Origin of the sequence: Spiroplasma endosymbiont of Polydrusus formosus, from assembly GCF_964263245.1 — a bacterium.
Classification (GTDB): Bacteria; Bacillota_I; Bacilli_A; order Mycoplasmatales; family Mycoplasmataceae; genus Spiroplasma.
This window is the reverse complement of sequence record NZ_OZ181656.1, coordinates 576,715-692,057: the sequence shown is the minus strand read 5'-3', so window position 1 is coordinate 692,057 and position 115,343 is coordinate 576,715. Positions and strand designations below refer to the sequence as shown.

The following is a 115,343-nucleotide window of genomic DNA, read 5'->3' as shown; positions in this document are numbered from 1 at the left end:
TTCCTTGACAGTTACTTTTAATGCCGAAAATGAAGAATTATGGGGCCTTTTTAGCGGGAAAAATTAAGTTTTATCAAATTGTTTGGACTATATTGAATATTTTATGAATCAGATTAAACCACAAAAATTGGTTAATTATCTATAAATAAAAAAATTTAATGGTATCATTAAAGGAGGTATTATTAATTATTTTTAAAAAAAAATAATATTATTCCAATTAAAACAGCAAGGAGTTAAGAAATAAATGTCGGCAGGGATGATAGTTTTAGGTTTTGTAATTGGGATTATAATTTTGCTAACATTAGTTACAATTCATGAATTTGCACATTTTGTTGTTGCAAAATTAGCCGGGGCCTATGTCTATGAATTCGCAATTGGTTTTGGTTTCAAAATTTTTTCGTGAGGGAAAAAAGAAACCCGTTATTCAATTCGGATTTTTCCATTTGGTGGTTATGTTTATATTGCTAGTGAACTGGTGAACCCACCCAAAGGACGGGAGGAGGAAAAAATTTCTCCTGAACGAAAAATAGAAAATATTGCCAAATGAAAACGTTTAATTTTTATTGTGGCCGGTGCTTTAATGAATTTTTTTATTGCTGTTTTTATTTTTACAACAACTTTTACGGCGTTAAGTTATAAACCATCTGATTTAAATTATTGAGGCGCTAAATATGACACTAATGGAGCGGTTTATAAAGCATTAGCTACTGCAACAGATGATATTGGTCAAGATATTGTTATTTTACATTATTGATTAGGACTAGATGAAGCAAAACTTACAACGGCACGAGAATATTATTTTAAGCAAGGCAAAGATAAAGATGATAATGACCAAAATCAGATTTTAGCAAGTCATTTAGGAAAAGTAACGGATACCCCTAATTATGAAAAAACTGTTACTAATTTTATTAGTAATTTAAAAAAACAATATAATAAAAGTAATGTAAAAGATAAGGTTAATTATATTGCTCTTACTTTTGATCGGGTAAATAGTAAGAAAGAAATTACGATTGATGATAAAACCAAGTCGTTGTTTCAAACTAAATCGGTGGAATTAACCGTAAAAGGAAAAACCTATTTTGTTGGTATTAGAGCCCCTGACCATTTATTTAATTCAACGGCGCAAGCATATAGGTATGGATGACGGGAAACATTTACTCAGTCAGTAGCCATTTTAAAATCATTCGGGTTATTATTTACTGGCCAATGGGGACAATTATCAGGGCCAGTTGGAATTGCCAAAACAGTTTCTTTAATTTTAACAAGGGGGCCAGCTGATTTTTTAATATATATGGGAATGTTGTCAGCTAACTTATTTGTTTTAAACTTAATTCCAATTCCACCTTTGGATGGTTATAAGTTTTTTGAAACAGGAATTGAAGTAATTGTTGGTGGTACAAAACGGCTGTATGGACGGATTCGAATTTGAAGAAAATGCCATAATATAGTGGAGCAAAAATTATTGTTAGCAGAATATGAAGAAAAAGATCAAAATTGACAGTTGCCCTATAAAGCAAAAATTATTATTAATGTGACGGGAGCCGTCTTATTTATCTTATTATTTATTGGAATAACAATTAAAGATGTATTTTTTTAAGCAGAAAATATAGGTGATGATTAAATGATGGATCAACAATTGATAAAACTATTTACAACAAATAATTTAGTATTCACCGAAAATTATTTTGATGATGCTAAAATCATTAAAACTGAATATATTACTAATGAAGGGTTCTTTCGGATTGTGATTGAAATTAATGATTTTTTACCTTCTGAAATTTTATTAAAATTGGAAAAAACTTTATTAGAGAATGAGACCTTACCAACCAAAATTTCATTGCTAGTACGTCAAAAACAATATTACTTAGAAACTATTTTTCGTTATTTAGAATATATTCGGTTAAATAAATCTGAATTAAAAAATAGTTTTTTTAGTAAACTAGACCCAGAACGATTTTCCTTAACAGATAACATTTTAAAAATTACTGTACATTCTGAAAGTGAACAGAAATTAGTCGGCGAACACTGTAATTATTATCATCAAAAACTTCGTCGTTATGGTTTTAATGACTTGCAACTAGCATTAGTAATTGATTTACGAGAAAATAATATTTTAGAAATTAATGAACAAGAGTTAATTAAATATCAAGCAGCAATGCAAACTGCTATCTCGTTAGTTTCGAAACAACCAGTGATGGTGGTGAACGGTATGCGAAAAGGAACGAATAACTATAGCAAAGGGAAAATTAGGGAAGCAAATTATGAACGGTTAATTGATATTAATCAAGATGTTTCAAATATTATCATTTATGGGAAAATCTTGAATAAAGAACGCAAATTAATTTCAAAAAAAAAATTTATTTATACAATTACAATTACTGATTATAGCGATACGATTGGGGCAAAAATTTTTTCCCGAACAGAACAACCAGATGATTTTATTGAAGCATTAAAAATAAATCAATGAGTTAGTCTTTTTGGTGATATTCGTTATGATACTTATGTCAATGAACAAATGTTTTTTATTAAAAAAATTTCACAATTAAAACGTGAAGATTTATATCGCGAGGATATTGCGCCAGAGAAACGAGTGGAGTTACATTTACATACTAAAATGAGTGCAATGGATGGTGTAATTGATATTGCTACGCTTTTTAAAATGTTACAACATTGAAATCATAAAGCAATTGCCTTTACAGACCATTTGAATGTGCAAGCTTATCCGGAAATTTATAATTTTAATAAGAAATATCCGGATATTAAAGTTATTTATGGTGTCGAAGTTGATGTCTTAGATGATAAGGTGTGATATGTTAAAAATCCCCACCATCATAATTTAAGAACTGCTAAGTATGTTATTTTTGACTTAGAAACAACAGGGTTAAGTAGTAGTTATGATGAAATTATTGAATTTGGAGCCGTTATTATGGATGGAATTAATGGCGAACGCCAAAATATTAATCATTTGTTTAAACCATCAGTTAAGTTATCATCATTTACGACGGAATTAACAGGGATTACGGATGAATTATTAGCCGGTAAGCCAACTTTTATCGAATCAATTGACCAGATTTTAACATATTTTGAAAACGCCATTTTAATTGCCCATAATGCGGAATTTGATATAGGTTTTATTCAATCATGACTAGAAAAAGCGGGAAGGCCAAAAATTAATAATACGATAATTGATACTTTACAATTATCGCGTATTTTAGAGCCACATTTAAAAAATTACCGCTTGGGAACAATTGCCCGTTGTTATAGTATTATTTATAAAGAAGAAATAGCCCATCGCGGGGATTATGACGCGATTATATTAACTGATGTTTATGAACAACAATTGCGGAAATTAATTAACACTTATGAGATTGAGTTTGATGATCAAATTGACCAAATTCATGATTCGGTAGTTTATAAAAAACTACGAGCAAAACATATGACTGTTTTAGCAAAAAATCAAAGTGGTATCCTAGAATTATTTCAATTAATTACTGCAGCTCATACCAAATACTTTTATTTGACTCCCAAATTATTACGAAGTGTTATTGTTGAACATCGGAGTAATTTATTAATTGGTTCATCATGTGTTAATGGTGATGTTTTTGAAACAGCGCGAAATAAAGATTTAACAGAATTATGAGAAGTAATTAGTTTTTATGATTATATTGAAATTCAACCACCAAGCGTTTATAAACATTTAGTTCAAATGGGTGATCTTTCCGAAACAAGATTATTAACGGTTATTAAAGACATTATTTTAACAGCGAAAAAATTAAACAAATTAGTTGTTGCCAGTGGTGATGTGCATTATCTTAATCCTGAAGATAAAATTTTTCGCGAAGTTTATATTAATGTAAAAGGAATTGGGGGTAGACCCCATCCATTATACGATTATAAGCAACGGGTAAATGAGAACCCAGAGCAGTTTTTACGCACGACAACTGAAATGATAAATGAATTTAAGTTTTTAGGGGATGATGAATTAATTTATGAAATTGTCGTCACCAATCCAAACCGGATTGCTGATCAAATTGAAAAAGTTGAAATTATTAAAGATAAATTATACACGCCCAAAATTGAGTGTAGTGATCAGTTATTAAAAGAGTTATGTTATCAAAATGCTTATAAAATTTATGGTAATCTATTACCAGTAATTGTTGCTAGTCGTTTAGAGCGAGAATTAAATGCTATTATCAAACATGGATTTGCTGTTATTTATTGAATTGCTCATAAACTAGTTGATAAATCGTTACAAGATGGTTATTTAGTTGGTTCGCGAGGGAGTGTTGGAAGTAGTTTTGTTGCAACAATGAGTAATATTACTGAAGTTAACCCCTTACAACCCCATTATTTATGTATTTATTGTAGTTATAGTGAATTTGTTGTTGACGGTTCCGTTAAATGTGGTTATGATTTACCTGTTCGCACTTGTCCAAAGTGTCAAAAACCATTAAAAAGGGAAGGTCATGATATTCCGTTTGAAACCTTCTTAGGGTTTGAAGTGGATAAAGTTCCGGATATTGATTTAAACTTTTCTGGTGAATATCAACCAATTGCCCATGATTTTATGAAAGAAATGTTTGGTGAACGAAGTGTTTATCGTGCCGGAACAATTTCGACTGTTGCTGAAAAAACAGCATATGGTTATGTAAAAGGTTACTTTGAAAGTAAAAATATTTTACATTTAAAGCGGCACGTTGAATTGGAACGGATTGCAAAAGGATGTGAAGGGGTTAAAAGAACAACCAGTCAACACCCAGGGGGAATTGTTGTTATTCCTAATGAATATGAGGTGGAAGCTTTTACTCCGGTTAATTTTCCAGCGGATGATATTAAATCAAATTGATTAACAACCCATTTTGATTTCCACGCAATTCATGATAATGTTTTGAAATTAGATATTTTAGGACATGTTGATCCAACAGCGTTACGAATGTTACAAGATTTAACGGGCGTTGATCCAAAAACAATTCCGACTAATGATGAAAAAGTTTTAAGCTTGTTCCGTAGTTTAGATGTTTTAAACATTAAATCAGAAGATATTAATGGTGAAAAAACTGGCGCAATTGGGATTCCAGAATTTGGAACTTTTTTCGTGCGGAAAATGCTATTAGATACGAAACCAACGTCATTCGCTGATTTAGTACAAATTTCGGGGTTATCCCACGGGACAGATGTTTGAATTGGCAATGCTCAAAACTTAATTCGCAACCAAAATATTACTATTTCTGATGTAATCGGGTGTCGTGATGATATTATGGTTAATTTAATTTATAAAGGATTACCAGCTCAAAGTGCTTTTAAAATTATGGAAGATGTCCGAAAAGGAAAAGGTTTAACAGCGGAACAAGAACAATTAATGCGGGAAAATAATGTTAAACAATGATATATTGATTCATGTAACAAGATTAAGTATATGTTTCCAAAGGCCCATGCCACAGCCTATGTTTTAATGGCATGACGCGTAGCATGATATAAAATTAATTATCCGGTTGAATACTATGCAACATTCTTTTCAACTCGTACTGATGTTTTTGATATTAAGACAATTTTAAAAGGAGCCGAAACAATTAAGCAAGTTTTACGTGATATTCAAAAGCGCTTGGATAATAAAAATTTTAATGATCCAACAAAGCCATCACAAAAAGAAAAGGATTTAATTCCTGTTTATGAAGTTGCTTTGGAAATGTATGCAAGGGGAATTAAAATGATTAATATTGATTTAAAAACAAGTCGCAATAAAAACTTTATTGTTGTTACAAATGGAAATGATGAAAAAATTATTTTACCCCCATTTTCGGCAATTGATGGTTTAGGCGGGGCTGTTGGAGATAGCATTATTAATGCCCGCCACGAAAAACCATTTTTATCAATTGTTGATTTACAAAAACGAACAAATATTACTAAAGCGCATTTAGAATCATTTGAAGAACTTGGCATTTTAAATGGTTTGTCATTAGATGACCAAATTGCATTTGAGTTTTAAATAAGATATTTTTTGTGATTTTCTTTTATAATTAGAATGATTAAGAGGTAAATAAAATGGCAATTAAATCAGGATTCGTGGCAATTATGGGTCGCCCAAATGTTGGGAAATCAACATTATTAAATATAATTTTAAATAATAAAGTAGCGATTGTAACTGCTAAAGCACAAACAACCCGTAATCGAATTAAAGGTTTTTATAATGATAAAGAATCCCAAATTGTTTTTATGGACACACCAGGGATTCATAAATCCCATCATGAAATGGGGAAATTTATGAATAAAGTTGCTTTATCAACAACAAAAGCAACTGATGTTATCTTATTTTTAGCTCCTGTGAATGAACGAATTGGTGATAATGATCGTTATATTATTAAAGCATTACAAGAACGCGAAATTCCAATTATTTTAGTTGTCACAAAAATTGATTTAGTTTCAAAAGGTGATTTGATGGTAAAAATTGCTGAATGAGAAAAGATTCACCAGTTTACGGTAATTATTCCTATTTCAGCGTTAAAACATCAAAACATTGACGAGTTATTAACTTTATTAAAAGGACATTTAATAGAAGGACCACAATATTATCCCGATGATATGTTAACTGATCAACCAGAGAAGTTTTTAATTCGCGAAATTATTCGTGAAAAAATTTTGTTATTAACAGAAGAGGAAATCCCATATAGTGTAGCAATTTTAATTGATAAGTTTGAAGACAAACAACAGTTGTTAAAAATTATGGCTTCAATTTGTGTGGAACGTGATTCACAAAAAGGAATTATAATCGGGAAACAAGGACAATTAATTAAACAAATTGGCACACAAGCGCGCTTAGAATTAGAGCAAATTTTAGGAACTAAAATATTTCTAGAATTATTTGTGAAAGTTTTTTATAAATGACGCGATAAACCATCAATTATTGCTCGCTTAGGTTATAATAAAGAAAGTTATTAAAAGAATAATGGCGTAAAAATTTACGGGATAAATAATGCTTATTGATCAACCTTATTGTTATGACAGTGAGATTATTACTATTTTGTCTAAAGAGATTGGCAAGTTAGTTTTTTTGCGAAAGGATTACGAAAAAGTACATCAAAAAATCAGTATATAGTGTAGTTTTTAGTAACTAGTGAATTTGAAATATTTTTAACATGTCATCATAACGAATTAAGTAAATTAAAGACTGGCAATTTATTAACAACAACAATTAAATTAGTCCAAAATTATGACAATTATTTATTAGTAACGTTACTTTGTAAAATTACCGAACAAGCAGTTGTTGACCGGTAACCAGATGAATAATTATATTAATTGTTTAAGGGATTTTTAGATAATTTAGTTTCGTTAGAAGATAATTTAAGTATTGTGATTGATTTTATGTTTCGAGTTTTAAAATGATATGAATTATAATGAAACTTTGCCGCTGTCAGCGTTATGGAGGGAACCAAAATGTTAAAACAATTAGTTTTATTTAGGAACTATATCTTTGCAAAAATTGTTTATTATTAAGCGATTATCTTTTTCCAATTGAAATAGTTAAAATGTTTAATGTTAATTTTAATGATAATTTTTATTTTAATAATAAATAAGATTAATATAAAAGCTTTGATGATGTTATTTAAAATGTTATGTTAGTTATTATTTAACTAAAGTTGGGATTTTTTCGTGTGGTATTTATGAAATGCGGAAAAATCAATTTATTTTAAAGAATAACATAGTATAATTGAGATCAGAGAAATAAGAAGGAGTTGCAATTAATGCAATATACATTAGAGGAAGTTGTTAATCATTTAAAAACACAAGGTTTTGTTTTCCAAGGCAGTGAAATTTATGGTGGTTTAGCAAATAGCTGAGATTTTGGACCATTGGGAATTGAATTAGAACGAAATTTAAAAAATTTGTGATGACAACATTTTATTACTAAATCAAAATATAATGTTGGTCTCGATAGTTCGATTTTAATGAACAATAATGTGTGAAAAGCTTCTGGTCATCTGGATAATTTTTCTGATCCATTATTAGATTGTAAAAAATGTAAAACGCGAATGCGAGCTGATAAAATAATTGAAGATAATTATCCGAAACTTAATTGTGGGGGTTGAAGTAATGAACAATTATCAGCTTTTATTGCTGAAAAAAAGATTTATTGTCCAAATTGTGAAGCGCATGATTTTACGGATATTCGTCAATTTGAATTAATATTTAAAACAAACCATGGTGTGATTGAAGATGAAAAATCAGTTGTTTATTTACGACCAGAAACAGCTCAAGGAATTTTTATTAATTTTAAAAATGTTCAACGTTCATTACGAAAAAAATTGCCCTTTGGAATTGGCCAAATTGGGAAGTCATTTAGAAATGAAATTACGCCAGGAAATTTTATTTTTCGAACACGTGAATTTGAACAAATGGAATTAGAGTTTTTTTATGATAGTAAAGAAAAGATTGATTGATTTGAATACTGAGTTCAAGAAGTAACGAAATTTTTAACATTAATTAATTTAAAGGCTGAAAACTATCTTTTCCGCGAGCATGACGCTAGCGAATTAGCTCATTATGCCAAACGCACAATTGATGTTGAATATAAATTTCCATTTGGAACGGGTGAACTATGAGGGGTTGCCGACCGTGGCGATTATGATTTACGTCGTCATAGTGAAATGAGTAAACAGGATTTAACATATTTAAATCAAGAAACAAATGAAAAAATTTTACCGAATGTTATCGAACCATCAGTTGGCGTTGGCCGCTTGATGTTAGCGGTTTTATATGATGCTTATCATGTTGAAAAAGTTAGCGATAATGATACAAGAGTTGTGTTAAAATTAAGCCCCATATTAGCACCATATCAGATTGCGGTTATTCCATTAAGCAAACAATTAAACAAAGTAGCATATCAGTTGTATGAAGAATTATTAATGCTTTTTCAATGTACCTATGATAAAACAGGTAATATCGGTAAACGTTATCGTCGCCAAGATGCTATTGGAACACCATTTTGTGTAACGTTTGATTTTGAATCATCGACAGATCAGAAAGTTACCGTCCGAAATCGGGATACAATGCAACAAGAACGAGTTGCAATTGCTAATTTAGATAATTATTTCACAGCAGTATTAAAATAATTAAAAGGAGTGAAAGGTATGGCGTTAATTAGTAATGAGAAAATTGATTTAATTAGATCAAAAGTAAATATTGTTACAGTAATGTCCGAGTATTTATCGCTTGAAAAACGGGGTCGCAATTATTGAGTTGTTTGTCCTTTTCATCAAGATTCTCACCCTTCAATGAGTATTTCACCAGAAAAACAAATTTATCGTTGTTTTGCTTGTTCGGCAAGGGGAGATGTTTTTACTTTTTTACAAGAATATGAAAATATTAGTTTTATTGAGGCTTTGAAAAAGGTTGCGGTTATGGTAAATGGTTCGTTAGATGAATTAACCGTTTATCAAGAAAAACAAAAATACGACGCAACAGATCAGTTAATTTTTGAAATTAATGCCCTAGCAAGAGCTTACTTTAGTAATTATTTAGCAACAAAAAAAGGCCGTGTGGCAAAAGAATATTTAACACAACGTAATATTAATAATAATGAGGTTGAATTATTTCAAATTGGGTATGCGAAAAGCGGTTTTGATTATTTATATCATTTTTTAATTAAAAAAGGATACACAATTAATGACATTCAGCAAACAGGATTAATTGTAATTAGAAATTATAAAGCATATGATTATTTTAATGAGCGAATAATGTTTCCAATTAAGAATGAAGACAATCATATTATTGGGTTTTCTGGACGAATAATTGATAGCACCAGCCAGGTTGCAAAATATCTTAATACGCCTGAAACGAAAGTATTTAAAAAAGAACAAATAATGTATAATATCCATCGAGCAAAACCTTTTATTCGACAGCATAATAATCTAATTTTATTAGAAGGATATATGGATGTTATTAGCTTAGAAAAGTTAAATATTAAAAATACGGTTGCTTTAATGGGCACTAATTTAAGTGAGTACCACTTAAAGGAAATTAAAAAAATAACGCCAGAGTGTTTAGTTTTTTTAGATGGGGATAAAGCCGGGATTAATGCCAGCTTAAAAGCCGCGGCGAAATTATTAAGTAATAAGGTCAAAGTTAAGATTGTCTTAAATGAAACTCAGCAAGATCCTGATGAATTAGTTAATAGTGGGCATGGTGAATTAATTAAGACAATGTTAATCCGGGCGAAACATCCAATTAATTTTGCGCTCGATTATTTTCAAAATAAATTTAATTTACAAGTTTCCGATGAATTAGAGAAATTTATTAATATTGTTGCTCCCTTAATTAAAGCGAGCCCCGACCCGCTTGAACAAGAGTTAGCAATTAATAATTTAGTTACAATAACCGGAATTTCAAAAGCAACAATTACAACAAAAATTGAACAAATTAAAGTATATCAAAAAGGATCTTTAAATTCGTCAACACCATCATCATCCATCACAACAAGTGAAGATAATAAACAACAGCTGCACTTACTACCGGCGAAGGTAAATTCAGTGGTTCTCAATACCATTATTGTTCAAAATACCAAATATAAAATTAAAAATTTAAAACGATATATTTTAGCTGAAGAAAAAATGTTATTACAATTACTTTCTTCGCGAAAAGCAGCGGATTTTTATCAAAGAAAAATTGGAAATTTAAATTTTGATGGTTATCGTCTACTAGCAAATGATATAATTACTTATTATAATAGGCATTTAGGGGTAGAAAATGTTAAAATTAATATATTGTGTGAAGAAATAAATGACCCTACTTTAAAAAAGATGTTACTTGATATTATTAATAAATCAACGATTAAAATTAAATATAATAAGAAAGAATTAGAAGACTACGCGCTTTTAATTGGTGATTTTGCTAATGAAAAAGATATTGCAATGTTATGAAATAAATTAGAAAAAGCAAATAATCTGATTGAAAAACAAGCAATTTCAATGGAAATTGATAAGTTGAATCAACGATTAAAATTTAAAAAGGGGTAGAGAGAATGGAATTATCAAAAAAAGAAGTCAGGGATATAAAATCTTTTGATGAATTTAAAGAATATATTCGTAAATATTTAGAAGAAAATAACAATGAAATTGAACAAGAAAAATTAATAACTTTAATTAACAATCATTTTGAATTGGATGATAATGATGTTGAAGAATACTTTGATGAATTAATTTCCAATGGAGTGGAATTTCTTGATTTTAAGTTAAAGGAAATTGAAGAAGCAGAAACTGTTGAATTATATAAAGTAGCCAAAAAAGAAGTCAATGAAAAATTGCGTTATAAAATTGGTGGAATTTCGAATGAAACAAAAATTCAAGATATTATTAAAGCATACTTTAATGTTCTAGGAACAAGTAAGATTTTAACAAGAGAAGAAGAAATTAAATATGCCAAAATGTTAGAATCAATTGATCCGGATGAAAGACGTTTTGGTCGGGATAAATTAATTACTTCTAACTTAAAGTTAGTTGTTTCTGTTGCCCGAAAACATTTAAACCGGGGATTAGATTTTTCTGATTTAATTGAAGAAGGAAACATTGGGTTAATGAAAGCTGTTGATAAGTTTGATTATAAGCGTGGTTTTAAATTTTCGACTTATGCAACTTGATGAATTCGCCAAGCGATAACGAGAGCAATTGCTGATCAAGCACGAACAATTAGGATTCCTGTTCATATGGTTGAAACAATTAATAAACTAACAAGAATTGAACGACAATTAACGCAAGAATTAGGGCGTGAACCAAGTTACAATGAAATTGCCGAAAAAATGGGGCAAGGAATGGTTGGCGAAAAAGTTCGTGAAATTAAAAGATTATCAATTGAACCGGTGTCATTAGAAAAACCAATTGGTGATGAGGATGACACTCATTTTGGTGATTTTGTTGATGATAAAGATATTTTTTCCCCCGATGAATATACCGAAAAAGAATCATTACGGGAAGTAATTGATGAAGTTTTTCATGAAATTTTATCAGCACGTGAAGAAAAAGTAATTAGAATGCGTTTTGGGTTGTTACCAACAAAATTACGAATAGTTTTACGATTAGCAAAGGAATGTGAAGACGAAACCTTTCTGGAGTTAGTGAAAACAGTTAAAGCCCTTGATATTCACTATGACACGTCAATTGAAAAAGTTCAGATTCAAAAGAATAATTTAATTGACAAACATTTATCGAAGTATGATTCACCAAAGACACTAGAAGAAGTGGGGAAAGAATTTAAAGTTACCCGCGAAAGAATTCGTCAAATTGAAGCGAAAACAATTCGTAAGTTTAAACCAAATCAAGCTAATTCAAAAGCAAAAGTATTAAAAGATTTTTTCAAAGGATAGGAGGTTTTAAAAATGGATAGATTGTCAGAACGTTTATTATTAATTGCCAAACAAGTTAATGATAAAGATATTATTTGCGATATTGGAACAGACCATGCGATGATTCCAATTTATTTAGCGAAAAGAAATTTAATTACCAAAGCTTATGCTTGCGATATTGCTGAACAACCACTAGTTCAAGCGAAAAAGAATATTGCAAAATATCAAGTTGAAGAAATTATTACTCCAATTTTAGCTGACGGATTAACGGGCCTTGCCAACATTAAAATTGATTCATGTATTATTTCAGGATTGGGAAGTGCAACAATTTTAGGTATTATTCAACAAGATTCTTATTTAATTGATCGTTATATTTTATGTTCAAATGATGACCCGACGTTATTACGGACATTAATTAAAAAACAAAAGTATTTTATTGAAAAAGAGTTATTATTAAAAGAAAATAATATGATTTATGAAATTATTGTTGTCAATAAAGTTGCTGGGCGCAAAGTTAAAAATAAAAAAGATATTTTATTTGGTCCATGGTTACGAAAAAAAACGCATCAACTTTTTCAAGAAAAATGATTATTAAAAAATGATTATTATTTAACATTATTAAATCAAATCCCACTTAAAACTGAGCGCCACCAGGAAATTAAGGCAAAATTAAAAATGATTAATAAGGTGATATAATGTTAATTAAAAAAATATATCAAGAAATTGAAACTGATTTTTCATTGAAATCAGTTTGCAAATGAGATTATAGTGGCCATCAGTATGGTCGTACAAATCATTTTGCCATAAAAATTATCGTTAGTTTAGATTTAACAAGTGAAGTTATTAACACCGCTATTGCTAAAAATGTTAATGTTATTATTACGCATCATCCTTTTTATTTTGGCAATAAAAAAACCATCAGCCGAATTCCATATAAACAAAAAATTATTAACTTATTGATCAAACATCAAATTACAGTCTACGCTGTTCATACGAATTATGATGGTTTAATGAATGAATTAATTTTACAAGAATTAAATTCAACTAAAATCGTTCCTTTTAAAGGGGATGATTTAACAAAAGTTGGGTATGTAATATTAACCGCGGATGAAATTATTGCAAAGTTAAAAAAAATTTTTAACATCGCAACCGTCCAGCATAATTTAACAACACTAACACAACCAATCACAACTGTTGCGTTATCTGTTGGGGCGGCTGGGAATGTTATTGCGAAAATTACGAAAGATGTTGATATTTTTATTACAGGAGAAGTAAAATGAGATCAATGAGTATTAGCGAACGAGCAGAAATTAGCTGTTGTTTGTTTTAACCATTATATGGAAGATTTTTTTACCACGGCGTTTACGGGCTATCTAACTCGTAAATTTCCAACTTTAACAATTATTCCTTATCATATAAAAAATATTATTAACTATTGTTAATAATATTTTTTATATTTGTTTTAAATACCGAATTACTTTTAATTTAATAAGGTTTGGTATTGAGGCCCGGCGGTAACAGCGATACAAGTTTTATTTTATAATCAAGCAAGCTCAATGTCATTTTTATCATTAATTTGGGTATGATTAATGACGATTTGTTCACCCATTGTAACGAGTTTATAAAGTATTACTACTGTGCGTTCGTAACCAAAAACCAATAAAAAAAGAGAGGCCAATGGCTATTAGATCTAAATTTAAAACAGCATTTTATCTTTTTAACGGGCCATTATATAAATTATTTTTAAAAGTAATTTAATTATGAACAATTCTTTTAATTTTTTCAATAATTTCTTTAATGTTAATTTTGGAAATGGTTGTTTGATTACTAATCAAAATTATTTTGTTGAATTAATGTTTAGTAATATTAGATAAAATTAGGAGGCTTTGGTAACAAAGTTGGTATCCGGACTCAATACCAATACGGCGTTTGTTTATGGATGAAAGTGTTTTCTAATAAAAATAATTTGATAATCTGGCTTTGTTAAATATTCTTTAAGTAATCTTTTGATAAAGATTACTTATTCACATTAGGCGTCAACAAGTGTCATATTTTTTTGCGTCGCGATATCTTTAATTCGATCATCACTGCCGTGGGCACTTAAAATAACAACTTCATTATCCGGTAATATTTTAATGAGGTTCAGGGCGATTAAGTTTAAAATCATTAATTGAAATAACCCCTTATATAATAAATTAACGATTTCATCAATAACATGTTTATTATGGTGTTTAGATAACATAACATATAAATTTCCCGTCGAGCGCGTAAAATATTCTGCTGGTGGGAATTTTCCAAAAACTAAGAAAAAATATAATTTTATATCTATCTTTTTTAATTATGTTTTAATTATCATTAACCTTGTTTATTTTCAGAAAATAACAGCAAAAACTAACCGAATAAAAATATCATACCTGGAATGTCGTTTAACCAACAAGTAAGTGAGGATAAATAATATAGAGGGGCCCGTATAACTGCTATGACCAATAAAAGCAATTATTTTAGGCAATATAAAAGAGTTATCGTGGTTTTTTTGGGGATAAATATTTAATCCACAATGGTTAAAGGGTGAGTATTCAACAATAAAAAAATTTAGAAATCTTACTTCTTTATAAGAAGGTTTTGAAAGTGTATTTTAAAGAACTCTGTTGAAAATAGTTAAAAATTAAATTATAAAATAAAACAATATTGATTAATAAATGTCCGTTATTATATTAATTAATAATTTTTGATAGATTGCAAGAAGTTGGATCATATTTATGTTAACTTTCAAATAAAATATAATTATGAAGAAAGTAGGAATATAAAAATGATAATAAATTCATATACCGATGAATTTAAAAAACAAATTGTTTTACTTTATCAAAATGGCAAAACAATTCTTGAAATTTTTAAATAATATAAGGTGTCAAAATCAACTATATATCAGTTAATTGAAAAATTTCATAATTCTGGATTTTTTAAAGCAAAAGATAATCGCACTGTTGAAAAAATGAACTTTGATTGCCTTGCGAAAATAATTAATATAATTATAAATGAAAAACAACCTTTTAAAGCAAGCGGCGCTGATAATTAATAAAAAAATAGAAATTATTAACAATAATAAAGAAAAATATTCTGTGCGAAAAATTGGTCAAATAGGATCAAAATTAAAGATAGCAAAATCAACATATTACTATCAAATTAATAAATGTGGCTATGGTTGATGTTAATAATTATGAACAAAAAGTTATCAGCGCATTTAATGTTAATCGTAAAATTTATGGATCTTGTAAAATTAAAAAAGCTTTTTAATCATAAAGATACTATCTTATCGTGAAAAAATTTGCCAAATTATGATTAAAAATCAGTTAGTATCTAAATGCACCAAATTAAAATATCGTAATCATAAGTTGGTGGTTAATAACAACGAAATTAGCAACGTTTTAAACCGTGAATTTAATAATTAATAATAAAACACAACCCAATGAAGTTGTTGTTAGTGATTTAACATATGTTCAAGATGGCGCTAAATGACATTATTTTTGTTTGTTGATTGACTTGTTTAATCGTGAAATAATTGGCTATAATATCGAGACAAATAAAGTAGTACAACTAGTGCAAGAAACCTTTTATTCAATTATAAGATCATTAAAACAAATTACGTTATTTCATACTGACTGGGGCAATGAATTTAAAAATAAAATCATTGATAATATCTTAAGTACTTTTAACACCAAACAATCATTAAGCAATAAAGGAGGGCGCTATCCTTATGATAATGTTATGTCTGAAACAACTTACAAAAGTTTTAAAACATAATTTATCAAGAGGCAAAAATTTATAAATTTAACCCAATTAAAATACAAATTATTTAACTTTGTGCATTGATATAACAATATTCGAATTCATGGTAGTTTAAATTATTTAATACCTGTTGAATTTAGAAAAACAACAGTCCATATAAAAATGTCATAAAAAGGGTTGTTAATACAAAAGAAAATTTATATTTTCTATCATGAAAATATAAAAAAATAGGATTGATAATCGAGGGAAAATTAGTAATTTTCGAACTATTTAGTAAACAAAAAATGATAAATATGAATTTGGTTGATTTCAAACGGATATAGTGGTTGGTAAAAATCATCGATCTAATCGTCGATCTAGTTATTTAGTCTTAACAGAATAATTAAGCACAAAAAAACTTTTTGTAAAAAATTAAAAGAAAACTCGGGATCAGAAGTTACGAAAGCAATTAAAAAATTTTAAATAATAATATTTTCAAAAACATAAATATTAAAGGAATTATTACCGATCAAGGTAAATAATTTAGTAACTGAAAAGAAATAAAAAAATTGCTTGTACTATGTTTGTTTTTGTGATGATGGAACACATAATCAAAAACCGTTAGTTGAAATAATTAATAGAAATATTATACATTGATTTCCTAAAGGAACAGATTTTAACAATATTACATAACAAGAAATAGATTGAATTATTAATGTTATTAACAATAAATCAATGACTTGTTTATAGTGATTAAATTAACAATAATTATTTTTAAATTTATCATAACATATTTAATAATTTTTTATTGAATTAATCAAATAATTTATTAAATTATTTTTAGTGTACCAAAATTTGTAAATTTAAAACAAAACTAATATAATTTTAAAAATAAAATTATATTGGATACTTATTTTATTGTGTTATAATGAAAATAAATAAAATGTGTTATTTTAATTTAAAATTTACAACTTTTATTATGCCTAATTGTAAAGTTAAGTGCAACTAAATTATCTTTCACCAATCGAATATTTGGTTAGAAAAATAATTTAGTTGCACTTAACTTTACAATTAGGCAAATATAAAAACAAAAAAACAATCTTGCAAGATTGTTTTTTTGTCAGTTAATTTTACAAGACGCCTTTTTAAAAATAACTCATTGTAATGAGTTATTTTTTTTCTTTATGTAAATTATGTTGATTACATTTTGAACAATATTTGTTAATCTCTAATTTTTCTTGTTGTTTCTTTTTATCACGTTTTGCAATGTAGTTTTCTTCCTTACATTGTTCACAACGTAAAATTATTCCTTCACGCATTTGCTTATTCCTCTTTTCTGATTAAACATTCTTTTTTTTGAATTTTTGCAACAAATATATCATAACAAAATAATTTAATTTTGCCAATTATTTTTCGGTTCTTTTCTTAGTTTTTTAATTATCTTAGCGGAAAATCCGAATATCAAGGATAATTAACAGAGTGGGTTAATACTAAAAACCATATCGTAATACCTAAAATAATGCTTAATTCATGTCGATGATAAAATTATATCCTTATAATGAATACCAAATAAGGCAGGTATAAACCCAACAAAAAGAAATGACACCACACCAATAAATAAAATTGTAAAAATAGTTGTTATAATTGATTGCGTTGTGCGGGTATTAACTAAAATAACAATAATTAATATTAAAGCAATTGTGAAAACTGTAATTGGAATTGATGTTATAAATAACAAGAAAATAATAAAATTATAAACAACGCCAAAAGGAAAACGTAAGATGACAATAATAATAAAAATAAAACTATTAATTAAAATTAAAAGATCAGCAATTAACACTAAACTAAAATAGTAAAGCATAAACAATTAAGATAAAACCAAACGGTTTAATTCCTAATAAGCCAATCATTTTATAAACTACTGACATTTTTAAATGATTTAAAAACCTCGTAATCACATACATTGTTATACTTTTGTCTCGGTTGTGATAAAACTAACTTCAATTGATAACGGCATTAAATTGGGGCCATATTTATATTTAACAAAAATTGTTGTGTCTGACAAAGAATTAAAAACATAATAATAAAAACAGAAAAAATTAAAATAAGTTTTTGATTCGTAAAAAAAAAAAAAACGGTATAAAGCTGCTAAATTAATTTTTTAACTAACTAATAAAATATTTTTTGTTTTTATTAATGTATTTTGCTTAGTTTTTTGCTAATTTATCATGACCCACCGTCCTAGTTCTATAATCTTTTTATATGCTACAATATGATATTTTTTAAATTGATCTTTAACAAAGAATTCAAGACTACCATATTATGCAACAACATTTTTTACTTTTGTTACTTTTGTAATTTTTTCGGCTACCATAAAAATTAAAGTTTCACAAAATTTTTAAATTTCTTTCATATTATGTGAAATTAATAATAAAGTTTTATCTTATTTTGTTAAAAAAGTACTTAAAATTTCATATATTTTATCTTTAATTTTTAAATATAATCCAATTACTAATTCATCAAGAATAATTAAATTGGTGTCAACAATTAATGCTAATAAAATATTAATTTTTTGTTATTAACCACCAGATAATTTAGAAATATTCTTGTTCATTATTTTTTCAATTTGAAAATTTAACAGAAGTTGATAAATTTTTTCGAGGGCAATTAGTAAATTATGATATTTTAAATTTATATTTAAAATATCATATCCATTAATTCCTTATGTGGGGATATTTTTATTCTTGGATTTGCATTCCAATTTGAACCCTATATTGCTTTTCTCATTAATGCCACTTGAAGTATACCGTAATAATTGTGCTAAAATTTTACACAAAGTTGTTTTTCCCGTTCCATTAGGACCAACAATTCCAATGCTGTCCCCCCCTTTTTTTTAATCGTTAAACTAATATCTTTTAAAATGTGTTGTTTTCAATAAAATTTATTAACTTTGTTGCATTTGGTTTACAATTTACACAATTAAATAAGGTCGGACTAAATTTAATTTCAATTGAAATAATCGTATAACCAACCAACCCACTAGTACTGAATAATAATTATAGGAATAATAATCATTAATGTCGCTTGAGATCACCCTATAAACTGGCTAAAGTGCACACTTTCCTTATCAAAAATATTTAATAACACTTTTTCGGTGGATATTACCCAAATTAAATTCAAAAAAAATGCCTAATTGTAAAGTTAAGTGCAACTAAATTATTTTTCTAACCAAATATTCGATTGGTGAAAGATAATTTAGTATTTTTCTTGGTCTATGGTTTAAAGACAATATAAATTTATGAACTGCATTTTTCGTGGTATTTGAAAAATTAAATTTTTTAGGAAATTTTTCTCTAATTAACCCATTAGTATTTTCATTAGTACCTCTTTGTCAGGGTGAATATGCATTAGCAAAATAAATTTTCACATTTAAATTTTTTTCAAGTTGTTGTCAATTAGCAAATTCTTTACCTCTATCAAATGTTATAGTTTTAACAAGATTATTTGGAAGAATTGATAAATAATGGCTAATGTTTTCGTTAATAACTTTAGTAGTTCTATTTTCAACTAACATTGCTAAAGTAAATCTTGATGTTCTTTCAACTAAAGTTATTAAACATGATTTACTTTTACCTCGCGATGATACTATAGTATCACCCTCTCAATGGCCAACAGTTATGCGATTATTAACATTAACATTTCGTTCTTTAATTGATTTACCATTAAATTTACCGCGATTTTCTTGAGATTTTCGTTTCTTACCTTTTCTTCTTAAATTTTTATTAGTAACCTTTTCAAGTAATCCAGAATAAATTAAATTGTAAATTGTTTTAAAACTAATAATTCATTCTTTATGAAAATTTTTAATTCTTCCATAAATTTGTTCAGGCGATCAACCTAATAATAATTTTTGTTGTACATATTTTACTAATTCTCTATTTTTAAACTTATGAAAATAAACATGTGATTGTTTTCTATTTTCTGCTTTATTTTGTGCAATTAATGAAAAATAATGATTATTATCTTTATTTCTATTAACTTCTCGAATAATAGTACTAATACTTCGATTAAGATTTTTAGCTATTTCACTAATTTTTAATTTAAATTTCAATTGATTCTCAATATAAATTCTTTCATCTATGCCAAGATGTTTATATCCCATATAAAAAACTCCTTGCTTTAATTTTTCTAAAATAAACTTAGCATCATGAAATTTTTATATGAAATTTTTTGCAATTTTATTTACTTGCACTTACAAGTATAATTTAGCAATTAATAAGGGCACCCCAAAAATTAACATAGTCAAAATATAAATTAAGAAAAAATAAAAATCCCATTTTTATTAATATAACCGTGTAACTATCAAATTATCCCAAACCAATTGCAGCTCATAACGATGAAACAATAAATCCAAATTTTGTCATTTGCTTCTTACTACTAATTTTTTCCTCTTTTGTTTTTAAATAAAAAATGCAAGATTATTGCATTTTTTATTAATCTTTTTTGTTTTGTGGTGGCAGCTTGCTACGTGCCCCTCAAATAACGGCAATAATAATACTTGTACAAAAAACCCCAAAAGTAACAATTAAAATAATTTTAATAAGATTAACTTTTTGATTATAATTAGAAATATCATCGTAACCAAAAATATTCCCCGGATATTGACCTCTAACCCCAATATTATATAAAATGTTTTTAAAATAATTTTGTGCATTATTACGGGCTTCTTTAATCATTCCATAATAAGCATCAACAGCATGTCCCATCTCATGATTTAAAATATAAAATTGATTAGGTGTACTTCATCATCCATTATTATATTGTGAACTAACTCTTCTGCGCATAATATTATCAATTATTTCAGTAGAAATAACAACATTTGCTTTTCTTGTTGTAACAATTTGATCGCTTGCCCCTATCGCATTTTCAAAAGAATAGCTTGTATAAGCTGCTGTCTGTCTTGATTGATTTTCTAATTGGGCATCTGGCGAAAAAATAAAACCAGTTAAGAAATATTTAAAATTATTATCAGTTACAGTATAGGTTATATTAAATAAATCCAAAATTTGATTTTCAAAATCTCTAACCTCATCATCACTTCAACGATAATAATCTTGGGCTGCTTGAACACTATCTTTTAAGAAAATGGTACTACCTTTTTGGTGATAATAATTATTATCATACCTTGTTAAAGCTTTTAAAGTCTGATCTAATTTATCAAATGATGAATAATTTTTTTGTTTTGCCGTACTCATAAAATCTTCATATTTTCTACGGGATGAATTTTGGGCTTTCGTATAAGAATCATTCATCATTTTTGCTAATTCACCAGACAAATCCCATCATCAATTGGCAATAATATTTCGGTATATTACACCACTTAAAATAGGAAAATGACTATTTTTAATGTCCCTATTTTTATTTGATTGTCACATAATTAATGCCGTTTTAATAGCATTAAAAGTATAACTATCTTCTCCTCCTGTTGGAATTGTTTGTTGTAACCCAAAACGAGAACCAAAAAGATTAGAACTATATTTTAAATTAACAGCATCAGATGGTTTTTTTGCTAAATTAGTATCGTAAATAATTTTTGATGACGAAATATGCTGGTCGATGAAATCAAGACTCTTTTGAAGTGTACTTATTTGTGAACCAAAATTAGTTTTTTGTAAGGGTGCATAAATCTCAATAAAAAACTCATTCAAAATTTCTCAACTCTTATTTTTCATCGCATCTGGTGTTGTTGTTCACTTCGCATATGCTTCCGCAAAAAATTCTTTTAAACTTTTCATTCCATAATTACTAATGTTGACAATTGAACCGATTAACGACATTTCAAACAGTTCTTTTCGATTTATTGTAACATTCTGTGTATTACCTCAACCATTATAAATTGTATCTTTATTTTGAATAATATTTTGTTCTATTTCTTTTATTGTACTGTTACTACTAATATTTGATGATTTATAAATAAATTCAAGCAATATTTGTCCAGAATAAATAAAATCATCTTGACTGGTTGATGTAATATTTGTTAATCCAATGTATCCATTTGAATTAACAAAATTAGTAGTTGGTATAAATGCCAAATTAACAGTTCCAAACACTCATAAACTACTCGCTATTGCATGAAACTTTCCCATAATTTTTTCTCCTTTTATATTTTAAAAATTTATTACTGCCATACACTATTTTAATTTAAAATAGGACTTATTTTAAATTAAAAAGGACTTTTTAAAAAATACCATTAAACTAATTAATGTTACTAATAAAATATAATTATCAAATATTTTCTAATTGTAATAACGATGCTTTCATTTTTAACTAACCACAATAACCACGTAAAGCATTATTTTTATCTAAAACACGATGATATGGGATAATAATTTTGTCATATTATTATTACAAGTGCTGCCCTCACTTGCCTGCATTGTTTGCGGATGTCCAATTTTCTGTGCAATATCAACATAGCAGGTTGTTGTTCCATAAGGAATTTTAGCAACCTCTGCTCAAACTTTTTTAAAGAAGTCCCTGTAAAATCAAACGATAAAGTAAAGTTTTTTCGTTAGCATGTTAAATATTCTTTAATTGTGTCACAAATAGCTGCTGTTTTCCTTGTTTTATTAACAATTAACAAAAAATTAAGGCTTTTTTTCTTTTGCCAATATTTTAATTCACAAAAAGCCTTGTTATTAGAACCAATAAAAGTCACACCTTGATCAGAAACAAAAACATGTAAATTTAAATTATTAACCGTTAAATTAGTATAATATAATTTAATTAACTATGCTTCAGCCATTTTTCAACCTCCTGTTGCTGCTTTTTATTAAAATAAATTTTTCTGCTTTAAGGTATTTAAATTATATTATTAATTTATAAAAAACTATTTACAATTGGCATTTTTTTATTTTTCATCGTGTAGATACGAGTTCCAAATTTGTATCTCTTGTTAAATTGATGATAACACTATTTTAAAGAAATGCAACTATTTTTAAAAAAAATAAAATATTTGTAAATTTGCACTATTTTTGGCATATTTAAGCACAATGAAAAATAATTTATTAAATTTTTTTCAAATAAACTTATCTAAAATTATTTAAAAATACCTCTTTTGAAGTTCTTCAATTCAAACACGGTCGAAGTTTATCGTTTATAACATTAACTACTAAATCTATTATTTTTTGACTAACATTATTAAAATCAGTTCCCTTAGGAAGTCAATATCTAAATTCGCCGTTCATATGTTCAATTAAAGGTTTTTGTTGTGGTTTACTGGGGTCACAAAAATAAACTTGTGTTTCAGTAAATATTTCCATTTCTCTTCATTTACTAAATTCTTTACCTTGATCTGTAATAATTCCTTTCATTTTACCTATTAAATTATTATTTATAACAATATCTTTAAATTTTGTTACAATTTCGCTATAACTATGATTTTTTAATTTCACTGCAAAGTAATTATTACTTGACTGTTCAAATAATATCAAACAACTATATTGATGGTTTTTTCCCACAACAGTATAAATTTCAAATCAACCAACACTATAAGCTTTATTTTTAAAATCTCAAATTGATTTAAAATTAATTAATTTTCCACAATTATCAGGTTTTTGTTTTATTTTATATTTTTTACCATGATGGAACGAATTTTCTTTTCTTAACCCTAATTTTCCTAAGCGGATTCATTTATATAATGTTTTAACATAAGCAGAAAATTTGACACCAAATTCTATAAAATAACGATAAATCAATTGTTCGAGTGTATCGTGGTATTTATTAAATCTTGTTTTAATAAAATCTAACTGCTTTTTTGTAAATTCAGGTATTTTTTTAATACATTTTTTACGCTTTTGTTTATAATATTTGTGAACATCTGATGGTTTATAATCTTGTATATTTTTAAATCGCTTAATTTCTTTTTTATCAGTATTAATATTTCTTCTCGTTTGTCTTGCTATTTCTGATAAATTAATCTCACCATTTTTCTTTTTACAAGCATCAGATAACAATAAATTATTAAAAAAATCTCGTTCATTAAATATTAAATTTTTAAATTTTTTCATTTTTATACAAATTCCCTTCATTTTTTCTTATAATTAATATATATATATATATATATATATGCGCTGTGTAGATACAAACGGCAAATTTATATATTGTTTAGTTAATAATAAAATATTTTTAATAAATTGCAACCATTTTTTCAAAAAAAAAAAAAATAAATTTTTGTAATTTCATCTTATTTTAAGTATATTTAATCAAACTAAAAATAATTTATTAAATTTTAACTAATAAACTTATTTAATATTTTCCTGAATTGTAAATATATTTGGGAAACTTTATTAAATATTTTGTATTAAAGCCAATGAATTTTTATAATTCAGGAAAATAGAAGTAAAGCTAATCGCTTTCACACTTTCTTTAAAGCTTTGCACCATAGATGAGTTGCTCATCTTTCAACATCAAAATATTAAATTTTGAGATTTGCATTATTCACCAAATAACACCTTTATTGAAAGGATTTATGAAAATATCGTTTATTTTGTGTAGGGAAAACATAGTTTAATCTTTTTTATAATAAAAGTTGTAAATTTTAAATTAAAATAACACATTTTATTTATTTTCATTATAACACAATAAAATAAGTATCCAATATAATTTTATTTTTAAAATTATATTAGTTTTGTTTTAAATTTACAAATTTTGGTACACTAAAAATAATTTATTAAATTATTTGATTAATTCAATAAAAAATTATTAAATATGTTATGATAAATTTAAAAATAATTATTGTTAATTTAATCACTATAAACAAGTCATTGATTTATTGTTAATAACATTAATAATTCAATCTATTTCTTGTTATGTAATATTGTTAAAATCTGTTCCTTTAGGAAATCAATGTATAATATTTCTATTAATTATTTCAACTAACGGTTTTTGATTAGGTGTTCCATCATCACAAAAACAAACATAGTACAAGCAATTTTTTTATTTCTTTTCAGTTACTAAATTATTTACCTTGATCGGTAATAATTCCTTTAATATTTATGTTTTTGAAAATATTATTATTTAAAATTTTTTAATTGCTTTCGTAACTTCTGATCCCGAGTTTTCTTTTAATTTTTTACAAAAAGTTTTTTTGTGCTTAATTATTCTGTTAAGACTAAATAACTAGATCGACGATTAGATCGATGATTTTTACCAACCACTATATCCGTTTGAAATCAACCAAATTCATATTTATCATTTTTTGTTTACTAAATAGTTCGAAAATTACTAATTTTCCCTCGATTATCAATCCTATTTTTTTATATTTTCATGATAGAAAATATAAATTTTCTTTTGTATTAACAACCCTTTTTATGACATTTTTATATGGATTGTTGTTTTCTAAATTCAACAGGTGTTAAATAATTTAAACTACCGTGAATTATAATATTGTTACATCAATGCACAAAGTTAAATAATTTGTATTTTAATTGGGTTAAATTTATAAATTTTTGCCTCTTGACAAATTATTTTTTAAAACTTTTGTAAATTGTTTCAGCCCCAGCATTATCATAAGGATAACCTTTATTGCTTAATGATCGTTTGGTGTTAAAAATATTTAAGGTATTATCAATGATTTTATTTTTAAATTCATTACTCCAGTCAGTATGAAATAACGTAATTTGTTTTAATGGTCTTGTAATTGAATAGAAGGTTTCTTTGCACTAGTTGTACTGTTTTGTTTGTCTCGCGCGACACTATAGCCAATTATTTCACGATTAAACAAATCAATTAACAAACAAAAATAATGTCATTTAGCAACCACCTTGAACATATGTTAAATCACTAACAACAACTTCATTTTGGGTTGTGTGTTTATTAATTTTTTAAATTAACGGTTTAAAACGTTGTTAATTTCGTTGTTATTAAACACCAAATTATGATTACGATATTTTAATTTGGTATATTTTAGATACTAACTAATTTTTAATCATAATTTGGTGAATTTTTCTTCGCGATAAGATAATATCTTTCTGATTAAAAATCTTTAACTTTACAATCTCTATAAATTTTGGCGATTAGCTTAAATGCGCTGATAACTTTTTGTTCATAATTATTAACATCAACCATAGCCACATTTATTAATTTGATAGTAATATGTTGATTTTGCTATCTTTAATTTTGATCTATTTGACCAATTTTTCGCATGGAACATTTTTCTTTATTATTGTTAATAATTTCTATTTTTTTATTAATTATCAGCACTGCTTGCCTTAAAAGGTTGTTTTTCATTTATAATTGGATTAATTCTTTTCGCAAGGCAATCAGTTAATTTTTTCAACAGTGCGATTATTTTTCGCTTTAAAAGATCCAGAATTATGAAATTTTTCAATTAACTAATATATAGTTGATTTTGACACCTTATATTATTTAAAAATTTCAAGAATAGTTTTGCCATTTTGATAAAGTAAAACAATTTGTTTTTTAAATTAATATACCGATGAATTTATTCCCCATTTTTATATTCCTACTTTCTTCATAATTATATTTTATTTGAAAATCCACATAAATATGGTCCAACTTATTGTAACCTATCCAATGGTTTAAAATATAAAAAATTGAAGAACAAAAAATCGATTATAATGTATTTTAATTATAAGTATAAATAGCAAATGATATTTACCATTATTATGATTTTAATTTTGAAATTTATAAATGACAATAAATAAATAATGGTGGACTATTTCCTGATGGAAAATGATGACAAGTTAAATATGAAAGTTGTAATTGACATAATTTAGTGTGTTATATAAAAAAATGCTGCAATTTGAATTGTAAATAATATTCCAGGTGTTAAACAAGTGAATGAAATAGCAAGTGGAGTTGGTAAAATTTTTCAAACAATTTATAGTTTTTTTATTAAAACATTTGAATTATTAAAATTTAATCCTGAATTATATAATACAATAACTAATTTATTCTTATTAATTATATTTATTAAATTTGTGTGATTAATATAAAAATGAATTTAATAATAGTTCCTTTTTAATCTTTCCAATCAATAATTTTTCCAGTATCTTTGTTTATTGTTGGTATTTCTGGTTTATTATCGCCATTTCAACGATAAAATTTTTTTATATATTTTAAACCATCGAAATATATTGGCATATTATTAGGTTTTCCAATTTCCAATTTATAAATTTTTCAAAGTATTTAATTACCTTTTAATCTAAAAATAACAAAATAATGTTTACCATTCTGTACAATTACATCTTCAAATAAATTTTTATTTATTATTACACCTTTTTCTTTTGACATATCAGTAATTACTTTTCAACTACTATTTTATGGTGGTTGTTGTGGATTATATGGTGGCTCGGGTTTATTATCGTTTTCATTGTTATTTGGTTTTTTTCACAACTAATTAATGTTTGTTGTACTTATTGCTGTTAATCCGATTGTTCCCAATATACTAAGTATTTTTTTCATATTTTTATCTCCTTATTTAATATGTTATAATTACTATATGTAAATTATAACATACAGTAATATTTTAGTAGGTAAAGTGTGAAAAAATATGAAAGATTAGATATTAATGAAAGAGTAAATTTAGCAAAATTTAAAGATAATTAATTATTTAAAAATAAAAATAGAATAATTAATATTCAAAAAATTGCTAAGCAAATTAATAGATATTATAGAACTATTTGGAAATAATTAAGTCATTTTTCTAATGAATATAATAATTTTGATCGTTCGCCACAAAATATTATTAATTCGTATGAATTACAATATAATTTATGTAAAATTTGTTGTATATTTAAAACAATGTATAAATATATTAAATTAGGTTATTTTAATTTAAAAAAATAAATATTATATTTTAAAAATAAAAAAATAAAAACAAAAAAATGGGGAAAAAATGATAATCGTGGAAAATTATTTAATATTAGAGATTATAAGTAATTTTTAAATTATTATGGAGATAATTTAAGTTTTAATATAATTTGAGAAATGGATATTTTTGATTGTGGTGATTTTCATTTGTTAGTTTTGTTAAATTGTAAATCAAAAATATTTTTTTATCATATTTTATTTAGTAAAAAGGCAATTATTGTATTAACAATTTTAATTAAAATGATTAACCAAATTGGTATTAGCAAATTTAGTTTTATTTTAACCTATAGAGGAAAATAATTTTATAGATTAAAAACAATAGAAAAACATTTTAAAATAAGAGTTTATTTTTACGATGCTGATATGCTTTGTTAGAAATAATAAATAAAGATATAATAATATGTTGATTAGTTCAAAATGATCCCATCAATTAATATTAATAGTAGATTAAAATCTATTTTAGATATATTAAATACTACAATTAGACCTTGCTTGGGAAATTTTACATTAAAATAATATTTTAAAAAATTTTTTTAAATTAAATTAGTTTTTGTATAAGACTAATAAAATTTGTTTTTTGTTGTGTTTAATTTTATAATTTTTAAAATAATATTAAAAACAATATTTTTAATTTAATACTTTTTGTTATTATTGTTTTTTATTTTTAATTTGTAATAATTTTATTAACTTTTTATGATTTAATTTTATAGCATATATATATTTAAAGTTCAAATGCAACAAATGGCGCCCCTCAGTAACGCAAACTTTTACTACTTTTGGTTTTAATAAAACTAAGGTTGAGCATGATACTTCAATAAATAATTGAATAAAAAAGCATAAGCACAAACCACAAAAGTAAGTAATAAATATGTCTCCACAATTAATAATCGTGGTGAAATTGTAATATAAGTTATGAATTATAAAAAACCTTGATAAATAATATTTAAAACAAAAGAAAGATCAAACTTGTTACTAGCGGTAAGGTAAGCGTCGCAATTACAAACATTAAAAGTAAAAAACAAGACACAATAGAAGGAAAGCAATTATCCCAGTTCGATAACCTTGGGCCTTTAAATTACCAATAATTTCCTGATTTAATAACAACAATTTATTAACAATAATACTAATTATAATAAAATATGAAATTATTAATAATAAAAGAAATAGTAATTAAGGTTGATCCAATAATATCTTCCTTATTATTAATAAGTTCAATTATATGATTTATGAGTATATAAGGATGATTAAAACAGGTAAAAATAATAAGAAACACCATCATAAACATTATAGCCATGTCTCACTTCAACTACTACGGGCTTGTAAAAAGCCAAGATTTAATTCTGTTAATAAAAACACAGTATTAGTTGCAAGCATTAATGGTAATTTTACTGTTAATTAGGCGCGATACATCACCTGCCGTCATCCCATTTAATAATTTCGTATAGTAATCACCGCCAAATTATAAATAAGGATTATAAAAAAATGATGATTAATTTGTGGTACTATTAACATAATCATTCGTTCCAAAACCAACATCATAAAACCCATGGTGACTATCTCCGTCTTTCAGTAATAAAACTATAGCCCGGTCAATTAAAAAGATCACCAATTTTAATCTTATTTTGTGAACCGTAATAATTATTAATAATAATTGATGGCTGATTATCATCAGCCTTATAATTTAAAAACTCTGTATAACCCCTTCACCATAATTGGTGTTGTTAAATAATATGGATGGTCACTTTTAATATAAAAATGCTCCGTTTTAAAAACATCATAAATGCGTATTGTATCGCTCATTAAAATACAGTCAGAAACTGAAACAATAACAACTGAATTTAATAATTGAATTTTTAATTCATAAATCTACGCCTGATTAGTCTTAAATTCTTTATAAGCATTAGTAAAATAATCGTATATTTTCCTAATTTAGCATTATCTAAGGAATTAACAAGAATAATTAAATTTGTGTCGGGTCCTTAAAATACCCATTAATTATTTATACCCGTTTTTATATAAAAAACAAGAACTACTTGATAAAATATTACTTTTAAAATTAAATGCAACATTACCGGATGCCTTTAATTGTTCAACAAAATATTAATTTGAACTATTTGAATCAATTAATTTTCCAGCTCGATCTGTTTTTTAATCTAATGTAATTTTATAACTATATTGCTCTTTGTTAACTAAACGAAAATAAGAACTATCTATTTTATTAAGATCTAAATTTCCACCATTATTAATATAATTAATATTATTTAACCTATATGATAAACTTTGATTGCTTGAGACAATTTTTAAATTTTTATTAACTTGGAACGTAATATTAGTACTGTATAAATCTTTTCCAATTAATTTTAATTGACTAGTGCTTAAATTGTTAGACAGAATTACCCCCTCGAATAAGGTAATAATAATTATTAACATTAAAAACAAATCCTAAAACCTGTAAACTATTTTTGGTAAAACTTAATCAAAAATTTTTAACAAATGTCTTATCATCATTATTTTCCATTTCCATATACCAATAATATAATATAATTATATTATTAATTATTTATAAAAATGATATTCTGGTTTATTTGCTAACTTTTGTAAGGCGTTGCGAGCGGCCAATTGTTCGGCTTCCTTGTGCGTATAACCGCACCCTTCGCCATACCGAATACCGCAAATTTCAGCAATAACAGTATATAAAACGCGGTTGTTTTCCGATGTTGGTGATTCTTTAACTAACTTATATTCTAATGTGTGGGTATCACCAGTTTGTAAAAATTCTTGTAATTCAGTTTTATAATCGCGAATTTGGTCAAAAAAACCAGGATTAGAAACCATGTTAATAAGAGTTCTTTTAATAAAGGTTCGGACAGTTTCTTCCCCCAAATCAAGATATAAGGCGGCTAGAATTGATTCATAAATATCGGCTAAAATCCGGTTTTTTTGATACCCTTTTGTTTTAATTTCTCCTTTTCCTAATAATAAAAAGGGTGCTCAATTCATCCGGCGCACTAATTCTGCTAAAGTTCCTTCTCGCACAATTTTACTACGTAAATTAGTAATTTCTCCTTCATTTTTATCTGGGAAACTTAAAAATAAATATAAGGAAATTTCTTTAGCTAAAATAGCATCCCCAAAAAATTCCATTCGTTGATAAGTATAAATCAAATTATGCTCATTAGCATAAGAGTTATGTGTTAATGCTTCTAAATAATATTGTTGTTTTTTAATAAAAATATGATAACGTTCAAAAAAATTTTTTAATTCATGAAAAAGTTGTTGCGGTTGTTTGTTTGCAAACTGCATCCTATCATTAATCCCTTTTTAATAATTTTGCTGTCATTTTTTGGACAAAATCATTAACAACTGCATTATGAGTTAATTCTAAAGTACTAATTCATGATTTTTCATCACTACTACCATGGGTTTTAACAGCAATTGCCCTTAAACCAATGACTAATGCTGCCGCATTATTTCGATAATCAAAGGTTTCGCGAACGCAGCTAAAAACTTTTCGCAACGATAGTGCTTTTAATTTTCGATAAAAGTTCTTTGCTAACTCGTATTTAATTAAATCCATTAAATTTTTAGACACCCCCTCTAATGTTTTTAAAGCAATATTACCAGTAAAACCATCTGTTACAATAATATCAACAACATCACTAGTAATATCACGTGGTTCAATATTCCCTTTAAAAAAAACTTTGTTATTATTTGTTAATAATTTATAAGCTTCTTTATGATAATTTTTCCCTTTTGTTGTTTCTTCGCCAATGTTTAACATTGCAACAGTTGGTTTTTGTTTATGCATAATTTCTTTAGCATAAATACTAGCCATAATTGCAAAATTAACAAGATCTTGGGCATTGTTTTCTAAATTAGCCCCAACATCTAACATTAAAACCGACTTCCCCTTTTTAACGGTCGGAATAAAAGGCATAAAAGCTGACCTAGAAACACTAGGAATTTCGCCCACAAGAAAATGACACGCGGATAAAAAAGCAGCCGTTGAACCACCCGAAACCAAAGCATCCACTTTTTGATCACGTAATAATTCCGCTCCCCGAACCACCGAACTATCTGGTTTACGCCGAATTTCAACCATTCCTTCTGTCATAGCGATTATTTCTGTTGTAGCAAAAATTTCATATTTAGTATTATCTAATTTTGCTCCTTCAGCAGCAATTTTAAGTTCTTTTTCACTTCCGATTAATATAAAAGTAACATCTTGATATTTTTTCATAAAAACTTTTAAAGCTCCGATAATAGGTATAATACCTAAATCAGTTCCCATCATATCAATTGCAATTTTACTCATAATTAACTCTCCTAATTCTTTTTTAATTATAACAAATATTTTAACTAGTTATTTAAGAGTTTTTATTAAAAAATTAAGTTACTTTTTAGGTATAATTTCTATTAATTGTAAATTAATTTTCCCTTTTTCATTAATCTCTAAAATCTTAACTTTAACATTATCATTTAATTGAACAATATTTTCCGCTTTTTTAACATGTTTGTCTGATAACTTCGAAATATGAATTAAACCATCAACATTTTCTTTTAAATTAACAAAAATCCCAAATTTTTCAACTTTAACAACTGTCCCAATTATTTCCTCACCAATTGTAACAGGTATTGCGATCGCTTTAATTAATTGATATGCTTTTTCAATTGCTGTTGTTGCTTTATGATAAATGGTAACTTGTCCACCATCTTCAATATCAATTTTTACATCATCAGATTTCTCAATAATAGCTGTAATCATCTTACCATTAGGACCAATAACTTTCCGAATTTTATCAACTGGAATCATAAATGTTTTCATTTTTGGCGCTGTTGGGGCTAATTCAGACCGTGGAGTTGCAATCGTAGCTAAGACATTTTCTAAAATCGTCAAACGTGCTTTTTTAGCAGCCATTAATGTTTCTTTTAATATTGCTTTATCAATCCCTGTAATTTTAATATCCATTTGTAAGGCACAAATCCCCGTTGCCGTCCCCGCTACTTTAAAGTCCATATCGCCAAGGTGATCTTCCATTCCCTGAATATCAGTTAAAATAGTATAATTTTCCCCCTCTTTAACTAATCCCATTGCAACTCCCACTACGGGGGCTGTAATCGGAACACCAGCAGCCATTAAAGCTAATGTCGCAGCACAAATCGATGCTTGTGAAGTACTACCATTTGATTCTAAAACTTCTGAAACAATTCGAATTGTATATGGAAACACTTTTTCATTCGGAATAATTTGACTTAAGGCCTTCTCTCCTAATGCACCATGGCCAATTTCTCGTCGTGAAGGAGGACCCATTCAGCCAGTTTCTCCAACAGAAAATGGAGGAAAATTATAATGGTGCATAAAGCGTTTCCCTTCTTCATTAGTAATACCATCAATAATTTGGTTTTCTCCCAATGCCCCTAACGTTACAACTGATAAAACTTGTGTTTCACCACGTGTAAATAAAGCACTCCCATGAACAACTGGTAAGATATCAATCTCACTACTTAATGGACGAATTTGATCTATGTTTCGGCCATCTAACCGAGTTTTATCAATTATAATTTGACGACGCACTTCTTGACGAACAATATCATGTAACGTTGTTTTTAATTCGGTAATTAACCTTTTTTGTTCTTTCTCTGTAATAGATGATGGGATAAGGTAATGACTAATTGCTTGCTCAGTTAAAAAATTAATTGTATCATAACGTTTAATCTTTGTTTTAATTTGTGCTGCAGTAACTAATTCCTTTGCATAATTTTCATTAACATAAGTCATAATTTCTTGTCTAACTTGAAACAATTCAACCGCCATTTTGGAAACTCCAACTTTAGCGATAATTTCGTTTTGAAAAGTAATTAACTCCCGAATAACCCCATGGCCAGTTAAAATTGCTTTCAATATTAAATTCTCGGAAACTTCTTTAGCCCTCGCTTCAACCATATTAATTGCATTCGCCATTCCTGCCACAATTAGTTCCATTTGTCCATCGTTTAGTTGCTTTAATGAGGGGTTAATAATAATATTATTCTTTTGATCAATCATTACTAATGTTCCCGCTACTGGTTCAGCAAAAGGAATTTTTGAAATACTAAGGGCTAATGATGCGGCAAATAAACTAACAATTCTAACATCATTATCATTATCAACTGCTAAAACATTAATAACAATTTGCACTTCATTCCGGAAGTTTTCAGAAAATAACGGTCGTAAAGCCCGGTCAATTAATCGTGCTGATAATGTCCCATACTCTGATGGTTTTCCTTCTCGTTTTAAAAATCCCCCCGGGATTTTCCCTACTGAATATAATTTTTCTTGAAAAACAACCGTCAATGGAAAAAAATCAGCTTCACTAACTTTATTATTAACTGTTGCTGTTACTAAAACAACCGTTTCTCCGTAGCGAATCAAAACTGAGCCGCTTGCTTGTTTTGCTAATTGACCATGTTCTACAATCAATTTTCGATTATTTATTATTTTTTTAAATACTTGTTTTGTCATCAAAACTCTTTATTCCTCTCTTATTATAATTTATCTTCTTAATTTTATCACACATTATTTTATATTTACGATATGATATAAATAAGTGTCCTGTAAAATGAACTGATAAAAACAATCTTGCAAGATTGTTTTTTTTATTTTTATATTAAAAAACATAAATTTATTTGCATTATTGATCGGATGGTATCTTTAAATTTAGAACTTTTATCATAAAAATAGATTAAGTTTTGTTTTTTCTACATAAAATAAAGTTTATTTTTATAAATCCCTTTAAATAAAGGTATTATCCGATCAATAATGCAACTCTTAAACTTAATATTTTAATGCTTAAAGATTGATAACTCATCTATGGCACGAAGCTTTAAATAAAATGTGAAAGCGAATGGACTTACTTCTATTTATTTCTTTAATTATAAGCAAGATTAATCACTTGCGAAATGTTATATTGCGGGGTTTTTATTTGTTTTTACAAGAGTGCTGCTAAACCGAAAAAAACAATATCAGACACTAAAAAAACAAGATGGTTGTAACTCCAAAAAATTATTTTATTTATATAAAGTTGTGTAGGGATGAATGAAGCGTAATTAATAACTCCTCAGTAAAAACTTTTTTTGCTTCCTTGGGGGATAAACTATGTCTAAATAACCTTATAGCCGCCGCCCCGCTTCACTCTGGTGGTTAGCAGGGGCGGCGAAATGAATAAATACTAAAATAAAATACATTATTTACTAAATATCAAAATATTAACCAATAAAATAATATTATGTTTTTTACAGAAAGGAAAATATTTGATGAAAAAATGAAATAAAAAATTGAAAGTAAATTACAAGAATTAATAATACGATATTATCCAGTTTCAGTAATTGATATTATCAATGAACATTGAGCATTATACAATAGTGATTAATGAAGGAATTATTATAGTGGCAGAATATAAAAGTTTGTATATTAATAAAACTTGAAATGAAATAACAATATCATTTGATTGAGTTAATTGTCAACATTTTAATTGTCGTATTTTCCACCATAAAAATCATTATGATTTACAGTGTTTATATTTTGCAAAAATGTACTTAAATTTATTTAAAAATAAATGAGATGTTATTAATTCATATATGCGACATTACAAAATTAATGATATTTTAGATTTATCATTAGATGGTTGAAAAATATTACAAATTGATAAAAAAATAAAATAAATAAATTAAAATATATTATTACAATTGACCATGCTGGAATTGGACAAACGGGTATTGTTATTTATAATGTTTTGCAAAATAAAATAATTAATAACATTATTTTTAATTATAAAGATGAAGAATAAGCAATAAATAATATCTATTTAATATTAAATGAATTTAAAAAGTAAACCTGTTCTTATTTTAATAAAGTTCTTGTAATAATTGAAGGTTGTCAACCTCATAGGGGATTAAAAATAAAAAATCCATTATTTACCCATAAATTCATTGGTGGTTTAAAAGTTTTATACAAATATCGATTTAATTTAAATTATGTTTTACATTCACCAGTTGTTAAGAAAAATTATAGCTATAAAGGAAGTGTTAAAATGACAGAATACAAACACGACGCTTGAAAACATTTACAATATTTTTTAGCAAAAGGCGTTGATAAAAATGGCACAAACAAAAAGTAATTTGTCAAAAAAATCAATAACTAATAAACCTAAAATAAAAAATAAAAAAGTTAGTAAATTTGTAAATTGTACTATGAAGTGTAGCACTTTATTTGATATCATTATAACATCAATAAAATAAATGTTAAATACAATTTATTTTAAAAAAATTCAGTAGTTTTGTCTTAAATTTATGAATTTTGACACACTGAAAAATAAAATGATTAAAATTTTATAAGTAATTATATTAAAAATTAAATATTTATATAAAAAGTTCTTTTAAAAATATTTGGTGTAAAGATTTTTTAAATTTAGCGTTTAATATATTAGCAACTTCTTGAAAATAATTTCTTTAATAAATACTTAAATCAGTTCCTTTTAAAAATCAATGTTTAAAATCACGAATTTCTCTCTCAACTTTTGGTTTTTGTGTTGGAGTTTTAACATTACAAAAATAAATTTTAGCATTTGTTATTTTTTCAATTCTTTCTAAATCAGCAAATTATTTACCTTGATCTGCTATTGTTTATTTATATTTATCTTTGAAAAATCTGTTATAAAAAATTTCTTTCTACTGCGTTTGCAACTGATTTTGTTATTTTTTTCTTTTAATGGTTCAATGATTTTAAATTGGGTTAATTTCTCGATTGAAACCAAACAAACACTATTGTTTTTATCAGCCATATTATCTATTTCAAATCAACCAAATTTATATTTATCATGTTTTGCTTATTCAATAGTTCTAAAATTTCTTATTTTATCGCGATTATCAATCCTATTTTTTGTTTTATATTTTCATGGTAGAAAATATAAATTATATTTCTTGAAATTTAAAAATACCAAATTAATATATTTATATAAAATGTTAAAAAATAAAGTAAATTTAATATTAAAATTTTTTCGTATTTTTTATAAATTTGTTCTGGTGAATCATGAAATTTGTTATATTTTTCATCTATTCATTATAAAATATTTAACAATAATGATGATTTTTTAAAATATTTTTGCTGTTTTTGTAAATAATCTTCGTTTGTTAATTTAACGTCATATTAATTATATTTTAATTTTTTTTATTTCTAGTATAATTGTATTGCTATTTTTATGCAATATTTTTGTTATTTCAGATATATTGGATTAACCATTTTTTTAATGAATCAAATTATAATAAATCTTTTTAATATAAGACTACACCAATTTTAGTAATTACTAATAAAAAGTATTTACTATTTTTTTAAATATATCTTTTTCTTTACGGTTTGAATATAAATTATTCATTTAATAACATTTTGTATATATTCTTAATGTGAATTATATATTTTCTTATTTATTGTAGCTTTTTTAAGTAATGAATTAAAAATTTCTATAACAATATTATCTGAATAGTGATAATTTTTTCTTATTGAAATTATAATACCGTTAGATAAACATTTATCGTGATAAATAGCGAATTTATATTGATATCCGTGATCTGAGGTGAATTATTATGCCATTTAGATCTTTTTTTATCAATTTTATTTTATTAATTGCATCATTTAAATTATCCATTACTAATTTAGTGTTGTTATATTTAGATAACTTTACATCAACTATTTCTTTATTATATCCATCAATAAATGTCAATTAATAATGTCCTTTGTTTAAAATTTAAATTTTTCATAGAATTTTGTATCATTCGTTTAATATTTTTTGCATTATAAATAATTAATAAACTATGAATAGTTTACAAGAAGTTTAATCATATTTATGTGGACTTTCAAATAAAATATAATTATGAAGAAAGTAAAAATATAAAAATAGGAAGAAATTTATATACCGATGAATTTAAAAAACAAATTGTTTTACTTTATCAAAGTAGCAAAACATTCTTGAAATTTTTAAATAATATAAGGTGTCAAAATCAACTATATATCAGTTAATTGAAAAATTTCATAATTCTGGATTTTTTAAAGCGAAAAATAATCGCACTGTTGAAGAAAATGAACTTGATTGCCTTGCGAAAATAATTAATCTAATTACAAATGAAAAACAACCTTTTAAAGCAAGCGTCGCTGATAATTGGCAAAAAATAGAAATTATTAACAATAATAAATAAAAATATTCCATGCGAAAAATTGGTCAAATAGGATCAAAATTAAAGATAACAAAATCAACATATTACTATCAAATTAATAAATGTGGCTATGGTTGATGTTAATAATTATGAACAAAAAGTTATCAATGCATTTATAATGATAATCGCCAAAATTTATGGATCTTGTAAAATTAAAGCTTTTTAAATCAGAAAGATATTGTCTTATCGCGAAGAAAAATTCGCCAAATTATGATTAAAAATCAGTTAGTATCTAAATGCACCAAATTTAAAATATTGTAATCATAAGTTGGTGGTTAATAACAACGAAATTAGCAACGTTTTAAACTGTGAATTTAATAATAAACAACCCAATGAAGTTGTTGTTAATGATTTAACATATGTTCAAGGTGGTTGCTAAATGACATTATTTTTGTTTGTTAATTGACTTGTTTAATCGTGAAATAATTGGCTATAGTGTCGAGACAAATAAAATAGTACAACTAGTGCAAGAAACCTTTTATTCAATTATAAGACCATTAAAACAAATTACGTTATTTCATAATAACTGGGGTAATGAATTTAAAAATAAAATCATTGATAATACCTTAAATATTTTTAACATCAAACAATCATTAAGCAATAAAAAGGCTATCTTTATGATAATGTTATGGATGAAACAACTTACAAAAATTTTAAAACATAATTTGTCAAGGAACAAAAATTTATAAATTTAACCCAATTAAAATACAAATTATTTGACTTTGTGCATTGATATAACAATATTTGAATTCATGGTAGTTTAAATTATTTAATACCTGTTGAATTTAGAAAACAACAGTCCATATAAAAAGTGTCCTAAAAAGGGCTGATAATTCATTTATTTTATTATGCCTAATTGTAAAGTTAAGTACAACTAAATTATCTTTCACCAATCGAATATTTGGTTAGAAAAATAATTTAGTTGTACTTAACTTTACAATTAGGCATAATAAAATAAATGAATTATTAATTAGGAAAGAAGAAAAAGTATGCCAGAATTGCCAGAAGTTGAGACAGTCCGTCGTATTTTAACAAAACATGTTGTTGGTAGAACAATTACGGGTTGTCAAATTTTTTGAAATAAAATAATAAAATATCCCCTTGATCCGAAAGAGTTCACTAATGAAATTATTCAACAAAAAATTAATCGAATTGATCGAGCGGGGAAACATTTGCTTTTTATTTTAAATGATTATGTTTTAATTAGTCATTTACGAATGGAAGGGAAATACCATTTCACCGTAAAAGATGAATTAGGAGAATGACAACATATTATGATTTTATTTGAGCTTGATAAGGACTTTCAATTGCGTTATCATGATACAAGAAAATTTGGAACAATGCATTTATATAGCAAAAAGGATTATTTACAACAAGCACCTTTAAATAAATTGGGGTATGAACCATTTGATGAAAAAGTGACAGTTTCATACTTAAAGAATGCTTGACAAAATAAAGACCAACCAATTAAAACGACATTATTGGAACAAAATGTTATTGTTGGAATCGGCAACATTTATGCAAATGAAATTTTATTTGCTTCCAAAATTCACCCGGGAGGAAAGACTAAAAATTTAGAAGATCAAGATTATCAAAATATTATTGATAATACAAAACTCGTCTTGCAAAGAGCAATTAATGAGGGTGGAACAACAATCGCAACTTATCATCCTGAACCAGGGTTTAATGGTAAATTTTCACAACAGTTAAAAGTTCATGGTCGAAATAAAATGGAATGTATTAATTGCCATCAACAAATTGACAAAATTTTTGTTAATGGAAGAGGAACTTATTTTTGTAATTATTGTCAAAAATTAAAATAAAAGGGCATTCATTTATCGGGAGTGCCCTTTAGAAAAAACTATGAAAAATTATTTACTAAAGGATACCTATCTTTGGGTATTACCTTTTAGGGACACATCTATCAGGTAATGATAAGCTTTGTTTGTTTACTATATGTTGTCATAATAGTACGTTATTTATAACGCGAGATTTATAAAAAATGATAAGAAGATTAAAAATTATTATTTTTTATCTTTTTTTTGGTAAATTTTGGTAAATTATCCAAATATTAATAATTTTTTTTGTTTTACCGTATTTTTTAAAATAAAAAGTTTATAATGTTTGTATAATATTTTATATTAGGAGGGAAAAGAAATTATGGGACAAAAATATCATGCTAAATTAGTTAATGCTAGTGAAATAATTAAAAAAGCACACCAGAATAAATACGCTGTTGGTCATTTTAATATTAATAATTTAGAATGAACAAAAGCTTTATTAGAAGCGGCACAAGAAAAAAAAACCCCAATTATTTTGGGAGCTTCAAAAGGAGCAATTAAATATATGGGAGGCTATAATTTAGTTGTTGTGATTGTTAATTCTTTATTAGATTCATTAAACATTACAGTTCCAGTAGCGTTACATTTAGATCATGGACAATCAGTAGAGAGTTGTAAAATAGCTATTGATGCTGGTTTTTCATCAGTAATGTATGATGGTAGTCACCATCCATTTGCTGAAAATCTAAAAAACACCAAAGAAGTAGTAGAGTATGCAAAACCAAATGATGTTTCAGTTGAAGCAGAAATCGGAACTATTGGCGGGGAAGAAGACGGTTGTTCTGTTGGTACTGGGGAAATTGGTGATCCAAAAGAAGCGGCAGAAATGGTAGAAACAGGAATTGATTTTATTGCTGTTGGAATTGGTAATATTCATGGACCATATCCAACAGGATGACCAGGGTTAAACTTTCAAGCATTAGAAGATATTCAAGATGCAGCAAAAATTGGGATTGTTTTACATGGCGGTAGTGGAATTCCACAAGAGCAAGTTAAAAAAGCAATTTCATTAGGAGTTAGTAAAATAAATGTTAATACTGAATTACAAATTGCTTTTGTTGCTGCAATTAGAAAATATATTGAAGAAGGAAAAGACAAACCAGAAAATGGTAAAGGATTTGATCCACGAAAATTATTAAAACCAGGATATGAAGCAATTAAAGCTACATTCGATGAATTAATATCATGATTTGGATGCAAAGGTAAAGGATAAAAAACATTTTAAAAATTAAATGTTTTTTATCTATAATTTTATGTTTAAATAGTCTTAACAAGAAATAGTCTTAATAAGTGATTCAAAGACAAAGTTTATTATAAAAAGAAGTTTATTATTTATGGTTCAAAAATTTAGAAATGTTTATCATTTTTTAACAATAACAAGTTTATCGGCAGGTAATTTTGATGGCGTGATTGGTTTTGTAAAACTATTTTAAAAAGTTAATTTTGGGTTAGGAACTTTTGATCATTTAGATGGTGAATTAATTGTGTTATAGATGGCGTTGGAATATCAACTAAAGTTTTAGATGGGGCTTGTTAATAATGTTACGACTGAGAGATATCACAAATCCGTTTGCTTGACTCGTGATATGGATAAGGATCTTTACCAATAATGACAACCTTAATATTTTTTGGTTCAATTAAGGTAAATAAACGAAAAATATCTGTTTTTGTTTGATAACAAATTTTACTTTCGTACTTTCGATCAATATTTTTTAGCAATTATTTAAAATACGGTTTTTTAATTTAATTATCAAAAAAATATTCTCGATTAACTGCATACTTTATTCAAATTATCATTTTATCTTATTACCTTTATATAATAATATATTAATTTTAGTTTTTTGTAGAATAATTATATCAAAAAAAAGATAAAATAATATAATCAAGATAAAATAATTTAGCAAAATAATATAAAAATAAAAATATAAATTGTTCTTCTTTAGAAGAATAATTAGGTTTAAAAAAATATCAAAGAATGGAACAAAATTTAATAAGTAAAATTACGGTCGCATAAATAAAATAAGGGTTTTTATTTTTAAATGTTATTTAATTCAATAAATTAAAGGTATTTTTTATTTGTCTAAAAACCTTTAATTTATTTATGCGACCAAAGTTACTTCATTTTTTGGTGATTTAAAAATATATAAAGATATTTTACATACTGTAGAAAATGCTAAAACTAGCGAAAGAACGTTATCAAATATATTTAAAAATGTTGATTTAGAAAAAGTTGATTATAAAAGTTGATTATATTAGTAATAAAAATAATAATAAAATTAAAATCCCAAATAATGTTTTATATATCCAAATTGATGGTGATTTTGAACCGATATGATAAAATAAAAAAGAGTTTAAGAAAATATTTTGTTTTCAATTATTCATGTTGATATTGATGAAAAAAATCAATTAAAAAAATAAAAGTAATTAAAAATAAAAAGGGTGTTTTTGAAATTAATAATACTGCAAATATTAATCAAAAAAAATGACAAAGCAAGTATTACTAATTTTATAGATAAAATTTTTAAATTAATGGATACTTATTAAATTAACGAATATACTAAAATTTTAATATTAATTTATGGTGACTGTTGAATTAAAAAAATTATAAAGCAATAAAATAAAAATACAAAAACAATATTTTTTTATATAGTTTGGATAAATTTCATTTAATAAATAGATTTAAACAATTATTTCTTTATCTTAGAAAAAATAAAATTCACATATTAAAATATAATTAAGAAAAAAATTTTTCTTTGATGGATATCATGAATAATTGTTAAATTTATTAAATTCTCATTTACATTATGTTTTTGGAAATAAAAAGGAATTTTTATTACAAACTATTAAATTAATTGAAAATAATGAAGCGGGTGTTAAAAACAAGCATTATAATACAATATTGGTTGTCACATGGAAGGTGTGATGCCTCACACTATATTAAAGCTGTTAAATGGCGTGGAGCAAAAATATATTGTAAAGAAACATTTAATAATATGTTAATTGTTTCAATGTTAATACTTAATAATAAAGCTAATAAAACTAATGAGGAATAAATTGAATTTAATATTTTTAATTTAAATCAATTTCAAAATTTAAATCATTTTCAAAACCAGTATTTATTTATTTAATCAAAAACTTTAAAAAATTAATTAATGTAATTTTTAAAAGTGTTTTTTAGTTTGTCAAAATTCATAATTTTAGAAAATATTTTTTAACTAAAAATTATATTTATAAAAAATTCAACTTTTTTATAAATTTTGTTATCATTTAATATATAAGCGAAATTTAATTTGTTTCTAATTATTTATTTTTTTATTAAAACCTCAAAATAATATATACTACCACATTTACTAAATAATAGTTTGTAAAAAAATTGTATAATCAGGTTAATAATAATACAAATTATTTAAATTAGTATTAATTGCCCAAAGTTTTTAACAGTAACTTCAATTTTAATATTTTTAATTCAATTAATTTTGTTGCAAATTTTTTAAAATTAAATTTTTAACTAGCAATAAAACTAGCTGGATAAGTAATAAATAATTTTTGTTTAAGATAATTGTCTAACTTATAAAAATTTTTAATATTTAGTTCCGTATTAAAATGCTCTAACATTTTTTCATGAACAATTCCGCCAAAAGCACTGTACTATTATTATTCGCAAAAATTAAGTCACTATCCACACCATCAACTAAATTACTACTATAATAATATGTTAATTTAATGTTAGCATTAACATTAACAATTGGTTAATACAAATTAACGATTTTTTATAAATTAATATTTTCATTTAATGCTAAAATACTATGTTTTTGATTTGATAACACTTTAATATTTTCGGGATCAATAAAAATAATTTGGTTTGAATATTAAGTGTCTAACCGATTATCTGCCGTAGCAATATTATATTTTTTTTAATTTATTCAAACTATTTAATTGTAGATCATACAAGGAATCATATCATTGTAATTGAACAATTATTTTACAATTCAGGTAATATATACCTGGGCTTAAATTTATTTTTTTAACTACAACACAGAAATATAAATTTGATGCATCACCAATGTTATTATGATAAATGACCACAGTATTTTTAGTGATTATGGTTATTCCATTGTTAATTTTATTAGGATATGATGATTTTTGTAAATTAATTAGACGATAATAAGGTTAAAAATTTTAAATTATTTAGGTGATTTAAAATTTTTAACCTTATTATAAAATCTATTATTTTTCTTATATAATTAAATTGATAGACTTTGGGATGGGTGACTAATATGTGAAATCTTGCAAAAGAAGCAACGTGAGGGTTTACAAAAAAAATAACTCAATTTATTGGGCTAATTTTGTTTATTATTGGTGCTGTTTTAACATTTACGGCGCTTTTTTCGACGGTATTTCAAGTTAAAAACGGTTTACATGATATTAATAAAAATAGTTTACCCTACCAATATGAAATTAGACTAGATCGTTTAAATATTGATAATAATGTGTGAAAAAGAAGTGATGATTGGAAAATAAACAAAAATAATCGTGTTTTTTTAGCTCAGTTTTATGACGAAACGAAAATTGATGATGAGCATTTAACATTTAATAATGTTTTTGCTGATGTAATGGGATTAAATTGTGATTTAACGAATAATGAAATTTGTACTTGATCAAAAGAACCGACATATTTAAACAAACTAACTGGAACGGCTTCTTTTACGGCCTTAGTTAAAAATTTTAATAATAATTTTGCTGCAACTTTTTTAAGTTATATTATTCGGAACTATAATAAAAGTCAGTTAAATGATTTGATTATGGAAGACAATGCTAGTTTAGGTCTTGGGTTTAATACGGGTTATCAGTTTACGGTGAATAATTTAGCAAAAGATACCCAATATTTTAATGCCACTTCTGTTAGCAAAAATAAAAAATTATTATTTAATGGCGATAGTTGACGTGGCGATGATATTTTTCGTAAGCCGTTTAATCGTCTTTTTGAAGTTACAAAGAGAGAACAAATCGTTGAATTAGCAGAGAATGATATTATTTTAAGCAAACAATATGCTGATTATAATCATTTAAAACTTGGGGGGCATTTTAATTTAGGTTATAGTCAAAATTTACATTTTAATATTACTGGATATGGGGCAAAGTACAGTAACATTTATCCCGATTTAGTTAGTTTGTCAACCCTTGCGACAGGGCATAAAATTATTGATTTAAAAAATGGGTCAATGTTATTTATGAACGATCTTAATTTTAATGTTATTAAACAAAATTTTTCAAGCGGAACGGAAAAAGTTACTGGTTTTATTAATATTAATGGCGATTTAACAGACACCCAAAAAATAACATTATTACGAAAAGTTTTAAGTAATTATTTTGTTGCTCCGGATAATGCTATTGTTGCTTTTGAAGATTCATTGCCAGGTCAAGTCGTAATGTTAACAAATACTGGTTTTATTGTTAATACTTCAATTGCAGTTGCTTGTTCAATTATTATTTTATTTATTATTGGCTTTTTCATTAAGAAAGATATTACCCATCAAAAAAGACAAATTGGGGTTTTAAAATCATTGGGATATCATCGTTTTGAATTATCTATTATTTTTACTTTTAATATTATTTTTACAACTTTAATCGGGTGTTTATTAGGATGAGCTCTGGGTATTCCACTGCAAATTTATTTTACTGGTTTTAATTTATATTCAGTTGGTTTACCATTATCTTCCTTTTACTTTAATTTGTTAATTTTTGTTTCGGCAACAATTATTATTCCGTTTATTTTTATTAGCATGGCGTTCTTAATTTCATTTATTTTGTTAAGTCGAACCGCCTTGGATTTAATTTATGATTTAAAATGTTCTAATTTAAATTTCCGAGCCAAAAAGGTCAAAAAAAGTCGTAAATATGCCCATTTTGGATTAACATTTAATGTTAATTTGTCATTTGCTTTTGTCTTAAAATCATTAGGGAGGTGAATGGCGGTCTTAGTTGTTTTAGCTTTTTCATTCTTTTTATTAATTTTTCAATTAGATGCGGGTGTTATATCTCAAGGGATTATAGAAGATTCTTTCCGTTATTTTAAAAATGATATTAAGTCATATTTAATTACTAGTTATGATCAACAAGATATTGCGCAAGAAGCACTTAATAAAAAACCTTATCATTGAATTTCTGATGATAAACGGGATGAATATTACCATGAGGCAAAGATTTTTGATGATAATAAAACATTTAATTTTCCAAATCCCTTAATGTGTTTTACAGATTTATTTATTTCAAACGTGAATAATGCAAAGCAAGATTGTGGTGATTTATTAAATATTATTGGTGATCCAAGTGGTTCAAGTATTATTGAAAGTAAGATTAATTATGATTATAACACAAAAACATATCCATATTTAAGTGCCGAGACAGTTAAAGCAATTGCTAATTATAAAGTTAAGAATTATGATTATGGAGAATGAATTAATGGCTGAGATAATTTAATAAAAATTATTAATATAATTAAACCAATTTTAATTAAAAATGGGGTAAACGAAGCCAATATTCAAGCAATTATTAGTGAGATTAATTTGATTAATGGTTTAAATTCAACGGCGCATGGCCAATATCCGGATGTTTATTTAGGTCCATATATGATTTATAATAAAAATTATGATTTTCCGTATGTCTGCTTATCAGCAGGTTGAAGTCCTGGTGATCACAAAAATTCAAAAAATCCTGTTTCGCAATTAAATGTTGTTGGGTTAACAAGCGATGAAACAAAGCGTAATCAGTTGTTAAACTATCGTTCCAAAACAGTATCAAGTGATGTTGTTCAAACAGAAGTCTTTGATTATCAAATTAGTGAAGAACCAACGAGGGGTGATCCAAGTGGATCAATTAATAAACCAATTCCGGTTGTCATAACCAAACGAGTGTATCAATCAATAAATTTAATGCCGGGCGAACTTTTTAAATTAAATGTTTGTATTACAAATGCTATTGGTTATGTTCCTGTTATTTTTAAATTTGTTGGATCAAATGATGCTGATATTAGTTCGGGTAACATTTATATGAATCAAGATTCATTAATTACAGTTATGAATCAATGAGTTAATTTAACAAAAAAAGGGCAGAAATTTTTACCAGATTCTTATTATAATGCTGTTGCATCACGAGCTAGCCCATTAGGAGTAACCTTACAGCCGTATCGCCTTATTTCTTTATTTTCATTGACTAATAATTATAATTTTACGATGTTTGATGAAAACAAAAAACAGGATTATAAAAATATTTTTGATTTAAGAACAAATTTAAAATTATTAAATGGGCTTAATAAGATTTGACCATTCGATACTTTGCGTGAAAATTATTCGCAAGGAATGCGGACTGTTAGGGATGTTCTTAGTGTTTTAGAGGGTCTAACAATTATTGTTGTTGCTTTAATTTTAGCTGTGTTAATTTCAATGGTTATGGATGAGAATCGGCGAACGATTTTGACTTTAAAAGTGTTGGGGTACTCGACGTGGAAAATTATTGGAATTGTCTTAAGCTTCTATTTATTAGCAATTATCATTGGTTATATTTTAAGTTATGTCATTGCACAATTGTTATGGAATGTTATTGCTAATATTATCTTTAAAAACACCGGAATGTTATTAATTCCTTCCTTCTCGTTTTATGTTGTTTCCGTTGCAACATTAGCAATTGGCTTTATTTTAATTTTAGTAATTGGTGTTGGAATTTGAAAAATTAAGAAAAATAAATTAACAAATATTACAATGGAATAAAAAATGTTATTAAATAAATAACATTTTTTATTCAAGATTTATTAATCTAATCACTAATTAATTTTTTTGTTAAACTAAATATGTAGTTATTATTTTAGTCTAATTTATGAAAATTAAAAATTAATGCTAAGGAAGTGGAAAGATTTATAAATGAAAAAAATGTTTGTCGCATGCATTATTACCAGTTCTATTTTTACCCAAAATGTCACCTCAATATAATTGATGTATAATAAATGGTGTTTGAAATATTCCGTTTATTTTTAATGATAAATAATATATACAAAAAAGAATTGAAGGAATTAATAATATTGCCCCTCGTAATGCTATTAAAATTAATAATAATATGACCTATTTTGGAACACCACGAGGGATTTTTATCTTGTCTAATAATACAACAAAAGTAAAGAAAATTACTGGGATTGATGACAATGTAGTTGTATTAACAGTTAATCAAGAATGATATTTACTATGTTACTGATGAACGTCAATCATATATTTACTACAATAAGAATGGCTAAATTGTTCAAATTAAAAGCTTAAATGATAAATTAGACGACAACCCAATTACTATGTTTGCTTTATATAGTAATAATAATTTATATTTAGAAACTTTTGCGGGGCTTTATTGTTTATCAACAAAATTATTAATATCAAGAGCAGAAGGACCAGTAGCGAAAAAAATAATGATAATGAAAAATTTGATCAGAAAAATTTTATTAATTGAATAGGTTACAATAAGTTGGATCATATTTATGTGGACTTTCAAATAAAATATAATTATGAAGAAAGTAAAAATATAAAAATAGGAAGAAATTTATATACCGATGAATTTAAAAAACAAATTGTTTTACTTTATCAAAATAGCAAAAAATTCTTGAAATTTTTAAATAATATAAGGTGTCAAAATCAACTATATATCAGTTAATTGAAAAATTTCATAATTCTGGACTTTTTAAAGCAAAAGATAATCACACTGTTGAAGAAAATTAACTTTGATTGCCTTGCGAAAAGAATTAATCCAATTATAATGAAAAACAACCCCTTAAAGCAAGCAGTGCTAATGGTTGATAAAAAATAGAAATTATTAACAATAATAAAGAAAAATATTCCATGCGAAAAATTGGTCAAATAGGATCAAAATTAAAGATAGCAAAATCAACATATTACTATCAAATTAATAAATGTGGCTATTGTTGATGTTAATAATTATGAACAAAAAGTTATCAGCGCATTTAATGCCAATCGTAAAATTTATGGGTCTTATAAAATTAAAGCTTTTTAAATTAGAAAGATATTATCTTATCGCGAAGAAAAATTCACCAAATTATGATTAAAAATTAGTTAGTATCTAAATGCACCAAATTAAAATATCGTAATCATAAGTTGGTGGTTAATAACGACGAAATTAGCAACGTTTTAAACTGTTAATTTAATAATTAATAATAACACACAACCCAATGAAGTTGTTGTTAGTGATTGAACATATGTTCAAGGTGGTGCTAAATGACATTTGACATTATTTTTTGTTTGTTGATTGACTTGTTTAATTGTGAAATAATTGGCTATAGTTCTCGAACAAATAAAACAATACAACTAGTGCAAGAAACCTTTTATTTAATTATAAGACCATTAAAACAAATTACGTTATTTCATACTGACTGGGGCAATGAATTTAAAAATAAAATCATTGATAATACCTTAAATATTTTTAACATCAAACGATCATTAAGCAATAAAGGCTATCTTTATGATAATGTTGGGGCTGAAACAATTTACAAAAGTTTTAAAAAATAATTTGTCAAGAGGCAAAAATTTATAAATTTAACCCAATTAAAATACAAATTATTTAACTTTGTGCATTGATATAACAATATTCGAATTCACGGTAGTTTAAATTATTTAATACCTCTGTTTAATTTATAAAAACCAACAGTTCATATAAAAAATGTCATAAAAAGGATTGCCAATCTACTTATTATCGATTATCACGATGATTTATATTTTGCTAATAATGCATCTAAATTTTTTTCAATACAGTTATCATTAGATAGTTCCAAAGATACTTATGAAATTGGATAGTATAAACTTAATCAATTAATTTATAGTTTTGCTATTGACCAAAATAAGTAATGTTTATTTTGGAAATTATGTGTATTCTTCTATCAATAAAACATTGCAAGAGGTTGTTTTTTTAGATAAAATAACTTTGTCAATTGCAGTTGATCAAGATAATAATGTTTATTATGATACTTTACTGCCAGGAATTTACTTTTTAAAATATGGAACCAATCAAGTGAAAAAACTAATGTTTTTGGAACATCAACCAATACAATTGCTATTGACCAAAAAAATATTATTATTAATAATAATGGTCTGTTTATTTTTCAAGTTTATGAGAAGTCTGTTATCCGACCGATAATGAACAAAAAATATACTTTGTATATTGAAATTTAGGATATGTTTTTTTTAAGTTCTTTAGGAGCCCTTGGGATATTTTTTTTAGGAACATGGATATGGAAAAATAAATATCGTTATAAAAAACGGAGGTGGGACTTAAAATAATTTTAGTTAAAACTGCTTTAAAATAGTCGTTTTTAGACTGCACCCTAAAAAGTAAGTAAAATAAAAAAAGATTTTACTAAATTTTTATAAGGTGCATTTTATATAGCAAGAAAATAACAAAATTATAACAAATATACATCATAATTTATAACAAAAATAATTAATTAAATTAAACAAAAAAGTTGTTGAATATCAGCAAAACAATATAATCTAAATGCAAATACATTAAAATCTTGATGAGCAAATAATAAAAAAAGGAAAATTTAACAACCCTATAATATTAAAAAAGCTCCATGACTTTTACAATTAAGCAAACCAATAATCATCTCTTTTATTAAACAAAATTGTCGTGAATATTCAATGAAATTATTACCAAAAGTAACAAAGTTAAAACGTAGTTATTGAGATAAATATAAAAATTATGACAGTAGCAAAAAATAAAAAAGCAATAAATGATATTGTAAAAGTCTATGAAGAAAATTTAAAACAATTTTGATACCGAAGAATTACTAAATATTTAAATGAAGATTATGATATAAAATATAATTCAAAAAAAAATTTTTAAGGATTATGTGTAATAATTAAATACAACCTGAATATGTAAGAAAAATGAGAAGAAAAATGAAGTATAAACAGAATAAAGAAAAAAGTTTATTGCAATATCTTGATTTAATTAATCGTAAATTAAATGATATAAAAACAAGGTTTTTAGTACTATATACTGATGTAACATATTTAATTTGAAAAGGAGAAAGATATTATCAATCAACAATTATTGATGAATATACTAAAGAAATAGTTGATGTAAAGTGATCTAAATATAATGACAATAAATTAGTAACGGATAATTTAAATGATGCAATTAAAAAATAAAATTAATAAAAAAAGATCTGAATGGCATAATAATCCACCTCAGATCACGGATATCAATATAAATTCGCTATTTATCACGATAAATGTTTATCTAACGGTATTATTATTTCAATAGGGAAAATTACCACTATGAAGATAATATTGTTATAAAAAGTTTTCATTAATTACTTAAAAAAGCTACAATAAATAAGAAAATATATAATTCACATTAAGAATATATACAAGATGTTATTAAATGAAATAATTTATATTCAAACCGTAAAGAAAAAGATATTTTTTAAAAAATAGTAAATACTAATAAAAAGTATTTACTAAAATGGGTGTAGTCTTTTTTATTCTTTTTTAATCTTATTTATTTGACTTTTAGGAAAAATTATAATATTATAATTTTTGGTATTGTACCATAGTCATCAAAATACCATAGACAGCAACTGATTTTATTAAATCTTAATTGTGTTGCCGAGGCATTATTGTTATACAGAACAACAACATGTTTTTATATTGTTTAAATAATGTTTCAGGTAATTAACCAATCTGGTTAATTACCTTTGTTTTTTAAAATATTAGGGAGGCGAATAATGAAGCCAGCAATGAAAATTAAAACGGCAGTTGTTAATGAAATTGTTAGTAACTTTAAAACTGCTAATTCAACAGTTATTGTTGAATATCAAAAATTAACTGTTACTGAATTTACAGAACTAAGAAGAATGCTTACAAAACAAGGAGTAAACATTAAAGTATATAAAAATAACTTAGTAAACTTGGCTGCTAAAGAGATTGGATTTGTTGAATTAGATCAATTTTTAACAGGTCCTAATGCTTTTGCGTTTGGTATGGGTGAACAGATGGATGCCGCAAAAACTTTAGTAAAATTTGCAAAAACATATCCAGCAATAAAATTAAAAGCTGGGATTTATGAGGGTAAAGTCTTGGATACCAAAGCAATTATTGAAATTGCGGAGTTACCAACAAAAGACGAGTTACTTTCAATGTTTGCATCAAGTTTATTATACCCATTATGTGTGTTTACAATAGCAGTTAAAGAAATTGCTAAAACAAGAAGTGAATAATTAATTTATTCAAATATTTTATAAGAAAATAATTCTTATTGAGGAGGAAAATATTATGGCATTATCAAAAAATGATATTATTAAAACGCTAGAAGGAATGAAATTAGCAGAACTAAATGAATTAGTAAAAGCAATTGAAGATCATTTTGGAATTATTTCTACTGCAACAGTTGCAGTAGCCCCAGCAGATAGTGAAACAGATGCAGGGTCCTCAGAAGTTAATATTGTATTAACAGATCAAGGCCCAAGTAAAGTTGCAATTATTAAATTAGTTAAAGAAATTACTGGAAAAGAATTGATGGCAGCAAAAGCTATTGTTGATAAATTACCAGCAGTAATTAAAGAAAAAGTAAAAGTTGAAGAAGCAGAAGAAATTAAAGGACAATTAGTAGCAGCGGGTGCTACAGTTGAGTTTAAATAATTTAATTTTTTTTAAAAAAAAGCAAGGATACCCCTTTGCTTTTTTTTGATTTTTTTGTAAAATTAAAATGATATTATGTAAAAAAATAGGAGTGAGGGAAAATGTTAATAAATTTTTTGTCTGGTAGTAAATTTAATGAATTTATTAACTTTATAGAAAATATTTTTTCATCGATTTTTTTTTTAATTTTTATTTTCTTTATTATTAGTATTCCTATCTGTGTTAGTTTTTTAAAAACAAAATTTATTAAAAATATCAAGAACATTTTTAATAAATTTGAGATTATCAGTTTTATTACTTTTATTAGTAATTTATTAATTTTAATTGTTTTTAATACTTTGTTGAAAGTTTATTTTGTTTTTGTGGCAGAGTCAATAATTAATTTATTAAATTTTATTTTTTTAGGTTTAGTGGTCTTTTTTAGTATAATAAAAGCAAAATATTTTAATTTTGTTATTATTCTTAATAAATTAATTGCTATTTTATTTCTAATTACTTTTGCACCAGCTATTTTTGACTTTGTTTTTCGTTTATTTTTAATAGCAAAGCATAATTTACTTCATTTAATTTTATGAGTGGTTGTTTATGGAGGAATAATTAGTGCTATTGTAATTAATAATAATACAACAGAATTAAAACAAATTTTTTATCACTTATTTTTTGATTTTATTTTGCTATTATTATTTTTAATTTTAAATTTATCTTTTATTGAAAATAAAAAAGATATTAAATTATCAATCATTTTTAATAATATTTTCATTATTATTCTGCTTTGAGTTTATGCTTGAAATATTATTTCAATAAATAAAAAGGAAACTAAAATTAAAAATAAAAAAGAAAACAAAAAAGATTTAAAAATTTTTGTATTGGCGATTAAAAATGATTATTTAAGAATTAATAAATCAATTAAATATAAAACAATTTTTATTAATGGTTATAAGCGGGTAATGATAATTTAATTTTACTTGTTAGTTTTTAAAGTAATGATTTTAAGAAATTTAATAAATAAATATAAAAAGGAGTGAATAAAATGAAAAAATTACTTTCAATTTTATGGACAACAACTTTAACATTAACATCTGCGTTATGAGTAGTTGCTTGTTCAAAAGAAAAAAATGACAAGGGTGATTATTTTGATAGCGAAATTAATAATATTGATCCGATAATTCGTAATTTAGTAAAATATACCAGTTCAATTGCTAAAATATTAATTTCTGGACGCCATGAAAATATGAATAATTATGCGTTTCCAACATTGCAATATTTTTTAAATAACATTGGAAATAACTTAAAAGGTACTTTTACGACTAAAGATGGTAAAGAGGTTGAAATTAAGAAATATGTTGAGAAATATAAAGCGTTAAATAATATTTTTTATAATCCATGAAAAGCAACAAGTACTACATATCAACCAGAACGAAATATTTATAATTTGATGTCTACAATGGTAGCAATGACCGATTTTTCAAAATGAAACACAACAAATAACCAAGGGCATCCTACTACTAAAACTGATGCAACAGGGCGTTATGAAGATTTTCAAGCAAACCAAAATTTAGCATGAGCGCAATATGATACAGGGGCTCTGGCAAATACATTATCACAAAAATCTGATTCAGTTCTTACTTATATTCAGAGAATTGCTAATTGAGGGGGATCTTATTATGATTCATCATCACAAGCTTATGTGTCAAATATTTTATATCATAATTCTCTTTCAAACCCACCAACACAAGAAATAATGTCTTATAAGGATGGTAAAGAAGAAATTCAGTTTGGGAAAGCGGTTGCGAACCAATCTAGTGCACTATACGATTTATTTGGTTTAAAATATTTTGATGAAGCAATTACCATGTTAACGCAATTTGGACCAGGGCTGGAATTACCAGTTTTATATTATTTAGCACAATTGTTACCATTTGTTCAAAATAACCGTTTTGGTGAAAAAACAGCGGGAATTTTCTTAGCAGCACCATTTTTTATTTTAGGTCAAATTAGAGAAGAATTTTTTGATTACTCAGGTAATTCAAAGGATGATAGCCCGCTATTAGAAATATTTGACCATGATACAATTGATAAAACTGTTCTTAAAGTTGAAAAACAAAGTGATGGTGAAGTGATTGAGCCTAATAAAAAAGTTGAAGAAATGAATCTTTACGAAATTTTAAATAGTCCGGTGATAGAAAAATCTATTGGGGGTCTCGGTGGAGAGGAACAGTTTTTAGATTTAACAAATATTACAAACAAACACACAAATGCCTTTTTAAAATGATATGTTGTTTTAGGAAATTGATTTACAGCTGCTTTAGCAAAAGAAGGTTCAAAGTTTGATGTTAAAAAATTTAATCGCATAATGGCAAAAACAGTTTATAATGGACTTTTAAGATTCCAAGGAGCAATTGGGTTGTTAGCAGAAGATTCTGTTGTTGCGTTAATTAGAACATTATTGCAAATGTTAAATGCACCAAACTTTGATTTATTTAGTTTATTAAAAGGAATTGCTGGATTAGCAAATTGATTTTATACTAGTGATGATGATGGACATTATAATTTAAATATTAATAACATCAAAACAGTTAATAATGTTTATATTGAAGGAAAAAACAAAGCTGGATTTAATAATGACTTATTAGCAGTTGATATTAATAGTGAATATGCTAAATCTATTTTAGATAATTATGGTTTTGATAAAAATACTGGTAAATATAAACCAGGGTCATTATTTGATATGATTGACATTTGATCAAGCGGGGGAAATAATACTTATCCCAATCATGAAGCAATGCATAATTTTATTACCCAAATATTAGATTCTCAAAACGGTTATATTGGTGATTTAACAAGTAAAATTAATAAGGCAATGGCCCAAGATTGATTTGATAATATCTTTTTAGATCGTAAATGATACATTACCGCAACAGAAACGGGTGTTGACGGTACTAAGTTGGGGGCGGTTGTAACGGATGGTCATATAACGGGTGTTCGTTACCAAATAGATTATTATGGACCAAAAGACGCTTCAACTAAATTAGGACTTCATAAAAAGCTATTAGGATATACTGATCCTGCTTCTGGTAATTCCCCTTCGTATGTTGAACAAATAAAAGATGCGAACCAGCGTCATAATATTGCCCCAAGAGGCCAAACATGGAGTGAACAAGATTGATTTGACTATGATGGAATGGGTAATGAATATTTAGCAAATAGTGAAAAAATTAAATACAGTTATGTTGTTGAATTTCAAAATCAAGCTAGCTTCTTATATAACCCAGGTATTAAAGATAATTTAACAAAAAATTCATATTTATTAAATGATTTTGCTTGATACTATAATAATGTTAGTTATTATTAGCAGTAAAATTTAAAAAAGGAGATCTAAAAATGTTGCTGTTTTGACAAATATTAAAAGATATTTTTAAGCAAAAATCACAACTAACTATTTTCATAATATTGGCTGCGCTTTTAACTTTGTTAACAACTTCTTCGTGAATTGTTAATGCACGTTTAATTGATGCATATTCATTCATGGGGCAAGGAACTTTTGCTTATGATTATTTATTGAGGTTTGATAGTAAAAAGAAAACAGGACATAATGTTGAAACAATTACACCATGATATGCTTTTAGTAATACTTATCATTTAATTACTGATATTGATGGTGGACAATGAACATTACCTTATGTTCATTTGGGTCAAGATGGAGCTTTAAAAGCCTTGGACAATAATATTGAAATGTCGTTTACTTTTGATTCAACAGCAAAAGAAGTTACTAATATTGTTTTTACTGACCTCAATAAGGAGACCATAAATTTTTTTAATAATGGATTGTATCGTTTTAACTTTCAAAGTAAAGCGTTTCAAACATCTGTAATTGGGCAATTGTATGATCAAAATGGATTACTTTTTACACAAAACAATCTAAGTTTAATTGAAAAATTTATGAACAATTTTACTCGTAGTGATATTTCGCAAAATACTGTTAATTTAATTATTGCATATTTGAATAAGAAATACTCCAGGGAAACAGATAATGCAAAATTAAAAGAGGCTGTGATTGATTTCGTTAACAATGGGGTAACAAAATGAAAAAAGGATGTTGATTTGCGGGGAGATATTAATGAAATTCCGACAAAAAACGATATTAAGGATCGTTTATTTAATGAAAAATTAAATGGGGATTTAAGTTTTTTAATCAAAAACACATCACAGTCTTTAACAAAAATTAATCTTTATTATTCACCAACTGTTAATAATAATTTTGAAGTTGGTTATAATAATAATCTTGAAAACGCTGTTTTTAGTGTTAATGATTTTTATAATCAAAATAATAAAAATAGTAATTTTAATAACCAACCATATGGGCCTTATCAATTTACAGAAACTTACTATGGTTTAGTTGCAAAAGCTACAAATTTTTCATATGAATTACGTGAGAAATTTACGTATTGAGACTTAACATCAAATTTAAAATATAAAATTATTAATTCTAAACAGTTGTTACAAAATAATAAGTTAAAGTTTATTAAAAAATATGCTTCATTTGATCCAAATGATTCAATTAATTCGGCTTATGTTACTATTACGCCTCAATTTGCGCGTAGCCAAAAAATAAAATTAGGAGATCAACTAACAATTGGTGAAAATTCTAATTTATTTGTGGGTGCGATTGGTGGAGATCCATCTAATATTTATCCGACAATTTATGATACTGATGTTTTCTTAGACCCAAAAACAGATGGTATTATTTATGTTTCAGAAAGTATTTATCGTGTTGAATCAATTATTGAAAATGCAGAAATTGAAGAAAATTCAACATTATATATTACTCATTTTGGAACACCCAAAAATAAGAATGCCGATACGGAACAGTTTAAAAAATACTTAGCTGGTGATTTTTGAAGTTTAAATAACCCAAGTTATAAAAATGCTCCTTTGAAAAATCGTGATGAAACAAAATTAGTTTATTTGCGTTATTCTTTATTAGGAACAACAATTAAGTTTTATCGTATTATTGCAATTATCTTATGCGTTCTGTTCTTAATTATTTTAGTCTTTACATTAATAATTTTAATTAAAAAAATTATTAATCAACAAAAAATTGAGAACGGTATTTTAAAAGCAAATGGTTATAGCGATTTAATAATTGCTAGTTCTTATTTAGCCCACGCTCTTGTGGCAAATGGTATTGGTGTCCCGATCGGATGGATTATTGGGATTTTTTTACAATTACCAATTATGGGTGTATTTAATAGTTACTTTGTTATTCCGATTAACTTTTCATTTTCAATTATTCCATTTGCAATTTGTTTAGGGATTATTGGTTTTGTAAGTAGTTTGTCAATTTTAATAACCGCAACTCGCCAGTTAATAATCAGTCCTTTAGACTTATTGAATCCAAATAAAAATATTAAAACTTCAAAATTATTTTCTTCAATTATTAATTTTTTACATTTTAAAAAATTTACAACAAAATTCAAGTTTATTATGATGTCTGTTTCAATAAAAAAAATTGGCTGATTTTTCTTAACATTTTTTATTGCTAGTTTATCCTTAACATTAGCAACGTTAATTCCCGCTGCCGTTAATAAGTTTAGTAAAGATTATTATGCTAACTTAAATTATAATAATGAATACGAATATGTTAATGTTATTGGTAATATGCCATTTACACGTTATGAAATGTATGATTGAAATGGACCAGGGAATTCAAATAATGCCGCGTACCCATTAACTAAAAATTCATTAGTTAGTGATTATTTATATAATAATAACAAGTGATTATCAACAACGACTGATATTAATGATAAAAATGCTAATTTATATGCGCAACAATTAAATAATATGATTATTTTTAATTTTATGGTTGGCAAAGGGGCGAGTTTATCAATTGGAACACTCTATGTTATGTATCTTCGTTATGGTGAAAATATTGATATTCGAAATCAAATTGATACTTTATTATGTTCAACAATGCCCCGCGCTTTTGGAAAAAAACCAGTTCATCCAACTGATCCGAATATTATTGACCGTTGAACTTATTGTGCTCAATATTCAAAAAGTGATATTATTCCAAATAAGATTCGTTCAATTTGAACGAAAGATGAGGCAGCTAAATTGCAGTTTAATTTTACTTTTGGGACTTCAACCTATAATGCAAAAGATGAAGATGTTTATACTGGATATATAACAAATATTGTTGGGACAAATTTTATTCTTTCAACATATGGGATTAATACAAATAATAAAACTATTATTTTCCCAAATAAAAATGTTAAAAAAATATTAGACGATAGTAAGAACTTAGATATTGCAACAGATACCATTCCTATTGTTGTTAATAAAGCGGCAGAAAGTAAATATAATTTATCATTTAATAAAATAATTACTGGTACAACTTATGTTAAACAATTACAATATTGTGGTGATGTGGCTCATTGTGTTGTGCCGCAAACAAATTTATCATATGAGTTACCAAATGGTTTTGTTGATGATAATATTAATCCATTTACCATTGATTTAACAAAATTAACGGTTAGTAATAATCTTCGGTTTGGTTTTGAAAGCAAAATAGGAAAAATTCAAGACTATTACAATATTAAGAATTTTGTTTTAAAATTACCATTTAATGCTTTTAAACCAGGTGATTTTCAAAATGAAACAATTTCAATGACAACAGGGAATCGTTTGCCGGGATTATTAGATGTTAATAGTCCGCTTGTTAATCAAAAAGTAATTAAAAAAGAAGGGGACTATTATATTATTCATCCATTTGATAATAAATTTGATAAGGAAATTAATGGGATTAGTGATTTAACAACAGGGTTCCCTACTAACTGATATCGCGAAGCTTTACGACAAGGATTATTAAAAATTGGGAAAATTAATAAAAATATTAATTACCAGGTTACTGGAATTCAAAATTCTTATGATGTGCCAAGAGCATATGTAAACCAAGTTTTAGCGAATAAAATTCTCGGTTTTAATACAGACAATGGTCAATTATACAATAATGAAAATGATAATCCGTTGTTGTGATTTAATGGTAAATTTAGTAAATATCCCGATCAAGTTGATCAAACAACACGTTTTAATCTTTCTTCACCAGATGGGTCATATTCAATGAATGATTTTATTAATGGTCAGTTAAGTGGTGGAATTGGAAAAACAGATTATTTAATTATTAAATCTCAAGTTGTTGCCAAATTTGTTTGAATTTCAAGTGTCTTATCAATCATCTTTGTTGTTATTACTATTATAACTACTATTATTATTATATATATTATGACAGAATCGTTTGTTAATTCATTTTTGAAATTTATGATGGTAATGAAAGCGTTAGGATATTCAAATCGTGAAATTAATAATTTAACATTAGGAATATTTACACCATTTGCTGCGCTAGCATGAATGTTGGGTGTTGAAATTATGTGGTTAATATTGTTATTATGAGTTTATGGCTTTATTGCAATTGCTAAAGTAATTATTCCGTTTGGATTCCCATGAATTATAATTCCGATTACTTTATTTTTAATGACAGCAATTTATTTAATAACTTATTGAATTTCAACGTATAAAATTAATCATGTGAGTATTCAAGAACAAATTAATAAAAATGAAATATAATTTTAAGATAACCTTAAATTTATATTTTTTTTAATATTTTGTCTTTTTATAATTACTTATTAATTATTTGTTTTTTATGCTTTTTTTAATATAATTTACAGTGCGATTATAAATAAAAAAATGTATTGACAATAAAATTAAAAATATTATTATTTAAAATAATTAAGTGGTATTTTATTTCACAATTTCTAGGATATTAATTAAAACCATTAAATAATTTATGCGACTGTAAATTATAATAATCCTGAGTTGTAAAATTAAATAGGACAGTTAAACAAATAAAAATATTTTTTTTAAATCCAAATTTAAAAAAGGATAAATAACACAGTGTATCAAAAAACACAATAGAAAAATTAATTTCAATTCAACAATATCAAAATTTTAATTATTAAATTAAAAAAACATCTTATGAAATAAATCAAAGTAAAAAACTGTCCATATAATTTATAAAATGTTGATTATTGGTTTAAATCCAATTGAAATTTATTAAAATAGTAATAAAAACAAAAAAGATGGTCGCAAAAAACATTAAATAAAATTTACCTTTAAATTATTAATTATTTAGTTAATTATTAACACTATTTACAGATATTATTACAAATGTCGTACTGTAAGATAAATAGACAAAAAATTATTGTGAGATTATTTTTTTATTTTTATATTAAAAAACATAAATTTATTTTCATTATTAATCGGATAGTATCTTTATTGAAAGGATTATCTGGTGAATAATTCAACAAGATATAAATTGACTTCTGTATCTACACAGCTCCTCTCATTAATTTTATAACCACTAAATAAAAATACAATATGATCACAACACCACCATTAGCATAATCAACACAAATTGCATAACTATCAAATTGATAATTTTTTTGTATTGGTATTATAAAAATCTTGCAAGTTATATTCTTGGATATATTTACAATAATTTTGTAAAACATAAATACTTGAGTCATTATCGTTATATTCAAAACCATAATATTCAAATTCAAATAAATCAGGAAGTTCTTCTTTATTTGCTAAAATAAGTTTTTGGAGAATATCAGGAATTTTATTTCAAACAAAACCCCATTGTTAAGTGTAAATTAAAGATTCCTAAACCATTAAATGCTTGGTTGTTTTCGCAATATACTTGATTGTGTTCTTTTTAAAGCGTTTTTATTCGTTTATTTAATGGTAAATAGGGCGTGACAAATTTTTCATAAAAGACATGGTATTTATCAAAAGGATTAAAAGTAAATTGGTTAGCATATGTTTTATGAAAATATGTTGTTACGGTTTTATATTGTTTTACTGTGTTATTTCATTCTTGAAATGTCCAAGATAATTCTTTGATAGGAATAGGATTATCTAAATTATATTGTTCGTTGCCATTTTCATCAGTATATTTTTCATAAGACACTTTTAAACTTTTACTCCGAAACATTGAAACTCTTAAATTATTATATCTTTTATCTAACTCTTTATCCGTTAAGATTTCTTTTTCTTCGGCATGGATCATTTCATCAGTTCAAGCTGAGATAATACCACTGCCTTTCCCGACTTTCCCCATAATTTTATTGCCATTTGCATATCCCGCAAAAGTAATGCGAATACCACTAGGAAAAATAATTTCACCACCCTCTTTAACATTTTTCGGTCAAAAACAATGCCATTTTTCATTGTCCGGTCCGATATCAATCCCATATTTATCATATAAGTAATTACAAACATTAATGGTATCACCAAAGGTGGTGTCTTCGTGAGTATTGGCATATCTTCGTAAAATAACCGACGAAGTATCGGTAAAATTACAAGCAAAAAATAATTTTTCCGCTAGATGATTCCACGTTTTATTAGTCCCGCGTCCAACTGAAACAAATTTAAAAAAACAGGGTGAAGTAAAATATCGAGCATAACTATCACTCACAAAATCTTTAAATACCTCTCAATCAAAACCAAAATTATAGTAACTAAAATTGCAATTATATTTTTTATTTAAATGTTTATAACTAGTAATTTGTTTTTTATTGTTAACTTTACTAAATTATTGCATATTTATTAACCTCTTTATTTTACATACAATACATTATAAGAAAAAATGAAGATAATTTGTATAAAAATGAAAAAATTATATACATGTAAAATTTGATGAATGAAGATTTTTTAAGGATTTATTGTTATCTGATGCTTGTAAAAAGAAAAATGGTACGATTAATTTGTCTGAAATAGCAAGACAAATGGACCCGCGAGATTAATACTGTTAAAAGAGAGAAAAATTAAGCAATTTAAAAAAATAGAAGATTATAAGCCATTAGATGTTCACAAAGATTATAAACAAAAGCGGAAAAAATCTATTAAAAAATACCTAAATTTACAAAAGAGCAGCTAGATTTTATTAAAACAAGATTTAATAAATAACCACGATACACCATAACAATTTATTTATTGTTATTTTATATAATTTGATGTTAAATTTTCTGCTTGTGTTAAAATTTTATATAAATTAATTCTCTTAGGAAAATTATAATTAATAAAGAAAATTTGCCTCATCGTGGTAAAAAATATAAAACAAAACAAAAACCTGATAATAGTGGAAAATTAATTAATTTTAAATCAATTTGAGATATTGAAAATAAAGTTTCTAGTTTTGGTTTATTTGAAAATTACCACTCTTGATTGTGGTAATTTTCATTTGTTAGTTTTAATAAATTGTAAATCAAAAATACTGGATAGATTACAATAAAAATAAAAAAATAACCTCACAATAATTGTTTTTTGTCGGTTCATCGCACATGATACCACATTTGGTAGACCATATTCAACTTGTAAATTACCTAGATTACTTATTTCGATTTTTTTTATAAGAACTAATAAATTAACTGGGTCTTACAATGTATGTATACATTGTACTAGTTTTGTAATTTTAGTTTTTAATGGTTGTATTACACTCAGAGTCATGAATAATATCTTGTGTATAAGGTTTATAGCTATATAAGCGGCGCTGGTGGTAATACATATTGTGGTAATTAAAGGTTGATATTTCATAGTCATGTGGTAATAAAGAAACTAGTTTTATAATTAGTTGTCATATTGCGTAAATAACTATTTAATGTACTTTTTGTTTTTTCACGAAAATTTCATACCAATAATCTTAAATAACCTTCTTCATTATTAGTATACGGGTTATAAGCACAAAAGATAATTTTGAAATTATCTTTATATAATGCTTGTATTTAAAACATATCAATAATATAACTACAATTTGTTCCATCGGGTGTTTGTAATAATTCACAATCATTATCTTTTTCACTACGACCAACTGGTATTTGAGCATTTACCACTTTTGGTTAGTTCATTAATTTAATAAACTCGGTTAGTTTTTTTGTTTAATTGTTTTAAATTATATGTTGAATAAACTATATTGTTTGTTGGTTTACCATCATTAGTTAAAACAGTACCTACTAATTTATCAGTTAATAAAGTAGTAAACCCTAGTCTAGTGACATTTGCTCCAAAAATAGCATTAACTTTATTATTACTTTGTTCTATAAATATTTTCAAATGGTAAATAACCTTTATCTTTCACCTTATCATCTCAAAATGCATAATTATAAAAACTATAAATATTAGCACTCATAAAAAACCCATTTAATCATTGAAAATTAGGACAAGTTTTTTAATCTTGATTAATAAATTAATAACTCAGCCTCACGGAATACCAAACGAAATAAAGTTTAAGAATTTACCAACTCCACAACTCCACCGGTTATTGTAAAAGGATTAAATACTAATTTTTGAGTATAGTTAAAGATAATACAGTTAACTTAAGCGATTAATAAAATTATTCATATTTAAAAAATATTCCAAACATTACATGCACCCATTTTATTATATTCAATTTGAACTTGATCAATTGTATTATCAAATTCATCTTTTCTTCTAAAATACAATGATGCTTAAGTACTAATAATATTGTCAACTATACCACCGTTTGTTTTTATTTTGTTTAGTGGTGTTATTTTTCAATCTTTTGATCAATAAAATTTAGAATCCTTATCTTCTGTATGAATAGTTGTGCCAACAGTGGGATTCGTTGCTGTTGAATTTGTTTTATCAGTTATAACAATAATTTAACTATTTTTTTGATTTAAAAAGTCATATTTACTTCCCATATCTGTTTTTCAATCTTTATAACCAGTTATCATAATTGGTTTGATCCCTTGAATGTTATATAAACTTACTTTGGGTGAATCATAAGTATTTACTTTGTTGGGTGGACAAGGATACATGTTATACATTAATAAATCACGATAATTCATTACTTTTGGATTAAATTGACCTTTAATAATTGGTCGATCAATAACTGGCATATTAAAAAAGATCGGATTACCCATAAAATTTAACCGTCATTGATCTAACACCAGGGTCTTTTAATAAAACCTCATCTAATTCAACAATGCCTTTATTTATTTTTTCATTATAAGTTATTTTAGGAAAACAATAACCTTCCCCGGGGCGCCTGATGTTTTAATAAATTGTTACACCGATAAACCACTATTACTAATTTTGTTATTAATACTTTGAAAAAGTAATTTCTTGTCATAAAAAACCACCATCATATGGTTAATAATAAATTAATAACGTTTGATGGATATAATCATTTGTCTATTTTGGGGTGCATGATTAATATCACCACCAATATTTAAACCACGGTCATTAAATACAATTATAAAAATTATAATAATCATTATAGGCACTGTGTAGATACAAACGGCAAATTTATATCTTGTTGAATTATTCACCAGATAATCCTTTCAATAAAGATACTATCCGATTAATAATGAAAATAAATTTATGTTTTTTAATATAAATATCAAAATCAATTGGTCATTCTGTTATCCGAAAATCATCATTCAAACCTTTTTCTTCACTAGTAATTAAAGGTACATCAATTTCTAATAAATTAAATTTAATAATAAAACAAAGAACTAATTTGCGTTTAATTAAACTAATATCTTCGAATGTTTTTCTCTTACAACATTAGAATTTAACATAACCAATTTCAATACTAAATGCCACACAATTACCTATTTTCCTCTTGATCGCATATGAGGAAATAATAATACATCTTTAATAGAATCTTGTCCTGTTAATAACATAACTAACCGATCAATTCCAATTCCCAAACCCCCAGCTGGCGGCATCCCATATTCTAATGCTTCAACAAAATCAATATCTAATTCTTGTGCTTCATCATTACCATTATCACGTTCTGCTAATTGAGTAACAAAACGATCATATTGCCCGACAGGATTATTTAATTCGGAATAAGCATTTGCATATTCTCGTCCTTTAATAAATAATTCAAATCGATCAGTAAATCTTATATCTTTAGCATTTGTTTTTGCTAAGGGTGAAACTTCAACGGGATGACCATAAATAAAGGTTGGTTGAATTAATTTATCTTCCACAAATTCTTCAAAAAATAAATTAATAATATGACCAACAGTATTATGAAATTTTTCAATTGGAACTCTCTTATTTTTGGCATTTTTTTTTGCTTTTGCAAAAGTCATTGGTTTTCAAAAATCAACTCCTGTATATTCTTTAATTGCATCAACCATGTGTCAACGCTTTCATGGTTTCTTAAATGAAATCTTTACGCCACCGTATTCTGTTTCATCTTTATTTAAGATATTTTTTGCAATATGACAAATAGTATCTTCTGTTAATTGCATCATAAAATTCATATCTTGATACGCAACATAAATTTCAACAGTTGTAAATTCTGGATTATGACGACTATCCATTCCTTCATTTCTAAATAGACGTCCTATTTCATAAACCCCTTCAAATCCACCAACAATTAATCGTTTTAGTGGCAACTCTGTTGCTACACGCAAATAAAAATTCATTTCTAAAGTATTATGATGAGTCACAAATGGTTTCGCTGCTGCTCCTCCATGAATTGGTTGTAAAACTGGTGTTTCAACTTCTAAATATCCTTTTTGATTTAAAAAAATTCGCATTAAAGCAATTATCTTACTACGTTTAATAAAAATATCCTTTGTTTCTGTTGATGTAATTAAATCAACATAACGACGTCGATATTTTTCTTCAATATCAGTTACCCCATGATATTTATCTGGTAATGGTCGTAATGCTTTTGCTAATAAAACAAATTCTTTAACTCGAACTGTTAATTCCCCTGTGTTTGTTTTCATCATTATCCCAGTAACTCCGATAATATCTCCTAAATCAAAATTAATAAATTCTTGATATTTTTCATTACCAACCTCATCATTTCGCAAATAAATTTGAAAAATTCCATTTTGATCTTGTAATGTTGCAAAACTAGCTTTTCCTGCTTCACGGAATGTTTTAATGCGCCCAGCAATTTTAATTGTTTTCTTCCTGTTATTTGTATATAATTTCTCTTTTGATAAATGACTAAATTGTTCATTAAGATCGTTACTTGTATGTGTTCGTTCAAATTTTGCAATTATAAAGGGATTACGCCCATCCTTAACTAGCTTTTCTAATTTATCACGTCTAATTTGTTCTTGTTCTGTAAAATTACGTTTTTCCATTTTAATTCTCCTTTTTATTATTTAGCAAACCCAATATTACTATTATAATAGGCAATATATTCATTAACAAGCTTTTTCAACTCAAATATTTTATTTATTTGTGTTTACCTAATTTTATAATTGGTCTCTGCTGGATTTTTTTTAAAATAAAATGATAAATTTTTATGCATTTCATCATCAGCAACCGTTCCCTATTTAAATGGTATCGTGTATGATGATGATCCAAAAAAAATAACTATTGTTAGGGTTGTTTTTTTATTATTTAACCTTAATTTTAAAATTAAATGGGACAGTTAAACAAATAAAAATATTATGTTAAAATCCAAATTTAAAAAAGGATAAATAATACAATGTATCAAAAATATTTAAAAATTTTTAATTAATAAAATACAAAAAATATGATGATAATTTAATGAAAGAATTTAAGACTAATTTAGGTAAGTTAATAAATACTGATGCTTTATATTTTGTCAAAACATTAGAAAATGATAGCGTTGATTTAATATTAACTGACCTACCTTATTTATATGATTTACCAACAATAAAAAAAACAACGAATGAAGTATTTTGATGAATTAAATAGTAAAATTAAAAAAAATAGAACAGAATTAGCAAAAAAAAAAAAATAAATATATTAATAATATTTATGATAATAAATTACATAATTCATTTAATATAAATACTTATTTAGATTAATTTTATCGAATTTCAAAAAATAAATTTATGTTAATTTGAATTAATAGAAGACAAATTAAAGATTACTTATAATGAGTTTATAAAAATAATATGAATTTTGATTTTTATTTATGAAAAAAAAACAAATTCGATGCCAATTAATAATTTTATTTTGCAAGATAAAGAATATTGTATGATTATTTATTCTAAAAAAGATCCAATATCAAAATATATAAATAACTATGAAAATAAAAAAAAAAACAATATTTAAAAACCCAATAGATTCATAATATAAAAAACATAACATCAAACAAAAAACCATTAAATATATTTGGCAATTTTATTAAAAACATAGCAAATAAAATGATTTAATTTTAGATCCTTTTATAGTAAGTGATACAACCATATATGTTTGTGAACAATTAAAACGAAAACGACTAGGTTGTGAATAAATAATAATTACTTTGCAATTATAGAAAAAAGAGTAAATAAAATACAAATTAAATTAAATTTTTAAAAAATTAATAACTTTCAATTGATTAAAAAAATAAATTATGTGGCAGTTTTAATTATCATGATGGTTGTATTATCACAAGTGATGTGAATACAAATTATTTCAGTAACATTAATTCCGTTATTTTTAATTATTATTTTTATAAGTGGATTTATTTTAAATTGATATTGGTGTTTGTTGATTTGTATTTATGTTATATTCTATATTTGATTTATTATTATGAGGTTTTACTGTGGGATCATTGTGATGAAATATCGGCACAGGTTTATTAGCTATTTTAATTAAACTAATTAATTGAATAAAAATAAATCATATAATTAAAATTATTCTAATTTTATTAGCAAACATAATTATTTATCTTCCGATTGATTTTATTATTTTTTAATTAAATATTGCTTTTTTAAATTTAGAACAAATAATTATTGTAATATTAATTACAAATACAATATTTTTATCAATTTTATATTTTATAACATTAAAAAGGCATCGTGTACGATGAACCGACAAAAACAACTCTTGTTAAATAAAAAAACTTAATATCAAGAAAAGGAGCAGATAATGAAAATTAATAAACAACAAACAGTATGTGGTGTTGATAATTACTATAAAGCAATATCATTCATTACCGAAGAATTTTTATCAAATAAAGTTTTATGAACTTTTGATAAACACAAATATTTATTAAATCAGACAAAAGATAAAAAACAAAAGATATTTTATAAACGCTTAGAAAATTCAAAAATTATCTTTGATTTAGAAACTGGTTTTTTAAAATTTTGATTTTATAAAACAATTTAATGCATTGTGGGTAGTTATTTTAAATAATTAAGTGATTTTATCATAACATGAGTTTAAACTCATTCCCACAGCCAGCCGAAGCGAGTACTGAAATAGTGTATGAGGAAATATGTAAATCGACGCTGGTTATATTTAAACTAAGCGATAGTCGTGCTAAGTGCAAGATCAACATTAAACCACAATAAATATTGAGATGATCATTTTATAAATAAATTTGGCGATAGATATTACTTTTTAAAACCGCTACCACTTTTAAAAACCACAAAAATAGCACCAATCTCTTTAAGGTGTAAGTAAATTTATTTTAAAAACTGAACGTTTTGACCTGAAATGGTGCTGGTGAAGAAAGAGAGTTCTCTGACTATAAAAGTAAAAAACAACTATCGATTATTATTAAACAATATACCGCTACTTTTCACCTTTATTGAAAGGGGTGTGGTATAGTAAATAAACAGATAAATAGATAAATACTTATATAAAAAAACTAACTATTGCTTTGGCACCTTCCTCACTTTAAAGTGATTATCATCAAATTAAAAATAGGAGGAAATATAATGACAGAATATAAAAGTTTGTATATTAATAAAACTTGAAATGAAATAACAATATCATTTGATTGAGTTAATTGTCAACCTGTTAATTATCGTATTTTACATCATAAAAATCATTATGATTTGCAATGTTTATATTTATCAAAAATATACTTAAATTTATTTAAAAACAATTTATATGTTATTAATTATAATATGAAACATTACAAAATTAATGATATTTTAGACTTGGCTTCGCATGGTTAAATAATATTACAAATTGATAAAAAAATAAAACAAAAAATATAGATCCAATTTTTAATAAAAATGACTAAATATATTATTGCAATTGATCCTGCCGGAATTGGACAAACTGGTATTATTATTTATAATGTTTTGCAAAACATTATAAATAATAATATTACTTTTAATTATAAAAACGAAGAAGACGCAATAAATAATATCTATTTAATATTAAATGAATTTAAAAAGCAAACCTGTTTTTATTTAAATAAAGTTCTTGTAATAATTGAAGATTATCAACTTCACAAAGGTTTAAAAATAACAAACCCCTTATCTACTCCTAAATTCATTGGTGGTGTACAAGTTTTATGCAAATATCAATTTAATTTAAAGTATGTTTTACAATCACCAGTTGTTAAGAAAAATTATCTTTATAAAGGAAATATTAAAATAACAGAACATGAATACGATGCTTGAAAACATTTACAATATTTTTTAACAAAAGGAGTTGATAAAAATGGCACAAACAAAAAGTAATTTATCTAAAACAACAGCCATTCTTAAAAAGACAAAAACAAAAAATAAAAGAATTAATAAATTAGAACTAACTGTTAGATTACATGAAAATCCAATTAAAACCAAAATTAAGGCGCTGGTTGCCGGTGGTGTTGAAGTTGATGATTGTTAAGCAAAATGTCAGTAAAATGGATTAAATTATTCAACATTATCAATATATAATCCACCAGTTGTATTTGATTTTTTAAAATTAAAAAAAGATGATTAGGTAAAAATTAAAAATCTTTAACTTTACAATCTCTATAAATTTTGGCGATTAGCATTAAATGCGCTGATAACTTTTTGTTCATAATTATTAACATCAACTATAGCCACATTTATTAATTTGATAGTAATATGTTGATTTTGCTATCTTTAATTTTGATCCTATTTGACCAATTTTTCGCATGGAATATTTTTCTTTATTATTGTTAATAATTTCTATTTTTTATCAACCATTAGCACTGCTTGCTTTAAGGGGTTGTTTTTCATTCGTAATTAGATTAATTCTTTCCGCAAGGCAATCAAGTCAATTTTCTTCAACAGTGCGATTATTTTTCGCTTTAAAAAATCCAGAATTATGAAATTTTTCAATTAACTAATATATAGTTGATTTTGACACCTTATATTATTTAAAAATTTCAAGAATGGTTTTACCATTTTGATAAAGTAAAACAATTTGTTTTTAAATTCATCGGTATATTAATTTCTTCCTATTTTTATATTCCTACTTTCTTCATAATTATATTTTATTTGAAAATCCACATAAATATGATTCAACTTCTTGCAACTTATTCACTCTTTGTTGTATATATAATACATTATAAGAAAAAATGAAGGGAATTTGTATAAAAATAAGAAAATTTAAATATTTAATATTTGATGAATGAGATTTTTTTAATAATTTATTGTTATCTGATGCTTGTAAAAAGAAAAATGGTACGATTAATTTGTCTGAAATAGCAAGACAAATGGACCCGCGAGATTAATTTTGTTAAAAGAGAAATTAAGCGATTTAAAAATATAAAAGATTATGATGCTAGTAAAGCACATAATGATTATTTAAATAAACGAAAAAAATCTGTCAAAAAAAATGCCTAAATTTACAGAAGAACAAAAAGAATGATTAAATGTAAGATTTAATAAATACCACGATACACCCGCACAAATTATTAGAAAATTTTAAAAAAGTTTGGTGTTAAATTTCCGGCATGTAAAAAACTTTATATAAATGAATTTATTTAAATTTATTAGGATTAAATAAACAAAATTTGCCTCATCGTGGTAAAAAATATAAAACAAAACAAAAACCTGATAATAGTGGAAAATTAATTAATTTTAAATCAATTTGAGATATTGAAAATAAAGTTTCTAGTGTTAGTTGATTTCAAATGTATATAGCAATTGATAAAGATCATTGATATAGTTTTGGGTGTTTAGTATTATTTGAACAGTCATGTAATAATTACTTTGCAATGAAATTAAAAAATCATAGTGCTATCGAAATTATAACAAAATTTAAAGATATTGTTATAAATAATAATTTAATAGGTAAAATGAAAGGAATTATTACAGATCAAGGCAAAGAATTTAGTAAATGAAGAGAAATGGAAATATTTACTGAAACACAAGTTTATTTTTGTGACCCCAGTAAACCACAACAAAAACCTTTAATTGAACATATGAACAGCGAATTTAGATATTCACTCCCTAAGGAAACTGATTTTAATAATGTTAATCAAAAAACGATAGATTGGGTAGTTAATGTTATAAATGATAAACTTCGACCCTGTTTAAACTGAGTAATTTCAAAAGAAATATTTTTACAAAATATTAAGTAAATTTTTATTATTTAAAATTAATAAATTATTTTTTAGTGTGTCAAAATATGTTCCAAATAATAACAATTTAAAAATAATTTATTTTTTTTTAAAATAGTTGCATTTATTTTTAATAATGTTGTTATCAATTTAACAAGAGATACAAATTTGGATCTTGTATCTATATTATGCCATTACTAAAAATGATATTGAAGATGAAAAAATAAACATAAGGAATTCACTTAATGATTATTTAAATTATTTGAAAGATTTTATATCAAAAATAACCGATAAAAATAATATTGATTATTTTAATTCTTTACAAAATAAAATTATTAATTACATAATTAAAAATAAAAACAATGCAGATAATGGTGGCGAATTAAAGTCTATTTTAAAAATGTAAGAAAAAAATACTTAAATTCACTTTCTTAATCAAAAACTATTTTAAATTAAGTAAGAAGAATTTTATTTTTATTTTAAAAAGAAATTAGCAATAAATTTAAAGATTTAATAGATGAAATTTTACAAAAACAAGTTTATTGACATGAAAAACAGCAACAATTAATTTTATAAAATAAATAATTAACTAATAATGTTGAAGTTATTGATCAATTAATTAGTGAAAACTAATTAAAAATTAGAGGATTAAAGCAAAAAAATATGACATTAAAATAATTGACATTGATAAAGTTCCTAATTAGTTTATTAAAAAATAATTCGATACAGACTATGTTTTAAATTGAATAAAAAATCAGCAAATTGAAAATCATAAAATCGATGGATTAGAAATTAATTACAAAACAAAATTTCATTATTAAATTATTTATAAAATTTATTTATAAAAATATTAATTTAAAGTATGAATATGAATTTTAAAAAGATGAACATAGATATAAATTTAATAATAAATTTTTGCCAAGTGTTACACCCATAGTTAGTAACTATTTTAATAAAAATTATTCTGATATTAAATGTTTTGTATATTTTAATAAAGCAATAATTAAGGGTAATATTATTAATGAATTTTTAACAATAACATTATATGATTGTGTTAAAAATGAAAACGAAAGAAACAATATTAATCAAATATTAAATTTATTAAATGTTGAATTTAATGAAATTAAATAATTATTTCCATTAATAAAAAAGTTTAATGATTTTATTTAAAAAAATGAAAAAGAATTTAAAAAATTTATAGTAATAATAGAATAACCAATTTTATATGGGTTAATTTGTAGTACACCGATCGGTTTTATATGGAAAATAATAATGCGGTTGTTGTTGATTTTAAAATTTGAAAAAATGTTGAACTTAAAAAAATTAAAATGGCACAATTACAAATTACAGGATATGCGCATTTATTAAAAGCAAAAGGTATCAATGTTGCTGATAAAAGTGAAATTTGAATTATAAATTAAAATGAAATTTAAAGAATTAATTTTAAAATAATAACTAAATTAAATTTAGAATGGCAAGACGCAAAAGCACAATTTTTTAAAAATTGTGCAAATTTTAAATAGGAGATTTAAAATGGAAATTAAAAATTATTTAAAACAACCAAACACAAAAAATTGATTAAATACAAAATTTAAAAATGAAAAAGAAAAAGATATTTTTGTTAAAAATGTTCTTTCAATTTGAAATAAAAATAAATTATTTAGTAAATGTGAATCAAATAGTACTTTATCAGCGTGTTATCAAGTTATGTTATTAAATTTACCAATAGATCAAAATTTAGGTTTTATTTATGTTGTACTTTACTACAATGAAAAAGAAAATAAGTATTTGGTACAACTTCAAATAGGATATAAAGGGATATATATATCCAACTTGCTATTATAACTGGACAATATTTAACTATTAATGCTTATTGAAGATAAAAATGGTGAATTTAAAAATTTTAATTTTTTAAAGGAAGAATATAATTATAATTGAATAGAAGATAAAAACCAAATAATTAAAAAAGAAACTATTGGATATGTTGCATATTTTAAATCATTTAATGGTTTTGAAAACTTTATTTTTAACAAAAGAATAATGCGAAAGTCATTTTAGTAAATATTAACAAACTTATAAAAATATGGAAAGTTTATGGTTAGTTGTTTTGGTGATATGGCTATTAAAACTATTTTATCTACTTTATTAAAAAAATGAGTAATTATTAATATTGAAATGCAAGAAACACATAAATATGATCAAACAGTTATTAATGATTAAAACAATATAAATTATATTGATAATCAATAACTTATTAACATTAAATCAAACAACAATATTAATAATGAAAATTATAATGAAAAAATAACAATTTTAATGAAAATATTTTAATTAATGATGATTAAATATTATAATAATAATTTATTAATGAATAATAAATATAAAATTCGTCCAATTAATAATAAATTATATCATACTACTGAATGGAAAAAGTAAGAGATTATTACTTCACTTTAAAAATGAGTATGTGTGAAAGATGTAAAAAAGATAAGGGTTATTTAAATAAAGGAATAATAGTTCATCATAAAAAATATATAAAAGATCAAGATTTTATTAATTGAAATAAAGAAATATTATTATTAATAAATAATTTAGAGTTATTATGTTTAGAATTTTACAATAAAGAACATATTCGTGAAAAATAATTTAAAGATAATAATGAATTTTTGATTGGCAACCCTTTTTAGGAAACTTTTTATATGGAATGTTTTTATAAATTCAACATTCCATATAAAAAGTTTCCTAAAAAGGGTTGCCAATCAAAAAAAAACACACACACAATAGTATCTACCATACATATGCTGAATGTGATGAAGAAAAATATACTGTAAAAAGACCTGTAATTGCAAATAAATTAGATGTTTTTAAAATGTGATAATATTCTAGATTATCTTTTAAAAAACAAATTTAAAACCATTTCTTATAAAATTATTTACTTTAATTTAAACTCATTACAACATGACACCCAATATTGAAATTATGGATTTTAGGTGATGGTGTTTTATTAATTAAAAATACTAAAAATTTTATGTATAAATATTTTCCTAAAAATAAAACTAACCATACAATATATAAAATTCATCTTAAAAGTAGATTTAAAAAATTATATCCTTATCAAAATAAAAATAAGGAAAATAGAGAAACAAATCATAAAGCCGTTGATTATTTTTATAATGCTATATATGAAGAATTATTACAACGCTTAGAAGAAAGTAAATTTTTTATAAGTGATGCTAAATTAGATTTTTTGAATAAAACTATTGCATTAATTAAAAATAATGAAGAAAGAGTCATAAATAAAACACTATGAAATAGTATTGATTGTCATATGGAAGGTGATATTTTTCATTATTGAAAAGGCACTATGATCAAAAAACAATTTATAGCGAAAAACTATTAGAAATAAATTAAATGCTATTATGGTGGGATTAAAAAATAAAATTGATTTATTTAATAGTAGTGAACAACTATTAGAAGAAAATAAATTTAATTATTCAGTTAATAATTTTGTAAATAATAATTTATAATTAAGCTTATATTTTTATTATTTTCATATAAGAAATTAAATAATTTTAATAAAAATGTATTTTTGTTATGGAAAAATTAAAAAAATACAAAAATATATTGACAACAAAATTAAAAGTAATATAATTTAATTAAGTAAGTCATATAATTATTCCACAATTTCTAAAGTATTAATTTAAGACCCCAAAATAATTTATACGGCCAATTTAGTTTATGAATATTATGTATTATTTGGCAAAAAGAAAACTAAATTAAATATAATGGAAAATATTGTTAAGATTATTATTTTTTTAGATTATGTTAATATAATAGATTTTCCAGATGATTTTATAAATACGTGTAAAAATATAATATAAAAATATTTAACTATGAAAACTTAGCATAATTATTTTCATAGTATTTTTAATTTTTAAATAAGTTAAAAATGTTTAATTTATTTTACTTTTCTTAAAAAATAGGTATAATTTTAATTGAAATAAATTATTGTAATAATAATTTAACAAATAAATAGTGGCTGGTGGAAAAACTATTATAATTTTAAAGTGTTTTGACAACGTTATGATAAAATTTAATAGGTTTTTACAATAAAGCGCATTAACTAAAAGATAATGAAATAGGACGGCACCGCGATTTTTTATTCTTAAGCATTCTTTTAGTTTTTTATTTAGAAGGAAAGTTAGTTATGAATATTCAAAAACCACGTGGAACAGAAGACATCTATTATGAAAAAGCAAGTGAATTAAGTGCCTTAGAATTAATATTGCGTAGTCTTGCAATGCAATATAATTATCATGAAATTAGAACGCCAATTTTTGAAGCGAAAGATTTATTTGTTCGTTCGATCGGAGTTGAAACAGATATTGTTAGTAAAGAAATGTTTGAGTTATTAGACAAAAAAGAACGAGAATTTGTTTTGCGACCAGAAGGAACAGTCCCTGTAATTCGTAGTATTATTGAATATAAATTATATGGAAAATATGAATTACCATTAAAATTATTTTATCTTGGCAATATGTTTCGTTATGAACGACCACAACATGGACGTTTACGTCAATTTAATCAGTTTGGTGTTGAAGTTGTTGGGGCAAAGAACTATTTATTAGATGTTGAAGTGATTTTACTTGGGTATACACTTTTAAAAACAATTGGATTAAATTATTTAACCTTAAAATTAAATTATTTAACCGTCGGTGTTGAGCGAACAAAGTATCTTGTTGTTTTAACAGCTTTCTTCCAACAACAAGAATTATGTTATGATTGTCAAATTCGTGTTAAAAAGAACCCCTTACGTGTATTGGATTGTAAGATTGACAAAAATAAATTTGATACAGCGCCTAAAATTTATGATTATTTAACAGAAGAAGAAAATAATGAATTTAAAGTCTTACAAAGTTTTTTAACAAAATTAGAAGTGCCTTTTGTTTTAGATTATAAACTAGTTCGCGGATTAGATTATTATACAGGGGTTGTTTTTGAAATTGTTATTGATAAAAAAGAACGAGAACTAACCCTATTAGGCGGAGGGAGATATGATCAATTGGTTCATACCTTTGAACCAAGTTTGGATTATCCCGCTGTTGGGTTTGCTTTGGGGTTAGAACGATTATTGTTAACATTATCAGAACAGAACATTACTTTGGTTGATGAACCATATCTTGATGCTTATTTAATTTGTTTATCAAATAATGCGCGTCATTTCGCGGTTTCTCTTTTATTAATGTTACGTGCCAGTGGTTTACGTGTGGAATGTGATTATTTAGCACGCAGTGTTAAAGCACAATTTAAATCTTTAGAGCGGTTAAAAGCGAAACGCGCAATTATTATTGGTGATGAAGAATTAAAAAAAAATGTTATTAAAATTAAAAATCAAAAAACAAACAAAGAACAAGAGGTTAAATTTGAAAAAATTATTGCCTTTTTAAATAAGGAGAATAAATAAGGCGTCCTGTACGATGAACCGGAAAAATTTATTGTGAGATTTTTTTTATTTTTATATGGCATCGTGTACGATTAATCTCCCCAAAAACAACTTTTGTTAAATAAAAATAGTTGTTTTTTTTATTTTTAAAATCAAAATTATTAATTAATTAAAAAAAAGACATTATTTTAAATTCTTAAACATATAAACTTTTATCACAACTTTTTCGTTAACTTAAAGTTGTGTTACACATTTATTAAATATCTTAGAAATCTTTACAAAAAATGTATCTGTTTTTCTCCTAATTTAAAGTGTTGTTCTTTCTCTATTTCAGTTAATTAATTTTGCTATAAAAAACTTAATATCAAGAAAAGGAGAAGATAATGAAAATTAATAAGCAACAAAGGATATGTGATATTGATTTGTAACAATTATCAATATCATTCATTACCGAAGAATTTTTATCAAATAAAGTTTTATGAACTTTTGATAAACACAAATATTTATTAAATCAGACAAAAGATAAAAAACAAAAGATATTTTATAAACGCTTAGAAAATTCAAAAATTATCTTTGATTTAGAAACTGGTTTTTTAAAATTTTGATTTTATAAAACAATTTAATGCATTGTGGGTAGTTATTTTAAATAATTAAGTGATTTTATCATAACATGAGTTTAAACTCATTCCCACAGCCAGCCGAAGCGAGTACTGAAATAGTGTATGAGGAAATATGTAAATCGACGCTAGTTTATTAGAACTAAGCGATAGTTGTAATAAGTGCAAGATCAACATCAAACCACAATAAATATTGAGATGATAACTTTATAAATAAATTTGGCGATAGATATTACTTTTTAAAAGTGGCGGCGGTTTTAAAAACCACAAAAATAACACCAATCTCTTCAAAGTGCAAGTAAATTTATTTTAAAAACTGAACGTTTTGACCTGAAATGGTGCTGGTGAAAAAAGATAGTTCCCTGAATATAAAAGTAAAAAACAACTATCGATTATTAAACAATATACCGCTACTTTTCACCCTTATTGAAAAGGGTGGCATAGTAAATAAACAGATAAATAGATAAATACTTATATAACTAACTATCGCTTTAGAACTTTCACTTTAAAGTAAGTGCCAACGAATTAAAAATAGGAGGAAATATAATGACAGAATATAAAAGTTTGTATATTAATAAAACTTGAAATGAAACAACAACATCATTTGATTGAGTTAATTGTCAACCTATTAATTGTCGTATTTCTCATCATAAAAATCATTATGATTTACAGTGTTTATACTTTGCAAAAATGTACTTAAATTTATTTAAAAATAAATGAGATGTTATTAATTCATATATGCGACATTACAAAATTAATGATATTTTAGATTTGTCATTAGATGGTTGAAAAATATTACAAATTGATAAAAAATAAATCAAACAATTTAGGAGATTTATATGAAAAAGAAAATTTGTCTTAAACAAAGATATTGAGATTATTTTTTTAAATGTAATAAATAAAACAAATTAAATAAATTAATGCTTATAATTTATCCATTGTAACTTGATGATATTACTTATGAACATTGAGCATTAAACACTAAAAATAATTAGGAGGAATAAGAAAATGTCATATTGTATTAGTAATTACTTATATGCTAAATTATACTTGTAAGTGCAAGTATAATTTAGCATATAAAAAAGAATTTTTACATTTTTTACATCAAAATTATAATATTGAAAATTGTAAATTAACTATTGCAGGTGATGGAGCAACATGAATCTCAAAATTTGCTAATTAAATTGGTACAATTTACATTTTAGAATAACTTCACTTAGTGAAAGAATTGAAAAATATCTCCTTATTGAATAAAAAAATTTATTAAAAATTTAACTAATAATGAAAAAATGATAAAAAAATTTATTGAGATATGAATAAATTATTTAAAATAGCGTCCATAATAGAACAATAAAATATTAAAAAAATTAATAAAAATCAAAAACATTAAATAAGATCCATTTTTGAAAGATAAAAAAGATATAAAAAAATTTATTAATTATATTAATAAAAAAAAGATGGAATTAAGGTTTATAAAAAATTGATATATGAGGTTTTTGCATTAAATCACAAATTTATCATAATGTTAAACGGTTAAAAGGCTATAGCTCTAAACCATATAGTGAAAAAGTTTTTAAAAATATGATTACAATGAAAATGGTGAAAGATAATAGCGTGGATTTAATTGGATTATATCTTGAAAAGATAAATAAAAAAACTACAAAAAGAACATAACTTTTATTTTAATAAAAATTACCTATTTTATAAATTATTATTTTTGGTTTGTAATTTTTTAATTTTATGATATAATTTAATTAATTAGAAAAGATAAATTTATCTTTTTCTTGGTTAGTTCTATTTTAATAGATAAATATTTATTTAAATAAGACATCACCCACCGAATAATTTATGCAATCAAAAATTTATTTTTTTGAAAAAAATGGTTGTAATTTATTAAAAATATTTTATTATTAATCTAAACAATATATAAATTTGCCTTTTGTATCTACACAGCGCCCGTTAATAACAGGAAAGAGGATTAAATAAATGAAAAAATTACTAAGTTTATTAAGCATATTAACAATTAGTGGGATTGCTGTGCCAACTGTAATTGCCGATTGTCCCTATCAAAAAAAATAATATTAAAGATTTATCTGAATTAAATTGAACAGTTTTAAATATAACCGAAAATAAAAGAGATACAAAAAATAATCAAACTAAACATATATTTAAAAATAATGGAGCTGACATACCAACTCAACAAAAAATCAAAAAAATAAAGCAATTAAATCCCCAAACAAATATTAATAGCATTAATGTTACAAATATTACTGAAAATAGTGTAGTAATTACTATAATTTGTTTTAGTAGTAAAAAACAAGTAATTTTATAATTGATAAATCTGTACCAATAAATAAAGTTATTACAATTACTAATTTAGGAGAAATTGATATAAATAAATTTAATGATATTTATTATGAAAAATTATTTAAATTTTTTTAAAAAAAATCAAATTCACAATTAGACATTAATAAAATTAATTTAATAGATATTACATCGTATACTAGTAAAGTTAATTTAAATGATACAAGTATTTATACTGGTAAAATAGATATTAATTATTCTTGACTAATAAAATCAATTTTTAAAAATTTAGAATTAGGTTTAATTAAAATTAGTGGTGTTGATAAACCAAATTCAGAAAAAATTAAAAATAAAGTAAAAGAATTAAATAAAAATTTATAAAATAATATAAATTATTTTGAAGTTAATAGTATAACACCGTAAGTGCAAAAATAAATTTTTAAAAAGATATTTTAAGTGGTGAAGTAGTCGTTAATTTTATATCTAATATTAATTTAAATAAAATTATTACTAAACCTAATTTAGGTGAATTTTTAACTACTGGTTTATTTAATCCAACTGAACAACAAATTAAAGATAAGTTAAAAGAAATGTATGATAATTTAGATATCACAAAAATTAAAGTTGAAATTATTAATAATAATTAATAATAATAGTGAAACTATTAATTTTTATGATATAAATATTTATATAGAAAGTGTAAATGTTAACTATACTGTTTTAGTATAATTACTTAATTGATAATAATAAAAAGGAAATATTAAATGAAAAAAGTTTTAAGCATTTTAGGAACAATCACTTTAATTATTAGCACAAGTACAACAAGTTTAGTTGCTTGTAATATGCTAAAATATAGCGAAGATGAATTAAAAAAAGAAAAAGAAAAACATAAAATAGATACTAAAAACCAAGAAATAAGAGACAATTTAGAATGAATAGCACCACAAGAAAAACCATTTAAACAAGCAGATAATAATTATTATTTTGTTGTATGACGTGGTGATAAAAATGATAATTGAAAAATTGTTAAATTTAAACATAATGAATTAAAAATAGGAAAAATATTTGATAAATATAATAAACATACATTAGAATTAAGAGAAGAAATTGGGTATCCATTTTATTTTATTTTATATGTTAGGTATTCATCTTATTTAGCTCCGGCAGATTGAGAATTATATAATAATGAAACATATTTTAAGTCAGTTTATCGTTGAAATTCATTAAATATACAAGAACCTGACTTAATTATTGATGAAGATGGTAATGTAAAAGTTAAGTAAGAATTAAAGAATAGATTTTAATCTTCTTTTATTTTTTACCTTTATTTAAATAAAATCTAATTAAGTAATTGGTTATATTGTTTCACAATTTCTAAGATATTAATTTAAGACCCAAAATAATTTATACGACCAAATAATAATAGTTTAGTCTTTTTGACCGAAATAAAGCATTATCAAATTTTACTAACAAAGGATATTAGTAAAGAGATTGAAATAAATTTATTCAAATAACAGTTATTGTCGATTACTTTGTTACAAGTTGCTCACCATGTTTTAGAAACTAGTTAAAGTATAACTTTTTTGCAAAGATTAGTATATAAGTTTATTTTATTTCTGGTTAAAAAACCAAACAACAAAATTATCCGGCCAGGGTAGTTTTAGCAAGATTGTGGGAGATTAATTGTCAAACTTATTTTACTGGTGGTAAACACAATTTGTAATTTAATAGTACATTACAGACGACATCAATTAAATTATTTTAAATTATCATTTTAATTAATATTTTTTATGATAATATTACTTTATCATAGTTTTTAGAACATTTTAAAGGAGTTTCAAAAAGATGTTTTTAATATATGGCGAAGATGCTTTTTTAATTAAAATGCAGAAAAATAAGATTTTAGCAAAAATTAATCCTGATAATGAATATGATTTACAAGAATATAATTATTTAGAAGATTCTTTACCATCGATTTTAAATGATGCTAATACTATTCCGTTATTTTCAAATAAAAGAATTATCATTGTAAATGATAGTTATTTTATTACTGAAGTAAAAATTAAAGCAAAAGTAAATAATAAGAGTAATTTACCACAGTTAATGGAATATTTAACAGCACCAAATCCTAGTACTTTTATTATTTTTATTTGCCCAGTCAATAAGATTAGTAATCGTTTAAAAATAACGAAACAAACGTTGGAATTAACTAGTGTTTTAAAGGCGACAAATTTATCATATAATGAATTAACAAAATTTATTAATGATTATATTGTAAAAAATAATGGAACGATTAAACAGCATCTAATTCCCAAGATTGCGGAATATTTACCAAATAATTTGTATATTATCCGAAATGAATTAAAAAAATTATTATTAATTAATTATGATATTACCGATGACTTAATTGAAAATAATATGACAAAATATTTGGATACCGACATTTTTAAATTAGTTGATGACTTATTTAAAAATGATTTAAATAGTTTTTTAATAAATTATCATTATTTGCAAGAACGAGGATTAAGTAGTATTGTTTTATTAACATTGATTACAAGTAGTATTATTTTTACGAGAGATATTATTGTTCTATTGGCTTTAAAGAAAACACCATCTCAAATTGTTGAAATTTTACAAATTCATCCATTTCGAGTAAAGAAAATTTTAGAACATATGCATAATTTTAGTATTAAAAAAACAAATAATATTATTCAAGAATTATTTTGAATTGATTATAATATAAAAAAAGGTATAATAAGAAGAGAAATTAGTAGTGATTTGTATTTAATTAAATTATTTGATATAAATTAAATTATCACAAAGAGATATGGGGGAAACAAATCAATGAAAGAAAATAAATTATATGCACATATAGTTTATGTATTACATAATGTTTTCAAAGATGATAATATAAAGGCACATGTAATAGTTAATGTTGAATTTAAAAAATTAGTAATTCAACAAATTTGTAATTTATTAACATTAGAAAAAGAATTTAATGCAAATTTAAATGATAATAAGTTTACCCTTTCATTTGCTCAAGTTTTAGCGGATATTACTAATGAATCAGAAACTATTGAGAAAGTTGATGGTGTTACTTTCGGTACCCTAGATGAACAATATGTTACTTTTGTGCAATATATTGTTAAATATTTTGAAGTTGAAAAAAGTTATATTACTAAAGAAAATCACATTACAAATGAATTAATTGATGCAACAATTGATTTTACGGATGAAAAAGCAATTGATAATGCTAGAGATAAATTGAAAATTAAAACTAATGAACAAAAGGCAGCTGAGTCGTCATCTGATCCAGGATTTACAGTTGGGATTGGTGGAACGGGAGCCTCAATTGGCAGCATTGTTCCAGATTTTAATAATTATGGTAAATTTGATATATCACAAATGATACAACAAATGGCAAATATGCCTATTCACCCTCGCTTAAATCCCCATTTTTATTTTTATACTTCAAAACCAAAATATATGCCAATTTTAAAGAAAATTGTTGCTGGTTTTGTGATTTTAGCTTCTGCTTTGTTAGTTTTATTATGATTTTTAAATTCATATTTAAATATTTATTTAGACACAAAAGTAATTGTTTATACAATTCCAGGGACTAGCCAAATAATTATTGTTGGGGGTGGCGTTGACAGTGCTTTACACAATAATAATAATAATTTTAGTGAAGTTTTTGTTTTTGGCTCAAAGTATAAGTTTTTATTAATGCAGTCCGCGGGTTTACAAATATTTTTAGGAATTTTATCAATTTTACCAGGAATTTTCTTGGGTAATGAATTATTGAGAAAGAAACGTTTTAAACGGGATAATTATGTTGTTAGATTTTGACCAGTTGTATTGTCAATTATTATTTTGCTTTATTCTTCATTATCATTAATCCAAGTATTATTACCAAATGCTGTTGATAAGTATTTTAATAATATCTCAGTTCCAAAGGGTGGGTATTTTTTAAAAAACGATCCAAATTTAGAAACAACAGGGGGATTATTATTACCTGATTCAGATTTAGCTTTTATAATTAAAAGTTTAGTAAATGAAGTTAATAATAGTACAATTTACCAAGTATTACGAATTTTCACAATTATTTCAATGATTGTTGGGATTGTTGCTGGGATTATGGTTGTTGTTTTAGCGGTTTTATCTCCTAAAATAGACAGTAATAAATTAATTCGTGCTAATACAGAATACCAAAAAGCTGTAACAGCAATGATGAATGGACAAAAGTATGAAATTGATCAAACATTATTTGATGATGATTTTAAGGATGATAATGTTTTTGAAAAAGATGATTATAATAAATCAAAAGATAAATAAAATAATTAAAAATAAAAAAATTTATAACTAGTTATAAATTTTTTTATTTTTAATACACTTATTGTCTTTGTTGAAAAGGATTTAAAATTAGTGTGCTTTAATCATTAATTTACTTTTAACATGAGCGGCCTTATTAGCATGATAAATTCCCTTAGTAACTGCTTTGTCAACTAAACTAATTGCAATATTAACTAATTCTGGTGCGTTTGTTTCTTGAGTGTTAATTGCAATTTCAGCTTTTTTAATTGCTGTTTTTACTGATGATTTAAAAGATTTATTTGCTAAATTAGCTTTTGCGTTAGTTTTAACTCTTTTAATTTGTGATTTAATATTAGCCATTTTTTATCTCCTTTCGTCTTTTAAGATACAAGGGAATTATAGCAAATAGATAAAAAAGTGTAAAGCAAGAGAGTGCTTTTTCTTAATATTTTATAATATTTTTTTAAATATTATGTATAATAATTACAAAGTAGGTGGACCAGAATGGGTTATTATTATCAACATAATTTAAATTTTTCTTTTCATTGTTTACAACGAATTCGTCAACGAATTCCAATTTTTAAAAATGAAAATGATTGAATTATTAAAGAAAAAATTATTAAAATGATTGATAATTCTTCTGACCGAATTGAAACAATCCGTAATTTATATATTAAGTTAGATGATTTTAAAAGGGATTTATATGTTGTTGTTGAAAAAAAATCCCATTTAATTATAACGGTGATGCCAATGAGTCCTAGCAATTTATTAGATATTATTGCAAAAAATTAATTTTTGTTTTTTTATTTAAGAAAGCAATATGTTATAATTAAATTAGAAATAAAAGAGTACTAAAAAGTGAAAATTGTAATTGGGAACGACCATACGGGAACTGAAATGAAAAAAGCAATTGTTAAATATTTAACAGAACAAAAGCATCAAATTATTAACTTGGGAACAGATAGTGTGACGGCAGTTGACTATCCTGATATTGGTCAAGCTGTCGGGGAAAGAGCAATCCAAGAGAAAAATAGTATTGGAATTGTGATTTGTGGAACGGGCATTGGAATTTCAATTGCAGCAAATAAAGTAAAAGGGGTTCGAGCAGCATTATGTAATGAAACGTTGTTAGCAAAATTAGCTCGTGAACACAATAATGCTAATGTTTTAGCGTTGGGGGCTAGAGTTATTGCTAATCAAAATGCGATTTGAATTGTTGAAATGTTTTTAAATACTGCATTTGATGCTGGGCGTCATAATCTTCGTGTTGATAAACTTAATAAATTTTAATATGAATTTCTATTACTCATTATTTTTTTAAGTAATATTTTACAATACAAAAAAAGTTAAATAATAACTTCAACAGATTTAATATCAGGCATTTCTTGTTTGACAATTTGTTCTACGCTATCTTTAATTGTTGAATAAATTAAACCACAACCAATACACAATCCCAATAAACGAACACAAACAAACATTATCTTTAACTTTTACAAATTAAATATCATGTTATCTTTATTAATGTGAGAACGAAAGTTATCAATAATATCTCTTGTTTGTATCATTTTATCACATTAATTCTTTAATTATATCATTTTTATGATAAAATTTTGTTTAATTCATTATGCAAATGTATATAATAATAGGTATAAATTCAATTTATAATTTTTTATTGGAGCTTAAATGTTTAAAGGAGAACTAATGGAAGAAAAAAGTTTTAGAATATATGGCCTATCTGCGGGAATAAAATTATCTGATGAAATTTGTAAAATTTTAGGTGTTAAAAGGCAAGAAATGGAAACAATTCGTTTTGCTGATGGTGAAATTATGGTAAGAACAATGAATTCGGTACGAGGGAAGAATGTTTATATTATTCAATCAACATCTTGGCCAGTTAATGAAAATTTAATGGAATTATTAATTGCTATTGATGCTTTAAAACGTGGCAGCGCTCAAAGTATTAATGTGATAATCCCTTACTTTGGGTATGCTCGTCAAGATCGTAAGGCCCGTGGTCGTCAACCAATTACGTGTAAATTAGTAGCAAATATGTTAACAACAGCCGGGGCAACAAAGGTAATGACTGTTGATTTACATTCACCACAATCGATGGGTTTTTTTGATGTACCAGTTGATGATTTACGTTCAACTCAAGAACTAGTAAAAATAATTATGCGGAAAATTGAAGAAGACCACATCAAGGAATATGTAGCAATTGTTTCACCAGATCATGGCGGATTAGTTCGGACACGGAATGTTGCTGATCGATTAGGGAATTTAGTTGGTAATATTGCGGTAATTGATAAGCGCCGACCAAAACCAAATGTTAGTGAGATTCAATTTGTTTTAGGGGATGTTAAAGATCGTGTTTGTTTTATTGTTGATGATATGATTGATACGGCTGGAACAACTTGCAATGCAGCGAAAGCATTGAAACAAAATGGCGCAAAAGCAGTGTATTTATTAGCTTGTCATGGTGTATTTTCACCACCAGCAAAAAAACGTTTAATTGAAGTTATTAAAGATGGGACAGTTAAAAAAGTTATTGTTACAAATACAATTGATATTAATGAGGATCGTTTATTTGATGGTTTAGAAATTATTTCTATTGCTGATTTAATTTCACAAATGATTAAGGCGATGATTGAAAAACGTAGTTTATCTGATGTTTATTCAAGTTGTAATGAAAAAATAAAAAAATTAATTAAAAAAATGAAGAAATAACTGTGTTTTTAAAGCTTGCCCACTATTAATTAATAGGGAACAGACTTTTTTTAAATTTTAATGGTGCTCTTACTATTAGTCAAGATATAGTATAATTCATTTGTATAAGAGTAGATTAGCAACCATTTTTATGACACTTTTATATGGATTGTTGTTTTTTTCTAAATTCAACAGGTATTAAATAATTTAAACTACCGTGAATTCGAATATTGTTATATTAATGCACAAAGTTAAATAATTTGTATTTTAATTGGGTTAAATTTATAAATTTTTGCCTCTTGACAAATTATTTTTTAAAACTTTTGTAAATTGTTTCAGCCCCAGCATTATCATAAGGATAGCTTTTATTGCTTAATGATTGTTTGGTGTTAAAAGTACTTAAGATATTATCAATGATTTTATTTTTAAATTCATTACTCCAGTTATTATGAAATAACGTAATTTGTTTTAATGGTCTTATAATTGAATAAAAGGTTTCTTGCACTAGTTGTACTATTTTATTTGTCTCGACACTATAGCCAATTATTTCACGATTAAACAAATCAATTAACAAACAAAGATAATGTTATTTAGCACCACATTAAACATATGTTAAATCATTAACAACAACTTCATTGGGATGTTTATTAATTAAATTCACGGTTTAAAACGTTGCTAATTTCGTTGTTATTAACCACCAACTTATGATTACGATATTTTAATTTGGTGCATTTAGATACTAACTAATCTTTAATCATAATTTGGTGAATTTTTCTTCGCGATAAGATAATATCTTTCTGATTTAAAAAGCTTTAATTTTATAAGACCCATAAATTTTACGATTGGCATTAAATGCGCTGATAACTTTTTGTTCATAATTATTAATATCAACTATAGCCACATTTATTAATTTGATAGTAATATGTTGATTTTGCTATCTTTAATTTTGATCCTATTTGACCAATTTTTCGCATGGAATATTTTTCTTTATTATTGTTAATAATTTCTATTTTTTCATCAACCATTAGCGCCGTTCTCTTTAAAAAGTTGTTTTTCATTATAATTGGATTAATTATTTTCGCAAGGCAATCTCACAAAGTTCATTTTCTTCAACGGTGTGATTATTTTTCGCTTTAAAAAATCCAGAATTATGAAATTTTTCAATTCACTGATATATAGTTGATTTTAACAACTTATATTCCTTAAAAATTTCAACAATTGTTTTGCTATTTTGATAAAATAAAACAGTTTGTTTTTTAAATTAATATACCATGAATTTCTTCCTATTTTTATATTCCTACTTTTTTCATAATTATATTTTATTTGAAAGTCCACATGAATATGTTCCAACTTATAGGAACATATTCAAAAATAATAAAAAATTCGGTCGTAAAACAAAAACATTAAATAAAATTTACCTTTAAATTATTAATTATTTAGTTAATTATTAACACTACTTCACCAGATATTATTACAAATATAAAGAAATATTGACAAAGATTTTATCTGTTCAAACACCTTATATATAATATTTTTACCTTTTCTCGTTATAATTTTAATAAAGAAAATTTATTACGAAAAGGTAAAAATAAACCACATAATAAAACAGAAAACCACAGAAAAGTCAATAATTGTCGAACAATTATTGAACATAATATTGAATTTTCAAATATTAAACTATGAATGTCTTTGGTCATCTAGAAAGAAATACTATAGTTGGTAAAAAACCATAAAACAGCAATTATAACTTTAGCCAATATATGATTGATTTAAAACATCAATCCCGTTAATAACTAATACCAGTAACTAATAATATAGAAAGCAAAGATGTCATAGAAAGTATAATAAAATTTATTTTAAACAAACCATCTGGCACAATAAAAACAATTACATTTGATTGTGATAAGGAATTTATTAGGTGAAAAAACTTGAAAATATTTATAAAATAAAAGTTTATTTTGCTAATGTTGGTTGTTCTATCCAAAAAGAATTAAACGAAAATAATAATGAAATTTTGAGACAAAGTTTACCGAAAGGAATAGATTTATCAATATTTTATCAAGATGATTTAAATAAAATAGCATTGAAAATAAATTCAATGCTAATAAAATTATTAAATTATAAAAATTCATTGGATTTAATACAAAATATTCAATAAAGTGTCCAAATATATTTACAATTCAGGATATTTAATTTTTTTTAAACATAAACCATATGGTTTTGCACAATATTTTGTTGTCCCTCTTAATGGTGGGTGTTTTAAAACCATTTTTAATTCCATTAAACTAACTTGTCCTCAATAACATGCCAAAATATTTTGTGTTAACATCCTAATTTGATAACGAATAAAATTTGGTCCTACAAAATGAATTTCTATTTTTTTGGATCTATTTCGTTTAACTCAAATTTTTTTAATTGTTCGTTGCGTTGCAATATTTTCGCCCGATTTAACACCGGTAAAAAAAGCAAAATTATGAGTACCAACAAAAACTTGACTAATTTTATTCATTTTTTTCACATCTAGTAAAAGATCAACTTTTAATTCATAACGATGATTAAAAAGATCATACGTTCGATCATTAATCGTATAAACATATTCTTTGACTTTGGTTGTCCGAACACTAAAATTCTCGGGAACAACTTGATATTTTTTAATATTAATATTTGGTGGTAAACTTTTACTAACTATATTAATAAAAAAACCTAAGTGACCTGGCTGAAACGGCAACTTAACCAATACTTTTTGATCACAAGCATGAACACCTGCGTCAGTTTTACTAGCTCCTAATGTTCAAATTTTTTGTTGACAAACGCCAAAAAATGCTTTCTCTAATTCAAACTGAATTGTTTGAGCATTTTTTTGTTTAACTCAACCGCTATAATCATAACCATCATATTCAATACTTAATAATAAATATAACATTATCATCCTAAAACAAATTCATCAATATGAGGAATCCGAATACGTAAAAATCCTGTTGAAATTTCGCCAAATATTCATTCACCTGTTCCTCAGTGTCAAATTTTATAAAAGGTTTCGTATTGACCCATTGTTACTGATTGCGCAATAATAACACTGGCAATCCCAACACCAAAAATAAATAATAAGATATCCGGAAAATGAATGCGATAATGACGATAACGTGTTCGTTTAGCACGAGGGTCGTATCCGCGAGCATCCATTGCATAAGCTAAATCTTCTGCTTTTTGAAAGGATGACACTAATAATGGAATAATCAAAGATGTTGTTGATTTAATTTTGTCTTTAAAGTGTCCATTCTTATAATCAACTCCTCGTGAAGCTTGAGCCTTCATAATTCGTCCCGCTTCTTCAATTAATGTTGGGATCATACGTAAAGCAATTGAAATAATTGTTGATAAAATATGAACAGGGAACCGTACTAATTTTAACGGACTTAATAAATCTTCTAACGCTAATGTTAAATCCAATGGGCGGGTTGTGGCGGTTAAAATTGTTGTAATTAAAATCATTAAATAAATCCTACATGCCATATAAAAGGCATTAAAAACGGCTTTTTCGGAAAAAGCAAATCAACTTTTTCCTCCTTCGGCAACTGGACCAGTTGCCGATGTTTTTCCTCCTCAATGTCAACCAATATAACCACCTGTTACTAAAAAACAATTAATTAACATTAAAATAATAAACATAAATAAAATTGGTTTTAACAATGCCCGTAATAATCTTGGCGGTAATTTCGCTAAAAAGAACAAAGTAAAAATCGTTACAACTAAAATAGCATAACCAGTAAAACCGGTTGAAAAAAAGATTGATACCATTAATGATAACAACATAAATAATTTTACCCGTGGATCCATTCTATGAATTGGAGAATTATAAGCAATATAACGTCCAAATGATAAGCGCATCTTTTTATTCCTTTCTTTTTTGTTTTTTATGGTGAATAATTTCTTTTGCTAATTGATCAATATTTCGAATATTAACATTAGTTAAATTTAAATCAAACCCCTTTTCTTGTAATTTATAAATTAAATTATAAATCTTCGGTGGTTCAATTAAAATGGTTTGTAATAAATCTTTATCTTTGAAAATTTCAAAAGGTGTTCCGACTTTTAAAACACAGCCCTCCTTTAAAGCAATAACCTCATCAGCAATTTCTAGGACATGATCCATATTATGTGTTACTAAAATAATTCGTTTATTTTGTTCTTTATTAATTTGGGAAAATAACTTAATAAAGTCTTCTTCCCCCTCGGGATCTAACCCCGCTGTTGGTTCATCTAAAATTAAAGTATTACCCTCCATTGCTAAAATCCCAGCAATAGCAACGCGACGTTTTTGTCCTCCTGATAAGTCAAATGGTGAGCGTTCTAAATAATTCAATGGTAAGCCAACCATTGTTATATATTTTTTGGCGTTTTCTCGAGCCACTTCTTTACTTTCACCCAAATGAACTGGACCAAACATAATATCTTTTTCAATTGTTTCTTCAAATAATTGATATTCCGGAAACTGAAACACTAGCCCAATTGATTTTCGTAATTGTTTAATATTCTTAATTCGTTTTTGCTTTGCGGTAATGATAAAACCATTCGCATCAACAACGCCTGTTGTGGGAATTAATAATCCATTAATATGTTGAATTAATGTTGATTTACCACTTCCTGTTGACCCGATGATAGCGGTAATTTTCCCCGGTTTAATAACCACATTAATGTCTTGCAACGAGACATATTCGTATGGCGTTTTGGGTGCATAAACATAAGAGACATCAGTGAAGGTAATATCAACATTTTGTAACGCTTCAATTTTAGGTTTATTTTTTACTTTTGACATATTTCATCCACCAACTCTTTAAGATCTAGTGTATTTTTTACTTCTAATCCATTCTTTATTAAACTATCAACAACACGCGAGACAAAGGGAACATCTAAATGAATTGATTTTAAAAACTCTTCATTATATAAAATTTCATATGGTTTACCACATTTGACCACTTGTCCTTTGTTCATCACAATGACCTTATCAGCATTTAAAATTTCATCCATATCATGGGTAATTGAAATAATTGTTTTTTTCCGTGATTTTTTTAAATCAACAATAATTTGTTTAATTTCTTTGCGTCCCTTTGGATCTAGCATACTTGTTGCTTCATCAAAAATAATAATATCTGGGGTTAAAGCTAATGCCGAAGCAATTGCTATCCGTTGTTTTTGTCCACCCGACAACATTAATGGTTCATGGTCAAGAAAATTACTCATATCAACTTTGGCGGCTGCTTTATCAATAATTGCTTGCATATCTTTTTGAGGAATTTGACGATTTTCCAAACCAAAAGCAATGTCATCACGAACTGTTGACCCAATAAACTGATTATCCGGATTTTGAAAGACAATTCCTAAAAATTTACGAATTCCAGTAATTGTTGACGAATGAACTTCATTACCAAAAACTTCAATCTTCCCTTTTTGTGGTCGTAAAACCCCAATAATAATTTTACTAATCGTTGATTTCCCACTCCCATTATGACCAATGATTGTAACGTATTCACCGTGTTTAATTTCAAAGCTAACTCCGTCAACTGCATTAGGATGTTTTTCACGATAGCGAAATTCAACATTAGTTAATTTTAATGAAATATCATTTAGTTTTTTTAACTTTACAGTAGTTTTCTTTGTTTTTTTCGCCATATTTTCTCATCCTTAATGTTTTTACACAATGGTTTAATTATATACTTAATATTTAAAAAATATTAATTGAAATTTTATCTTTCTAATTTATCTTTAATTATATATAAAAATTATAAATACACAAATAATTAATTTGTTTTTTCTAAATTATCTGGGCTTTATCAATAGCCCTCATCACTATACGGATTTATCATCTAAGTCAATATTTTGAACATAAACATCCCGTGGTTTTGCACCATTTTGGGGACCAATAATCTCGTTTTCTTCTAACACATCAATTAAACGACTAGCTCGATTATAACCAATTGAAAATTTTCGTTGAATCAACGATGTTGAAGCCTTCTGATTTAAAATAACAAATTGTTTTACTTCTGGGTACAAACTGTCAATATTATCGCTTTCATTGTTGACGCCACTACCACTATTGATTTCAATGTTTAAAAACTTTTCATCATAATTATGTTCCTGTTGTTCACGGCAGAAATTAACTAACCGTTTAATTTCATCATCAGAAATAAATGCTCCTTGTGCCCGAGTTGGAATATTTTGTCCCGCTAATATATATAACATATCACCATAACCAATTAGTTTTTCAGCGCCTCCTTGATCTAAAATTATCCGTGAATCAATCGCTGAAGTAACCGAAAATGAAATTCTCGAAGGAATATTTGTTTTAATTACCCCGGTAATAACATCTGTTGATGGTCGTTGCGTTGCAATCACCATGTGAATTCCAGCCGCACGCGCTAATTGGGTGATTCGCATAATTGAGTCTTCAATTTCTTTCCCTACTGTCATCATTAAATCAGCCAGCTCATCAATCACTATCACAACATATGGTAATCGATCTTTCTCTGAAACTTTTTTATTAAATGTTTCGATATTTCGAACACCGCGTTCAGATAGCATACTATAACGGCGTTCCATTTCCTCAATGATTTTTTTTAAAGCTGAATTTGCTAACGTGGTATCAGTAATAACAGAAGCCAATAAATGCGGTAAATTATTATAAACTGTTAACTCAACTTGTTTTGGGTCAATTAATAATAATTTTACCTCTGATGGTTTTGTTCGTAAGATTAATGACGATAAAATGGTATTAATGCAAACTGACTTTCCACTTCCGGTTGAACCAGCAACTAATAAGTGAGGCATTTTATCTAATTCAACAAAAATAATTTCACCATTGATACTGCGACCAATTCCAACTAATAATTTACGGTCTTGTTTTTCTAATGGTAAGCGTTCCATAATTTCGCGTAAAGTTACCTTATTACTAATTACATTAGCTATTTCAATTCCAACGGCTGATTTCCCTTGAATTGGCGCTTCAATCCGCATATTTTTCGTGGCTAAAGCATATTTTAGATCACTCTCTAAATTCATAATTTTATTAACTTTTACCCCTGGTTGCATTTGTACTTCAAACTTGGCAATTGTTGGACCAATATTAATTTTCCGCACACTAGCGGCAATATTAAATTGTTGAAAAACTTGATTAATTTTCTCGGATTTATTTTGTGCAGCAAGTTTATTTTGTTCATTATTTCGTTGATTATCTTCCTTCGGATTTAATAAACATAAATTAGGTAATTTATAATGATGATCATTAAAAGAACTACGACGTGGCTCCGACTGACTAAATTTTTTATTAACTTCAATTGATTTTAGCTTCGTAACACGGTGTGGTGATTGACAACACGGTATTTCAAAATGTTGTTGATGATGATGATGATGCATTACTGGTGGTTCATAACTATGGTAATACTCCTCTTGATGTGGTTCTAAGTCATATTCATATTCTCGATTACTACTCTGGCGATGATAAATTCCTGCATTAGGATCAATTGGCCCATATTTTTCTAATGGTGATGAATCGTATTCTTTGATGAGAAAATGTTCATCATAAAATGATGTTTGTTTTAAAGGGCCTGGATTATCATTACGGTTAATTTTTCCAAAAGGTGTAATATCAGTTGCCGAATTTAATTTATCACGGGCAGCATCAATATTAACATTTTTATCATAAGATGAACCATAAACTGGTAAATTATCAATATTTTTATTAAGATAAGCATTATTATTGTTCCGACGATTACGCGGTTGAATGTACTGGTCTGGTGTTAATTGAATTTTTGTGCAATGCGGTGGATGCGGCGCTTGTGGAGGAAAAAGGGGATAATCATTAAAAGGTTTTTTGTGTTTTATTGGTTCTGGACCAAAGGGATTTTGATTATCAAAATTAACATAATTTTGTTTTATTTTTTTCTTTCCAACAAAATCATCCGCGATTAAATCATCAATTAAATGTTGATCATGTAACGCGGTGTATGATGGCATTTGAATTGTAATATCAGAGGATTCCGTTGTGTGCATTACTTGCCGTGCGGAAAACAATTCTTCATCTGGAATATTATAATCTTGGTATATATTTTGTTTTTTACGACGATTCACTGGCAAACGTAATACACGAACCCTTTGTTGTTGTCGCTCATTTTTTATTAAAAACATTCCAACCGTTGTTCCTGTTATTATTCAATTTCCTCATAATATAAAAACTGATAAACACAAAATTAACGATCCAAAAATAGTTGTATAACTAGCAATTCCGGCTAAAAAGTTTCCAATCATTCCGCCACCAGCGTATAAAATAATTCAAGAGCCATTAAACCCAACAAAAGTAATATGATGGGTTGGATTATAATTAAAAATGGAAGCATCTTGCCAACGTTCAAGATAGTTATTCATAACATTTAAAAAAACACCGCGATGAAAATATGCCATTTGGCCAATAGCGTATTGATAAATCAGCAACACACCGCTAACTAATCAACACGATAAAATAATAAAAGTTATTGCCATACAAATAACACGGTTTTTTAAGCGAATACGAACGCCAATAAAAATCGTAATTCCTAATATTAAGCATACTAAATACACTAAATACTTAAATCAACCAAAAGCAAAAGTAAATAAAACATCGTCAATAAATTGTCCAATTAAAGTAATGCGTCCTACCGCAATAATAGTAAAAAATATCACTAATAATGCCCCAATTACTCACCCGATGGAATCATTACGATGCTGCTTTTTTTTGACTTTTAAGATTGCAGTTTTCTCATTATGATCATTTATTAAATGATCATTATAAGACTTCTTTCCCACAGTGTAGCCCTCCTAAAATTCTAAATACTTATAAATTATTTTAAATATGACCATATATTTAAAAGTTTCAAATATTTATCTACTGTGAATATATCATAAAATTAAATTTCATTCACAATTGCCAAAATAATTGGTGTTTTCCCAGTTTCTGTTTTAACAAATGAACTAATTGTTGATCTAATTTCATTTTTAACTTCATTAACATCATACATTTCCATAGTGGCAACTTTTTTATAATAATGTTTTTCAATAATATCAATGATAACTTTTTGCATTTTACGAAAAATATCATTATTTTCTTGAATATAGATTACTCCTCGCATTTGTGTATCAATCAAGGAAACTAATTCTTTTGTTTTACTATCAATTGAAACACCAATAATAACAACACCATTTGTTGCTAATTGTTTACGTTCATTTAAAACAACGGCACCAATATCACCAACACCAATTCCATCAACATATAAATCAGCTATTTTAACCTTATTATATGTTTTTTTATATTCACCATCAATAAATTCAAGTACTTCTCCATTATCAACAATAAAAATATGTTCTGGATTAATCCCAGCTTCAATTGCAGACATTTTTGCTTGCACAAAGTCTTTATATAGTCCTTTTACTGGAACAAAATATTTTGGTTTAATAATTGAACTCATTAATTTAACATCTTCATAACTTGCTGTCATTGTTCAAACTTTTTTATCTGATAAAGCAATGGTTTTAGCAACAGTTCGTGCTAATTCATCTAAAACATTAGCGTGGTTTAATTCACTGCCTGGATTTGGTGGTGTTGCTAAAATAATTGTGTCACTTTCTTTAATATCTAAAATATCATCATTTCCTGACGCAATTTTAATTAAACGACTATATAATCGTTCACTACTTCCAGTTACAATAATTAATGATTTCTTTTCTTTAACGGCCTCTTGTAATCCTTTTAAATTAATCCCATTAAAGTTTAGTTTTTTACTATCCGATAATACTTTCAATGATTCTAATAATGTTTGACCATAAATTCCAACGGAAATATTATTTTCCCGTACTAAATCAAATAACTCACTAATTTTGTGCAAATCTTGATCAAAACAAGCTAAAATAATCCGTCCTTCTGTTTCTTTCACGGCACGTTCAATATAGTTTTTAATTTTATGGTTTGGAGCTGTATAATCCCGGCGTGAAACTGATGAAGCCTCTGATAAAAATAATAATACTTTATTTTTGGCAATAATTTGGTTTAAATGTTGCAAATCAGTTGCAAAGTTAGAATCAGCTTTTGCATCAAAAATATAATCACCTGTATAAATAATTGTCCCATCTGGCGTGTATAAAGTAAAACCAAAACTATTTGGCATATTTGTTGTTGTTGAAAAAACTTCAACTTTACATGACCCAAAATCAAGGATATCCTTTGCATTAATAAGATGAAAACATTCTTCTTTTCCTCGTACTTTAAAGCGTTGCAAATGAAATTTTAAAATATTACACGTTAAATTACTTCCATAAACTGGCAATGCTAATTCTTTTAAAATATAAGTAATTGCTTCAGAACATTCATCTGAAGGTTTTGTAATAAAAAACCCTTTAATGCGGGCGCGGTTCTCCTTTAAATAATCAAAATTTGGAATTACTACATCAATTCCTAAAATTCCTCGTTCCGGGTTTTTTGTTCCTGCATCAAAAATAAAAATATCTTGTTCTACTTCAATACAATATAAATTTTTACCTCGCTCGTCTAACCCCCCAAGAGCGAAAAAATTAATTTTTGCCATAATTAAAATCATCTACTTTCTATTTTTTTATTAATTAATACTTATTTACATTTTATTTTTTAAATGCATTTATATATTTTTCCCTTAATAAATCTAATATATCTAAAAAATGTAATCTTGATCATTATACATTACTATTTAAAAAATATCTAAATAATCAGGAAAAATAACACATTTTTTAAGTTAAAATAATAATATTTAAAAGGATGTGAAAAAAGATTGAAAGCAATTTTTCCTGGTAGTTTTGACCCAATCCACGAAGGTCATCTTAACATTATTAAAAAAGCAGGGACTTTATTTTCTAAGTTATATGTTGTTATTACTAATAACTTAGAAAAGAAACAACAAACAGATATTAATATTCGTGCTAAGCAAGTTGATCTTGCTTGCCAAAATCTTAACTTAAATGTGGAAATTTTAATTAATGATCAAATGTTAACTAGTGATTTTGCCAAACAATTAGGCGCTAAATATATTATTCGGGGGTTACGGAATAATAATTATTTAAAATATGAAATGGAACTAGCTTTTGCAAATAAACAATTAAATCAAAATCTTGAGACAATTTTTTTTATTGCTGACCACGGCCTAAATGAAATTTCCTCAACCCTTTTAAATCAAATTAAGCTGTTAAAAAAATAAAAGAAATCCTTAATTTTACAATTCAGGTAATATGTTTACCTTTTCTCGTTATAATTTTAATAAAAAAATTTATTAAGAAAAGGTAAACATAAACCACATAATAAAACAGAAAACCACAGAAAAGTTAATAATTGTCGAACAATTATTGAACGTAATATTGAATTTCCAAATATCAAAGCAATAAATGTCTTTGGTCATCTAGAAGGAAATATTATAGTTGGTGAAAACCATTAAACAACAATTATAACCTTAGCTGATATATTATCTAAAAAATCAATATAGCTAGTAACTAAATAATAGCAAAAGCAAAGATGTCATAGAAAGTATAATAAAATTTATTTTAAACAAACCACCTGGCACAATAAAAACAATTACATTTGATCGTGGTAAAGAATTTAGCAAGTAAAAAAACTTAAAAATATTTGTAAAATAAAAGTTTATTTTACTGATAATGGTTGTCTTGGCAAAAAGAATTAAACGAAAATAATAATGAAATTTTGAGACAAAGTTTACCGAAAGGAATAGATTTATCAATATTTTATCAAGATGATTTAAATAAAATAGCATTGAAAATAAATTCAATGCCAATAAAATCATTAAATTATAAAAATTAATTGGATTTAATACAAAATATTTAATAAAGTGTCCCAAATATATTTACAATTAAGGTAATTTTAAAGAAGATTTTAATTATCGGATTGACAATGATGCCGAACTATTGGTTGTTTTGTTAGAAAAACATTACTATAATGCGATGTTTGAAAAATCACGAATTTAGATATTACAAGATTTTCTATTATTTTAGTAACTGGAACAAAAGGGCGAAGTATTCAATACCGGAATTATAAATGAAAAAAATTTATTAGCAGGGGGAAAGATTTATTTTAGTAATAATTTAGATTTTTATAAAACTTTTAATAACAAAGAAATTTTAGTAAAAAAGAACAGCTATTAATATGAACGGATATTTTTATTTATATTTATATCAAGAATTATTTAATTGTATTAATAATTAATGAAAAAACTAATATTTGTGACAAAAAATTGGTATTGAATAAATTAGATATGATTAATGCAGATGAATGCTGTTTTAGTTATTTTATAGATTTAAGCTATTTAAATAATGTATAATTTAATTGGTGATAATAAACAGAAACTAAAGATAAAGTTATTATTGTAACCAGTATTATTTTTTCCATTGTAGTATTTATTTATTTAGGATTAACTATATTATTGGAAAATAAAAAATATAAAAACAAATAGAGCTCAAAATTTAATTAATAAACTTGATGAATATTTTAATGAATATTTTAATGAATATTTATGAATATTTTAAATTATTTGAATTTTTTAATTTTTTTAATTATGAATATAATTTAAAGGTACTTAATGATAATACAAATAAAGTAGAAGAATCAAGTTTTAGACATTAAGCTAAAGATTTACTATAACAATTTATATTTAAATATGGAGTTTAATTATGGATTTTATATTTTTAATTGTATGAATACAACAAAAATATAAAATATTAAGATGATTTTATGTCGTCAATGTTATTAAATGTTATCAAGAAATTAAAAATTATATTATTTTATTTAACTGTATAAAAAATTTATAACTTGGGCAGCAATAAATGTATATGAAAAAAGAAATATACAAATTAGATTTTTCATATTATAGATAATGCTAATAATTAATGTTTTATTTTTTGTTATAATGTTATTAACTTTAGGAATTAAAATCTTTAAACTCTTAAATGTCTGTGGTTTTCACATTTTTACAAAAAAAAAAAAAAGACTTGCACTATTAACTATTATCCAATAAAATAAATTAGCACGTATGTTTTATGGGAAAATCTTTTGTGGTCTATCTGTGATACACTGACAGGCGTTGTAAATGTTTACACAAAAAATATGAACAAAATTAGGAGGAAAAGTAATGGTTCAAACTAAAATGAGAATTAAATTAAAAGGTTTTGATCACCGTGTGGTTGATCAATCAATTAAAAAAATCATTAAAGCGGCTCAAGCCGCAGGAGTACAGGTAAAAGGACCAATTCCTTTACCAACCGAACGTAATATTATCACTATTTTACGAGCAACTCATAAATACAAAGATTCAAGAGAACAATTTGAAATGAGAACGCATAAAAGAATTATTTATATTATTAATCCTGATGGTCCAAAGGTAATTGATACCCTAAAAAGGGTTCAACTACCAAGTGGTGTGGAAATTGAAATGAAATAAATAACCATTCTTAAATTTAATTTATAAACAAGATATACATGACGTATTTTTAAGGAGGAAAGAAATGAAAGGAATCTTAGGACGCAAAATTGGTATGACACAAATTTTTGCTACTGATAGTAGATTAATACCAGTTACAGTAGTTGAAGTGCAACATAATGTTGTTTTACAAGTGTCAACAAAAGAAAAAAAAGGTTATCAAGCACTTCAATTAGCTGTCGAAGATAAAAGAGTTAACTTGGTTTCAAAACCAGACCAAGGGCAATTCAAAAAAACGAACACAACACCTAAGCGCTTCGTTAAAGAAATCAGAAACATGGATGGTTATTATTCTGGCGATATTATTAAAGTTGATATCTTTACTTCTGGAGAATTCGTTGATGTTACAGGAATTTCAAAAGGGAAAGGATTTACCGGTTCGATTAAAAGACATAACTATTCACAAGGACCAATGGGTCATGGGTCAGGTTACCACCGTGGTGTTGGATCAATGGGACCAATTGCACCAAATCGAATTTTAAAATCTAAAAAAATGCCCGGACATATGGGAACCGAAAAAGTAACAATTCAAAATTTAGAAATTATTGCAATTGATATTAAAAAAAACACTTTATTAATAAAGGGCTCAATTCCAGGTCCGAAAAAACAATTTGTAGTTATTAAAGAAACAATTAAAGGTTTAACACCTAATGCACCAACAGAACTAATTAAAAGAACTGTTGACAAAAAAAAATCAGAACACACAACAAAAGAAGAAAAACCAGTTGAAAGAGTTGTTGATTCAAGTGTTGAAATAACACCAACAGCAGTCACTGATGCGCCAGCATCAAAGATGGGGTAGTTTTGTAGAAAGGAATTTTAAATAAAATGAAATTACAAGTACTTGATGCGAAGGGAACTAGCGTTAAAGAAATTATTGTAAATGATGCCATTTGAGGTATTGCCCCACATCAACAATCAATGTTTGATGCTGTGATTGCGCAACAAGCCGCAATGCGTCAAGATACACACAAAACTAAGACAAGAACAGAAGTATCTGGTGGTGGAAGAAAACCTTGAAGACAAAAAGGAACCGGCCGTGCTCGCCAAGGTTCAATTAGAGCACCACAATGAAAAGGCGGAGGGATTGTTTTTGGCCCAACTCCGGAAAAAAATTACTTAAAACATGTTAATAAAAAAGTAAGAAAATTGGCAATTAAATCAGCATTATCATTGAAAGTTCAAGATAAAAATATTATGGTAATTGACCAATTTGGAATTTACAAACCTTCAACAAAAGCAATGGTTGAAGTCTTAAATAATTTAAAAATTAATAATGAAAAATTATTAATTATTACGACTGAAGGTGATGAAATTAACTTTAAATCATCACGTAATATTAAAAAAATAAATATAATTAAATCAACTGGAATTAATATTTATGATTTATTAAATTCAAACAAACTATTAGTAACAGAAGAAGCAATAAAAGCAATTGAGGAGGTTTATGCATAATGCATATTACAAATATTATTAAAAAACCAATTTTGTCAGAAAAAACATACCGTAATATGGTTAATGGTGTATATACTTTTGAAGTTGCGCGGACAGCAAACAAAGTTCAAATTAAAAAATCTTTTGAAAAAATATTTGAAGTAAAAATTGAAAAAGTTAATGTTATTAATTATGATCCAAAAGAAAAGAAAATGGGAAAATTTGTTGGAAAAACAACATATACAAAACGTGCAGTTATTAAATTAAAACCAGGAGAGAAATTAGATTTATTAGGAGAAGATAAATAATCCCAAGATTACTCTATCCGGGACTGTTTATTGGCGCAAAAGGAGGATAAAATAAAAATGCCAATTAAGGGTTTTAAACCAGTTACACCGAGTCGTCGTAACATGACGACATTAGATTATTCCGTGCTAACAACCGATCGCCCAGAAAAATCATTAATTGAAACTCGGAAAAGACATGCTGGTCGTAATAATCAAGGGGTTATTACGACAAGACATAAAGGTGGCGGCCATAAAGTTAAATATCGTATTATTGACTTTAAACGTAATAAGTATGATATTATTGGAAAAATTGCAACCATTGAATATGATCCAAACCGCAACGCCTTTATTAGTTTAGTTAATTATGTTGATGGTGAAAAAAGATATATTTTAGCACCAAAAACAATTAAAGTTGGAATGCAAATTATTAGCAGTGATAAAGCTGATATTAAAGTTGGAAACTGTATGAAATTGAAAAACATTCCAGAAGGGACAGTTCTACATAATTTAGAATTACGTCCAGGTAAAGGTGGCCAATTAGCGCGTTCAGCGGGGTCATCGGTGCAATTACTAGGAAAAGATGAAGATGGCAAATATGTAACAATTCGTTTAACATCTGGTGAAGTTCGTAAGGTCTTATCTGAGTGTCGTGCCACAATTGGTGAAGTTGGAAATGAAGATTATGCCTTGGTAAATTGAGGAAAAGCCGGTCGAAACCGTTGACGCGGAATTCGCCCAACTGTTCGGGGATCAGTTATGAACCCGAATGATCACCCACATGGAGGCGGAGAAGGTAAAGCTCCAGTTGGGCGAAAAGCACCAATGACTCCATGAGGAAAAAAGGCATTAGGAGTGAAAACTCGTAATAAGAAAAAAACCTCAACTAAACTAATTGTTAGAAGACGTACCCAATAATCTTGCTAAATCAGGGTAAAATCAGACAAACAATAGTTGAAAGTAAAAATAAAAATTAGAGAGATTATAATATAGGGGGTAAAAAAATGTCACGAAGTCTTAAAAAAGAGCCATTTGTTGATAAACATTTAAAGAAAAAAGTTGAAGTATTAAATTCTACGAATAAAAAAGAAGTTGTTAAAACCTGATCAAGAAGAAGTGTTATCTATCCTAATTTTATTGGTCACACTTTTGCTGTACACAACGGGAAAGAACATATTCCGGTTTATGTTACCGAAGATATGGTTGGTCATAAACTGGGAGAATTCTCACCAACAAGAAAATTTGGTGGGCATGGCGATGATAAGAAAAAGAAAAAATAATCAAATTCAGAAAGTTAGTATTATATAAATGGATGTAAAAGCAAACTTAAGAAGTATTCGAATATCGCCACGAAAAGTAAGATTAATAACCAATTTGATTCGGAATAAAAAAGTGGGAGACGCAATAGTTATTCTTAACAACATAAACAAAAAATCATCAGTACCAGTACAAAAATTAGTTAAATCAGCGGTAGCTAATGCCGTTAATAATAATGGTCTGGATGCTGATCGCTTATTTATTAAAGAAATATTCGTTAATGAAGGACCAACATTAAAGCGTTTCCGTCCGCGCGCACATGGACGAGCATATGAAATATTGAAGAGAACAAGTCACGTTACCGTTACTGTTAGCGATATGGACAACAATAAGAAAGGAAGATAACGAGAGATGGGTCAAAAAGTTAGTCCAACAGGATTGCGAGTTGGAGTTATTAAAACATGAGATTCAAGATGATATGCCGAAAAGCAAGAATATGTTAAATGATTGCATCAAGATATCAAGATTAGAAAAGCTTTGTTGAAAGAATTAAAAGGAGCAAGTATTTCTAAAATTGAAATTGAGCGCACAAAAAAAGAAATTGTTATCTTTATAAGGACTGCTCGTGTTGGTATTGTATTAGGACAAGAAGGGAAAAACATCGCTAAATTAGTAAAATTAGTATATGTTACAATTGGCGATCGTAAAATGGAAGTAAAAATTAATGTTGTTGAAATTAAAAACCCCGATACTGATGCACAATTAGTCGCAAATACAATTGCGGAACAAATTGTTAATCGTGCATCATTTAGAAGTGTGCAAAAACTAGCCATTAAAAAGGCAATGAAAGCTGGGGCACAAGGAATTAAAACTTCAGTATCAGGACGTTTAGGGGGGGTTGATATGGCACGAACAGAGGGATATACTGAAGGAACGGTGCCGTTGGCAACTTTACGTAGTGATATTGATTATGCATTATCAGAAGCTTTAACAACCTATGGTCAAATCGGAGTTAAAGTTTGAATGTGTAAAGGAGAAATCTTGAGTAAAGAATTATTATCCACTAGTGATGAAAAACCAAAGTTTGAAAGAAGAAATTTTAATTGTTCAAGTAATAATCTTTTTGATCAAGGACCAAAATTACATTCTGATGCTAAGGGATCAAAATAATGTTATTACCAAAAAGAACAAAGTATCGTCGTCCGCATCGCATTAAGTACGAAGGAAAAGCAAAAGGAAATACGAAAGTAGATTTTGGAAAATTTGGATTAAAATCACTAGAGGGAAATTGAGTTACCAACCGTCAACTTGAATCGGCACGGATTGCTATGACTCGTTATATGAAACGTTGAGGGAAAGTATGAATTAGAATTTTCCCCCATATGGCAAAAACAAAAAAACCACTAGAAGTACGAATGGGTTCAGGAAAAGGTTCACCCGAAGAATGAGTAGCGGTAGTTAAAGCGGGAACAGTAATGTTTGAAGTAGCAGGAGTTTCGGAAGAAACTGCGCGTGAAGCATTACGATTAGCAATGTATAAATTACCGGTGAAATGTAAGATTGTTAAAGAAGGAGAAGAATAAGGTGAATGATTTAAATAAAAAATCAGCTGAAGAGTTAAAAAAACTCGAAGAAGAATCGCGAGCTGAATTATTTGCGTTAAGATTTCAATCAGCAATGGGGAATTTAGAAAAACCTCATCGCATTGGAGAATTAAAGAAACAAATTGCTTGAATTTTAACAATCTTATATATTCGTAAAAATGCTGGTGAAAATACTGAAATTAATGTAAAAATTAATTTAAGTGAAACATATGCGAAAATCGAAAAAGAATCACAAGCTTTTGCGAAACAACGCAAAGAAAAAATTGAACAAATGATGGCTGAACAACAAGCTGATGACGAACAAATGCCAAATTTAATAGACCTACCATTAACAGACACAATTGATCTAACAGCGTCAGCAGCAGTCGATAAACAAAGTCCAACGACAGAGCAACCAACTTCTGTAGTGGACAAGAAACCAGGATTAGTTAAAATTACTTCTGATAAAAAAGATGTTGTGGAGAAAAAATCAGCAACAATAAAAGAAGCAGTGCCACCAATGCAAAAAAAAGTTCTAGAAGTTAAAAAAGTCGCTGATAAAGCACCTAAAGCTGATAAAGATGTTGCATTAAAAACTTTAATTAAAGAAAATGATGATGCTAAAAAATCAGCTGCTAAAAGTAAAAAAACATCAACAAACGATAAAGAAACTGTAACAGTTAAGTCAGTTACTTCTGCTAAAGCAGAAATTGAAGTACTCCATGGTGAAAAAAAAACAGGGTCAACAAATGATGTTAAAAAACCAACCGAACTTAATGTAAAAGAAAAATTAGCAGCAATCAAAAGTTCTGTTGTTGTAACAACGGGTGACACCACCAAAGGGCGTGGGTCAAATATTAAAATTGATTTAGATTTAAAAAGAAAAGATCCAAACGCCAAAGAATATACATATGGAGCAAATTGAAAAGAAAATCGTGATAAAATTTTAACCGCTGGTAAAACAACAAAAAAAGCCGTTGATAAAACAACTAAGAAAAGTATGGGAAAAAATAATGGAAAGAAATAGTCGCAAAGTCCTACAAGGACGTGTTATTTCAGACAAAACTGAAAAAACAATTAATGTTTTAGTTGAGACATACAAAAATCACCCGTTATATAAAAAACGTGTTAAGTATTCAAAAAAATATTTAGCCCACGATGAACAAAACCAAGCACATATCGGAGATAAAGTAAGCATTATGGAAACGCGCCCTTTATCAAAAACTAAACACTTTCGTTTAGTCGAAGTTGTCGAAAAAGCAATTGGTTAAGAAGAAGGGGATAATAAAAAATGATCCAACAAGAATCAAGATTAAAGGTTGCTGATAATTCTGGTGCAAAAGAAGTGTTAGTAATTAAAAATTTGGGTGGTTCATGACGAAAGTTTACTAATATCGGGGATATTGTTGTATGTACAATTAAAAAAGCAACTCCTGGCGGAATTGTCAAAAAAGGACAGGTTGTTAAAGCGATTATTGTTCGCACTAAACGTGGATTAAAACGAAAAGATGGAACACAAATTCAATTTTCAGAAAATGCCGTAGTATTAATTAAAGATGATAAAAATCCACGAGGAACACGAATTTTTGGGCCAATCGCTCGTGAAGTTAAGGATGCTGGTTTTACAAAAATTGCTTCTCTAGCACCAGAAGTATTATAGGAGTCTACGAGATGAATAAATTTAAATTTAAAAAAGGTGACTTAGTAAAAATTGTAGCTGGAAAACATAAAGGGACAGAAGGCCCAATCATTAGTGTTTTACACAAAAAAAGTCGTGTGATAATTGAAGGAATTACAAATGTTAAACATGTAAAACCTTCTCAAAATAATACTGAAGGGGGAATTCGACAAGTTCCGGCCTCAGTTCATATTTCAAATGTTGCATTAATTGATCCAAAAAACAAAAAAGAAATTACGAAAATCAGTTATCAAATTGCTGATAACGGAAAAAAAAATCGAATTGCTCGGAAATCAAAAGCGCATTTATCGTAAAGAAAGGAATAATGTTTAAATAATGACTGTTAATTTAGAAAAAAAATATAAAAATACCATTGTTAAAGAATTATTCAAAGAGCAAGGTTTTCAATCAATTATGCAAGTTCCTGTTGTTCAAAAAATTGTTGTGAACATGGGAGTTGGTGATGCAACACAAAATAGTAAAGTAATCGAAGATATTACTAATGAATTAGCAGTAACAACTGGATTACATCCAATTGTTACAAAAGCAAAATGTTCAATTGCTTCTTTCAAATTACGTGAAGGAATGCAAATTGGTGCAAAAGTTACTTTACGTGGAAAAAAAATGTATCATTTTTTAGATAAATTAATTAACATTGCTTTGCCACGGGTAAGAGATTTCCGAGGACTTAATAATAATGCTTTTGATGGGTGTGGGAATTATACCTTAGGAATTAAAGAACAAATCATTTTCCCTGAAATTGACTATGATAAAGTTAAAAGAGTACGGGGAATGGATATTACAATTGTCACAAGTGCTATTAATGATGACGATGCTCGCGCATTATTAGGCAAAATGGGAATGCCATTTAAAAAATAGAGGGAAAAAGAAGATATGGCCAAAAAATCATTAAAAGTTAAACAACAATGCCATCCAAAATTCAAAGTAAGAGGTTATACTCGTTGTGGAAAATGTGGACGTCCTCATGCTGTGATACGTAAATTCGATTTATGTCGTGTGTGCTTTAAAGAATTAGCATATAATGGACAAATTCCTGGTGTTAGAAAAGCTTCATGATAGAAAGAGAGACTAATTAATTATGATGATTGATAAAATTGCTGATATGTTAACAAGAATTCGCAATGCCAATCAACGTTTACACAAAAGTGTAAAAATGCCGTCAAGTAAAATGAAAGTAAGAATTGCTGAGATTTTGAAAGAAGAAGGCTATGTCGAAGACTTTAAAGTATCAGGGTATATTAAAAAAGACTTAACGTTAAATTTGAAATATAAAGGAAAAACAAAAGTTATTTCAGGATTAAAACGAATATCAAAACCAGGATTAAGAGTTTATGCGACTTTTGAAAAAGTACCTCAAGTTTTAAGTGGTATGGGAATTGCAATTATTTCAACTAACCAAGGAATTATGACAGACAAAGCAGCAAAAAAAGCTCACCTAGGTGGGGAAATTATTGCTTATGTTTGATAGAATATTTAAAGGAGAGCAAGAAAATGTCTCGAATTGGTAATAGAAAGTTAAAAATTTCAAGTGGTGTAGAAGTAACAATTAAACAAAATAATGTTATTGTCAAAGGCAAAAAAGGACAATTAGAGCAAGCGATTCCAAGTGTTATTACAGTTAAAACAGAAGAAGGCTTTGTGACAACAACCAGAGTAAACGATGTTAAACATAGTAAGCAATTACATGGTACAATCAATTCTTTAATTCAAGGAATGTTAGAGGGTGTCAGCAAAGGTTTTAAAAAAGAATTAGAAATTAACGGAGTTGGATATCGGGCAGCATTGGCTGGCGATAAACTAACGTTAAGTTTGGGATATTCACATCCAATTGAATATAAAATTCCAGTCGGAATTACCATTACTCTTCCAAAACCAACACAAATTGTTGTTGAAGGAATTTCAAAACAATTAGTTGGGGAAGTAGCAGCAAAAATCAGAAATTATCGTAAACCAGAGCCTTATAAAGGTAAGGGAGTTAAATACAAAAACGAACACATTATCTGTAAAGAAGGAAAATCTGCTGGTAAATAGCAGAAGAAAGGAATCACAACAATGGCAAATTTACAAAGTCAAAGTCGTAGTGCGAAACGAAAAAGAAGACATTTTCGTGTTCGTTCCAAAATTAATGGTACAACCGCAATTCCTCGTTTAAATGTGTTTAAATCGAACGGGCATTTCTACGCCCAATTAATTGATGATGTGAAGCAAAAAACAATTGTTGCGGCCTCAACATTAAAAATGGTTGGTTTAAAATCAACAGGCAATATCGCTGCGGCGGAAAAAGTTGGAGCAGAAATTGCGAAAAAAGCACTTGAAAAAAAAGTTACAACCGTAGTATTTGATCGTGGTGGATATTTATACCATGGAAAAGTAAAAGCATTTGCAGAATCTGCCCGTGAAACAGGATTGAAATTTTAAAAGGAGAGCAATAAGGAAATATGGCAGAAAATAGAACAGATTTAAAACCAAAGTCAGGAAGTCCGGCCGATAAACCACTGGTAAAGGGAGGTTTTTCATTAAATAATCCTCGCCAATGAAAACAACGCTTTGAACGTAATAATAATCGTAATCGTCGTGGCGATAATAATATGTTTGAAGAGAAAGTTGTTACAATTCGTCGTGTTACTAAAGTAACAAAAGGAGGACGTCACTTTCGTTTTGCGGCAGTTGTGGTAATTGGTGATAAAAAAGGCCGTGTTGGTTTTGGCACTGGGAAAGCAAACGAAGTTCCTGATGCAATTAAAAAGGCAATTAAAGAGGCAAAGAAACAGCTAATTAAAGTGCCTCTAGTTGGAACAACTGTTCCCCATGAAATTATTGGTAATTTTGGTGCTGGAAAAGTGCTAATTAAACCAGCGCGTAAAGGGACAGGAGTTATTGCTGGTGGTCCAGCGCGGGCTGTAATTGAATTAGCGGGATTAGCAGATGTTTATACAAAATCTTTAGGATCAAATACCCCAATTAATATGATTCGTGCAACGTTAGATGGTTTACGTAATTTACGAACAATTGACCAAATTGCAAAATTACGTGGTAAGTCACTAGAAGAATTACAAGGATAAGAGGACAAAACAATGAAATTAAACGAGTTAAAGTATACCGATGGAGCGCGTCATAGTAAAAAACGTTTAGGACGCGGAACATCATCGGGGTTAGGAAAAACATCAGGAAAAGGACATAAAGGGCAAAATGCTCGTACCGGTGGCGGTGTTCGCCCTGGTTTTGAAGGGGGACAAACCCCCATCTTCCGTCGTTTACCAAAAGTTGGTTTTACTAACTTAACAACTAAAAAATATGTCTTATTAAATTTAAGTGATTTAGAAAAATTAGGTTTAAATGATATCAATCACCAAACATTAGTTACCAAAAAAGTGCTAAAAAATGAAAAACAATTAATTAAAATCTTAGGTAATGGTACTATATTTAATAGTGTTAATATTAAAGTTAACAAAGTTTCACAAACTGCAAAAACAGCAATTGAAAAAGCTGGAGGAAAAGTGGAGGTAATATAGTGAAAACTAAAGCGAAAAAGAGAAAAGCATCTTACTATAATAGTGAGGTTAATATTGTTAAATCATCAAATTTCTTTGTTAAAAATAAAGATTTGATTAAACGAATTTGTTTTACTTTATTGATTTTAGTCTTAATTCGTTTTGGGAGTTATTTAACAGTGCCGGGGGTCAGAATTTCACCTGATTTTCAAGATTTATCAAACAATGATCAATTCTTTAGTTTGATTTCGATGTTAGGAGGAGGAACCCTTGGGAAGTTTTCAATTTTAGCTTTAGGAGTATCACCCTATATTACTGCTTCAATTATTGTGCAGTTATTGTCAACCGATGTAATTCCGCCCTTATCACGTTGAGCTAAAAGTGGTGAACGTGGGCGCAAAAAATTAGATCGTTTAACAAAATGATTAACAATCCCATTTGCAATTATGCAAGGGATTGCCACAATTTTTACAATGGCAAACCAAGGAATTATTTCACCAAAATGAGATTCATCGGACTTTGGAACAGGAAGCCCTATTTTTTATTACATTTTAATTCCAACAGCATTAATTGCTGGAACAATGTTAATGCTTTGATTAGCTGATCAAATGACAATTAGAGGAATTGGTAATGGTATTTCATTAATTATTTTTGCTGGAATAGTAGCACAATTACCGAATAATTTACAAACAACTTTTAAATTCTGAATTTCAGGACAAGAAGATATTAACTTATTATTTGATGGAATTTTAAAATTCTTAGTTTATGTGGTTATGTTCTTATTAGTTGTTTTGTTTGTAGTGATGTTAAATGAATCAGAACGTAAATTACCAATTCAGCAAACAGGAAGTGGTTTAGCGTCTGGGGATGAAGAGAGTCGCCCGTTCTTACCATTAAAAATTAATTCCTCTGGGGTTATTCCTGTAATTTTTGCTTCGGCGTTAATTTCAGCGCCAATTACAGTGGCGCAGATTATTGGAGTAAGTAATCCAAACAATGGTTTTGTCCGGTTTACAAATAATTATTTATCATTCGGGACATGACCAGGAATTATTATTTATGCTGTTTTAACAATTTTATTTACATTCTTGTATTCACAAGTTCAAATGAATCCAGAAAAAATTGCTGATAATTTCCAAAAATCCGGAACATTTATTCCAGGGGTTCGACCAGGGAAAGAAACCGAAAAATACATTAAGGGGACAATTAACCGTTTAAGTATTTTAGGATCAATCTTCTTAGCAGCAATTGCGATTTTACCATATGTTATTAGTAAATTAACGGCCTTGCCAAGTGCGTTAGCAATTGGAGGAACAGGTTTAATTATTATGGTGTCAGTAGCTCTAGAGACAATGAGTCAAGTTAAAGGAAGAATTACACAACAAGCATTTATTGATAAAAAATTGCAACAATTATCAGATGATACGAATAATTCATATTTATGATAGAAAGCCATAGGAAAATTGATGCGAACTTTTATTTTATTAGGAGCTCCCGGGAGTGGGAAAGGAACCCAATCAGACCATTTGGTTAAAGCATTTGGTTTTACCCATATTTCAACAGGAGATATTATTCGGGATAATATTGCGCAAAAAAACCCTCCGGGAATTTTGTGTCAGCAATATTTGGAACAAGGGAAATTAGTTCCCGATGACATTATTATTAAAATGGTTGAAAATCATTTACAAAAAGTAACTGGGGATTTAATTTGAGATGGTTTTCCTCGGACAATTGCCCAGGCGGAAAAATTAGACCAATTATTACACAATTTAAATAGTAAGGTTGATCATACTTTATATTTTAAAATTGATGAGACAAAATTAGTGGCGCGAATTATGGGCCGTTTAACTTGTTCGACTTGCGGACGAACATATCATAAAACGGCTGTGCCACCAAAAGTAGCTGGCGTTTGTGATGATGATAAAACACCATTAGTTCAACGCAAAGATGATAATAAAGAGAAAATTAAAATCCGATTAGCGGGCTATCATACTGATACAGTACCGTTAATTGAATACTATTTACATCAGCAAGTATTAACCATTATTGATGCCGATATGGAAGGATCTGCTGTTTGAGACCAGATTATGGCAGTATTAAAATAATGGAGATTGGAGGTAATAAATAAAATGGCCAAAACTGATTTAATTGAAGTACAAGGAGTAATTTTAGAAGTATTACCCAATACGAAGTTTAGGGTGCAATTAGAAAATGGCGCAACTATTTTAGCGCACGTTTCGGGTAAAATTCGGATGAATTACATTCGCATTTTACCCAGGGACACAGTAGTTGTTGAAATGTCACCTTATGATTTAGAACGTGGACGGATTGTTTTTAGACATAAATAAAAAAATATATTAATTAAGAAATAAAATAACAAAAAATTTTGGTAAAGGAGAATACACGATGAAAGTAAAATCATCAGTTAAAAAAATCTGCGACAAATGTCATGTAATTAGAAGAAAAGGGCGTGTACTGATAATTTGTCTACAACCAAAACACAAACAACGACAAGGTTAAGAAAAGGAGGAACACAGCATGGCACGTATTGGCGGAGTAGGCATTCCAAATGATAAGCGCGTGGTAATTGCGTTGACATATATTTATGGAGTTGGAAAACCACAATCACAACGAATTTTAAAAGAAGCAAAAATATCAGAAGATATTCGTGTTAAAGATTTATCAGAATATGAATTAACAACTATTAGGAATGAAATTGCCAAATTAAAAACCGAAGGAGACTTACGACGTGAAGTTGCTTTAAATATTAAACGATTAATGGAAATTGGTAGTTATCGCGGAATTCGTCATCGTAAAAGTTTGCCAGCACGCGGACAATCGTCAAAGCAAAATGCTCGAACAGTTAAGGGACCACGAAAAACAGTTGCTAATAAGAAAAAATAGTAGATAAGGATAAGAAATTATGGCTGTTAGAAAAAAAACGAATAAGAAAAAAGTTAAAAAGAATGTTCTAAAAGGGATTGCACATATTCATTCAACTTTTAACAACACCATTGTTACCTTATCTGATGAAGCAGGAAATGTTATTTCTTGATCATCAGCTGGAGCAATGGGATTTAAAGGGAGCAAGAAATCAACTCCTTATGCTGCCCAGATGGTTGCTGAAGCAGCCGGTAAAGCAAGTCAAGAACATGGTATGAGTATTGTTCAAGTTGAAGTAAAAGGACCAGGACCAGGCCGCGATGCTGCCGTGCGTAGTATTCAAGCAATTGGATTAGAAATCACTTCAATTAAAGATGTAACACCAATTCCTCATAATGGGGCGCGTCCTCCCAAAAAACCAAGAGGATAGGAGAAATATTAGGCGATGAAACAATTTATTAGACCAGAATTTAAATTACAGGTAGAAGATAAAGCAAATAATTACGGAAAATTTTTAGTTGAACCGTTAGAACGAGGATTTGGTGTGACATTAGGAAATGCGTTACGACGCACATTATTATCAGCAACACCAGGAGCCGCTGTTTTTGCTGTTCGAATTAAAGGTGCCTTGCATGAATTTACCGCTATTCCCGGTGTTGTTGAACATGTTACAAAAATAATTTTAAATGTTAAAAACTTAGTATTAAAAATTAATCAAAATATTATTCCTGATGGTGAATCAGTAATCTTAAAAGTTGTTTCGACAAAAGAAGGCGAAATTTACGCTAAAGATTTAGTTGTGTCAACAGGGGTAGAAGTTATTAACGGTGATTTATTATTAGCAACTATTGCTAAAGGTGGGGAGTTAGAATTAGAACTGCACGCTCGCAATTCCCGAGGTTATAAATCATTTACGGATAATAAAAAAGAGAAAAAATATGCGGACTTAATTGTAATTGATTCAAATTATTGTCCAATTCAACGTGTTATATATAATGTTGAACCAACTAAAGTTGGAAAAAACGCTGATTTAGAAAAATTAGAATTAGAAATTCAAACAGATAGTTCAATTACGCCTGTTAATGCCGTTGCAATAGCTGCAAAAGTTATTACTGAGCATTTAGAATTCTTTGTTAACTTAAACGAATCAATTAAAGTAACACAAATTATTTCATCTGAAGTAGATGATGAAGAAGATGAATTAGATCGTAGCATTGATGAGTTAGATTTTACGCAACGTTCACAAAATTGCTTAAAAAGAGCAAAAATTGATACCTTACGCGATTTAGTTTTTAAATCAGAAGATGAAATTCAAGATATTAGAAATTTAGGAAAAAAATCATTAACAGAAATTAAAGAAAAAGTGATCAAATTAGGTTTACAATTTCGACGTGATTAAGAGAGGTGAAAGACGATGTCATACCAACAAAAAAGAGGAAAAAATACGGCGTGAAGAAATGGTTTAATACGTAATTTAGCAACAGAGTTAATTATTAATGAACGATTAGAAGTAACAGAAACACGAGCTAAAAAGTTACGTCAACATGTTGATAAATTAGTAACCTTAGGGAAACGGCAAGATTTACATGCTCGTCGTCGTGCTGCTAGTTTTTTACGTGATATTGATGCGAATGAAAAAGAAACCGCTTTACAAAAATTATTTAATGGTATTGCCAAAAAATATAAAACACGGAATG

Annotated in this window: 113 protein-coding genes, 3 pseudogenes and 1 other annotated feature (1 of these 117 running past the window's edge); of the genes and pseudogenes, 85 read left to right on the top strand and 31 right to left on the bottom strand. The window is 26.2% G+C overall.

Going from position 1 to position 115,343, the window contains the following annotated elements:
• Positions 1–244: 244 nt before the first annotated feature.
• The 8 genes from ACE38S_RS03635 to ACE38S_RS03600 all read left to right on the top strand — a co-directional run bounded on the left by ACE38S_RS03635 (position 245) and on the right by ACE38S_RS03600 (position 13,773).
• Positions 245–1,597 carry a site-2 protease family protein gene (locus tag ACE38S_RS03635; RefSeq protein WP_374696442.1) on the top strand — a complete coding sequence of 451 codons (1,353 nt, stop codon included), beginning with the start codon at positions 245–247 and terminating at the stop codon, positions 1,595–1,597.
• Between the two features lie 27 nt (positions 1,598–1,624).
• Positions 1,625–5,986 (top strand): PolC-type DNA polymerase III, encoded by a 4,362-nt coding sequence (locus ACE38S_RS03630; RefSeq protein ID WP_374697127.1) that lies wholly within the window; start codon positions 1,625–1,627, stop codon positions 5,984–5,986.
• Positions 5,987–6,042: 56 nt separating this feature from the next.
• The gene (gene era / locus ACE38S_RS03625; protein WP_374696441.1) at positions 6,043–6,936 is read left to right on the top strand and encodes a GTPase Era; all 894 of its coding nucleotides are present in this window, start codon (positions 6,043–6,045) and stop codon (positions 6,934–6,936) included.
• An 803-nt stretch (positions 6,937–7,739) separates the two neighbouring features.
• Positions 7,740–9,107: a glycine--tRNA ligase gene (locus tag ACE38S_RS03620; RefSeq protein ID WP_374696440.1), complete on the top strand. Its 1,368-nt coding sequence runs from the start codon at positions 7,740–7,742 to the stop codon at positions 9,105–9,107.
• Between the two features lie 18 nt (positions 9,108–9,125).
• Positions 9,126–11,009, top strand: a complete 1,884-nt coding sequence (gene dnaG, locus ACE38S_RS03615) for a DNA primase (RefSeq protein ID WP_374696439.1) — start codon at positions 9,126–9,128, stop codon at positions 11,007–11,009.
• 5 nt (positions 11,010–11,014) lie between these two features.
• A complete protein-coding gene (locus tag ACE38S_RS03610; protein ID WP_374696438.1) occupies positions 11,015–12,352 on the top strand; it encodes a sigma-70 family RNA polymerase sigma factor in 1,338 nt (445 codons plus the stop codon).
• Positions 12,353–12,364: 12 nt separating this feature from the next.
• A complete protein-coding gene (locus ACE38S_RS03605; protein WP_374696437.1) occupies positions 12,365–13,027 on the top strand; it encodes a tRNA (adenine(22)-N(1))-methyltransferase in 663 nt (220 codons plus the stop codon).
• Complete coding sequence (locus ACE38S_RS03600; protein WP_374696436.1) at positions 13,027–13,773, top strand: Nif3-like dinuclear metal center hexameric protein; 747 nt, start codon at positions 13,027–13,029, stop codon at positions 13,771–13,773. The genes ACE38S_RS03605 and ACE38S_RS03600 overlap by 1 nt, the downstream gene beginning before the upstream one ends.
• A 587-nt stretch (positions 13,774–14,360) precedes the next feature.
• On the opposite strand, the gene ACE38S_RS03595 is transcribed toward ACE38S_RS03600, so the two are convergent.
• A complete protein-coding gene (locus tag ACE38S_RS03595) occupies positions 14,361–14,573 on the bottom strand; it encodes a hypothetical protein (RefSeq protein WP_374696435.1) in 213 nt (70 codons plus the stop codon).
• 663 nt (positions 14,574–15,236) lie between these two features.
• Here ACE38S_RS03595 and ACE38S_RS03590 point away from each other — a divergent pair.
• From ACE38S_RS03590 to ACE38S_RS03575, 4 genes are all read left to right on the top strand, one after another.
• Positions 15,237–15,407, top strand: a complete 171-nt coding sequence (locus ACE38S_RS03590) for a hypothetical protein (protein WP_374696434.1) — start codon at positions 15,237–15,239, stop codon at positions 15,405–15,407.
• The gene (locus ACE38S_RS03585; RefSeq protein ID WP_374696433.1) at positions 15,367–15,543 is read left to right on the top strand and encodes a hypothetical protein; all 177 of its coding nucleotides are present in this window, start codon (positions 15,367–15,369) and stop codon (positions 15,541–15,543) included. The genes ACE38S_RS03590 and ACE38S_RS03585 overlap by 41 nt, the downstream gene beginning before the upstream one ends.
• Before the next feature lie 220 nt (positions 15,544–15,763).
• Positions 15,764–16,132 (top strand): DDE-type integrase/transposase/recombinase, encoded by a 369-nt coding sequence (locus ACE38S_RS03580; RefSeq protein ID WP_374696432.1) that lies wholly within the window; start codon positions 15,764–15,766, stop codon positions 16,130–16,132.
• Positions 16,133–16,135: 3 nt separating this feature from the next.
• Entirely contained in the window at positions 16,136–16,288 is a 153-nt protein-coding gene (locus ACE38S_RS03575; RefSeq protein ID WP_374697126.1) for an IS3 family transposase, read from the top strand.
• A gap of 977 nt (positions 16,289–17,265) precedes the next feature.
• On the opposite strand, the gene rpmG is transcribed toward ACE38S_RS03575, so the two are convergent.
• The 8 genes and pseudogenes from rpmG to ACE38S_RS03535 all read right to left on the bottom strand — a co-directional run.
• The gene (rpmG, locus tag ACE38S_RS03570; RefSeq protein ID WP_374696431.1) at positions 17,266–17,415 is read right to left on the bottom strand and encodes a 50S ribosomal protein L33; all 150 of its coding nucleotides are present in this window, start codon (positions 17,413–17,415) and stop codon (positions 17,266–17,268) included.
• 152 nt (positions 17,416–17,567) lie between these two features.
• On the bottom strand, positions 17,568–17,936 hold the full coding sequence (locus ACE38S_RS03565) for a hypothetical protein (protein WP_374696430.1): 369 nt from the start codon (positions 17,934–17,936) through the stop codon (positions 17,568–17,570).
• Between the two features lie 882 nt (positions 17,937–18,818).
• Entirely contained in the window at positions 18,819–18,965 is a 147-nt protein-coding gene (locus tag ACE38S_RS03560; protein WP_374697125.1) for an ATP-binding cassette domain-containing protein, read from the bottom strand.
• A 342-nt stretch (positions 18,966–19,307) separates the two neighbouring features.
• Positions 19,308–20,258 carry an IS30 family transposase gene (locus ACE38S_RS03555; RefSeq protein ID WP_374696429.1) on the bottom strand — a complete coding sequence of 317 codons (951 nt, stop codon included), beginning with the start codon at positions 20,256–20,258 and terminating at the stop codon, positions 19,308–19,310.
• Positions 20,259–20,589: 331 nt separating this feature from the next.
• Complete coding sequence (locus tag ACE38S_RS03550) at positions 20,590–22,242, bottom strand: hypothetical protein (protein ID WP_374696428.1); 1,653 nt, start codon at positions 22,240–22,242, stop codon at positions 20,590–20,592.
• Between the two features lie 216 nt (positions 22,243–22,458).
• Entirely contained in the window at positions 22,459–22,671 is a 213-nt protein-coding gene (locus tag ACE38S_RS03545) for an MGMT family protein (RefSeq protein WP_374696427.1), read from the bottom strand.
• 510 nt (positions 22,672–23,181) lie between these two features.
• On the bottom strand, positions 23,182–24,162 hold the full coding sequence (locus ACE38S_RS03540; protein WP_374696426.1) for an IS30 family transposase: 981 nt from the start codon (positions 24,160–24,162) through the stop codon (positions 23,182–23,184).
• Between the two features lie 1,311 nt (positions 24,163–25,473).
• A pseudogene (locus ACE38S_RS03535) lies at positions 25,474–25,602 on the bottom strand (IS3 family transposase); the annotation flags it as partial.
• A 1,089-nt stretch (positions 25,603–26,691) separates the two neighbouring features.
• Here ACE38S_RS03535 and ACE38S_RS03530 point away from each other — a divergent pair.
• A pseudogene (locus tag ACE38S_RS03530) lies at positions 26,692–27,111 on the top strand (spiroplasma phage ORF1-like family protein); the annotation flags it as partial.
• A gap of 25 nt (positions 27,112–27,136) precedes the next feature.
• Here the strand turns inward: ACE38S_RS03530 and ACE38S_RS03525 are convergent.
• The gene (locus tag ACE38S_RS03525) at positions 27,137–27,259 is read right to left on the bottom strand and encodes a hypothetical protein (protein WP_374696425.1); all 123 of its coding nucleotides are present in this window, start codon (positions 27,257–27,259) and stop codon (positions 27,137–27,139) included.
• A gap of 252 nt (positions 27,260–27,511) precedes the next feature.
• On the bottom strand, positions 27,512–27,580 hold the full coding sequence (locus ACE38S_RS03520) for a lipoprotein (protein ID WP_374697124.1): 69 nt from the start codon (positions 27,578–27,580) through the stop codon (positions 27,512–27,514).
• A 1,648-nt stretch (positions 27,581–29,228) separates the two neighbouring features.
• Here ACE38S_RS03520 and ACE38S_RS03515 point away from each other — a divergent pair.
• Positions 29,229–29,387: a hypothetical protein gene (locus ACE38S_RS03515; RefSeq protein ID WP_374696424.1), complete on the top strand. Its 159-nt coding sequence runs from the start codon at positions 29,229–29,231 to the stop codon at positions 29,385–29,387.
• Between the two features lie 90 nt (positions 29,388–29,477).
• Here ACE38S_RS03515 and ACE38S_RS03510 read toward each other — a convergent pair whose 3' ends face one another.
• The 5 genes from ACE38S_RS03510 to ACE38S_RS03490 form a co-directional block, all read right to left on the bottom strand.
• Positions 29,478–29,657 (bottom strand): hypothetical protein, encoded by a 180-nt coding sequence (locus tag ACE38S_RS03510; protein ID WP_374696423.1) that lies wholly within the window; start codon positions 29,655–29,657, stop codon positions 29,478–29,480.
• Between the two features lie 479 nt (positions 29,658–30,136).
• On the bottom strand, positions 30,137–30,418 hold the full coding sequence (locus tag ACE38S_RS03505; protein ID WP_374696422.1) for a hypothetical protein: 282 nt from the start codon (positions 30,416–30,418) through the stop codon (positions 30,137–30,139).
• A 126-nt stretch (positions 30,419–30,544) separates the two neighbouring features.
• The gene (gene rnc / locus ACE38S_RS03500; RefSeq protein WP_374696421.1) at positions 30,545–31,291 is read right to left on the bottom strand and encodes a ribonuclease III; all 747 of its coding nucleotides are present in this window, start codon (positions 31,289–31,291) and stop codon (positions 30,545–30,547) included.
• A 7-nt stretch (positions 31,292–31,298) separates the two neighbouring features.
• Positions 31,299–32,303 carry a phosphate acyltransferase PlsX gene (plsX, locus tag ACE38S_RS03495; protein WP_374696420.1) on the bottom strand — a complete coding sequence of 335 codons (1,005 nt, stop codon included), beginning with the start codon at positions 32,301–32,303 and terminating at the stop codon, positions 31,299–31,301.
• Between the two features lie 78 nt (positions 32,304–32,381).
• Positions 32,382–34,490: a polyribonucleotide nucleotidyltransferase gene (locus tag ACE38S_RS03490; protein ID WP_374696419.1), complete on the bottom strand. Its 2,109-nt coding sequence runs from the start codon at positions 34,488–34,490 to the stop codon at positions 32,382–32,384.
• Between the two features lie 923 nt (positions 34,491–35,413).
• Between ACE38S_RS03490 and ACE38S_RS03485 the strand changes: the two genes are divergently transcribed.
• The 5 genes from ACE38S_RS03485 to fba all read left to right on the top strand — a co-directional run bounded on the left by ACE38S_RS03485 (position 35,414) and on the right by fba (position 41,287).
• The gene (locus ACE38S_RS03485) at positions 35,414–35,689 is read left to right on the top strand and encodes a hypothetical protein (RefSeq protein WP_374696418.1); all 276 of its coding nucleotides are present in this window, start codon (positions 35,414–35,416) and stop codon (positions 35,687–35,689) included.
• 2,322 nt (positions 35,690–38,011) lie between these two features.
• The gene (locus ACE38S_RS03480; protein ID WP_374696417.1) at positions 38,012–38,215 is read left to right on the top strand and encodes a hypothetical protein; all 204 of its coding nucleotides are present in this window, start codon (positions 38,012–38,014) and stop codon (positions 38,213–38,215) included.
• 413 nt (positions 38,216–38,628) lie between these two features.
• Positions 38,629–38,922, top strand: a complete 294-nt coding sequence (locus tag ACE38S_RS03475) for a hypothetical protein (RefSeq protein WP_374696416.1) — start codon at positions 38,629–38,631, stop codon at positions 38,920–38,922.
• A gap of 300 nt (positions 38,923–39,222) precedes the next feature.
• Entirely contained in the window at positions 39,223–40,056 is an 834-nt protein-coding gene (gene mutM / locus ACE38S_RS03470) for a DNA-formamidopyrimidine glycosylase (protein ID WP_374696415.1), read from the top strand.
• A 337-nt stretch (positions 40,057–40,393) separates the two neighbouring features.
• On the top strand, positions 40,394–41,287 hold the full coding sequence (gene fba, locus ACE38S_RS03465) for a class II fructose-1,6-bisphosphate aldolase (RefSeq protein ID WP_374696414.1): 894 nt from the start codon (positions 40,394–40,396) through the stop codon (positions 41,285–41,287).
• 329 nt (positions 41,288–41,616) lie between these two features.
• Here fba and ACE38S_RS03460 read toward each other — a convergent pair whose 3' ends face one another.
• On the bottom strand, positions 41,617–41,793 hold the full coding sequence (locus tag ACE38S_RS03460; RefSeq protein ID WP_374696413.1) for a hypothetical protein: 177 nt from the start codon (positions 41,791–41,793) through the stop codon (positions 41,617–41,619).
• Positions 41,794–42,977: 1,184 nt separating this feature from the next.
• Between ACE38S_RS03460 and ACE38S_RS03455 the strand changes: the two genes are divergently transcribed.
• The 11 genes from ACE38S_RS03455 to ACE38S_RS03405 all read left to right on the top strand — a co-directional run bounded on the left by ACE38S_RS03455 (position 42,978) and on the right by ACE38S_RS03405 (position 60,389).
• Positions 42,978–43,127, top strand: coding sequence for a hypothetical protein (locus ACE38S_RS03455; RefSeq protein WP_374696412.1), 150 nt, complete (start codon positions 42,978–42,980; stop codon positions 43,125–43,127).
• A 1,224-nt stretch (positions 43,128–44,351) separates the two neighbouring features.
• Positions 44,352–47,840: an ABC transporter permease gene (locus tag ACE38S_RS03450; RefSeq protein ID WP_374696411.1), complete on the top strand. Its 3,489-nt coding sequence runs from the start codon at positions 44,352–44,354 to the stop codon at positions 47,838–47,840.
• Between the two features lie 569 nt (positions 47,841–48,409).
• A complete protein-coding gene (locus tag ACE38S_RS03445; RefSeq protein WP_374696410.1) occupies positions 48,410–48,568 on the top strand; it encodes a hypothetical protein in 159 nt (52 codons plus the stop codon).
• A gap of 775 nt (positions 48,569–49,343) precedes the next feature.
• Positions 49,344–49,634 carry a hypothetical protein gene (locus tag ACE38S_RS03440; RefSeq protein WP_374696409.1) on the top strand — a complete coding sequence of 97 codons (291 nt, stop codon included), beginning with the start codon at positions 49,344–49,346 and terminating at the stop codon, positions 49,632–49,634.
• Positions 49,635–50,823: 1,189 nt separating this feature from the next.
• Positions 50,824–50,967, top strand: coding sequence for a hypothetical protein (locus tag ACE38S_RS03435; protein ID WP_374696408.1), 144 nt, complete (start codon positions 50,824–50,826; stop codon positions 50,965–50,967).
• A gap of 56 nt (positions 50,968–51,023) precedes the next feature.
• On the top strand, positions 51,024–51,275 hold the full coding sequence (locus ACE38S_RS03430) for a hypothetical protein (protein ID WP_374696407.1): 252 nt from the start codon (positions 51,024–51,026) through the stop codon (positions 51,273–51,275).
• Between the two features lie 400 nt (positions 51,276–51,675).
• Positions 51,676–51,837 (top strand) — a sequence feature (ribosomal protein L10 leader region).
• A 16-nt stretch (positions 51,838–51,853) separates the two neighbouring features.
• Complete coding sequence (rplJ, locus tag ACE38S_RS03425; RefSeq protein ID WP_374696406.1) at positions 51,854–52,345, top strand: 50S ribosomal protein L10; 492 nt, start codon at positions 51,854–51,856, stop codon at positions 52,343–52,345.
• A 55-nt stretch (positions 52,346–52,400) separates the two neighbouring features.
• On the top strand, positions 52,401–52,766 hold the full coding sequence (gene rplL, locus ACE38S_RS03420; RefSeq protein ID WP_374696405.1) for a 50S ribosomal protein L7/L12: 366 nt from the start codon (positions 52,401–52,403) through the stop codon (positions 52,764–52,766).
• A gap of 101 nt (positions 52,767–52,867) precedes the next feature.
• The gene (locus tag ACE38S_RS03415; protein ID WP_374696404.1) at positions 52,868–53,725 is read left to right on the top strand and encodes a hypothetical protein; all 858 of its coding nucleotides are present in this window, start codon (positions 52,868–52,870) and stop codon (positions 53,723–53,725) included.
• 71 nt (positions 53,726–53,796) lie between these two features.
• Positions 53,797–56,118 (top strand): hypothetical protein, encoded by a 2,322-nt coding sequence (locus ACE38S_RS03410; RefSeq protein WP_374696403.1) that lies wholly within the window; start codon positions 53,797–53,799, stop codon positions 56,116–56,118.
• 29 nt (positions 56,119–56,147) lie between these two features.
• The gene (locus ACE38S_RS03405) at positions 56,148–60,389 is read left to right on the top strand and encodes an ABC transporter permease (protein WP_374696402.1); all 4,242 of its coding nucleotides are present in this window, start codon (positions 56,148–56,150) and stop codon (positions 60,387–60,389) included.
• Positions 60,390–61,539: 1,150 nt separating this feature from the next.
• On the opposite strand, the gene ACE38S_RS03400 is transcribed toward ACE38S_RS03405, so the two are convergent.
• Positions 61,540–62,301 carry a hypothetical protein gene (locus ACE38S_RS03400; RefSeq protein ID WP_374696401.1) on the bottom strand — a complete coding sequence of 254 codons (762 nt, stop codon included), beginning with the start codon at positions 62,299–62,301 and terminating at the stop codon, positions 61,540–61,542.
• 614 nt (positions 62,302–62,915) lie between these two features.
• Between ACE38S_RS03400 and ACE38S_RS03395 the strand changes: the two genes are divergently transcribed.
• Positions 62,916–63,059 carry a hypothetical protein gene (locus tag ACE38S_RS03395; protein ID WP_374696400.1) on the top strand — a complete coding sequence of 48 codons (144 nt, stop codon included), beginning with the start codon at positions 62,916–62,918 and terminating at the stop codon, positions 63,057–63,059.
• 675 nt (positions 63,060–63,734) lie between these two features.
• Here ACE38S_RS03395 and ACE38S_RS03390 read toward each other — a convergent pair.
• The 3 genes from ACE38S_RS03390 to lysS form a co-directional block, all read right to left on the bottom strand.
• A complete protein-coding gene (locus ACE38S_RS03390; protein WP_374696399.1) occupies positions 63,735–63,935 on the bottom strand; it encodes a hypothetical protein in 201 nt (66 codons plus the stop codon).
• Between the two features lie 569 nt (positions 63,936–64,504).
• Positions 64,505–64,795 (bottom strand): hypothetical protein, encoded by a 291-nt coding sequence (locus ACE38S_RS03385; protein ID WP_374696398.1) that lies wholly within the window; start codon positions 64,793–64,795, stop codon positions 64,505–64,507.
• Between the two features lie 666 nt (positions 64,796–65,461).
• Positions 65,462–66,964 (bottom strand): lysine--tRNA ligase, encoded by a 1,503-nt coding sequence (gene lysS, locus ACE38S_RS03380; protein WP_374696397.1) that lies wholly within the window; start codon positions 66,962–66,964, stop codon positions 65,462–65,464.
• A gap of 412 nt (positions 66,965–67,376) precedes the next feature.
• Here lysS and ACE38S_RS03375 point away from each other — a divergent pair, with 412 nt between their 5' ends.
• The 20 genes and pseudogenes from ACE38S_RS03375 (at position 67,377) to ACE38S_RS03280 (ending at position 84,798) form a co-directional block, all read left to right on the top strand.
• The gene (locus ACE38S_RS03375; protein WP_374696396.1) at positions 67,377–67,547 is read left to right on the top strand and encodes a hypothetical protein; all 171 of its coding nucleotides are present in this window, start codon (positions 67,377–67,379) and stop codon (positions 67,545–67,547) included.
• Positions 67,548–68,007: 460 nt separating this feature from the next.
• The gene (locus ACE38S_RS03370; protein WP_374697123.1) at positions 68,008–68,091 is read left to right on the top strand and encodes a hypothetical protein; all 84 of its coding nucleotides are present in this window, start codon (positions 68,008–68,010) and stop codon (positions 68,089–68,091) included.
• Positions 68,092–68,711: 620 nt separating this feature from the next.
• Complete coding sequence (locus ACE38S_RS03365) at positions 68,712–68,951, top strand: hypothetical protein (RefSeq protein WP_374696395.1); 240 nt, start codon at positions 68,712–68,714, stop codon at positions 68,949–68,951.
• A gap of 554 nt (positions 68,952–69,505) precedes the next feature.
• Positions 69,506–69,748, top strand: coding sequence for a hypothetical protein (locus ACE38S_RS03360; protein ID WP_374696394.1), 243 nt, complete (start codon positions 69,506–69,508; stop codon positions 69,746–69,748).
• A gap of 60 nt (positions 69,749–69,808) precedes the next feature.
• Positions 69,809–70,261, top strand: a complete 453-nt coding sequence (locus tag ACE38S_RS03355) for a hypothetical protein (protein ID WP_374696393.1) — start codon at positions 69,809–69,811, stop codon at positions 70,259–70,261.
• Entirely contained in the window at positions 70,242–70,412 is a 171-nt protein-coding gene (locus tag ACE38S_RS03350) for a hypothetical protein (RefSeq protein ID WP_374696392.1), read from the top strand. Before ACE38S_RS03355 ends, ACE38S_RS03350 begins: the two co-directional genes overlap by 20 nt.
• A gap of 700 nt (positions 70,413–71,112) precedes the next feature.
• A pseudogene (locus ACE38S_RS03345) lies at positions 71,113–72,120 on the top strand (IS30 family transposase).
• 241 nt (positions 72,121–72,361) lie between these two features.
• Positions 72,362–72,505 (top strand): hypothetical protein, encoded by a 144-nt coding sequence (locus ACE38S_RS03340; protein ID WP_374696391.1) that lies wholly within the window; start codon positions 72,362–72,364, stop codon positions 72,503–72,505.
• An 853-nt stretch (positions 72,506–73,358) separates the two neighbouring features.
• Entirely contained in the window at positions 73,359–73,520 is a 162-nt protein-coding gene (locus ACE38S_RS03335) for a hypothetical protein (protein WP_374696390.1), read from the top strand.
• A 112-nt stretch (positions 73,521–73,632) separates the two neighbouring features.
• Positions 73,633–73,944 (top strand): recombinase RecT, encoded by a 312-nt coding sequence (locus tag ACE38S_RS03330; protein WP_374696389.1) that lies wholly within the window; start codon positions 73,633–73,635, stop codon positions 73,942–73,944.
• Between the two features lie 21 nt (positions 73,945–73,965).
• The gene (locus tag ACE38S_RS03325; protein ID WP_374696388.1) at positions 73,966–74,157 is read left to right on the top strand and encodes a hypothetical protein; all 192 of its coding nucleotides are present in this window, start codon (positions 73,966–73,968) and stop codon (positions 74,155–74,157) included.
• A gap of 36 nt (positions 74,158–74,193) precedes the next feature.
• Positions 74,194–74,319, top strand: coding sequence for a hypothetical protein (locus ACE38S_RS03320; protein WP_374696387.1), 126 nt, complete (start codon positions 74,194–74,196; stop codon positions 74,317–74,319).
• 203 nt (positions 74,320–74,522) lie between these two features.
• Positions 74,523–74,744, top strand: a complete 222-nt coding sequence (locus tag ACE38S_RS03315; RefSeq protein ID WP_374696386.1) for a hypothetical protein — start codon at positions 74,523–74,525, stop codon at positions 74,742–74,744.
• 326 nt (positions 74,745–75,070) lie between these two features.
• Positions 75,071–75,499, top strand: a complete 429-nt coding sequence (locus ACE38S_RS03310; protein WP_374696385.1) for a hypothetical protein — start codon at positions 75,071–75,073, stop codon at positions 75,497–75,499.
• Positions 75,500–76,306: 807 nt separating this feature from the next.
• Positions 76,307–77,563, top strand: coding sequence for a histidine--tRNA ligase (gene hisS, locus ACE38S_RS03305; protein WP_374696384.1), 1,257 nt, complete (start codon positions 76,307–76,309; stop codon positions 77,561–77,563).
• A gap of 1,142 nt (positions 77,564–78,705) precedes the next feature.
• Positions 78,706–78,975 (top strand): hypothetical protein, encoded by a 270-nt coding sequence (locus tag ACE38S_RS03300; RefSeq protein WP_374696383.1) that lies wholly within the window; start codon positions 78,706–78,708, stop codon positions 78,973–78,975.
• Between the two features lie 1,234 nt (positions 78,976–80,209).
• Positions 80,210–80,491: a hypothetical protein gene (locus ACE38S_RS03295; protein WP_374696382.1), complete on the top strand. Its 282-nt coding sequence runs from the start codon at positions 80,210–80,212 to the stop codon at positions 80,489–80,491.
• Between the two features lie 736 nt (positions 80,492–81,227).
• Positions 81,228–81,746, top strand: coding sequence for a lipoprotein (locus ACE38S_RS03290; protein WP_374696381.1), 519 nt, complete (start codon positions 81,228–81,230; stop codon positions 81,744–81,746).
• 562 nt (positions 81,747–82,308) lie between these two features.
• Positions 82,309–83,274 carry a DNA polymerase III subunit delta gene (gene holA / locus ACE38S_RS03285; RefSeq protein ID WP_374696380.1) on the top strand — a complete coding sequence of 322 codons (966 nt, stop codon included), beginning with the start codon at positions 82,309–82,311 and terminating at the stop codon, positions 83,272–83,274.
• Between the two features lie 33 nt (positions 83,275–83,307).
• On the top strand, positions 83,308–84,798 hold the full coding sequence (locus ACE38S_RS03280; RefSeq protein ID WP_374696379.1) for a hypothetical protein: 1,491 nt from the start codon (positions 83,308–83,310) through the stop codon (positions 84,796–84,798).
• 87 nt (positions 84,799–84,885) lie between these two features.
• On the opposite strand, the gene rpsT is transcribed toward ACE38S_RS03280, so the two are convergent.
• On the bottom strand, positions 84,886–85,137 hold the full coding sequence (gene rpsT, locus ACE38S_RS03275; RefSeq protein WP_374696378.1) for a 30S ribosomal protein S20: 252 nt from the start codon (positions 85,135–85,137) through the stop codon (positions 84,886–84,888).
• A 144-nt stretch (positions 85,138–85,281) separates the two neighbouring features.
• Here rpsT and ACE38S_RS03270 point away from each other — a divergent pair, with 144 nt between their 5' ends.
• Positions 85,282–85,569 (top strand): hypothetical protein, encoded by a 288-nt coding sequence (locus tag ACE38S_RS03270; RefSeq protein ID WP_374696377.1) that lies wholly within the window; start codon positions 85,282–85,284, stop codon positions 85,567–85,569.
• A gap of 66 nt (positions 85,570–85,635) precedes the next feature.
• Entirely contained in the window at positions 85,636–86,067 is a 432-nt protein-coding gene (rpiB, locus tag ACE38S_RS03265) for a ribose 5-phosphate isomerase B (RefSeq protein ID WP_374696376.1), read from the top strand.
• A 56-nt stretch (positions 86,068–86,123) separates the two neighbouring features.
• Here the strand turns inward: rpiB and ACE38S_RS03260 are convergent, their stop codons facing one another.
• On the bottom strand, positions 86,124–86,255 hold the full coding sequence (locus ACE38S_RS03260) for a NifU family protein (RefSeq protein ID WP_374696375.1): 132 nt from the start codon (positions 86,253–86,255) through the stop codon (positions 86,124–86,126).
• 223 nt (positions 86,256–86,478) lie between these two features.
• Between ACE38S_RS03260 and ACE38S_RS03255 the strand changes: the two genes are divergently transcribed.
• Positions 86,479–87,501 (top strand): ribose-phosphate diphosphokinase, encoded by a 1,023-nt coding sequence (locus tag ACE38S_RS03255; RefSeq protein WP_374696374.1) that lies wholly within the window; start codon positions 86,479–86,481, stop codon positions 87,499–87,501.
• Positions 87,502–87,787: 286 nt separating this feature from the next.
• On the opposite strand, the gene ACE38S_RS03250 is transcribed toward ACE38S_RS03255, so the two are convergent.
• Both ACE38S_RS03250 and ACE38S_RS03245 read right to left on the bottom strand, forming a co-directional pair.
• On the bottom strand, positions 87,788–88,054 hold the full coding sequence (locus tag ACE38S_RS03250; RefSeq protein ID WP_374696373.1) for a hypothetical protein: 267 nt from the start codon (positions 88,052–88,054) through the stop codon (positions 87,788–87,790).
• A 307-nt stretch (positions 88,055–88,361) separates the two neighbouring features.
• Positions 88,362–88,538 carry a hypothetical protein gene (locus tag ACE38S_RS03245; RefSeq protein ID WP_374696372.1) on the bottom strand — a complete coding sequence of 59 codons (177 nt, stop codon included), beginning with the start codon at positions 88,536–88,538 and terminating at the stop codon, positions 88,362–88,364.
• 860 nt (positions 88,539–89,398) lie between these two features.
• Here ACE38S_RS03245 and ACE38S_RS03240 point away from each other — a divergent pair.
• On the top strand, positions 89,399–89,638 hold the full coding sequence (locus ACE38S_RS03240; protein ID WP_374696371.1) for a hypothetical protein: 240 nt from the start codon (positions 89,399–89,401) through the stop codon (positions 89,636–89,638).
• 15 nt (positions 89,639–89,653) lie between these two features.
• On the opposite strand, the gene ACE38S_RS03235 is transcribed toward ACE38S_RS03240, so the two are convergent.
• The 6 genes from ACE38S_RS03235 to ACE38S_RS03210 form a co-directional block, all read right to left on the bottom strand.
• Positions 89,654–90,409 (bottom strand): tRNA pseudouridine synthase A, encoded by a 756-nt coding sequence (locus ACE38S_RS03235; RefSeq protein WP_374696370.1) that lies wholly within the window; start codon positions 90,407–90,409, stop codon positions 89,654–89,656.
• On the bottom strand, positions 90,403–91,368 hold the full coding sequence (locus ACE38S_RS03230) for an energy-coupling factor transporter transmembrane component T family protein (RefSeq protein ID WP_374696369.1): 966 nt from the start codon (positions 91,366–91,368) through the stop codon (positions 90,403–90,405). The genes ACE38S_RS03235 and ACE38S_RS03230 overlap by 7 nt, the downstream gene beginning before the upstream one ends.
• Before the next feature lie 4 nt (positions 91,369–91,372).
• Positions 91,373–92,296, bottom strand: a complete 924-nt coding sequence (locus ACE38S_RS03225) for an energy-coupling factor transporter ATPase (RefSeq protein ID WP_374696368.1) — start codon at positions 92,294–92,296, stop codon at positions 91,373–91,375.
• Complete coding sequence (locus ACE38S_RS03220; RefSeq protein WP_374696367.1) at positions 92,284–93,150, bottom strand: energy-coupling factor transporter ATPase; 867 nt, start codon at positions 93,148–93,150, stop codon at positions 92,284–92,286. Before ACE38S_RS03220 ends, ACE38S_RS03225 begins: the two co-directional genes overlap by 13 nt.
• Positions 93,151–93,327: 177 nt before the next feature.
• On the bottom strand, positions 93,328–96,315 hold the full coding sequence (locus ACE38S_RS03215) for a DNA translocase FtsK (protein ID WP_374696366.1): 2,988 nt from the start codon (positions 96,313–96,315) through the stop codon (positions 93,328–93,330).
• A 101-nt stretch (positions 96,316–96,416) separates the two neighbouring features.
• A complete protein-coding gene (locus ACE38S_RS03210; protein WP_374696365.1) occupies positions 96,417–98,087 on the bottom strand; it encodes a ribonuclease J in 1,671 nt (556 codons plus the stop codon).
• A 219-nt stretch (positions 98,088–98,306) separates the two neighbouring features.
• Between ACE38S_RS03210 and coaD the strand changes: the two genes are divergently transcribed.
• The 30 genes from coaD to rplQ all read left to right on the top strand — a co-directional run.
• A complete protein-coding gene (gene coaD, locus ACE38S_RS03205) occupies positions 98,307–98,729 on the top strand; it encodes a pantetheine-phosphate adenylyltransferase (protein WP_374696364.1) in 423 nt (140 codons plus the stop codon).
• A gap of 455 nt (positions 98,730–99,184) precedes the next feature.
• On the top strand, positions 99,185–99,343 hold the full coding sequence (locus tag ACE38S_RS03200) for a hypothetical protein (RefSeq protein ID WP_374696363.1): 159 nt from the start codon (positions 99,185–99,187) through the stop codon (positions 99,341–99,343).
• Between the two features lie 1,324 nt (positions 99,344–100,667).
• The gene (rpsJ, locus tag ACE38S_RS03195) at positions 100,668–100,976 is read left to right on the top strand and encodes a 30S ribosomal protein S10 (protein ID WP_374697122.1); all 309 of its coding nucleotides are present in this window, start codon (positions 100,668–100,670) and stop codon (positions 100,974–100,976) included.
• A 64-nt stretch (positions 100,977–101,040) separates the two neighbouring features.
• Positions 101,041–101,817 (top strand): 50S ribosomal protein L3, encoded by a 777-nt coding sequence (gene rplC / locus ACE38S_RS03190; RefSeq protein ID WP_374696362.1) that lies wholly within the window; start codon positions 101,041–101,043, stop codon positions 101,815–101,817.
• Positions 101,818–101,843: 26 nt separating this feature from the next.
• On the top strand, positions 101,844–102,470 hold the full coding sequence (rplD, locus tag ACE38S_RS03185) for a 50S ribosomal protein L4 (RefSeq protein ID WP_374696361.1): 627 nt from the start codon (positions 101,844–101,846) through the stop codon (positions 102,468–102,470).
• The gene (gene rplW / locus ACE38S_RS03180; RefSeq protein WP_374696360.1) at positions 102,470–102,757 is read left to right on the top strand and encodes a 50S ribosomal protein L23; all 288 of its coding nucleotides are present in this window, start codon (positions 102,470–102,472) and stop codon (positions 102,755–102,757) included. Before rplD ends, rplW begins: the two co-directional genes overlap by 1 nt.
• Before the next feature lie 57 nt (positions 102,758–102,814).
• Entirely contained in the window at positions 102,815–103,651 is an 837-nt protein-coding gene (gene rplB / locus ACE38S_RS03175) for a 50S ribosomal protein L2 (RefSeq protein WP_374696359.1), read from the top strand.
• Positions 103,652–103,737: 86 nt separating this feature from the next.
• Entirely contained in the window at positions 103,738–104,013 is a 276-nt protein-coding gene (gene rpsS / locus ACE38S_RS03170) for a 30S ribosomal protein S19 (RefSeq protein WP_374696358.1), read from the top strand.
• Between the two features lie 28 nt (positions 104,014–104,041).
• A complete protein-coding gene (gene rplV / locus ACE38S_RS03165) occupies positions 104,042–104,395 on the top strand; it encodes a 50S ribosomal protein L22 (RefSeq protein WP_374696357.1) in 354 nt (117 codons plus the stop codon).
• A gap of 6 nt (positions 104,396–104,401) precedes the next feature.
• Positions 104,402–105,160 carry a 30S ribosomal protein S3 gene (gene rpsC / locus ACE38S_RS03160; protein ID WP_374696356.1) on the top strand — a complete coding sequence of 253 codons (759 nt, stop codon included), beginning with the start codon at positions 104,402–104,404 and terminating at the stop codon, positions 105,158–105,160.
• A complete protein-coding gene (rplP, locus tag ACE38S_RS03155) occupies positions 105,160–105,573 on the top strand; it encodes a 50S ribosomal protein L16 (RefSeq protein WP_374696355.1) in 414 nt (137 codons plus the stop codon). The genes rpsC and rplP overlap by 1 nt, the downstream gene beginning before the upstream one ends.
• Position 105,574: 1 nt before the next feature.
• Positions 105,575–106,600 carry a 50S ribosomal protein L29 gene (gene rpmC / locus ACE38S_RS03150; RefSeq protein ID WP_374696354.1) on the top strand — a complete coding sequence of 342 codons (1,026 nt, stop codon included), beginning with the start codon at positions 105,575–105,577 and terminating at the stop codon, positions 106,598–106,600.
• Positions 106,584–106,844, top strand: a complete 261-nt coding sequence (rpsQ, locus tag ACE38S_RS03145; protein ID WP_374697121.1) for a 30S ribosomal protein S17 — start codon at positions 106,584–106,586, stop codon at positions 106,842–106,844. The genes rpmC and rpsQ overlap by 17 nt, the downstream gene beginning before the upstream one ends.
• 20 nt (positions 106,845–106,864) lie before the next feature.
• Positions 106,865–107,233: a 50S ribosomal protein L14 gene (rplN, locus tag ACE38S_RS03140; protein WP_374696353.1), complete on the top strand. Its 369-nt coding sequence runs from the start codon at positions 106,865–106,867 to the stop codon at positions 107,231–107,233.
• 11 nt (positions 107,234–107,244) lie between these two features.
• Positions 107,245–107,565: a 50S ribosomal protein L24 gene (gene rplX / locus ACE38S_RS03135; protein ID WP_374696352.1), complete on the top strand. Its 321-nt coding sequence runs from the start codon at positions 107,245–107,247 to the stop codon at positions 107,563–107,565.
• 22 nt (positions 107,566–107,587) lie between these two features.
• Positions 107,588–108,130, top strand: a complete 543-nt coding sequence (gene rplE / locus ACE38S_RS03130; protein ID WP_374696351.1) for a 50S ribosomal protein L5 — start codon at positions 107,588–107,590, stop codon at positions 108,128–108,130.
• Positions 108,131–108,145: 15 nt separating this feature from the next.
• Entirely contained in the window at positions 108,146–108,331 is a 186-nt protein-coding gene (locus ACE38S_RS03125) for a type Z 30S ribosomal protein S14 (protein WP_374696350.1), read from the top strand.
• A gap of 19 nt (positions 108,332–108,350) precedes the next feature.
• The gene (gene rpsH, locus ACE38S_RS03120; protein WP_374696349.1) at positions 108,351–108,740 is read left to right on the top strand and encodes a 30S ribosomal protein S8; all 390 of its coding nucleotides are present in this window, start codon (positions 108,351–108,353) and stop codon (positions 108,738–108,740) included.
• A gap of 23 nt (positions 108,741–108,763) precedes the next feature.
• The gene (gene rplF / locus ACE38S_RS03115) at positions 108,764–109,303 is read left to right on the top strand and encodes a 50S ribosomal protein L6 (protein WP_374696348.1); all 540 of its coding nucleotides are present in this window, start codon (positions 108,764–108,766) and stop codon (positions 109,301–109,303) included.
• Between the two features lie 21 nt (positions 109,304–109,324).
• Positions 109,325–109,690 (top strand): 50S ribosomal protein L18, encoded by a 366-nt coding sequence (gene rplR, locus ACE38S_RS03110; protein WP_374696347.1) that lies wholly within the window; start codon positions 109,325–109,327, stop codon positions 109,688–109,690.
• Positions 109,691–109,860: 170 nt separating this feature from the next.
• Positions 109,861–110,334, top strand: coding sequence for a 30S ribosomal protein S5 (rpsE, locus tag ACE38S_RS03105; protein WP_374697120.1), 474 nt, complete (start codon positions 109,861–109,863; stop codon positions 110,332–110,334).
• A gap of 12 nt (positions 110,335–110,346) precedes the next feature.
• Complete coding sequence (rplO, locus tag ACE38S_RS03100) at positions 110,347–110,784, top strand: 50S ribosomal protein L15 (protein ID WP_374696346.1); 438 nt, start codon at positions 110,347–110,349, stop codon at positions 110,782–110,784.
• Positions 110,784–112,211: a preprotein translocase subunit SecY gene (gene secY / locus ACE38S_RS03095; protein ID WP_374696345.1), complete on the top strand. Its 1,428-nt coding sequence runs from the start codon at positions 110,784–110,786 to the stop codon at positions 112,209–112,211. Before rplO ends, secY begins: the two co-directional genes overlap by 1 nt.
• An 18-nt stretch (positions 112,212–112,229) precedes the next feature.
• A complete protein-coding gene (locus ACE38S_RS03090; protein ID WP_374696344.1) occupies positions 112,230–112,868 on the top strand; it encodes an adenylate kinase family protein in 639 nt (212 codons plus the stop codon).
• 24 nt (positions 112,869–112,892) lie between these two features.
• Positions 112,893–113,111: a translation initiation factor IF-1 gene (infA, locus tag ACE38S_RS03085; protein WP_374696343.1), complete on the top strand. Its 219-nt coding sequence runs from the start codon at positions 112,893–112,895 to the stop codon at positions 113,109–113,111.
• A 58-nt stretch (positions 113,112–113,169) separates the two neighbouring features.
• Entirely contained in the window at positions 113,170–113,283 is a 114-nt protein-coding gene (gene rpmJ / locus ACE38S_RS03080; protein ID WP_374696342.1) for a 50S ribosomal protein L36, read from the top strand.
• A gap of 18 nt (positions 113,284–113,301) precedes the next feature.
• Positions 113,302–113,667, top strand: coding sequence for a 30S ribosomal protein S13 (rpsM, locus tag ACE38S_RS03075; protein ID WP_374696341.1), 366 nt, complete (start codon positions 113,302–113,304; stop codon positions 113,665–113,667).
• Between the two features lie 19 nt (positions 113,668–113,686).
• The gene (gene rpsK, locus ACE38S_RS03070) at positions 113,687–114,076 is read left to right on the top strand and encodes a 30S ribosomal protein S11 (RefSeq protein WP_374696340.1); all 390 of its coding nucleotides are present in this window, start codon (positions 113,687–113,689) and stop codon (positions 114,074–114,076) included.
• Positions 114,077–114,091: 15 nt separating this feature from the next.
• Positions 114,092–115,045, top strand: a complete 954-nt coding sequence (locus ACE38S_RS03065) for a DNA-directed RNA polymerase subunit alpha (RefSeq protein WP_374696339.1) — start codon at positions 114,092–114,094, stop codon at positions 115,043–115,045.
• Positions 115,046–115,060: 15 nt separating this feature from the next.
• A protein-coding gene (rplQ, locus tag ACE38S_RS03060) for a 50S ribosomal protein L17 (protein ID WP_374696338.1) crosses the window boundary here: on the top strand, positions 115,061–115,343 show its 5' portion. It continues 77 nt past the right edge of the window; 283 of the gene's 360 nt are visible here — the first part of the coding sequence; it begins with the start codon at positions 115,061–115,063; its stop codon lies off the right edge, out of view.